Below are 115343 nucleotides of genomic sequence, written 5' to 3' on the forward strand. Positions count from 1 at the left end.
CCTACGTTGAAACAATACAAGAAACAGCTTTTACTCGATATCACCACAGACGGTTTGCGCATACAGATGGTGGATGAACAAAACCGCCCCATGTTTGCCTCAGCCAAGGCAGATCTGCAACCCTATACGAGGGAAATATTGCATGAAATAGGCAAGGCACTTAATGATGTACCTAATCGCATCAGCCTTTCTGGTCATACTGATTCGGCCCCTTATGGTAGTGGTGAGCGTGGTTATAGCAATTGGGAATTGTCTGCCGACCGCGCCAACGCTTCCAGGCGGGAGTTGATTTATGGTGGCATGGATGAGACCAAGGTGTTGAGAGTCGTCGGATTGTCGTCTTCTGTTTTGTTCGATAAGGCAGACCCTCTGAATCCGATCAACCGAAGAATCAGCATCATCGTCATGAATAAAAAAGCAGAAGAATCTGCTTCGCAGGATGGCGGCTCTATTGAGGTTGCAAATCAGTCTGACTCAAGCGCTGAAATTTCAGTCAAACCTTGATATAAGCAAGCTACAAGTAAGACTGCAGCATCATTAAGTCAATATGCATAGATAGGATGCTTAAGATGTCCAAAAAGAAACTGTTGGGTTCTCAGGTTAAGCAACTTTTATCAGGTGTGTCTGATCATGGAAATGCACATTTGCTGGAGGTTGAGACTGACCTTGCGCAAACAACGATACTCTTGGGTGAAGCGATAGAAAAGCTTGGTGTCAGCTTCATGGCGCTGCATGCAGCAATATCAAGCGAACAGGAAGAAATCAATCTGATCATCAGTTCTGGTAGTGTTGCAGATGACAGCGTGTTGCGGCTCAAGGCAATTCAGGGCGATATCGCAACACATATCAGTTCGGCCGTCACCAGTTTGCAATTCCAGGATTTGACCAGCCAATTGATCTCGCGCACATTACAGCGTTGCGAAGGTTTGCGTGAAGTGTTGGGCACCTTGGGCGTAGTGGGTAATGATATAGAGCATGACGGTGAAACGGACGAGTTGACAGCCTTGTTGCGTGAGACTACCGTGCGCCTGGAAAAACAAAGCGCCGACCTGAAGAATTTGTTACGTAAAGCAGTGCATCAAAAGCATATGGATAGCGGTGACATAGAGTTATTTTAAATCAAGTGGCAGCAAGCTTAAGCTGCCTACAATTCGTATAACGGAGTAAATATGGCCAAGACAATTTTAGCTGTGGATGATTCTGGCTCTCTGAGGCAGATGGTCGCTTTCAGTTTAAAAGCAGCCGGATATCAGGTAATAGAGGCAGTAGATGGCCAGGATGGTCTGGAAAAAGCGCGTAACCAGGTGGTGGATCTGGTGCTGACTGATCAGAATATGCCACGCATGGACGGCCTGACCCTGATCAAATCCCTGCGCGGTTTGCCATCTTATGCACGTGTACCTATCCTGATGCTGACAACAGAATCAAGTGATGATATGAAGGCGAAGGGACGTGCGGCCGGTGCGAATGGCTGGCTGGTGAAGCCCTTTGATCCACAAAAGCTGACTGAAGTAGTTAAAAAAGTGATTGGCTGAATTATTGGCCCGGTGTCTGGGCAAACAAATGAAAATCACGGAGTTTAATAATGACGATTGACATGAGTCAGTTTTTCCAAGTGTTTTTCGACGAGGCGGAAGAGCTTCTTGCCGAGAAGGAAAAATTGTTACTTGGCGTCGATATCTCTTCACCTGATCCTGAGGATTTGAATGCCATATTCAGGGCAGCTCATTCCATCAAGGGCGGTGCTTCGACCTTTGGCCTGACAGATATGACGGAAGTGACGCATATACTGGAGTCACTGCTCGATAAGATACGCAAGGGAGAAATGGCGTTGACAGGGGAGCATGTAGATGCTTTTCTGATCGCCAAAGATATTTTAAAGATGCAGCTTGACGGGCACAGGCTGGGCACGCCTGTCGATCAGGATGCGGTCGCAGATGTCAGGATGTTGTTGCAATCCCTGTCGCAGGATGCGGTACCGGTGGCTGCGCCAACGGCCAGTTTTATCAGTCATCATTCAGAAATGGATCATGTAGATGTCGTATTCAAGACGGCATACAAAATTGAAATGCCTGAGGTGTCAGAGGCAGATGCTGCAGCGATTATGTCCGAGCTTGGACTTTTGGGGGCGATTTCACGGCTGGATAATAATGGCAAGAATGTGGTTCTTGCATTGCGCACCAACGAGAGCAAGGATGACATCATATCTATCTGCTCTTTCATTCTCAACCCCGATACACTGAAAATCACCGAAGAACAGATAGCGAATCTGCCTGCCAGTAAAGCTGCCCCAACTGACGATGACTTGGGCTATGGTTTTTTTGAACCGCTGGAATCGATGTTTCCACCGGAAGAGGGCAAGGCTGATGCCGTTGTCGAAAAAACGCCTGAGATAGTGCTGCCTGAGAAACAGGCGCCGCATGCTGAGAAAAAAGTGGAAAAACCTGCTGCTTCTCAAGAATCTTCTACCATCAGGGTAGGCATAGAAAAAGTTGATCAGTTGATCAATCTGATTGGCGAGCTGGTCATTACCCAGGCGATGCTGGAACAACGTACCCAGGATCTTGACCCAATTGCAAATGAACGTCTGCTGAGCAGCGTCGCCCATCTGACAAGAAATACCCGCGACCTGCAAGAGGCCGTTATGTCCATACGCATGATGCCTATGGATTATGTTTTTTCGCGTTTCCCGCGCATGGTCAGGGACCTGGCCAGCAAACTGGGCAAGAAAGTCGAATTTGTGACTTATGGTGCTTCCACTGAGCTTGATAAGGGTTTGATAGAACGTATTGTCGATCCCTTAACGCACCTGGTCAGAAATAGTATTGATCATGGTATAGAGATGCCTGCTGCAAGGGCCCTGACTGGTAAAAGCGAGACAGGTAAATTGTCTCTGTCCGCAGTACATCAGGGCGGCAATATCGTCATCGAAGTCAGCGATGATGGCGGCGGATTGCACAGGGAGAAAATTCTTGCCAAGGCCAGGCAAAATGGTCTGGCGGTTTCAGATTCCATGAGTGACAGTGAAGTCTGGTTGCTGATTTTTGCACCTGGTTTTTCTACTGCGGAGACGGTAACTGACGTTTCTGGACGTGGTGTGGGCATGGATGTCGTCAAGCGTAATATTACTGCCATGGGCGGTGTTGTTGATATACGCTCAGCCATGGGTTATGGCACGACGATTACGATCTCCTTGCCATTGACACTGGCGATACTTGACGGCATGTCGATTAAATTCGGCAATGAAATTTATATTTTGCCACTGGGCTTTGTCATGGAGTCGCTACAGCCCGCCAAGGCAGATATCAAAGAAATCAGTGGCAAGGGCAGGGTAGTAAAAGTGCGTGATGAATATCTGCCGTTGGTACCTTTATACGAGTACTTTGATATTGAGCCAAAGTATACCGACCCTTCTGATGGCATAGTCGTCATCGTTGAAGTAGATGGTAAAAAAGCGGCCTTGTTTGTTGATGATCTGGTTGGGCAGCAGCAGGTAGTAGTGAAAAATATAGAGTCGAATTACAAGAAGGTCCCAGGGATCTCCGGCGCAACTATCCTGGGTGATGGCGGCGTTGCACTTATTTTGGATGTCGCTGCCGTTTTGCGTACTGCGCGATGAAGATTGAATCAGAAATTTAAGACGAGGAAAAAGAAATGACGCAAATTTCACAGGGTAGTGATCAAGGCTCGAACGATGGAGCTAAATCTGATATTGCCGGGCATGAATTCCTTGCTTTTACTTTGGGTAATGAAGAATATGGTATCGACATTCTCAAAGTTCAGGAAATACGTGGTTATGAGGCCGTGACAAGAATTGCCAATGCCCCTGATTTTTTGAAGGGCGTTATCAACTTGCGCGGCATTATTGTGCCCGTGGTCGATATGCGTATCAAATTCAATCTGGGGACGCCTACTTATGACCAGTTCACGGTGGTCATCATTCTCAATATAGAAGGGCGCATAGTTGGCATGGTGGTCGATAGCGTTTCCGATGTAACGACTTTACTGCCCGAACAAGTCAGGCCGGCTCCTGAAATGGGGACGACTTTCAGTACTGATTTCCTGATTGGTCTGGGTACGCTGGATGACCGTATGTTGATACTTGTTGATATAGACAAATTGATGTCGAGTCCAGAAATGGGACTTGTTGATGCAGCGGCATGATGATCTAGTTTCTCTCTGAGTGGCTACTGATAAAAAAATGTAGACATAGAACTGACTAAAAAATAAATAGGAGACGCTATGAATCTGAGAAATTTTAAAATTGGTACTCGTTTGGGTGTTGGCTTTGGACTTATTTTGGTAGGTCTGATCGCCGTTATCTTGTTCGTCAATGCTTTGAGCGGCAACAACCGCAAGGCCATGATAGAAGGCTTGAACTTGGCGGCACAAAAGCAAGTCTTGGCCAATAACATGAAGAGCGCCTTGTTTGAAGGTGGCATTGCCATGCGCAATATCGGCATACAGTCCGATGTAGGTGAAATGCAAAAAGAAGAAACCAAGGTCAAGACGCAAAGGAAAAAGTATGAAGATGCGAAAGAAAAGATTGCGTCCCTTGGTCTGAACGAGGAAGAAAAGAAAATTCTCGGTGATATCGCAAAAATCGATAAGGAAATAGAAAAACCATTAAAAGATGCAGTCGGTCAGGCCCTGGCATTTAATGCCGAAGGTGCCGCAAAAATTATTGCCTCAGTGATTGATCCGCTGAGCTCCAAATCCATTTTGGAAATGAATAAGCTCGTTGATCTGCAGGATGTCGCCTCCAGGCAAGTGTTTGAAAACTTCGCAGCGGCTGGTGCAAAACTGACAATCTGGCTGTATGCCATACTTTCATCTGCAGCCGCTTTGGGCGCATTGTTTGCCTGGACTATCACACGCAGTATTACCCAACCCTTGCAAGAAGCCCTTAGCCTGGCAGAAACTGTTGCTGAGGGGGATTTGCGAAGCCAGGTAAGTGTATCGGGTCATGATGAAGTGACATCATTGTTTCAGGCACTGAAAAACATGAATGACAATCTGGCTTCAACAGTCGGACAGGTCAGGACAGGTACAGAAACAATTACCGTAGCTTCGCAAGAAATAGCCTCAGGTAATGCCGATCTCTCAAGCCGCACAGAATCACAGGCCAGTTCGCTGGAAGAAACCGCTAGCTCGATGGAAGAACTGACCAGCACGGTCAGGCAAAATGCCGACAATGCCCGTCAGGCCAATCAACTTGTGGTTTCTGCTTCCAGCGTAGCGGTCAAAGGCGGCGAAGTCGTAGGGCAAGTGGTCAATACCATGGGCTCGATTAAAGAGAGTTCACGCAAGATCGTCGATATCATCGGCGTCATTGATGGCATCGCCTTCCAGACCAATATCCTGGCCTTGAATGCAGCGGTAGAAGCCGCCAGGGCAGGTGAGCAAGGTCGCGGTTTTGCCGTGGTTGCGGCAGAAGTGCGTAATCTTGCACAACGCAGTGCCAGTGCAGCGAAAGAAATTAAATCCCTCATCAGTGACTCAGTCGATAAAGTCGATCAGGGTAGCAAGCTTGTCGATGAAGCAGGCAAGACCATGGATGAGATTGTCACCAGCGTCCAGCATGTGGCCGACATCATGAGCGAGATCACGGCGGCCAGCCAGGAGCAAAGTTCAGGCATAGAACAGGTAAATCTGGCGATTACGCAAATGGATGAAATGACGCAGCAGAATGCTGCTCTGGTTGAGCAGGCAGCAGCGGCGGCAGAAAGCATGGAAGAGCAGGCCGTAGCATTGGCCCAGGCAGTCAGTGTATTCAAACTCAATGGAAATGCCGCTCAAATAAGTCAGCAAGCCAAACCGGTAGTCAGCAAGGTGGCAAGTAATGTGACTCACAAGCCTGTCGCAAATGCGCGGTCTCAAGTGAAGGCTTTGCCAAGGGCGGCGAGCCCTGCGTCAGACAATGTGGGTGCGCGCGCCAGCAAGCCAGTTGCTGCGCCAGGCAAACCTGCTGAAGACGACTGGGAAGAATTTTGAAGCTACGGATGTAGAAGGTGTTTATGCCTGGATACTTGCGGGTGTCCAGCTTAAAACACTAGTCATATCAAAGAGTCACAGTACCGTAGTAAAGACGCTTGTAATTTAACTTAATTAACAGTAAATATCTTTCAGTCTGGCAAAATGTCTTTGTAATCTTGATTATCTGGATTTTTATTTGAAATCAGCTTTCGTCTCTGAAACAAGACGGGGAAAGTTTGGGAAAGCATTGAATGACGAAATCCATTGACAAAGCCAGATCAGACACTTCTAAGGAGTTTGCATTTAACTCCAGGGATTTTGACCGTGTCAGAGATCTGATTTACAAACGAGCTGGCATTTCCTTGGCAGATAGCAAGCAGGAAATGGTATATAGCCGGCTTGCACGTCGTTTGCGGGCGACTGGTATCAGCTCGTTTTCTGAATATCTTGATGGCCTTGAAAGCAATCAGATTGAGTCTGAATGGGAGGCATTTACCAATGCCCTGACGACTAATCTGACTTCCTTCTTCAGGGAAGAGCATCACTTCCCCATACTCGCTGAACACATTGCCAGGAAGCATGAGCCGGTCAATATCTGGTGTTCTGCCAGCTCTACCGGCGAAGAGCCTTATTCTATAGCCATTACGCTTTGCGAAGCATTCGGAACTCTGCGCCCGCCCGCGCACATTATTGCCACGGATATAGACACCAATGTACTGGAGACAGCATCACGTGGTGTTTACAACCTTGATCGTATAGAAAAATTATCTGCGGAGAGAACACGAAAATTCTTCTTGAAAGGCAAGGGTGCACAGGAAGGTCTGGTCAGAGTGAGGCCGGAATTACGGGACCTGGTTACATTCAAGCAGTTGAATTTATTGGAAGATGGCTGGCCTCTCAGTGGCGAATTCGATGCAATTTTTTGCCGGAATGTCATGATTTATTTTGACAAACCTACACAAGGTAAAATCTTGAAGAAATTTGTTCCCTTGATGAAGTCAGACGGTTTGTTGTTTGCTGGTCATTCGGAAAATTTCCTGTATGTCTCAGATGATTTCAAGCTGAGAGGGAAAACAGTCTATGAGCTGGGTAAAACCCAGACGGCAGGCAACAAAGCGACATTGCGCAATTTGCAAAAGGGTAATCCATGAGCCAGCTAAGTGAAGAGCATTTTGCAACGAATGTCTATTACGACAGAACTTTCGATTGTGATGCCGCCAAAATACTGCCAGGTGAATTTTATTTTACCAACAAGGACATGCTGATAGTCACGGTGCTGGGTTCCTGTGTTTCTGCGTGCATTCGTGACCGGGTTTCCGGTGTCGGTGGTATGAATCATTTCATGTTGCCAGATAGCGGCGGGGATGCAGATAATCCAGTGTCGGCCTCCATGCGCTATGGCACCTATGCGATGGAAGTGCTGATCAATGAACTGTTAAAGGCAGGAGCCAAACGCGAAAACATGGAAGCCAAGGTGTTTGGTGGCGGCAATGTCTTACGAGGTTTTACTGCCATCAATGTGGGCGAGCGTAACGCCAGATTTGTACTCGATTATTTGCGGGCTGAAAGAATGCGTGTCATTGCTGAAGACCTCAATGATATTTACCCGCGCAAAGTCTATTTTTTTCCCAGAACCGGTAAGGTACTGGTCAAGAAACTCAAAGTGGAACATAACGATACCCTGAGAAGGCGCGAGCAGGATTATGCCAGCAGGCTCAAGACGACTTCAGTTGGTGGTGAAGTCGATTTGTTCTAGTTATTTTGTATGCGTGATGTCGGTGGCTGAGACTGAACGCGGAGTGTTTGCGAATGAAGATTAAAGTATTGATTGTCGATGATTCTGCGCTGATCCGTAGCGTCATGAGCGAGATCATCAGCAGCCAGCCCGATATGGAGGTGGTCGGTGTTGCTCCTGATCCTCTGGTCGCACGTGAGCTGATCAAACAGACCAATCCAGATGTACTGACGCTGGATGTGGAAATGCCAAAGATGGATGGCCTGGATTTTCTTGAGCGCCTGATGCGCTTGCGTCCTATGCCTGTCATCATGGTGTCGTCACTAACTGAGCGGGGCTCTGAAATTACCATGCGTGCACTGGAGTTGGGGGCGGTTGATTTCGTCACCAAACCCAAGCTGTCGATACAAAGTGGCATGCTTGAATACACTGAGCTGATCACGGACAAGATCCGGATCGCCTCCAAAGCCAGAATCAGGCCAAGAACTGCGCCCGTAGCGACTCCTGGTCAGGCACATGTTGGTGTATTGCCACAAGTTCGCAATCCTCTGACCAGTAGTGAAAAATTGATTATTATTGGCGCATCGACTGGTGGCACTGAGGCAATCAAGAATTTTCTGGTGCAAATGCCTTCCGATTGTCCTGGCATTTTAATTACCCAGCATATGCCAGAAGGATTTACGCGGTCTTTTGCCAAGCGTCTTGACGGCTTGTGCAAGATTTCAGTGTCTGAGGCTGCAGGTGGGGAACGTGTTTTGCCTGGCCATGCCTACATCGCTCCTGGACATTCGCATCTCTTGCTGGGGCGTAGCGGTGCCAACTACGTGACGCAACTGGATCAGGGGGAGCCTGTTAACCGGCACCGGCCTTCAGTGGATGTCCTGTTCAGGTCTGCGGCGACTTATGCCGGCAAAAATGCTGTTGGCGTGATACTGACTGGTATGGGCAAGGATGGTGCGGCTGGCATGCTGGACATGAAAAATGCTGGTGCATACAATTTTGCCCAAGATGAAGCAAGTTGTGTAGTATTTGGTATGCCGCGTGAAGCAATTGCAATTGGTGCGACACATGAGGTTGGTCCTTTGAATGAATTGCCCACCAAGGTACTGCATTACCTTGCTACGCATGGCAGCAGAGCCCTCAGGGTGTGACGTTTTGATAGAATTTAATGTGTTACAGCAATTTCACCACCGTTTTATCTCAATTTGTCCGATAATGCTAATAACTGTCCTTAAAGAAATAGTGGAGTAATTCATGGCTGATCAAAATCTCAAATTTTTAGTAGTCGACGATTTTTCTACTATGCGTCGCATAGTACGGAATTTGCTGAAAGAATTGGGATATTCCAATGTCGATGAAGCTGAAGACGGTGCAATGGGGCTGGCAAAGTTGAAGAATGGTGATTTCGATTTCGTCATCTCAGACTGGAACATGCCTAACATGGATGGGCTGACTATGTTGCAGCACATCCGTGCTGATCCAGCTTTGTCAAAAATGCCGGTACTCATGGTCACGGCTGAAGCCAAAAAAGAAAATATCATCGCTGCTGCGCAGGCTGGTGCAAATGGCTATGTAGTAAAACCATTTACTGCAGCCACACTGGATGAAAAACTGACTAAGATTTTCGAAAAACTGGGAAAATAAGATAGCAGGGTAATCAATTTTGCCGGGAGATGGCCATGAGTCAGCACTTTAATCGAGGTGCTAAAGCATCAAGTCTCCCGGGCAAATGCGCAAAATCGCAAGGCTTTGCAGCTATGCCTGATTAGGTGTTACATCAAGTAGCAAATAATGCAGGGCATATATCTTCAGTTTTGTGCTGCGGGATATTATAGTGTTGCCTGTCAGTACTTCAATCAATACGCAAAGGGTTGCCTGGTAGTCATAAAGCGGAGTCGGTTTCGTTGAATTGCCGGTAACTTGGGTTCTGAATTTTTCAATCATATTAATCCAACATAAATAATACTAAGATGATAGAAGAAAGTTTCATCGTAAGAGAGCCCTTACTCGATCCTAAACAAAGAGTTATCGGTTTTCAGATTTCCTGGCAGCAGCCAGATCAGAATGCAGAAGCAAGCACGGAAAGCCTGAGTGCCTTGCTTGAATTCGTCGCAGTTCAATTGCATGATGACGACAAGGGATTTTTGCTCGGTGACAGTCTGTTGTTTCTCGAAGCAGTGCCTGAGTTATTGCATGCAGAAGGCCTGAAGCAACTTCCGGCCAAGAACACTGTACTTATACTCCATAAAAAATACTTCGCTGACCCTGATACGCTCGCTGCGGTGACGGAGTTGCGTCAACTAGGTTATGGTATTTGCCTGCGTAGTGCTGAGGTGACGACGCTGGAACGCTCTTATTTTGCGCAAATCACCCACCTTGAAGTCAAATTGAATGCCGCTAATTTTGCTTCGCAAGCCAAGGTCTATGCGACTCTGAAGCAATCGACGGTGCGTATGGTTGCCCGCAATGTGAATGCCTGGCAAGATTTTGATGCCTGTTCAGCTCTGGGTCTTGACAGCTTTGTCGGTAAATTGCACCTGACACCAAGACCAAGTACTGCTCCCAAGACTTTAAATACCGCACAAACGACTATTTTGCAGTTGATGGAAATGGTCAGAAAAAATGCCGACATCCAGCAGCTTGAAGCGGTTGTCAAACGCGATGCAACACTGGCCTATAAACTTTTGCGTTACATAAACTCGGCTGGCTTTGGTTTGCGTACTGAAGTGCAGTCCTTGAAGCATGCAGTACAGATGCTGGGTTATAGTCCTTTATACCGCTGGCTGACGCTGTTGCTGGCAACTGCCAGTACTAGTGGCTATTCTCCGGTATTGCTAGAAACCGCTATCGTCCGTGGTCGTTTGGCTGAAATCCTGGGGCAAAGCAAAATGTCCAAGAGCGAAGCTGAAAACCTGTTTGTCGCAGGTATGTTCTCTTTGCTGGACAGGCTTCTCGGTATTCCCATGGAAGAGGTGCTGTCATCGATACAGTTGCCTGAAGTGGTCACTGAGGCCTTGATCTCCCGTGGTGGTACTTATGGACCTTTCCTGGCCCTGGCTGAGGCGTGTGAGTTGAACAGCATGCTGGTTGGCTCTCTGGCAGAGTCACTGAAGATCACTCCACCAGATTTAAATGCTGCGCATATGGCAGCGCTAGTCTGGGCAAAAAATGTTGCTTCTGTAGCCTGATCAGGTTTCACGTTAACAAAAAAGACAAGCAGTTTTGCTTGTCTTTTTTTTGCTTTATTTGGCAAGAGTAGATAAAGTTCGCTACTTGAAAATTAAATTGAGACAAGTCCCATTCTTGTGGGAAATAAATCGTTCCATCTATGAGTGTTGTGCAAGCCAAAAGTGAAGTGTCTCCAACCACCATACCCGCCTGGCTGGTCTGGTTACTTACTGTCTTCTTTTTGGCCTATGGTCTTGGTTGTTATCCGATATTAGACAATAACGAGGGCCTGTACGCAGAAATCCCGAGGGAGATGCTGGCCTCTGGTGACTGGCATCATTGGATCATTCCTCACCTGAATGGTCTGGCCTATATGGAAAAGCCGCCTTTGCTATATTGGCTGACGGCAATTTCTTTTGCTGTGTTTGGCGAAAATGAATGGGCAGCCCGGCTGGTGCCAGCGATGTCTGCACTGTCTTGCGTAGCTTTGATTTTGTGGTTTGGCCGGCAGATAGCGCGGGTTGCTGCCTCGCGTCTGGCTGCCTTGATGTTCATCAGTGGCCTGGGTGTAATGGCGATGTCGCGCACCCTGATGTTTGACATGCTGCTGACTGTATTCTTGACAGGTGCGCTGATGTTTGGCTATCTGTACAGTATCTCTGGTGAAAAAAAGAAGCTCAACTGGTGTTTGGGTTTATTGGCATTTGCCTTACTGGCCAAGGGCTTTGTTGCCGTTATTTTGTTTGGCGCAGTGAGCTTTATTTACACCATACTGTTTTCCAGTTCGCTAAGAGACCTTCAAAAAAGAATCATCGCCTGGTTTGATCCAAAGGCGATAGGGATTTTCTTATTGATAGCCTTGCCCTGGCATATCGCCGCCATATGGGCTGAGCCTATATTTGCCTGGTTTTATTTCATCAATGAACATGTGCTGCGCTTTTTGGGTAAGCGTGAACCTCATGATTACTACGCCGGTGCGTGGTGGTATTACTTGCCAAGGATGGTGCTCTATCTTTTCCCGTGGTCCTTCTTTTTGCCCGTACTCTTATTCGTCAGGGCAAGGCAGCAAACACCCAGAACATTGCATTTTTTCCTGGCTTGCGCCTGGATCATGCCAGTCCTGTTTTTCTCTTTATCCAGCGCCAAGGCGAATTATTATCTTGTCGTTGTGATGCCACTGGCGGCATTGCAATTGGCGATTGCCCTCGAAGACAGAGGCTTTGGTGCCGCATGGGGCAGGGCGCTGGTGGGTGTGTTTTTGGCCACATTATTTGGTCTTGCTGCCTGGTGGGTGGGCAAGCAGGTGAATCATCAGCTATCTTCTCTGTTGGTCTATGGCATGGATGGCAAGCAATTTTTGCGGGTCTTCATGTTGTCCGCTTGTGTGTTGAGCACAGGTGTTGCAGTTCTTGTCTGGCACAAAGCGCGCTTTGGAATATTTCCCTTTATCGCTTTGCCAGCATTGATGTTGCTGGCGTTTATTGGGCTTTTACAAGCCGCCGCGCAATGGACTTCTACTCAACCCTTGTTGGCTGAATTGTCAACAATTGAAGCTAAGCATGAAGTATTTTTATTTAAGGTTTTTGAACATCAATCTTCATTGCCATTTTATTTGAAGCAGCCAGTAAGAGTGGTTGATAGCCGTAGTAGTGATTTGTTTTGGGGAAATAAACTTCATAAGAATAGTATTGTTCTTTCAGATAGCAGTTTTGATACTTTGTTAGATAAGCAATCCGTCGTTTTGCTTGTTCTTGATGAGGATTTGGATAGAAACCCAAAACTACCAGATAGCCAGGCAGAGTGCTTTATGTGTAAAAAATATGCGTATAAATTCAAAAAAATTAAAAAAATCGGCCGAACCACCTTGTTTATGAACTGAGTTTGGTAGTCAAGGCAATTTCTTCCTGCTGGCGTCTGGAGTCAGGTTGGGCATCAAGGTATAATCACGCTTTCTGATCCAACCAGCATTTGTGCACGGCAGGTTTTGTGTACTGTGCCTCAACTATCTCGCTCACCATGTTGATATTGCCAGGCTCCAACGCCCTGTCTGCTTTTCGTACCTCCGGTCTTCTCTCTCGTTTGCAAGCTGTCGATGCCAATATCGTTGGCGTCAGCGGCCGCTATGTTCATTTCGTCGATACGGCATCTGAACTGAGCAAAGAAGACGCTGACCGCCTGAATGCTCTGTTGGTGTATGGCGATGCATTTGCTGCCAGCAGCGACGGTGATGTGTTTGTCGTGATCCCGCGTTTTGGCACGATCTCGCCATGGGCAAGCAAGGCTACAGACATCGTCCATAATTGCGGCATGACGCATATCCACCGTCTGGAACGCGGCATTATCTATTATGTGCAAGTCAAGACTGGTTTGCTGGGTGGCGCTAAAAAACTCGCTGATAGCAGCCGTGAGCAAGTCGCAGCGCTTTTGCATGACCGCATGACAGAAATGGTGCTGGCCGATGCAAAGCAAGCCCAGGCACTATTCTCTGAACTGGTCGCTAAAGAGCTGGAACATGTCGATGTACTGCAAGGTGGCAAGGCTGCACTGCTGCAGGCAAACACCGAACTGGGCCTGGCTCTGTCAGATGACGAGATCGATTATGTGGTTGATGCCTTCACCACGGCAAAACGCAATCCGACTGACGTTGAATTGATGATGTTTGCCCAGGCGAACAGCGAACATTGCCGTCACAAAATTTTCAATGCAGACTGGACTATCGATGGTCAGAAACAGGATAAATCCCTGTTCCAGATGATCAAAAATACCCACGAATTGCAACCCAAGGGAACCATCGTTGCCTATAGCGATAATTCTTCCATCATGGAAGGTGCGGTAGTCAATCGCTTCTTCCCATCTGGTAAAGATCAGGTCTATCAAGTCACAGAAGAACTGACGCACACCCTGATGAAGGTGGAAACGCATAATCACCCAACCGCCATTTCCCCATTCCCGGGTGCTTCTACTGGCGCTGGTGGCGAAATCCGCGATGAAGGTGCGACAGGCCGTGGTGCCCGTCCAAAAGCGGGCCTGACCGGCTTTACCGTCTCCAATCTGATGCTGCCAGGCGCACGCCAGGCCTGGGAAAACGCAAGTGACAGCCTGACTGCAAAAGCCGATGTGAATGTCTACGGCAAGCCAGACCGCATCGCTTCACCGCTGCAAATCATGATAGAAGGTCCTTTGGGTGGTGCGGCTTTCAATAATGAATTCGGTCGTCCGGTTCTGGGCGGCTACTTCCGTACCTTTGAACAAAATGTTGGCGGTACGGTCTATGGCTATCATAAGCCCATCATGATTGCCGGTGGTATCGGCAATATCTCTGACAGGCATACCAAAAAGAATGATCTGCCGGTTGGCACTCTGTTGATACAACTGGGTGGCCCGGGCATGCGCATAGGCATGGGTGGCAGTGCGGCTTCTTCGATGGCAACCGGTACCAATACAGCAGATCTGGATTTTGATTCTGTACAGCGTGGCAACCCTGAAATGGAACGCCGTGCGCAAGAAGTCATCAATTCATGCTGGCAGTTGGGTGACGACAATCCTGTCCTGTCCATCCATGACGTCGGTGCGGGTGGTTTGTCGAATGCTTTCCCTGAAATTACCAATGATGCCAAGCGCGGGGCGCTGTTTGATTTGCGTAAAGTACCGCTGGAAGAAAGCGGCATGGCACCGAAAGAAATCTGGAGTAACGAATCCCAGGAGCGTTATGTCCTGGGCATAGCACCAGAAAGTCTGGAGCTGTTCCGCCATTTCTGCGAACGTGAGCGTTGCCCGTTTGCCGTGGTGGGTACCGCGACTGAAGAACGTCAATTGCGCGTCATTGACCCGCTGAATGACACTTCACCAGTCGATATGCCCATGAATGTCTTGCTTGGCAAACCGCCAAAAATGCACAGGGATGTTGTCCATGTCAGCAATGACTTCCCTAAAATTGATTTGACGGGCATCGATCTGCAAGTTGCCGCTGAGCGCGTATTGAGCCTGCCTACGGTTGCTGACAAATCATTCCTGATCACCATTGGTGACCGCACGGTTGGCGCTACATCAGTGCGTGACCAGATGGTTGGTCCATGGCAGGTGCCGGTAGCTGATTGCGCCGTGACCACCATGAGCCTGGAAGGCTACCTGGGTGAAGCCATGTCCATGGGCGAGCGTACACCTCTGGCCGTGATTGATGCAGCAGCATCTGGCCGTATGGCGGTTGGTGAAGCCATCACCAATATCGCTGCTGCACCGATCAAAGATATTTCGGATATCAAACTGTCAGCTAACTGGATGGCGGCCTGTGGCCAGCCTGGCCAGGATGCGGCTTTGTTTGATACGGTAAAGGCAGTCGGCATGGAATTGTGCCCTGCGCTGGGTATCAGTATCCCGGTGGGTAAGGATTCCCTGTCCATGCGAACTACCTGGAAGGATGAAGGGCAAAGCAAGGCCGTGACCTCACCGGTATCACTGATTATTTCTGCCTTCTCGCCCGTGTATGACGTACGCAAGTCACTGACGCCGCAAATTCGCCTGGATCAAGGCGATACCAGTCTGATCCTGATCGACCTCGGGCGTGGCAAAAATCGCCTGGGCGCATCCTGTTTTGCCCAAGTCATGCAGCAACTCGGCAATGATGCGCCGGACGTCGATAGTGCAGAAGATCTGAAAGCCTTCTTTGCCGCTATCCAGCAGTTGAATAGAGAAGACAAATTGCTGGCTTACCATGACCGCTCTGATGGTGGCCTGTACGCCAGCCTGTGTGAAATGGCCTTTGCCGGCCGTGCTGGCATGTCTGTCAATCTCGATATCCTGACCATGGACAGTGAGCATGCGGCAGACCACGGTGACGCCAAGAACTGGGCAAGCCAGGTGTCTGAACGTCGCAACGACATGACCTTACGCGCCTTGTTCAATGAAGAACTGGGTGCCGTGATACAAGTTCGTACTGAGCAGCGTTCAGAAGTCATGGATGTCTTGCGTAGCTTTAATCTGGGTGCTTGCAGCCATATCATAGGCAAGCCAAACAATAGTGGCATCATCGAATTTACCCGCGATGCCAAGCAAATTTATAATCAGCCGAGAACTGCATTACATCAGTTATGGAGCAAAACCAGCTGGCAAATCGCCCGCCTGCGCGATAACCCTGCTGGTGCCGATGCTGAATACGTACGCATCGTTGATGCCAATGATCCCGGCATGCAACCCAAGCTGAGTTTTGACCCGCAGCAAGACGTGGCAGCGCCATTCATTGCGACTGGCGTGCGTCCCAAGGTCGCCATCTTGCGTGAGCAAGGCGTGAATTCGCATATAGAAACTGCTTATGTCATGCACAAATCCGGTTTTGAGGCGGTCGATGTGCATATGAGTGACCTGATCGCTGGTCGCGCAAAACTGGCTGACTTCAAGGGCTTGATCGCCGTTGGTGGTTTCTCTTATGGTGACGTGCTGGGGGCAGGCGAGGGTTGGGCTAAAACGATTTTGTTCAACGCCATGATGTCTGATCAGTTCTCGCAGTTCTTCCATCGTGACGATACCTTTGGTCTGGGTATTTGTAATGGTTGCCAGATGATGAGTAATTTGAAATCCATTATCCCTGGAGCGCAGGCATGGCCTAAATTCACGAAGAACAAGTCCGAGCAATTTGAAGGCCGTTTTGCCATGGTGGAAGTGGCAGAGTCTGCTTCTATTTTCTTCCAGGGTATGGCCGGTACGCAAACGCCTATCGCCATCGCTCATGGTGAAGGTTTTGCTGACTTCTCAACCACAGGTGATATTGCTAAAGCCCAAGTGGCCATGCGCTTTATCAATAATGCTGGCCTGGTGACAGAAGCTTACCCATACAATCCAAATGGTTCACCACAAGGCATTACATCTGTCACCAATGAAGACGGACGCTTTACTGTCTTGATGCCACATGCAGAGCGTGTATTCCGCTCAGTATTGCATTCATGGCATCCAGATGGCTGGGGTGAAGATTCTCCCTGGATGCGCATGTTCCGCAATGCGCGCGTTTTTGTAGGCTGATCTCTGCAGCAGACAATATGCAAATGATTAGCAGTTGATATAAGGGGCGAAATCATGAAAATGGTTTCGCCCGTTTTATTTGGTCTATGCTTTATGAAGATGATTTACATTTGAGTATGGAATAAAGCGGCTGGAAGGCACAGCTTTCCTTATAATGAATCGCCAGGGAAACTTTCTCTAGATAAATGCGATACTTATTATTCTTTGCTTTGTTGCTTAAATTGCATGATTGCCGTGCAGCTGATACCGTGCGTGCGTGTGGCGGTGACAGTAATTGGCCGCCCATGTCTTATGTGAAGGCAGCCGGATCGCCAGTAGAAGGTTTGTCAGCCGAGGTTTTGCGAAACATCTTTATTGATCCCAAAATAGAGCTCAGGCCATGGGCACGTTGTCTGGCTGAAGTGCAGGCACGTGCAGGTTTTGATGTTGTCATGTCGGTATTCAGGAACCCCGAACGTGAAAAAATTTATCTGTTTTCCCGTAGTTATCACAGCCTGACACCTTCCTATTTATATTCAGCAAAGCGCTTCCCACAACCACCGTTGCAAGTCCTCAGTGATCTGGAAAAGTACAAGGTTTGTTCTTTGCACGGTTCATCAACTTTTTATACGCGTTTGCCAGCTTCTGCCATAGAGAGTGGTGCAACCAGTTATACCAGCCTCATGCGCAAGATTGAACGGGGGCATTGTGATATTGTGGTGGATATGCAAGAAGTGTTATGGGGCTTTGCCCGTCTGAGTCTTTTGCCTCTGGAGATGAGTACATACAAGATACAGAGCTTGCCGCAGACTGAAAAATACCCTCTGCATTTTGGTGTCAGCAAGGAACATCTTCAAGCTGCACAAATCATAGATCAGCTCGACAAAGGCTTGGCGGAACTGCAGCGCAATGGCAAATTGAACAGCATTATCAATAAATACCAGTAAATATGTATAACTAAGTGCTGGAAAAACAAAAGAGGCGCGATGCGCCTCTTTTGTTTTAAAACATCGTCACCTTATGGGGCGACTTTGGCCTTTTTGATCAGGGTCTGCTGATAAGCTTGCAGGCGCTGCTGAGAAATACCATTTACAAAATCACGTTTCACTTCTTCAAGTGTAGGGAATTTTGCAGTACGCGTATCATCCAGCTTGACGATGTGGAACTTGTCTTTACCTTGAGCATCAGTCATTTTTACAGGTGTTTCTGTAAATTGACCTTTTTGCAGCTTGGTCAATGCCTGAGCGAATGCTGGCGGCCAGTTGCTTGGTACGGACCAATCCAGATCACCACCTTTGGATGCATTGCCAGGATCTTTGGAGACTTGTTTTGCCAGTTCTTCAAATTTGGCGCCACCTTTTAATTTGGAGATTGTTGCTTTTGCTTCATCTTCTGTATCAAGAACGATGTTGAACAGGTGATATTCTTTGTCGCCTGCCTGCGCTTTTTGCTTGTCGTATTCTGCCTGGACTTCAGCATCAGTGACAGGATTCTTTTTCAGGTAATCAAACATCATTGCGCGAACCAGAATGGTTTGACGTGCTTGTTCGATAGCTTGTTTTACATCGGCATTTTTTGCCAGTCCTGACTTTTCGGCCTCTTGTATCAAGACTTCATTGACGATCAGGTCTTGCTTGATCTGTGCGCGCAGCTGCGGAGTATCCTGCTGCTGGCCTTGCGTTACCGCTTGTTTTACTAATGCTTCAAGTTGGCTGGCTGGAATAGCCTTGCCATTAACTGTAGCCAGGTTCTGAGCCATTGCAGGCAGGGCAGTTGCAAGAAGTACTACCAGCAAATGAGCAGGTTTAAAAGTCATTGTCTGTTCCTAAATAACAAAATAAATAAAACGGATTATAAATAAACTGCTTAGGTCGGTATCTCTGACGGACTTAATGCCACGATATTGAGGGCATGAATTTCCGTTTGCATCATAACGCCAACGGCATCATACACTAGTCGATGGCGAGAAATGCGGTTTAATCCTTCAAATTGCTGACAAACTATTCTTACACTGTAATGACCTGCGCCACCAGCCGCGCCAGCATGACCCCGATGAGCCTCGGAGTCATCTGTTAACTGACAGTCAACTGGCTGCAAGGTTTCATTCAGACGGGCTAATATTTTCTCCGTGCGCGTCATTGTGCAGGTTCTTCCATGTATTTAGCCAGAAACAGACTTTGGATAATGATAAATGCTGGCATGATGGCAACAACGGCCAGGAGTTTGAAATTAGCCCAAGTATCCGTGGAGAAATTAAACGCCACATACAGGTTAACGAAACCCATGAGCAAGAAATACGCCATCCATGCATAGCTAAGTCGTGTCCAGATATGCTCTGGCAACTTGATTTGCTCACCCATCGCCAATTGAATCAAGTTACTTTTAAATACAAACTGGGCCAAAGCAAATGCACCGCAATAGCACCAATAAAGTACAGTTGGCTTCCACTTGATGAAGGCTTCGTTTTGGAAATACAAGGTAGCGCCACCAAACACCATGATAATGATGAATGAAATCCATAGCATGGCATCCACTTTCTTGCGACGTATCAGCAGATAACCTATCTGAAATACCGACGCGACCAAGGTAATCGCTGTAGCCAACAAAATAGGGGCCAGTTCAGCAGTGGTTGCACCGCCAGACACTATGCCGGAAAAATAATCGGAGACGATGGATTGTGCAGCAGTTGCGTTTTTCTCACCCCATTTAAGGGTGAGAAAAAACAAAACTACCGGGAACATATCAAAAAGAAATTTCATTTACAAACAATCAGGTTTTACAGGATCAAACTACAGGATCAAACTTCAAGGACGCTGAATTGATGCAATAGCGCAACCTTGTCGGTGGTGGTCCGTCAGGAAATACGTGGCCCAGATGGGCGTCGCAGATATTACACAAAATCTCAGTGCGCGTCATGCCATGAGATGTATCAACTTTTTCACGTACATTGGCTGGATTTAATGCCCTGAAGTAGCTTGGCCAGCCGCAACCGGAATCAAATTTGGCATCGGAGGCAAACAAAGGCGTGTTGCAGCAGACGCAGGTATAGATGCCAGCCTCATGGTGATCCCAGAATTTGCCTGTAAAAGCGCGTTCAGTGGCTGCATGCCTTGTGACTTCATACTCCATGGAGCTCAGCTGTGCTTTCCATTCGGCATCTGACTTGAAGATTTTACTCATGATTTCCTCTTCACTTCTTTCTTGTATCAGGATGAACAACTGACTTCCAGATGCTTTGCCCAGTCTGGCGGCAAGCTTGCGTAGTCGTCGTGTTCCTCTTGTTCGTCATAGGGGTTTTCCAGGATGCTCAATAATTTCCTGACTTCTGAAAAATCCTTCTTTTGCGCTTTTTCTATCGCCTGCTGCGCAAGATAATTTCTTAAAATATATTTGGGATTGACTGAAAGCATACTGGTTTGACGTGTCTGTTCATCACTTTGTTCCATTGCCAGACGCGCCCGGTAGTTCAGTAGCCAAGTGTCCAGACTATCCCTGTCCAGAAACAAATCACGCAGCAGCTCATCATTGGTCGATTTCTGGTTCGAAAGCTTACTCAAATGACGGAAACTCAGGGTGAAGTCAGCATGATTACTTTGTAACAAAGTGAAAAACCCAGCAAACAAGTCAAGATCAGCCTTGTGATCTGTCTTCAGGCCAAATTTTTGATGCATGAGTTCTGACCACTTTTGCCGATAAACGGCAGGATAATGACTCAATGCCGCATTGGTGTCATCGACACTGCCTATGAGTGGTGATAAAGCTTGTGCCAAAGCCTGGCAATTCCAGTTGCCTATGGCTGGCTGCATGCGGTATGAATAACGACCTTGCTGGTCAGTATGATTGCAGATATGTTTTTCATCATAAGCTTCCATGAAGCCGAACGGGCCATAGTCCAGCGTCTGGCCTATGATGGACATATTGTCGGTATTCATGACGCCATGCATAAAGCCCGCAGCCTGCCAATGCGCCATGAGTTCTGCCGTGCGCGTGGTGACGGTGGCCAGTAACGACTGGTAAGGATTGTTCTCTGTCAGCAGTTCAGGGTAAGAATGCTGGATGACATAATCAGCCAATTGTCGCAGATCATCCATCCTGTCGTTGTAATACCAATGCTCAAACGAGCCAAAGCGTACAAAGCTGGGTGCTACGCGGGCGACGACGGCGCTGGTTTCTGGGGTTTCGCGAAAAACCATCTGGTCTGAGCCTATGACACACAGCGCACGCGAAGTGGGTATGTTCAACGCCGCCATCGCTTCAGAGCATAAAAATTCACGTATGGAAGAGCGTAATACCGCACGCCCATCACCCATGCGCGAATATGGCGTCATGCCTGCACCTTTGAGCTGGATTTCCAGATGCTGACCGGCATGCGATATACCACCAAGCAGCAAAGCGCGGCCATCACCCAATTGACCGGCCCAGACACCAAACTGATGGCCCGAATATACCGCTGCCAGCGGCTTGCTGCCAGGAAGAACCTGGTTGCCTGAAAAGTAATTCAAAAATTCTGGGGAATTAAGACTTGCCTGATTCAGGTTCAATTGCGTGGCAACTTCATCGCTGACCGCGACCAGATAAGGTTTACCTATGGGGCTGGCTGAAAGCTGGGTATAAAAATGCGGGGGAAGTTCTGCAAACTTATTCTCCAGCATCAAATCTTGCGGGGAGAGTGGGGGAATGTTCATGAGGTGCCGCGCGGCTATAAAAAGAATAAACGCATTTTGACAGATTTGGTCAAAATGCGTTTATCAGTTGTTTACTCGTGATGCGGGATCAGGCAGTAATACGTTCCCTGGTCTTGCAGCCATCAATCAGGAAGGACAAGCTGATCACCAGTACCAGTTCACCTTCAGCAGAGCGGGCAGTTCCCGTAATGCCAGGTGTGCTGATACAGGTCAGCGGTTTAATGACCAGATCTGCAGTGCCATCAACCGCATCGACAGACAAGATGTAAGGGCTAGGGGCCGCAATGACGATACCAACTCTTTCAGACGCTGGTGTATAGCCCAATATCTTGCCCAGAGACTTCACTGGCAAAGGCCGGCCAAGATCGCGCAATACAGGTTGGCCGCCAACGCTTTCAAAGGTTTCTGGCAATTCAACTACGCGCTGTACGGTTGCCATTGGCAATGCCAGTGACGCACCATCTGTACGGACAAGCATGGTGGGTACGATAGACAGCTCAATTGGCAAACGGATCAGGAAAGTAGTACCTGTTCCCAATTGAGAGGCTATCCGTATCGCGCCGCGATGGCGTTCTACAGCGGTTTTTACCACGTCCATGCCTACGCCGCGGCCAGAGACACTGGAAGCGACTTCTTTGGTCGAGAAGCCAGGCAAAAATACCAGTTGGAAAGCTTCGTCATCGGTACGGGCATCATGTACATTGATCAAGCCCTTGGAGACAGCTTTGTCGCGTAGTCTTTGCGCATCCATACCTTTGCCGTCATCCGTCACTTCTATCATGACGCTGCTGGCTTCTTGCCATGCTTTCAATGAAATCGTGGCGCGCGGTGATTTATTGGCATTGATGCGTTCCTCAGCAGTTTCTATACCGTGATCAAGGGCGTTGCGCAACATGTGGACCAATGGGTCATACAAGCTATCCACGACCACGCGATCGACTTCTGTCTCGGCACCGGCAATGTTCAAATCAACTTCTTTACCGAGGTCACGTGCCAGTTCCCTGATCAGCCTCGGGAATTTCTGGAACAAACGTCCCACAGGCTGCATGCGGGTTGCCAGCGTGGCACGTTGCAGCTCGGTTGAGTAACGGGATGCGCGTGTCAGGGTTTCTGTCAGGGCAGACATCAGCGGTGCCGCTTGCCCGTCAAACTTGAATTGCGACAGTTTTTCAAGTAATACGGCTGCCTGGTTGGCTGCCTGTACAGATTCACCTGCAACTTCAAGCAAGACGTTCAACTTGACCGCGTCTATACGTATACTTTCTTCTTTTGCAGGAGCGTTTTGTTTGACCTCTGCACCTGACAGCGAGGATTTGACAGCTTCAGTTTCCTCTCTCTGCGCCGGTTCTGCTGCATGCACTTCCGCTTCTTCAGATTCGGCTGCTTCTGCTGCTTCAGCTTCTGGTAAAGTACCTGGCGGTGTCACGGCACGGAAATAGGCCTCCCAGTCAAGTTCGCCGTCATTCTCTTTTTCTGCAGGTGGGGCAGCCTTTTCTACGGGCTTGGGCGTTTCTGCTGGTTTGGCTTTCGCCGCTGCCGGTTTTTTACTGACGCCTTTCATTTCTATGGCGTCAGTCAGCATTTTTTCGAGCGACTTGGGCATGGTCGAGAGCTTGTCCGGCTCCGTGCCATTATTGAGCGCAGTTAACTGATCTGCGACAAAGCCGCTCGCCTCAAGCGCTGCTTCTATCGCCTCTGGCGTGACAGGAACTTGTCCCGTGCGCAGGGCGTCGAAGAGGTTTTCGGTTAAATGGCAGGCCGATACCATGGCGCTCAAGTTCATGAAACCAGCGCCACCCTTGATGGTATGGAAGGATCGGAATACGGCATTCAGCGTATTCATGTCGCCGGGATTGCGCTCGAGCGAAAGCAGATGTTCTTCTACATTGGTCGCCAGATCGAGCGCTTCGACGACAAATTCTTTGAGCATGTCATCCATTAGAAACCCAGACTATCAAGTAGGTTATCTACATCGTCCTGTTCCAGTGCTGCGTTCGGGACGGAAGGGCCTTCCATCAATTCTACTGCCTTCTCTTTCAAGTCAGATGGTGCATTATCTAGCAGGATTTGCGCCAGCTCGTGTTCCACCCGTTTGTTGATGGCCACGACTTTCTTGATCAACTGACCAGTCAGATCCTGGAAGTCTTGCGCCATCATGATGTCGAGCAGGCGCGCTTTTTCTGCATCGGTCGCCGTCAACACATTATTGGCGAAAGTCTTGGAATCTGTCGCCAGGGTTTTGAATTCATCAACGCTGAGTTTTCCATCAAACAAATCTGTCCAGCGCGCATCCATGGACTTGGCTTTTTTTGCCAGTTCATCTTGCTCAGGCATGCCCAGATCTGTCGCGTTCAATACCTTGTTGGCCGCCTGTTCAGTCAGCGTGGCGACGTACTCCAGTCGCCCCTGGGCATCGGCAATCTGTACTGCGACATCGGATAGCGAACGGTCATAACCGAGCTCGCGCATGGAGTCATGCAGCATTCTGACAAGACCACCTAAACGGTCAAACATAGGCTTTGCAGCATCCGCATCATCGCTGTGAAAATTGAACTTGGCGGGTGCCGGCTCAAGCTGGTCAGCCTCGCTGCCAGAAGGCGGGGAAGAGGGGGACTCTACATTGGTTTCCAGGCGCTGATTGGCCATTTCTTCAAACAATGCGTCCAGATCATCTGCTGAATCGGTCATAGTCCTTGGTTCTCCATAATCGCATTGATCATTGTGTAAAGCTTCACAAATGTCACGGGGTGTCAGCGGGAGTATGCAGACATGTTCTGAGTATTACTGCCTTTCAGATACCACGTTTCTGCATGGACTCCGTTTTTTTCCTGATTTATTTTGCTTGAATCAGGGGGTAATTTTTATCCATGAACAAGACTGCTTTTTGCTCACGTTCATAGTAGCAGGACATTACCGAAGAATAACCCAGAGTAATAAAATTTGTCATTCTTTTGTTACTCCCGATGCAGTTTTGTCACATTCTTTTACGTAAGTTCGCAAAAATTGTTCTGGTGTCTCTATTCTGAACATGCCAGCCTGCTTCATTTTTCTGGCGAGCTTGAGCAAAGCTTTGTCTTTGGTGATCAAAACTTCAGCATGGGCGTCGCGTGCAATCTCCAGAAACTTCTGGTCATCCTTGTCACTGCAGACAGGGAGTCTGTAGCCCGTATCGGTGGGAGCGAGGCATTCAATATGGGCGTCAAACAGGGCCGTTACTGCTTCTGCGCTTTCGTGTCTTGCTGCAAGATGAGGGTAGCCGAGTACCGCCAGCCATTCATCACGGCAATCTGTACGGGTCAGGGCCTTTAGCTGACCACTGCCGAGATCTTCGAGCAGGACTGACCATCTGGGATCTTTGAATACAAATAAATCCAGACACACATTGGTGTCAAGAATTACGCGCTTAGGTATGATGTCGGTCATTTATGCCTATTAAATTCAATTTATGCTCATTGTATTATCTCCAGCCAAAAGTCTGGATTTTGAAACACCTGTAAAAACCAGGACGAAGACTACGCCCCATTTTTTTGCTGAAGCAGAAGAGTTGGTGGAAATAGCCAGGACATATAGTGCTGATCAATTGGGCAGGCTGATGGATATCTCTCCAGCGCTTGCTGAATTGAATGTGCAACGCTTTGCTGACTGGGTACCGCTGCCGGATGCACCACATAGTAAACAGGCAGTATTTGCATTTAATGGTGATGTATATGAGGGGCTCGATGTTGCCAGCCTGACGTCTTCACAACTGAAATATCTACAAAACCATCTGCGTATCCTCTCTGGTTTATACGGCTTACTGCGTCCGCTTGATGCCTTGCAGGCGTACAGACTGGAGATGGGAACTGCACTTGTCAATCAGCATGGTAAAAATTTGTACAGTTTCTGGGGAGATAAAATTAGTTTACTGTTGAGTGATGCAATTCAGCAACACAAATCACAAATACTGGTGAATTTGGCATCTGATGAATACTTCAAGGCGGTAAGGCCAGCAGTTTTGGGTGCAAAAATCATTTCCCCCGTTTTTCAGGACTGGAAAAATGGCCAATACAAAATCATTTCTTTTTATGCCAAACGCGCCAGAGGCTTGATGGCCAGATACTGTGCCCAACACGGTATTCGTAAGGTAAATGACTTGAAAGCTTTTGCTGAAGAGGCTTATGCCTATTGCGAAGAGGAATCTACCAGCACTGAATGGGTATTCCGGCGAAAAATAGAAGATTGATGTAATTAGTCAGGGCACATGCTTGTGCCCTGAGATCACATCCAGATTGATTGCATTCTTACCAGAATTTCCACCATGCATCGCGCTTACCGGCTTTGCCTGTCAGGTAATCACTTTTTGGGTAGTTCTGCAGGAAGACGCGGTTTGCATCGTCTCGCAGTTCTGTCATGCCCATCGCATCGTAGGAGCGTATCAAAATGAACATTGCTTCTTCAATGGATGGCGCATCAGGGTACTCCTTGATGGCAGACTGTGCACGGTTGGCAGAAGCCAGGTAGGCACCACGGCGCAGGTAATAACGTGCAACGTGTACGTCATATTGCGCGAGTGCATTCACCAGATATTTCATGCGCAGGATCGCGTCTGGCGTATACTTGCTGTCGGGGAACTGGATTGCCAGTTGCTTGAAAGCATCAAAGGAATCGCGGGAGGCTTTAGGGTCGCGTTCGGTGATATCCTGATTTGCCAGGAAATTGAGCAAGCCGACCTGATCGTTGAAGTTGATCACGCCGCGCAAATAATACATGTAATCTACATGACTATGATTTGGGTGCAGCTTGATAAAGCGTTCAACAGCTGCCAGTGCTTGTGCCTGATCACCTTGTTTGTAATAGGCGTAGGCAGTTTCCATCTGCGCTTGTTGTGCGTAAGTACCGAAAGGGAAGCGTGATTCCAGTTTTTCAAAGTACTGAATTGCCTTTTCATAACCCCCGCTGGACATTTCGTCTTTAGCTTCAGCGTATAATTTTGATGCTGACCAGGTTTTGGTCTCATCGCCTTTTTCACCAAACACCCCGCAGCCGCTTAAACTTAAGGACGCGGCAACAGCCAGAACCAGCAATTTCAAAGATTTAATGTGCATAAATTTGTGCGTGAGCATGAAAACAATTTACGGATTATAGCCGATGGCAAAAAATGTGAAACAAACTACTACAGTGATTTTGTCAGATTCCGACCTGGACACTGAATTGGAAGGGCTGAACGATACCACCGAAGTGGACGAAGATTTTGCCCTTGTAGTAGAAAATATAGAATTAAAGCTCACTTCGGATGCTTGTGGTGAGCGTTTGGACAAGACTTTGTCCAAACTGGTTCCACAATATTCAAGAAGCCGCATCCAGCAATGGATAGAAGACGGTTTCGTTAGCGTTGATGGCAAGCCTGGTCGTGGCAAGATGACCATGCTTGGTGATGAAAAAATCATCATTGAGCCACAGGCCGCTCCTGATGAAGGTGCTTATGCGCCGGAAGACATCCCTTTGAACGTGGTGTATGAAGATGACGACATCCTGGTCATCAACAAGCCGGCTGATATGGTAGTGCACCCGGCAGCGGGTAACTGGTCAGGCACTTTGCTCAATGGCCTGCTGTATCGCTGGCCTGCTTTGCTCGGCGTGCCGCGCGCTGGCATCGTTCACAGACTCGATAAAGATACTTCTGGTCTGATGGTGGTCGCCAAAACCCTGATTGCCCATACTGAACTGGTGCGCCAGCTGCAGGACAGGACAGTCAAGCGTGAATATAATGCGCTGGTATGGGGGACGCCTAATTTGTCAGGCACAGTCGATGCGCCTATGGCCAGACATCCGCGTGACCGCATCAAGATGGCGGTTTCGCAAAGCATGCTTGCCAAACCTGCTGTTACGCATTTCCAGCGCGTGGGCGCTGGCATGCTGGAAAAATTCCCTGTCAGCCTGGTTGCCTGCCAACTGGAAACTGGCCGTACTCATCAGATACGCGTGCACATGCTGTCGCTCGGCTTTCCTCTGGTGGGCGATCCTTTATATGGCAAACAGCATCTGGCGCGTTTCTTTCACCGTCAGGCACTGCAGGCACGTAAACTTGGCCTGACACACCCTACCACGGGTGAGCATGTGGAATGGGAAATCCCCTTGGCTGATGATTTTGCAGCATTGCTGCAGCAGGCTGGCATACAGACAGTATGAAACCAGACAGCAAGAACTTGGCTGATCTTGCTCCTTTCCCGGTAGTGCTGCCCAACTGGCAGCACGCGCCCGCTAACGTGCGGGCGTTCACCACTACCCGTCATGGCGGGTTCAGTCTTGGTCCTTATGGAGATGCGAGCGGCAGCGCTGGCCTCAATCTTGGCGACCATGTCAACGACAATCCCATCGCAGTAAAACAGAATCGGGATAAATTAAATCGCCAATTGCCTTCGGATGTCATATTCTTATCACAAGTGCATGGCAATATAATACTGAATGCGGCGGACCTCATTGTTGGTAATACCAATATTGGTGATGCTGTCCTCAGTATGCAAGCAGGCCAGGTCTGCGCTGTGCTGACTGCCGATTGTTTGCCAGTTTTATTTACCGATGTCGCCGGTAAGGTCTTTGCAGCAGCCCATGCGGGTTGGCGTGGGTTGGCTGGCGGAGTACTGCAAAATACAGTGTTGGCGATGAGGGGGAAGGGCGCGAAAGAAATTATTGCATGGCTTGGTCCGGCTATCGGGCCGCAAGAGTTTGAGGTGGGGCGTGATGTACTGAATGCTTTTGCTGCGCAGATTCCTGATGCGCAGGCTTATTTCAAAGTACAAGCCATGCAGGATGGAGCAGAAAAATATCTGGCTGATCTTTACGGGCTGGCAAGAAAATTGCTAAATGACATCGGTCTTGACCAGGTTTTTGGTGGAGACCATTGTACGGTGACCGAAGTGGCGGAGTTCTATTCATACCGCCGTGATGGTGTCAGCGGAAGAATGGCCAGTCTGATCTGGATAGTGCCGGATTGATTTGCTTGATTTAATCTACTTTCGTTTCGGCTGCTTGATGCTCTGGATGTGCTTCCTGTGCTTGAAGGTCGTCTGAAACTGTTGGAGTTGCAGATTGTTTTTGCAGTGCAGCTTGTTTTTCCAGTCGTTCACGCTTGCGCTGTGGTGTACGCATCAGGTATAAAACTATTGTTAAAGGAAAAACGCAATACAGGAGGAACGTCATAATGCCTGCGATGACGGAGTGTTCTGTGATCGACATCATCAGTACGACGTAAATCCAGGCGATTGCAACGATATGCATAAGAACCTATTACTTATTATTGTGAATGCTTGATGCCCGCATCCATGGTGAGAATTGAATAGTGAGAACTGTATTGCAGCTTGGTATTGTAGCTCGATACTGCAGCTTATTTAATCAGGGAAAGAAAGCTTAAAATTATTTCGAAACGATACGCGAAAATCAGGAGGCACGCATGAAGACTTTCGATCCTCAAGCTATGTACTCCGAGTGGATGTCACAGCTAGTGAATCAAGACAAATGGCAGGAGTGGATGAAACCTGCCGCAACAATGAACCCCATGCCAGCAGCAGATATGCTGAAGGACTTGGGGGCGCAGATAGACCCTGCCACCATGACGCGCTTGCAAACGGAGTATATGCAAGAGTTTGGCAGGCTATGGCAAGACTTTGCTGTATCCAAAATCCCTGATCTGAAAGACCGCCGTTTTTCAGCCCCAGACTGGCATAACCATGCCATGCACTCTTATAGTGCAGCATCCTATTTGTTGAATGCACGTTTTTTGATGGCCATGGCAGAGTCTGTGCAGGCCCCAATCAAGACAAAACAGAAAATCGGTTTTGCAGTGCAGCAAATGATAGATGCGATGTCGCCTGCCAATTTTCTGGTCACCAATCCCGAAGCGCAAAGCAAGCTGATCGAGAGCAAAGGCGAGAGTCTGGCCAAGGGCATTACTCAAATGCTGGCCGATATGCAAAAAGGCCGCATTTCCCAGACAGATGAATCCGCCTTCGAAGTCGGCAAAAATGTCGCGACATCAGCTGGTACCGTGGTGTATGAAAACCATCTGTTCCAGCTTATTCAGTATCAGCCTACCACCAAGACAGTTCATCAGCGTCCCTTGTTGATGGTGCCGCCTTGCATCAATAAATTTTATATCCTTGATTTGCAACCTGAGAACTCGGTCGTGCGTTATGCCGTTGATCAGGGGCATACAGTGTTCCTGGTGTCCTGGGCGAATCCAGATGAAAGCATGGCCGAAGTCAGCTGGAATGACTATATCGAAGACGGTGCCATACAGGCCATCAAGGTCGTACAAAAGATCAGCAAGCAAGACAAGATCAATGCATTTGGCTTTTGCGTAGGAGGCACCATTGTCTCTACGGCCTTGTCAGTATTGGCAGCGCGTGGCGAACACCCGGCCAGCAGCCTGACTTTGCTGACTACCTTGCTCGACTTTACCCAGACTGGCGTGCTTGATGTGTTTGTCGATGAAATGCAAGTCAAGATGCGCGAGCAAACCATAGGTCGTCGTGGCATCTTGCCGGGCAAAGACCTGGCCAGCACCTTCTCCAGTCTGAGGGCAAATGACCTGGTCTGGAATTATGTGCAGTCAAATTACCTCAAGGGTGAAGCACCGCCGCCGTTTGACCTCTTGTACTGGAATGCCGATAGCACTAATTTGCCAGGCCCGATGTTTTGCTGGTATTTGCGTAATACCTATCTGGAAAACAAACTCAAGCAGCCCGGTGCATTGACAGTCGCAGGCAGCAAGGTTGATCTGGGAAAGATCGATGCACCTTGCTTTGTCTATGGCTCCAGGGAAGATCACATTGTTCCATGGCAGGCAGCTTTTGCTTCTACGGCTTTGCTCAATCCACGCCATAAAGACCGTAACCGGTTTGTGCTGGGTGCATCGGGCCATATTGCTGGCGTTGTTAATCCTCCAGCCAAGAAAAAGAGAAGTTATTGGACCAATGAGCAAGCTGGCCTGGATGCAGAAAGCTGGTTCGCCGGTGCCACAGAACACCCAGGTAGCTGGTGGCCAGAATGGTCGGCCTTTTTGAGTGAGCATGGTGGCAAGATGGTGAAAGTGCCAGCGACACCTGGAAATACAGAATTTCCTGCAATTGAGGCCGCACCCGGACGGTATGTGAAGGTAAGGGCAGATTGAGGGTTTGTTGTTAAGTAATTAAAATTCAATGAGGAGAACAAATATGTCAAAACGTGTTGCTTATGTTACTGGTGGTATGGGTGGTATTGGAACTCCAATTTGCAGGCGTTTGTGCAAAGATGGTTATACGGTAGTGGCAGGTTGCGGCCCAAATTCAGCCCGCAAGGATAAATGGCTGGCCGATATGCGTGCAGAAGGCCTGGACATTCATGCTTCTGAAGGTAATGTCTCTGATTGGGAATCAACCAAGGCTGCCTTTGAAAAAGTCAGGGCAGAAATTGGTGAAGTGGATGTGCTGGTCAATAATGCCGGTATTACCCGCGACGGCCAGTTCCGCAAGATGAGCAAGGCGGATTGGGATGCTGTCATGGATACCAATTTGAATTCTCTGTTCAACGTCACCAAGCAAGTCATTGATGGAATGGTGGATCGCGGTTGGGGTCGTATCATCAATATTTCTTCTGTGAATGGTCAAAAAGGCCAGTTTGGTCAGACTAACTACTCGACGGCTAAAGCGGGTATTCATGGCTTCTCCATGGCCCTGGCACAGGAAGTAGCGACTAAAGGTGTGACGGTAAATACGGTTTCCCCTGGCTATGTGGGTACAGACATGGTCAAGGCCATCCGTCCTGACGTGCTTGAAAAGATCGTTGCTGGTATTCCGGTCAAGCGTCTGGCTGAGCCTGAAGAGATTGCCTCTATTGTTGCCTGGATTGCATCTGATGAAGGTGGTTACGCTACTGGTTCAGACTTCTCTATCAATGGTGGTTTGCACATGGGTTAATCACCGCAATAACTCAGGAATGGCCAGAAATTAGAATAAATTTTTTAAATTGGCTTTTTAGCCTCCCTGATTGCTGTCTTTCTTCTGCAGTGCGGTAAAATATGCCCATCAGAGTCGCAAGATTTCGATGGGCATATCTTTTGCAGGCTGCAAAATACAAGATATAAAAAAGGGGACAAACATGGCTAGCTGTTTTGGCTGATCCAGAACAGGAAATCATGTTTGCGTGAATAGTCTGTGTTACTTTGACGAGTGATTCTCATCAAGTGGCAGGATATCGAAGTGTTTAACTGAGATCTCAATGAATAGCGCAAAAAAATCATCACAGCATCTGATCAAGAAATATCCTAACCGTCGTCTGTATGACACCCAAACCAGCAGCTATATCACGCTGGTAGATGTCAAGCAGTTTGTATTGGAAAACGATGATTTCGCCGTAGTCGATGCAAAAACGGGCGAAGATTTGACACGTAGTATATTGTTGCAAATCATTCTGGAAGAAGAAGCGGGTGGTTCGCCGATGTTCTCCAGTGTCGTTTTGTCACAAATCATTCGTTACTATGGTCATGCAATGCAAGGCATGATGGGCAATTATCTGGAAAAAAACGTCCAGGCCTTTATCGATATTCAGAATAAACTGGCCGAGAATTCCAAAGGCATCTATGAAGGCAAGCCCTTCAGCCCTGAAATGTGGACTCAGTTCATGAATGTGCAGGGCCCGATGATGCAAGGCATGATGGGCAACTACATAGAACAGAGCAAGAATTTGTTTGTGCAAATGCAAGAACAAATGCAAAGCCAGGCAAAAAACATGTTTAATGTCTTCCCGTTCAATCCGGAAGATGTGAATAAAAAGTAAATGATATTCAAGTTGAACAGGCTCACATTCTGACTTAAGCCCCTGATTCTTCAGGAAATTATCACAGATGCGGCAAGTTGGACTGGCAAAAAGGGTACAATAGCGGATTCGCTTTTGTACCCTTTTTGCTATTTATTGTCCTTATGTCTATCTCTGAAATTCGTCGTCAAGAAATGCCTGCTACCCACAAGGTGGGATTTGTGTCCCTGGGTTGTCCGAAGGCGCTCGTCGATTCCGAACAAATCCTGACCCAGTTGCGTGCCGAAGGTTACGACACTGCCAAATCCTATGACGGCGCTGATCTGGTCATCGTCAACACCTGTGGCTTTATTGATGCTGCTGTGCAGGAATCGCTGGATGCGATAGGCGAGGCGCTGGCTGAAAACGGCAGGGTCATCGTGACTGGTTGCCTCGGTGCTAAAAAAGATGCTGACGGCAAGGACATGATACAGTCCATCCACCCAAAGGTACTTGAAGTGACTGGCCCGCATGCAGTCGGTGAAGTCATGGCGGCGGTGCACAAGCATTTGCCCAAGCCACATGAGCCCTTCATGGATCTGGTGCCGCCACAAGGTGTGAAACTGACACCCAAGCATTTTGCTTACCTCAAAATATCTGAAGGCTGTAACCACCGCTGTAGTTTCTGCATTATTCCATCCATGCGTGGCGACCTGGTTTCACGCCCGATTGCTGATGTGATGATGGAAGCAGAAAACCTGTTCAAGGCAGGCGTGAAAGAATTACTGGTGATTTCTCAGGACACCAGCGCCTATGGTGTGGATATTAAATTCCGCATGGGCTTCTGGAATGGCAAGCCGGTCAAAACCCATATGACGCAACTGGTAGAAGCCCTGGGCGAGCTGGCCAAGCAACATGATGCCTGGGTACGCCTGCATTATGTTTACCCTTATCCGCATGTCGATCAGATCATTCCTTTCATGAACAACGGCCATGTCCTGCCTTATCTGGACGTGCCTTTGCAACATGCTCACCCTGACGTGTTGAAGCGTATGAAACGTCCGGCCAGCGGCGAGAAAAATATAGAGCGCATCAAGGCCTGGCGTGAAATGTGCCCGGAAATCACGATACGTTCTACCTTTATCGCCGGTTTTCCTGGTGAGACAGAAGAAGAGTTTGAATACCTGCTCGACTTCCTTAAAGAGGCTGAAATTGATCGTCTAGGTTGTTTTGCCTATTCGCCAGTCGAAGGTGCGACCGCCAATGAAATCGCCAATCAGTTGCCAGATGATGTGCGTGAAGACCGCCGTCGTCGCGTCATGGAATTGCAGGAAGGTATATCCAAAAAGCGCCTGCAAGCCAAAATAGGAAAAACCATGCGCGTGCTGATCGATTCTCTCGACCGTAGCGGTGGTGTAGGCCGTAGTTCTGCTGATGCGCCTGAGATTGATGGTGTCGTCTATGTGAAGCCTCCTTTTGAGCCACATCGCAAACTCAAGGTTGGTGAATTCGTCGAAGTGAAAATTACTGCGGCTGATGCCCATGACTTGTGGGGCGAAGCGGTCTGATGAGATTTTTGCGTTTGGTTTTATTGCCGCTGACCCTGTACTCAGGGTTTGCCTCAGGGCTTACGGTCGAGGCTCAGGATAAAACGGAGCCGGTTTCTCCGGCAGCATCGCGTTTTGCTCCCATGGCTAATCCCTTTTTTGCCAGAGAAATTGAATTCCAGGGAAAGATGGGGGATGACAAGATACGCATGCGCTTGCAACCAAAAACTGAAGACAGAGATAGTGTCGAAGGTTCTTATGTCGTGGCAGGTGGCAAGCGCAATCAAGGCAAGAAGATTTTACTGGCTGGAGAAGTCAGTGGTAACAAGCTCAGCATGGAGGAATCTGAAGACGGCGTAGATGTGTCTGGCCAGTGGGATGGCGAACTCAAGGACAATGTCATCCGCGGTATCTGGCAATCAGATGATGGCAAAGTCAGTAAAGAATTTGTACTTGAATTGCTGCCACTTCCAAAAAGTAAAAAAACCAAAGCTGTCTTAACCAAATAAAATAGTCTATCCAGATTTTCATCCAAGGCTGCTTATGCCGGCGGATATTTTTATGCGCAGGGCAGTTCTTGTCGTTGCCCCGTAATTCCAAATTGCGTGTACTTGAGGCAAATCTCAAATGGTACAATCCAGGCTCTTTTTCCCGGGCCTGGACGATCATGTTTTCAATAAAAAAAATTTGCGCACTTGCATTGTTGCTAGTGTCAATTTCTCCATCAGTACATGCTGATAACGCACCCAATCCTGCATCCTTTGCCAGCTTTCGCAAGCAGTTCAAGACTCAGGTGGCTTATGAGGGGAATGATCGTAGCCCTGTAGGTAATTCACCAGACAATGTATTTAAATCTGTGCAGTATCAGTCAGCAGTAGGGCAGCTTGCTGCCATGTTGACCCCCGACCCCAAAGACGGGAAAAAACACCCAGCCATCATCTGGATTACAGGCGGCGATTGTAATTCGATAGATGGAACAACTTTATCCCAAGCTAGTCCCAGAACTAATGACCAGTCTGCTGCGGCTTACCGCAAAGCTGGTATCGTGATGATGTTCCCGACTTTGCGCGGTGGTAATGATAATCCAGGTAAACATGAAGCACATTTTGGTGAAATTGATGATGTGCTGGCAGCGGCAGATTATCTGGCCCAGCAACCCTGGGTAGATCCATCGCGTATTTATCTTGGCGGACATAGTACTGGCGGTACTCTGGTATTAATGGTGGCAGAGACTAGTAAACGCTTCAGGGCAGTGTTTTCATTTGGCCCGGTCGCTGAGTTGCGTCAATACGGGAAAATGATGCCGGTTAATTACGACAAGATGAGTAGTGCGGACTTGCTGGCTCGCGCACCGTATTACTGGCTGCCATCTGTCGCCAGCCCTTTATTTGTTATTGAGGGTATGGATGGCAATATCCAATCCCTGGAGTCGCTGCGCAGTAAATCCCACAATCCTTATATTAAATTCTTATCGGTCAAAGGAGCTTCGCATTTTACGATTCTGGCTCCTGGTAACGATCTGATCGCCAGAAAAATTCTGCTGGATGATGGGTCTGCCAGTAACATCAGCCTGACAGAAAGTGAAATGATCAACGAGCTGTCAAAGAAATAGTTAACAAGACAGATTTTCAAAAGGCGCGTGATGCGCCTTTTTTCATCATGGAGTGCGTACTGCTTGTGCGCTAATATGTGCAAACATTTGGACTATTAGCGAAACAGGGACTAGCATGTCAGAAAATATCCGTCCTGAACCAGGATTCAATACCGGCGTCATCCACAATGAATATGTTGCACCAGAAGGTTTTGCTGCCTTCCCGGTTGGCATACATCATGCATCTACGGTCTTGTTTGAAAATGTCGCCGCCATGCGCGAGCGTAGTTGGCAGGATAAATCGGCATATACCTATGGCTTGCATGGTACGCCTACCAGCTTCACTCTGGAGGCCAGACTGGCAGAAATAGAGAAAGGTAAATTCTGCCTGCTCGCACCCAGTGGCCTGGCGGCAATTACGCTGGTCGATATGGCGTTTTTACAGAGTGGTGATCATGTCCTGATCCCGGATAATGTCTACGGCCCCAACCGCGACCTAGCAGATTGGTTATCACGCAGTTTCGGTATCAGTGTGCAGTATTATGACCCCTTGATTGGTGCTGGTATCGCAGCATTGATAACAGAAAATACTCGCCTGATCTGGGTGGAAGCACCGGGTTCTGTGTCAATGGAAGTACCGGATGTGCCCGCAATATGCTTTGCTGCCCATGCGCGCGGGGTATTGGTGGCGATGGACAATACCTGGTCGGCAGGGCTTGCGTTCTCTGCTTTTGCGCATGGAGTGGATATCATCATGCAGGCGCTGACCAAATACCAGAGTGGTGGTTCGGATGTCTTGATGGGAGCCGTCATTACCCGTGACAAGGCACTGAATACCCGGTTGCAACTGGGGCACATGCGTCTGGGCTTTGGTGTTGGCATGGACGACGTCTATCTGGTACTGCGCAATTTGCCAACGCTGCAACTGCGTTTTAACGCACACGATCAAAGTGCACGCAAAATTGCTGCTTGGTTAGCCCGGCGACCAGAGATCAGCAAGGTTTTGCATCCAGCCTTCCCAGATTGCCCCGGGCATGAAATCTGGCAGCGTGATTTTACCGGGGCAGGCGGCTTGTTTTCGGTGCTATTGGATGCGAAGTATACTGAAGAGCAAACCGACCTCTTCGTCGATAGCCTGAAACTGTTCAAGCTGGGTTATAGCTGGGGTGGGGCGCATAGTTTATGCGTGCCTTATCGCATGCAGTATATGCGTAGCAACTGGACAGAGTCAGGGACTTTGGTACGTTTCAATATAGGCCTGGAAGATACGCAAGACCTGATTGCCGATATAGAACAGGCTTTGGTGGCGCTGGTGTAAAAACAAAGGCTGCCAGCTTGTTATTCATGCAGCCTTCGTTTTAATAAATAAAGACTTATTTACTGGCACTGCTTGCTGCTGCTTCAGATGCTGGCGCGGCACTTGCGCTCGCTTCAGATGATGCAGCTGGCAGGCTTGCCGGAGCAGGAGCGGTGGCACTGGCGGAAGCGGAATGAACCTCGGTCGGATTATGGCCGGCTGCTTCACCTTGCATACTGACCTTATCACCCGCTTTAAAAATCAGGAACAGGGCCGCTGCTGCAAAAATAATAAAGCCGACGAGAATTTTCCACATAATTGTCTCCAGAGTTGAGCTTATAAGATGGACTAAGCTTAGAGGAGCTTGCTTACATCATTCTTGCATGTTTATGCAATGAAAGAAAAACCAAAAAAAAGAGTGAATTTCGATGGAAATTCACTCTTTTTCAATGTATCCCTGCAAGCAGGGATACAGGTTTGCCTGAAGCTTAGGCTGCCAGCAATTGACGCAATACAAATGGCAAGATACCGCCATGTTTGTAGTAGTCAACTTCGATAGGGGTATCGATGCGCAACAAGACTTTGACTTCTTTTGTCTCACCGTCCGCACGGTGGATCACCAGAGTCGCTTCTTGCTGTGGCTTGATCTCATCTTCTATACCTTTGAGGTCGAAAGATTCATTGCCGGTGATGCCCAGCGTATCAACACTGTCAGTGCCGAGGAATTGCAATGGCAATACGCCCATGCCAACCAGGTTGGAGCGGTGGATACGTTCAAAAGAGCGTGCAATCACAGCTTTAACGCCCAGCAATTGCGTACCTTTTGCTGCCCAGTCACGGGAAGAGCCTGTACCGTATTCTTCACCACCAAAAATCATGGTTGGCGTACCATCAGCAACATATTTCATCGCTGCGTCATAGATCGCCATTTGTTCGCCAGTTGGCTGGAACAGGGTTTCGCCGCCTTCAACGCGTGAGCCATCTTCCTTGGCCGGGATCATGAGGTTCTTGATACGCACGTTGGCAAATGTGCCGCGCATCATGATTTCATGGTTACCACGACGCGAGCCGTAGGAATTGAAATCGGCTTTCAGTACGCCGTTTTCTTTCAGCCATTTACCTGCAGGGCTGGATTCCTTGATGGAACCGGCTGGGGAGATATGGTCAGTCGTAATGGAGTCACCGAACACGCCCAGTGCACGTGCGCCAGTGATACCAGTCGCCGCAGCTTTTGGTTCCATCGTGAAGTCAGCAAAGAACGGTGGCTCAGCAATGTAGGTAGAAGCAGGCCAGTTGTAAACATCGCCTTCTGCGACGCCCTGGATGTTTTCCCACAGTTTGCCTGGAGCACCTTTAACGTCTGCGTAGTTTTCCTTGAAGGTTTTGGAATTCATCGCGAACTTCATCAGCTTGCTGATTTCTGCGCTGGTAGGCCAGATGTCGCCCAGGAAAATGTCCTTGCCTTTAACTCGGCCAACTGGCTCTGTCATCAGGTCGCGGGTCATATTGCCTGCGATGGCGTAAGCAACCACCAAAGGAGGAGAGGCCAGGAAGTTGGAGCGGATATTCGGATGAATACGTGCTTCAAAGTTGCGGTTGCCAGACAGGATGGCAGAAGCCACGATGTCGTTGGCAGCAATTGCTTCATTCATCGCTGGTGTCAGGTCACCGGCATTACCGATACAGGTTGTACAACCGTAGGCTGTGACGCCGAAACCGAGTTTTTCCAGGTAAGGGAGGAGGCCAGCTGCTTCCAGATATTTAGTCACAACGCGAGAGCCAGGAGCCAGCGAAGTTTTGATATGCGGCGCAACTTTCAAGCCGGCTTCAACCGCTTTCTTGGCCAGCAAGCCAGCTGCCAGCAAGACGCTAGGATTGGATGTATTGGTGCAGGAGGTAATTGCAGCGATCAGTACGTCGCCGTTTTTAACTTTGACGCCATCAGTATTGGTGTATACCGTGTTCAGGTCTTCAGCTTTTTTGTTGAAGCCATTTTCTGCTGTCGGCTTAGAGAACAGGTCTGCAAACGTAGATTTGACGTTACCGATTTCTATACGGTCTTGCGGACGCTTAGGGCCAGCCAGGGATGGTGCAACTGTGGCCAGATCGAGGCTGATTTCTGTCGTGTAGTCGATGTCGCCAGCAGCAGGAATACCGAACATCTTCTGCGCTTTGAAATAGCCTTCGAATGCGTCGATTTCTGCCTTGGTACGGCCTGTGCCTTTGAAGTAATCGATAGTCGCTTCATCAACAGGGAAGAAGCCCATCGTTGCACCGTATTCCGGCGCCATGTTGGCAATAGTCGCACGGTCTGTCAGGGACAGGGAGCGTGTACCTTCGCCAAAGAATTCAACAAACTTGCCAACAACCTTGGCTTTGCGCAGCAATTCTGTGATTGTCAATACCAGATCTGTTGCCGTGCAACCTTCGCGCAATGCGCCAGTCAGATTCACACCAACGACGTCAGGTGTCAGGAAGTAAACCGGTTGACCCAGCATGCCAGCTTCTGCTTCGATACCGCCTACACCCCAGCCTACTACGCCGATACCATTGATCATGGTGGTGTGGGAGTCTGTACCTACCAGTGTGTCAGGGTAGAAGACTTCATTTTTCTTGGCATCTTTGACTTTGTGTACACCGCGTGCCAAGTATTCCAGATTAACCTGGTGCACGATACCAAAGCCTGGAGGAACCACGCCAAAAGTATCAAATGCCTGCATGCCCCATTTCATGAACTGGTAACGCTCGTTATTGCGTTGGAACTCCAGTTTCATGTTCAGGTCTAGCGCTTTCTTTTCGCGGAAATGATCGATCTGCACAGAGTGATCAACCACCAGATCAACTGGAACCAGCGGTTCGATATTTTTTGCATTCTTGCCTTGTTTGGCAGCGACGTTGCGCATCGCAGCCAGATCAGCCAGCAAGGGTACGCCGGTAAAATCTTGCAGGACAACGCGGGATACCACGAAAGGGATTTCGTCTGTGCGGGCTGCAGTTGCACCCCAGTTCGCCAGTTGTTTGACGTGCTCTTCAGTGACTTTTTTGCCGTCGCAGTTACGCAGCACTGATTCCAGTACAATACGGATGGAGACTGGCAGGCGTGAAATTTTTACGCCGAGATTTTTTTCCAATGCAGGCAGGGAAAAGAACTTGCCTTTCTTGGTGTCTGAAATTTTAAAATCTTTCAGGGTTTTGAATGCATCTTTGTACGCATTTTGGCTCATGGCTCTTCCTCTTATTTACAAAAATCAACGATCAAAAAATATTTACATCAAATTACTGCAATATCCACTCAACTCCATCCGGTCATACTGAGCAAATATTGCGTGTTATGGCACCAGAACTTACTTGACTGGCGCTGCACCGGTATCTTTGCTACTCACTTCTGCCAGTGACGCTGCTTCTGTCTTGCACTCATTGGCTAACTGCTGGCCCTTATGCGAATCAAGTAACAAACCTTTGGCGGGAATACCTATCCAGACAAATCCTGACTTGCGGTTTTCAAAGCGCACAGCACCTGTTGTGGTATCGACCTTGGTCAGCCGGTACAGGCGTTTTTTCCAGCGCATGGCCACATGGTCTGCATCTTCAGGGTTGGTATACATGGTCAGGGAGTTACCGAGCTCGCATTTATACTCGAAGTTCTTGTGCAGGGCCACGTCCGGTTCCGGCTCGTCATCTTCTTTTGTTGCCTGGGCAGCGGCAGGTTTTGCTGCCTTTGCTGTTGATTTGGTTTTGCTGCGTGGTGCTTCCACTGCATGGGTATTGGCGGCAAGCAGGGTGCATGCGGCAAATGCCAGGCTGATAAAAGAAAGTAATTTCATGTTGTCTCCTAGAGTAACTCTTGTGCTGCTGCCGGTAATGCGACTTGCCCCGACTGGGCTCGTCTTAAAATTGTCCAATAATAGCGGTAACTGGCTCTGTCATGTAGCTGTCCTTGCCATTGGATGGGCCCCCAGTCCTGTTTTTTTGCCTGGCTCAGGATGCCTATGGCATCCTGGATGTGGTTTTCGTTGGGGGAAAATGCCTTTATGACAGGCTGTATCTGGTCAGGGTGTATGCTCCACATGCGTGTATAGCCGCACTCACTGGCTGCGCGATGTGCGTCATTCGCCACGACGCTGGTGTCCTTGATCTCGGTGGTGACATTGTGTGAGGCCACTTTGCCATAGCGATGGCAGGCCGCAGCAATTTCCAGTTTGGCCCGCAAGACCACGGGATGGCTGAATTGCCCAGGTGAACGCATCGCCGATGCAGGTATGGCGCCAAAATGGGAGGAGACAAAATCCATTAAGCCAAATGACAGGCATTCTACCTGGGGCAGGGCGGCAATCTGCTGTACTTCTGCCAGTGCGCCATGGGTTTCTATCAAAACGTGAACCGGGATCAACTGGCCGTCAGTTTTTTTTCCAAAATTATTAATGCGCTGGAGTGCGTTCTGTAATTCAGCAACATTGTTTATTTTTGGTAAAACCAGATAAGCGAGTTTGTCTGCGCATACGGGTAGTATGATTTCCAGGTCTTGCTCAAATGCGGGGTGATGTACATCGTGCACCCGCACGCCAAGGCGCTGAAAATGATTGTCTGTACTGTTCACGAAACCAGTGACCAGATTTGCATGGTTGATCTCGTTGCCAGCGGCCGCGCCATCTTCACAATCGAGAGTGATATCAAAAACTCCACCCAGTTCCTGTTGTAGCGCAATCGATTTGCGCATCAATTTTTCAGATCCTGCGTAATGGTCGCAGACCGGCAATATAACCGGTAGAATTTGATCCTGAAAAAGTACTGTAGATGGATGCATTACTTAATATATCGTCGTGAATCAAGGCAGATTCCAGCGGTTGCCAGAACCTGCCCCCTTACCTGATTAACCTACCAGGTGTTTGACGCCATCACGCTCTTCTTGCAATTCTTTGAGTGTGATGTTGATGCGTTCACGGGAAAACTCGTCGATTTCCAGACCTTGAACGATAGTGTATTCGCCGTTTTCTGTTGTCACAGGGAAGCCGAACATGGTGCCTTCAGGGATGTCATAAGAGCCATCGGAAGGAATACCCATTGTTGTCCATTTGCCATCCGTGCCCAGCAACCAGTCACGTACGTGGTCAATTGCTGCGTTCGCTGCAGAAGCTGCAGAAGACAGACCACGCGCTTCGATAATCGCCGCGCCGCGTTTGCCAACTGTCGGCAGGAATACCTCTTTGTTCCAGACTTGATCATTGATCAGGTCTTTGACGGATGCGCCATCTACTGTCGCAAAGCGATAGTCAGCGTACATGGTTGGGGAGTGATTGCCCCATACGCACAGTTTTTCAACTGCAGCAACTGGCTTGCCAACTTTAGCGGCGACTTGAGACAAGGCGCGGTTGTGATCCAGGCGCAGCATTGCTGTGAAGTTTTTAGCTGGCAGGGAAGGTGCCGATTTCATCGCGATGTAAGCATTGGTATTGGCTGGGTTGCCAACGACCAGAACTTTAACATTGCGGGATGCTACTGCATCCAGTGCCTTGCCTTGTACAGTGAAAATCTGTGCATTGGCTTCCAGCAGATCTTTGCGTTCCATGCCTGGGCCGCGTGGACGTGCACCAACCAGCAGGGCCACGTCAATATCTTTGAACGCTGTCATTGGATCGCTGTGAGCTGACATGCCAGCTAACAGTGGGAATGCGCAGTCGTCGATTTCCATCATTACGCCTTTCAGCGCTTTCTGGGCTTTTTCGTCAGGAATTTCCAATAATTGCAGAATCACTGGCTGGTCTTTGCCCAGCATGTCGCCATTGGCGATACGGAACAGAAGGGAATAGCCAATTTGGCCTGCGGCGCCGGTAACAGCTACGCGCATAGGGGATTTCGCCATGATGCATCTCCGAAGTGGTGTGAAAACGATGTTCAAACAATTGCAGCGACTGATAAGCCGACGCTATGTAAAACACTTAATGATACCGTTGAAAGCGCTGTCAGTCAGCCAAAATCCGCTGCAAACATGTTTTCGTTCTTTACATTGAAAGCGTTCGAACTATATTGCTTGGTGTGACTGCTTTGTGACAGATCGATAGCTGAGGACGCCTGATGCAGACCCCGACTATTATTTGTACGGGAGTGTAGGTCGTGCGGGGCTAAGTGTCAATCAATATCTTATGTCTTATATAAGACATATCACTTAGTTTTTGTTCTGGACGTGCTGGGTGGTTTTGTGGTGAAATTGCAGTCTATGAATTCAATCATACCAACCGCAAACAATCCGATTGTTACCCCGGCCACTTCAGGTGCTGGCGTCGGTGCATCGTCTTTGAGTGCTTCCCCCACCTTCAGTCCATTATATCAACAGATCAAAGCCCTGATTACCCAGAGCCTGCAATCCGGTGAGTGGAAGCCAGGCGAGTTGATCCCCAGTGAGATGGAGTTGGCCAGTCGCTTCAAGGTCAGTCAGGGTACAGTGCGCAAGGCGATTGATGAGTTGTCGGCTGAAAACCTGGTGGTGCGTCGTCAAGGGAAGGGGACTTTTGTTGCCACTCACCATGAGGCGCGTTCACAGTTCCGGTTTTTACGTCTGGCGCCTGATGAGGGCGTGCCACATTATCCTGAAAACCGCATCATTGAAGTCAAGCGTATGCGTGCACCGGCAGAAGTGGCGCGTTTGCTTGATATCAAATCTGGCGACTCCGTCGTTTTTATCCGACGTGTTCAATCTTTTTCTGGTGTCCCTACCATTCTTGATGACCTGTGGTTGCCCGGCTCCATCTTCAAAGGCCTGACCGCTGAGCGTCTCAATGAATACAAGGGGCCGATGTACGGTTTATTTGAAACTGAATTCGGCACGCACATGATACGGGCTTCTGAGCAAATCCGGGCGGTTTGTGCAGATGCAGCGATAGCTGATTTGTTAAATGTCGATACGGGTACGCCTTTGCTCAATGTGGAGCGCGTTTCTTTTACTTATGGCGACAAGCCGGTTGAGTTGCGCCGCGGTTTATATCTGACGATGAATCATCACTACAGAAATGAATTGAGCTAAATCAATCAGGTATTTGATTTGCTGTGGTTTTTGGGGGTGAAAAGTCTCGTGAGCTGCAATTTTGCTGGCTCAGCGTGAATTTGGCTTTAGGTTTAAGATAGCGATATTTTGTTAATCGCGATGATTTTTGTTGGTGCAATGCACCAAAATGAGCGAAAATTGCAAGGTTTATGTACAGACTAGTTAATGGGGAGATTATTTATGTCTGAAGTTGTAAGAGCCAAGCCACGCTTTGGTGTAATGCGCTTGATAGATGCAACCGGTTACCGGTTGCCGCTGGCAGGCTTTGTTTCCATCTTGCACCGGGCAAGTGGAATGCTGATGTTCCTGTTGTTGCCATTCATCTTGTATTTGCTCGATAAGAGTTTGACATCAGAAGCGACATTTGCCGAACTGCAGGCGTTGACATCTGGTGTTTTCGTCAAGCTGATCATCCTGGCTTTGTCATGGGCTTATCTGCACCATTTCTGCGCTGGCATCCGTCACTTGCTGATGGATCTGCACTATGGTCTCGACAAGGATAGCGCACGTCAGTCTGCAGTGAGTGTGTTGGCGATCAGTCTTGTGCTGGCAGCATTGATAGCCTTGAAACTGTTTGGAGTATTTTAAAAATGGCAAATAATAATATTGGACCAAAGCGACTGGTCGTGGGAGCAAGTTACGGTTTGCGTGACTGGCTGGCGCAGCGTGTTACCGCCATCGTCATGGCGCTATATACCGTCATTTTGCTGGGCTTGTTTTTGACGGGCAAAAACTTCAATCAGGCTGCTTGGGCTGGCATATTTGCCATGCAATGGTTCAAGCTGGCGACTTTCTCTGTTGTCATCTGCCTGTTGTATCACGCCTGGGTTGGTATGCGTGATATCTGGATGGATTATGTGACGCACAATGTATTTGTTCGTCTGGTATTTCAAGTTGCCACTATTCTGTGGCTGATTGCTTGTGCTGGCTATGCTGCACAGATTTTGTGGAGAGTATAAAAGTGGCTGCAATTAAATCCACAATCCCTAGCCGCCGTTTTGATGCGGTCATCGTTGGTGCTGGCGGTTCCGGCATGCGTGCTTCTCTGCAATTGGCAGAAGCTGGCCTGAATGTCGCTGTACTATCTAAAGTATTTCCTACTCGTTCTCATACAGTGGCTGCGCAGGGCGGTATTGGTGCTTCCCTTGGTAATATGTCGGAAGACAACTGGTACTGGCATATGTTTGACACGGTCAAGGGTTCTGATTATCTGGGTGACCAGGATGCGATCGAATTCATGTGTCGTGAAGCGCCAAAAGTCGTGTATGAGCTCGAACATTTCGGCATGCCTTTTGACCGTAACGCGGATGGCACGATTTATCAGCGTCCTTTCGGCGGCCATACTGCCAATTTTGGTGAAAAGCCAGTGCAGCGTGCCTGCGCTGCAGCTGACCGTACCGGTCATGCCTTGTTACACACTTTGTATCAACGTAACGTCCGCGCCCGTACCCATTTCTTTGTTGAGTGGATGGCAATTGACCTGATCCGCGATGCGGACGGTGATGTGCTGGGCGTTGTTGCGCTTGAAATGGAAACTGGCGAAGTCATGATGCTGGAAGCCAAAACCACGATATTTGCCACTGGCGGCGCCGGTCGTATCTGGCAAGCTTCTACCAACGCATTTATCAATACCGGTGACGGTATGGGTATGGCGGCTCGTGCTGGTCTGCCACTCGAAGATATGGAATTCTGGCAATTTCACCCAACCGGTGTTGCCGGTGCTGGTGTCCTGATTACCGAAGGTGTGCGCGGTGAGGGCGGTATTCTGGTGAATAGCCAGGGTGAGCGCTTCATGGAGCGTTATGCGCCTACACTGAAAGATCTGGCCCCACGTGACTTCGTTTCCCGTTCCATGGATCAGGAAATTAAAGAAGGTCGTGGCTGTGGTCCGAATAAAGATCACGTCATGCTGGACTTGCGTCATATCGGTGCTGACACTATTCAAAAACGTTTGCCATCGATTCTGGAAATCGCGCATAAGTTTGCCAACGTTGATGCAACCAAAGAACCGATTCCTGTCGTTCCTACGATTCACTATCAGATGGGTGGTATACCTACCAACATCTATGGCCAGGTAGTTGCTCCGAAAAACGGTGGCAGCGAAATCGTCAATGGTTTGTATGCAATTGGTGAATGTGCCTGTGTATCCGTGCATGGTGCAAACCGTCTGGGTACGAACTCCCTGCTTGATTTGCTTGTGTTTGGCCGTGCGGCGGGTAATCACGTGGTTGCAAGTAACCTCAAGGCGCGCAGCAATAAAGATTTGCCTGCTGATGCAGCTGATCTGGCGCTGTCACGTTTGTCCAAGCTGGAAACCAGTACAGGTTCCGAGCGCGTGCAAGATGTTGCCAATGCGATTCGTGGCACCATGCAGCAATACTGCGGTGTGTTCCGTACAGATGACTTGCTGCAAACCGGCTACAAGAAAATTATGGAGCTTGATGAGCGTCGCAAGCACGTTTCTTTCAAGGATAAATCCAAGGTCTTCAATACTGCCCGTGTAGAAGCACTGGAACTGGATAATCTGATCGAAACAGCCAAGGCAACGATCACATCCGCTGCCGCCCGTAAAGAATCCCGTGGCGCGCACGCGCACCGTGATTACGAACAGCGCGACGACGTGAACTGGATGAAGCATACCTTGTGGTATTCCGAAGGCAATCGCCTCGACTACAAGCCAGTCGTGACCAAACCACTGACTGTAGAAACCTTCAAGCCTAAAGCCCGTACATTCTAAAGAGATACCGATATGGCACGTACACTGAAATTTAAAATCTATCGCTACGATCCGGACAAGGACGCCAAGCCTTACATGCAAGACTTGACCGTCGAGTTGCAAGACACTGACAAGATGTTGCTGGATGCCTTGCAACGCATCAAGTCTGATGTCGATGATTCTCTGGCGCTGCGCCGCTCATGCCGCGAAGGCGTGTGTGGTTCTGATGCAATGAACATCAACGGCAAGAATGGTCTGGCTTGTACTACCAACCTGAATGAATTGACTGAGCCTATCATCTTGCGCCCTTTGCCAGGCTTGCCTGTCATTCGCGACTTGATCGTGGATATGACGCAATTCTTCAAGCAATACAATTCGATCAAGCCTTACCTGATGAATGATTCCATTCCTCCGGAAAAAGAACGCCTGCAGTCGCCTGCTGAGCGTGAAGAGCTTGATGGTCTGTATGAGTGCATTCTGTGCGCATGCTGCTCGACTTCATGCCCATCTTTCTGGTGGAATCCTGATAAATTCGTCGGTCCGGCAGGTTTGTTGCAGGCTTATCGCTTTATCGCCGATTCACGTGATCAGGCAACTGGCGAGCGTCTTGACAATCTGGAAGATCCGTATCGTCTGTTCCGTTGCCACACAATCATGAATTGCGTGGATGTCTGTCCTAAAGGTCTGAATCCTACCCGTGCTATCGGTAAGATTAAAGAACTCATGGTCCGTCGCGCGGTCTAAGTTGTTGTTCGTCAGCGATGCTCCTCAGGGGTATCGCTGCTATTTCATGCGGTTTTCCAGGCGAGCTGAGAGCCGCATGAAATAGTCAGTATGGAAGAGAATTAATTATGTCTGAGTCACAAGCTATATCCCATCAAAGCGACCCGATAAAGCGGGCAAGGCTGCGATGGCGGGCAAGGCGCGGTTTGCTGGAAAACGATCTGATCTTGACACGTTTTCTTGACGCCAATGAAGAATCCCTGACAGATGAGGAAGTGGATGCCTTCAGCCGCCTGATGGAGTTGCCGGACAATACATTAATGGATCTGATCATGGCCAAGACAAAACCGGAAGCCGAAGTCGATCTGCCTCATGTACATGCATTATTGCTACGTCTGCAAACGGCGTAAGTCAATTTGATTTTTTGTGTTTTTTTGATTAACGACTCACCTCTTATCTGAAGGAAGAGCCATGACAAATTCTGAAACAAAAGCCACCCTATCATTCTCCGATGGCTCACCAGCCCTGGAAATGCCGATTTACAAGGGCTCTATTGGTCCCGATGTCATTGACATCCGTAAATTGTATGGTTCTACCGGCATGTTCACCTATGACCCAGGTTTCATGTCCACGGCAGCCTGTAATTCTTCCATTACTTACATCGATGGCGACAAAGGTGAGCTGCTGTACCGCGGCTATCCTATCGAACAACTGGCAGTCAATGGCGGCGATTTTCTTGAAACCTGCTACCTGTTGCTCAATGGCGAGCTGCCAAACGCAGATCAAAAGAAAGAATTTGTAGCGACTGTCACCAATCACACCATGGTGCATGAGCAGATGCAATTCTTTTTCCGTGGTTTCCGTCGCGATGCACATCCTATGTCGGTATTGGTCGGTACAGTTGGTGCACTGGCATCCTTCTACCATGATTCGCTGGATATCAATGATCCACATCACCGCGAAGTGTCAGCTATCCGCCTGATCGCCAAAATGCCTACACTGGTAGCGATGGCCTATAAATATTCTATCGGCCAGCCTTTCGTGTATCCACGTAATGACTTGTCGTATAGCGCGAACTTCATGCACATGATGTTCTCTACGCCATGCGAGCCATACAAAACCAATGAAGTGCTGGTGCGCGCCCTTGATCGTATCCTGATCCTGCACGCAGATCACGAGCAAAATGCTTCTACATCGACAGTGCGTCTGGCGGGTTCTTCTGGTGCCAATCCATTTGCCTGTATCGCTGCTGGTATCGCTTGCCTGTGGGGGCCTGCTCACGGTGGCGCGAATGAAGCCGCATTGAGCATGCTGGAAGAAATCGGCAGCGTCGATAATATTCCTGAGTTCATCGCTCAAGTCAAAGACAAAAACTCTGGCGTCAAACTGATGGGTTTTGGTCACCGTGTTTACAAAAACTATGACCCACGTGCCAAACTGATGCGTGAAACTTGCTATGAAGTGCTGCAAGAACTGGGTCTGCAAGATGATCCACTGTTCAAGCTGGCCATGGCTCTGGAAAAAATCGCGCTGGAAGACGAATACTTCGTCAGCCGCAAACTGTATCCTAACGTCGATTTCTACTCTGGTATCGTACAACGTGCACTGGGCATCCCAACTGCATTGTTCACCGGTATTTTTGCCCTGGCGCGTACAGTAGGCTGGATCGCTCAGTGGAAAGAAATGATTTCCGATCCAGAACAAAAAATCGGCCGTCCACGTCAATTGTTTGTTGGTTCACCTAAGCGTGATGTGCCAGCTATCGATAAGCGTTGATTTGAAGCGATAATTCGAAGCGCTAACTCAAAACGGGCATTTAAACGTTAATTTTTAGCTATTGTATTTTGTTGTAAAAAGCGAGTCTTTACGACTCGCTTTTTTTTTCTTCAGTAATTATGCTATGCTTCGCCACGAAAGTGATTTTTAGAAATAACTTTCGCGATTTAATCAAAAAACATATTTAAATGACATGATTTTTGATTTGGTCACGAGGATAGATTGAATTAAGCCCTTCCCCACAACTTGATGTGCAATCCGCTAACCGGTCAGGCCGTGTCGCGGAAGGTTAGATTAACCCGCTAATCTCGCGAAACGCGAAGAAAGGTGAGCAAGATGATGCAACAATATAACGCTAACTCGTACTTGTTCGGCGGCAATGCGCCGTATGTAGAAGAACTGTATGAAGCGTACCTGAATAATCCCGGTTCTGTTCCTGATAATTGGCGCGCGTATTTCGACGCCATGCAAAACGTGCCTGCCGTCGACGGCTCTTCCAAGCCAGACGTTGCCCACGCACCTGTTATTGCATCGTTTGCCGAACGTGCAAAACAAGGCCCGATACGCACAGTCAATGCGACTGCTGATGCTGAGATGGGACGCAAACGCGTCGCCGCCCAGCAACTGATCGCTGCCTATCGCTTCCTTGGTAGCCACTGGGCCAATCTGGACCCGCTGCAACGCCAGGAACGTCCAAGCATTCCAGAACTGGAACCAAGTTTCTATGGTTTTACCGATGCCGATATGGACATACAGTTCAATATCAGCAATACCTATTTCGGGCCAGAAACTGCATCGTTGCGCGACCTGCTGAATGCCCTGCGTGATACTTATTGCCGTTCCATCGGCGCTGAGTTCATGTACATCAGTGACCCTACAGAAAAACGCTGGTTGCAACAAAAGCTGGAAGCGATACGCTCCACACCATCTTTCTCTCCTGAAAAGAAAAAACACATTCTTGACCGCCTGACTGCGGCTGAAGGCCTGGAACGCTATCTGCATACCAAATATGTTGGTCAGAAGCGCTTCTCCCTCGAAGGCGGCGAAAGCTTTATCGCTTCCATGGATGAGACTATCCAGCGCGCCGGTGAGCGCGGTGTAGAAGAAATCGTTATCGGTATGGCCCACCGCGGCCGTCTGAACGTACTGGTCAACACCCTGGGCAAAATGCCTCAGGATCTGTTTGCTGAATTTGAAGGCAAACACGGTGACGACTTGCCAGCTGGCGACGTTAAATACCACCAAGGCTTCTCGTCTGATATCTCTACTCCAGGCGGCCCGGTTCACTTGTCCCTGGCGTTTAATCCTTCTCATCTGGAAATCGTTAATCCAGTGGTTGAAGGCTCTGTCAAAGCGCGTATGGATCGTCGCGGCGACAAAGATGGCTCACAAGTCTTGCCTATCCTGGTACACGGCGATGCCGCATTTGCAGGGCAGGGCGTAGTCATGGAAACCCTGAACCTGGCGCAGACACGCGGCTATGGTACAGGTGGTACTGTGCATATCGTCATCAATAACCAGATCGGTTTTACGACTTCTGATCCACGCGATTCACGTTCTACGCTGTATTGTTCCGACGTTGTCAAAATGATCGAAGCACCGGTATTGCACGTCAATGCAGATGATCCTGAAGCCGTTGTCCTGGCGACTCAAATCGCTCTGGACTACCGTATGGAATTCAAGAAAGATGTCGTCGTTGATATCATTTGCTACCGTAAATTGGGCCATAACGAGCAAGATACTCCTGCACTGACCCAGCCTTTGATGTACAAGAAAATTGGTCAGCATCCTGGTACACGCCGTATGTATGCAGACAAATTGTCTGCTCAAGGTACTATCCCTGCGGATGGTGGCGATCAAATGGTCAAGGCTTACCGTGATGCCATGGATGCAGGCAAGCACACGCATGATCCGGTTATCTCCAATTTCAAAAACAAATATGCTGTTGACTGGATTCCTTTCCTCAACCGTAAATGGACGGATGCAGCTGACACAGCAGTGCCATCCACAGAATTGAAGCGCCTGGCAGAACGTATCACTGTCGTGCCGGAAGGCTTCAAACCACATAGCCTGGTAGAAAAAGTACTGGGTGACCGTGCAGCCATGGGTCGTGGCGACATGAACCTGGACTGGGGCATGGGCGAACATCTGGCCTACGCATCTCTGGTTTCTTCCGGTTATGCCATCCGTTTAACGGGTCAGGATGCAGGTCGCGGTACTTTCGTTCACCGCCACGCTGTTTTGCATGATCAAAACCGTGAACGCTGGGATGCGGGTACGTACATCCCTCTGCAAAATATTTCTGACAAACAGGCACCATTCACTGTCATTGATTCCGTGTTGTCTGAAGAAGCGGTATTGGGCTTTGAATATGGTTACTCCACAGCAGAACCAAATACCCTAACTATCTGGGAAGCGCAATTCGGCGATTTCGCCAATGGCGCCCAGGTTGTTATCGATCAGTTCATCAGCTCTGGTGAAGTGAAATGGGGTCGTGCATCTGGTCTGGTCATGATGCTGCCGCACGGTTATGAAGGTCAGGGGCCTGAGCATTCATCTGCTCGCCCAGAACGCTTCCTGCAATTGTGCGCTGACAATAATATGCAAGTAGTGCAGCCCACTTCTGCGTCCCAGATTTTCCATCTGTTGCGTCGTCAGATGATACGCATGTTCCGCAAGCCTCTGGTCATCATGACACCGAAGTCCCTGTTGCGTAACAAGGATGCAGGTTCACCTTTGTCCGACCTGGCCAAAGGCAGCTTCCAGACAGTCATCGGTGAAGTTGACGAGAAGATTGATGCGAAGAAGGTCAAGCGCGTTATCGCTTGCTCCGGCAAAGTGTATTACGACCTGGTCAATGCCCGTAAAGAACGCGGTCAGTCTGATACGGCAATTGTCCGTGTTGAACAACTGTATCCTTTCCCGCATAAGAGTTTTGTTGCTGAACTGAAAAAATTCCCGAATATGGCGGAATTGGTCTGGGCACAAGATGAGCCGCAAAATCAGGGACCATGGTTCCAGATCCAGCACAATATTTTTGAAAGCCTGGAAGAAGGTCAAAAACTTGCTTATGCAGGTCGTCCAGCCAGTGCATCGCCAGCTGTCGGTTACTATGACAAGCACTATGCACAACAAAAAGCATTGCTGGAGACGGCATTTTCCAAACTCAAAGGCTTTGTCCTGACCAAATAATGACGCGATGCGACATCAGAAGCTGATGTCGCATTTGGCTACCCGAATCGGAGAGTAAAAAATGGCAATTATCGAAGTAAAAGTTCCTCAGTTATCTGAGTCCGTCGCAGAAGCAACCCTGTTGTCCTGGCATAAAAAAGTTGGCCAGGAAGTAGGCCGCGACGAAAACCTGATCGACGTCGAAACAGACAAAGTCGTGCTGGAATTGCCAGCGCCTGACGCTGGTGTGATCACGCAAATCATCAAGGGCGATGGCAGCAGTGTTGTTGCCGGCGAAATCATTGCGATTATTGATACTGATGCATCCGCAAAAGTAAGCCCTATGGAAGTATCTGCTGCGCCTGTAGCAGTTGCCGCTGCCACATCTGCACCTGCTGATGCAAAGTCTTCTGCCGGCGTAGCGATGCCAGCAGCAGCAAAAATCCTGTCAGAAAACAACCTGACTGCAGCACAAGTAGATGGTTCCGGCAAAGATGGTCGTGTTACCAAAGGTGATGCTCTGGCAGCAGTAGCCGCCAAACCTGCTGCAGCACCAGTAGTTGCTCCTTTGGCTGCTCCCGCAGCTGGCAAACCAGCCCTGCAACAAGTCGCTGCTCCAACTATCGCCAGCCTGGGTGACCGTCCGGAAGAACGCGTACCGATGAGCCGTTTGCGTGCACGTATCGCTGAACGTCTGGTGCAATCGCAATCCACCAACGCGATTCTGACTACCTTCAATGAAGTGAACATGGCACCTGTCATGGACTTGCGTAACAAGTACAAAGACAAGTTTGAAAAAGAACACGGCGTGAAACTGGGTTTCATGTCTTTCTTCGTCAAAGCTGCTGTTGCTGCATTGAAAAAATACCCTATCATCAACGCCTCTGTCGATGGTAACGATATCGTTTATCACGGTTACTTCGACATCGGTATCGCTGTTGGTTCCCCGCGCGGCCTGGTAGTACCTATCCTGCGCAACGCGGACCAAATGACGATTGCTGAAATCGAAAAGAAAATCGGCGAATTCGGTGCCAAGGCAAAAGACGGCAAACTGACACTGGACGATTTGTCTGGCGGTACGTTCTCTATCTCGAATGGCGGTACTTTCGGTTCCATGTTATCTACACCTATCATCAACCCACCACAATCCGCAATTTTGGGCGTACATGCGACCAAGGACCGTGCTGTAGTTGAAAATGGTCAGATCGTGATCCGTCCTATGAATTACCTGGCTATGTCTTATGATCATCGTATCATTGACGGTCGTGAAGCAGTTCTGGGTCTGGTGGCAATGAAAGACGCGCTGGAAGATCCAGCCCGCCTGTTGCTCGATCTGTAATTCAGGTTCAAAGCGCAAAGCGAGAATCATTCCGTGAATATCGCTGACGAAATCAAACGTCTGCATGAACTGCATCAGGCAGGAGCCCTGTCTGATGCAGAGTTTGCACAAGCCAAAGCCAGATTGCTGGCGACAGGCGACACTTCCACATCCGGTCATTACCAAAATCAGGGTTTTAATCATCTGAACCAGTTCCGCCGGTCAAAAAATGACCAGTGGCTGGGTGGTATTTGTGGCGGTCTGGGCCAATTTACCGGACTGGATTCGTGGATATGGCGTTTGATGTTTGTTTTTTTCAGTCTTTACTTTGGTGCTGGCGTAGTGGCTTATCTGCTGGCCTGGATATTCATCCCTGAAGAGAGCTGAAAGCTACAAGGCGAAGAATGGACTTCTCGACTGGTTTCAGCGCTAAATTCATCTATATAAAATCAGGATATTTTCATGAGCAAACAATTTGACGTCGTCGTTATCGGTGGTGGCCCTGGTGGCTACATTGCTGCAATCCGCGCTGCCCAACTGGGATTTTCTACTGCGTGTATCGATGCATGGACCAATGAAAAAGGTGGCCCGGCTCCAGGTGGTACTTGCACCAACGTAGGTTGCATCCCATCCAAGGCACTGTTGCAGTCTTCCGAGCACTATGAGCATGCTGGCCATGCTTTCGCTGACCACGGTATCAATGTACAAGGCCTTGGCCTGGACGTTGCCAAAATGCTGGGTCGCAAGAACACTATCGTCAAGCAAAACAATGACGGTATTCTGTTCCTGTTTAAAAAGAATAAAGTGACTTTCTTCCACGGCCATGGTTCGTTTGTTAAAGGCGATGCAGGTGCTTATGAAATCAAGGTTGCTGGCAAAACTGAAGAAACTATCACAGGCAAACACATCATCGTGGCGACTGGCTCGAATGCACGTGCGTTGCCTGGTGCTGCATTTGATGAAACGACTATCCTGTCGAACGATGGTGCATTGAAGATCGCTGAAGTACCGAAAAAACTCGGTGTGATTGGCGCTGGCGTCATCGGTCTGGAAATGGGTAGCGTCTGGCGTCGTCTGGGCGCTGAAGTGACAGTGCTCGAAGCATTGCCAACTTTCCTCGGCGCTGTGGATGAACAAATCGCTAAAGAAGCGCACAAACTGTTCCTCAAACAAGGCTTGTCCATCAATCTGGGCGTCAAGATAGGCGAAATTGTCAATGGCGGTAGCGATGTGACTGTCAACTACACTGACGACAAGGGCGCTGAGCACAAGGCAGTGTTCGACAAACTGATCATCTCTATTGGCCGTACACCTAACACCAATGGCTTGAATGCAGAAGCTGTTGGCCTGCAACTCGATGAACGTGGTTTCATCGCGGTTGATGGTGATTGCAAAACCAATCTGGTGAATGTCTGGGCAGTGGGTGACGTGGTACGTGGCCCTATGCTGGCGCACAAGGCAGAAGAAGAAGGCGTTGCCGTGGCAGAGCGTATCGCTGGTCAGCATGGTCATGTGAACTTCAATACCATTCCTTGGGTAATCTACACATCCCCAGAAATTGCATGGGTCGGTCGTACCGAGCAACAATTGAAGGCAGATGGCGTGGCTTACAAAGCGGGTACTTTCCCGTTTATGGCGAATGGCCGTGCCCGTGCGCTGGGTGATACTTCAGGTATGGTCAAGTTCCTGGCAGATGCCACGACAGATGAAATCCTGGGCGTGCACATCGTTGGTCCTATGGCATCTGAATTGATTTCCGAAGCCGTAGTGGCGATGGAATTCAAGGCATCTGCAGAAGACATCGCCCGTATTTGTCATGCACATCCATCTCTGTCTGAAGCAACGAAAGAAGCAGCATTGGCAGTCGATAAGCGCTCATTGAATTTCTGATTCAAGTCGCTTGTTTGAAACTTGGGCGTAAATTCGCGCCCGCATTGGCAGCGCACTCTGTCCTCAGTTTGGTTGGGGTAGGGTGCGTCGCTTTTTACCCGCTTGCCATGCGCAGGCAAGCTAGCAAAGATAGTATCCCTCGCCCATGAATGTCATAGAGTATTATCAGGATGCCTTGAGTCAACGCGGTTTTCAGGCCGATGAGGCACAAGAACGTGCAGTCGATCGCTTGCAGACAGCCTATGAAGAATGGGTTGAGTACAAGGGCAAGCGTGCGAATAAATTTACCCGTCTGATCACCCGTCCTGAAGTGCCTCGTGGCGTTTATATGTGGGGTGGAGTCGGGCGCGGCAAATCATTTTTGATGGACAGTTTTTATTCAGTTGTGCCAGTGGTGCGCAAAACCCGCTTGCACTTTCACGAATTCATGCGTGCCGTACACCGGCAGCTGGACGAACTCAAAGGCGTGGCAGATCCGCTTGATGAAGTGGCACGCAGAATCGCCAAAAAATATCGTCTGATTTGCTTTGATGAATTTCATGTGTCCGACGTGGCAGACGCGATGTTGTTGTATAACTTGCTCAATGCCCTGTTTGAAAATGGTGTGTCCTTCGTCATGACATCGAATTACCAGCCTGATACTTTGTATCCAGATGGCCTGCATCGCGACCGCATGTTACCAACGATTGCCTTGCTCAAAGAAAAACTCGATATCCTGAATGTAGATTCCGGCAATGATTACCGCAAGCGTGCGATGGAACAAGTGCAGGCTTACCTGACACCATTGAATGCCACCACGGACAAGACCTTGCGCGACATTTTTGCCCGCGTTGCAGAAACCAGTGATGAGGACCCGCAAGTTGATATCGAGGGACGCAAACTCAAATCCTTGCGACGTGCAGGCAGTGTGATCTGGTTTGATTTTGCTACTTTATGTGGCGGCCCACGCTCACAAAATGATTATCTTGAAATCGCCAGTCGTTTTCATACCGTCGTTTTGTCGTCGATACCGCGCATGTCGGCTGCCATGTCTTCCGAGGCCAGGCGTTTCACCTGGCTCATAGACGTGTTTTACGATAACAAAGTGAAACTAATTATGTCGGCAGAAGTGCCACCAGAGGAACTTTATACCAATGGTACCTTGTCTAATGAGTTTCACAGAACAGTGTCACGCATCATAGAAATGCAATCAAAAGAATACATGGATGCTGACCAACGCCAACTTGCGGAGAATATTGCCTGATGAATCGTTTATTGCCTGTAATCCTTGCATTGCTTGCGCAAATGATATTTGCCTCGCATGCGCTGGCAACACCCGGCAGCACCGAGCTGACGCAGATTGCGAATCTTTCTGCCAGCCTTGATCAAAAATATGCGGCAGGTAGTATCAGCAGTGCAGAACAGGCCGAGCTTGCCCTGCAAGAAAGTAACGCAGTACAACTGCGTTTGCAAAGCTGGTACGAACAGTCTGAGCGTGCTTGTCACGATACATTTTTTGTCAATGATTGCCTTAGCGACGTTAAACAAAAGCGCCGTCTATACATCGTTGCCCTGCAAAGAATTTCCCTGGAAGCCAAAGCCTTGCAGCGTAAGCTCCATATAGAACAGCTTGACAGAGAATTGGCACAACGTCAGGCCAAGCCCTGACTGCTGAGAGATTTGTAACTGGCTGTAAGTCTTTTCCCTTATCAAATGCCGCTATTTGAAGGCGTGTCCCGGGCTTTCAGTTGCTGAGACCGGGGTAGCACTGCTGGCGCAATGCCAGCTAGTGATAGCAGTCTGTTGCCTGCGGCATGATTTGAGTATGGAATCCCATCCCACACTGCGATATAAGTATTGCAAGTCTCTAAAAATTTCCTTACAGTCTGGCGTTAGCCGCATTGGCATACTGTAATCCAAGGAAATGATATATGTGGTTTGTGGGCGCAATTATCGGCTTTATTCTGGGCGTGGCGACCGGTTCTGGTGCTGCCATGTTCTTTTTTGCTTTGACCGGCGGTTTTGTTGGATATCTGATCGCTAGTTCGCGCAAGACTAATACCGATGCCAAGACGGTGGCGAATAAACCGGTACACCAGCCTGCGCAAAGCAAACCTGTCGATGTAATGGCAGAGATGCGCCAGAAAATCTTCTCACTTGAACACCGGCTGCAAACGCTGGAACGTGAAATGGCCGAGCTCAAAGCTGGTGGCGTGATCATTAAGAATGTCGCAGCACAGCCAGAACCGGTAAGCCAGCCAGCTGCAGAAGAAAAAACAGTGGCAGAACCCCAGGTAGCTCTTGCTGCGGCAAAAGCAGCCGACGCCAGTACTAGCGTAGCTGTGCCGCTGACAACGGCATTTGGATCACAGGCTGACGCTGTTACTGCTGGCGCGCAAGAAAATGCGCAGCCACCAGCGCTGGATCTGGAGATGCAGCCTTTGGAAGAAGCGACTCTTGCCAGAGAAATTCCCGCAATCGTTGCAGAACAAGTCACTCCAATGACAGCAGTGCAGACGGCAGAACCTTTGGCATCTGTAGCAGCTACAGCAGCTACGGCAATTGAATCGCCAACAGTAAGTCCCGCCATCGTAAAACCGCCGGTTGCCAAGCGCCCACCACCACCACCTCCAAAAACGTTGAGAGAAAGCGTGCCTGCGCCGCTGGCGAAACTGATTTTTGGTGGCAATGCGCTGGTCAAAGTCGGTGTCCTGATCTTGTTCCTGGGCCTGGCATTTTTGCTGCGCTATACCGCAGAGCGGGTCACGGTGCCAGTGGAACTGCGTTACGCAGGTGTGGCTCTGTCTGGCGTGGTCTTGCTGGCACTTGGCTGGTTCTTGCGCAGCAAGCGCCGCGACTATGCCTTGATATTGCAAGGCATGGCGATAGGGGTGTTTTACCTGACCACACTGTCAGCAATGAAATTGCATGCGCTGATCTCTCCTGATGTTGGCTTTGGCTTCCTGTTCCTGGTGTCTGTTCTCAGCGCCATATTGGCGGTCTTGCAAAATGCGCCTGTGCTGGCCATTGTTGCCGCAATTGAAGGTTTTGCTACCCCTGTTTTGATTTCCACCGGTGAAAACCGTCCGCTCGGTTTGTTCACATACATGGCCGTGCTTGATATAGGTATCTTCGTGGTTGCCTGGTTTAATGCCTGGCGTGTGCTGAACCTGATCGGTTTTGTCGGTACTTTTACCTTGGCGTTGGGCTGGGCAGAACAAAACTATACCGATAGCCAGTACGGCATAGTCCAGCCTTTCCTGATTTTCTTCTTTGTCCTGTTTGCCCTGATAGGCTTGCTGTTCGCCCGCCGCACCCTGAAAGAAGCGGAAGTACAGGAAGGTCCTTTAGATACTCTGAAGCGGGTAGGGCGGGTTGATAGTGCCCTGGTATTTGGCAATCCCATCACCGCCTTTGGCATGCAATACATGCTGGTCAAACATACCGAGTTTGGTGCAGCCTTTTCAGCACTGGCAGTCGGTTTCTTTTACCTGCTGCTGGCCAGGTTTGTATTTTCCAGAGCCAGGCAAGGTCTTGCATTGCTGGCAGAGGCCTATGTCATCGTGGCTGCCATCTTTGCCACGCTGGCAATACCATTGGGACTGGAAGGCGCATGGACAGGTGCAGCCTGGGCCATAGAGGGTGCAGGCATGTACTGGTTGGGTATACGGCAGCAGCGTCCTTATGCACGCGGTTTTGCCTATGTTGTCATGGTCGGGGCAGCGTACAAGCTCTTGCATGGTATCTACGTCAATCCCGAGGCAACGGGGCCATTGTTGCAGGGTGGTTTGCTGGGCCCGGTATTGCTGGCAATTAGCTGCTTTGTGGTCTGGAATCTGCATAGAAAAGCCAGGCCAGAGAATATTGCAAGCTGGGAAGCCATGCCAAATGCAGCCTTGCCATGGCTGGGTACTGCGTCACTGGCTTTATTGCCCTGGATGTTTCTGGTTCCACAGTTTGCAGCTGCGGCGATGGCTGTCATGGCCTTGCTGGTATCGGCCATTGCCCGTCGTTATGTGTTGAAGGCTTTTGAACATATTTCTGCCACTTTGCAGGCGGCCGCGCTGGCGTCTTTCATGTTGACCCTGCATGTTGCCGCTAATGGCAATGCTGCGCTGGAAGATGGCTGGAAAGGTGGCCTGGCTGCCCTGATCATTGCTGGCAGCATATTGTTCAGTGCCGGGCGCTCCATGGTGGCTGCCAAGCGGGCTGCACAAGCGCAATCCTTGCCGCCGGCCTGGCCAATCTGGAACCAGGTGGCCATTGTCAGTGGCAGCGCACTGTTACATCTGGCCATGCTGTTTGCCATCAACCTGACGCAGGCATCATTGATCTGGCCTTTAACTGCCTGCCTCTTACTATGGGTCGGTTTGCGCATGTCGCATGGTGCGCTGGCAGGTTTCTCTGCTGCTTTGCAAGTCATTGCGGCTGGTTTGTGTCTGGTGGAGCCTGGCAAATACCAGGGCACGGTATTTGCGCATCTGGGCTTTTTGGTACCTTTGTCGCTGGCTGTGTCTGCATGGCTCAGTGCTGATCTGATCCGGGCTGAAGCTGCCAGAATGCGTGCCGTGTTGCTGGACTTGAGTGGGTTTGGTCATGCTGCAAAACCGGATGAGGTCAATACTTCAGGGCAAAAATTGCCATCGGTTTGGCTCAATCCCTGGTGCAATAGCAAGCTGGCGCTTGGTTTGCCAGTTGTCTGGGGGCTGGCATGGTGGTTGAGTGCCTGGTTCCCTGAAAGTCTGGAAGCCCTGGTGCGCACAGATCACCGCAATTATTCTTCGACCGTTGCTATCGTGATAGGTCTGCTCAGTTCTGTCCTGATGGCGACTCTGGCAGGCTGGCGTCAATGGCCGCAAATGGGTTTTGCCACTATCGTCACTATGCCCTTGCTGATTTTTGCTGGTTTGATAGGTATGGTCGGTGCGGATGGGTCTTATTTGCCATCGGCAAATCTGGGCTGGCTGGCCTGGCCCCTCGCACTGGCCTGGCATTTGCAGCTACTGAAGAAGCAGCAAAACTGGATGGCTGCTTCTTCGCCACTCTTGAGCCTGACGCATATCGCCGGTTTCTGGTTCTTCCTGTTGCTGGCAGCCCGCGAAGGACAGGCGCGTCTTGCGCCACTGGCTGACACCTGGTCAAGCTGGCCATTGCTGGGTTGGGTGCTGGTGCCTGCGCTGGTCTTCTGGTTCATTGGCGCCAAACCGCTGGCAGTCAGATGGCCGCTTAATTCTTACCGTAAAGCCTATATAGAGCAGGCATGCGCGCCCGTTGCCCTGTATTTGCTGGCATGGTGTTGGTTGACCAATGCCTTCAGCGCGGGCGATGCCAGCCCCTTGCCTTATCTGCCTTTCCTGAATCCGCTGGAATTGGGGCAATGGCTGGTGCTGGCGTCCTTGTTGCACTGGTGGCGCGCTTTACCTGTGGCTGCGCTCAAAACAGACACCAGACATGCTGCGACAGCATTAGTAGCCGCTACAGCCCTGGCTTTGTTGACCGGCATGGTCTTGCGCAGTTGCCACCATTTTGCCGGCGTGCCTTGGGATGCCGATGCCTTGTTTGCTTCGCGCCTGAGTCAGGCTGCCGTTTCCATTACCTGGGCAATTTGCGGCGTGTCTGTCATGTTGTTTGGTAACCGCCGTATGTCACGCAGTATATGGATAGCCGGTGCTGCCTTGCTGGGCGTCGTGGTGTTGAAACTGTTCCTGATAGAACTGGCAGACCGTGGCGGCTTATACCGTATCGTATCTTTTATTGGCGTTGGTATCTTGTTGCTGGTGGTTGGTTACTTTGCACCTGTGCCTGTCAAGCCAAAAGAAATGCAGGCGGCGGCTGCATCCGCGGATGACGAGACACCAGAAGATCAGGAGAAGACGTCATGAGTATCAGCAAGCTGAAAATGAAATTGCAACTGAAGCTCTTGTTGCTGGCTACCTGTGCGATAGCTTCCGCTGTCGTTGCGGCACAGGCGATTACTCCGCAGCTAAAGCATGCAGTCATCTCCAGCACTGGAGCGGGCCCATATTTTCAACTGGATATACCAACCAGTATTTACCCTGGTAGCCTGCATCCTGATCTGCATGATGTGCGCGTGCGTAATGCCGAAGGTGATCTCTTGTCCTTTGCCTGGGCAGACGTAGAAACGGCGACTGCCAAGCTTGAGAGTGCTACGGTCAGTGCGTTTCTTGTAAAAGATATACAAAGCAGCAGTTTCAGCAGCTTCCGGCAAAATGCAGATGGCTCACTGACCGCCTTGTCGCAAGTGAAAATCACCAGGCAAAATCCTGTTCCTGCCTGGATTATTGATGTCAGCAAGATCAAGGGCAAGTTATTGCAAGCCAGGTTCGGTATAGCTGAGCAGGTAGATGGCATGTTCGGCTTCACGCTGGAAAGCAGTAATGACCTGAAAAACTGGCAATCGCTGGGTAGCGAACAATTGGTGCAATTGCGTCATCAGGGTTCCATGTTGCAGAATCTTGGCATCAGGCTACACCATGTCAGTGCGCAGTATTTGCGCCTGCGCTGGAATAATCCTGCAGATGCACCCTGGCTGGACAGCGTTATCATAGACAGCCAGCAAGAAGTCTATACACCATCGGTTTTGCAATGGAGTAAGCCTATTCCTGTGAGGGCTTGTGGTGCAAATTATTGTGATTATTCCATCCCGGACAACACGCCCATAGACAGCCTGCGTTTGCTGGTGAGCGAGCCTAACACCCTGTTACATATCACAGTGCTGGCGCAGGTGACGACGACAACTGCGCCGGTGTCCTCGTATCATCACAGGCATAGTCCGCTATATCCTTTGCATGTCTTGAGAAATCAGAAACGCAATGCTGAAGTACAGGTAGTAGATCAACAAGTCTGGTTGAATGATAGCCTGGTCTATAAAATCAATCTACAGAATGGCGAAGTGAAATCACCTGATTTACTCATGGATGGTGCCAGTTATAAAACTTTGCGCTTGCAAACCGATAGTCCATTCAGCAAGCTGGCCAAAACCCTGCCTGAGATACAGATCGCCAGCTTACCGCGCAGGCTGGTTTTTCTGGCGCGTGGCAAACCGCCTTATCAGCTGGAATGGGGAGTGGAGAACAAAGAGGGAGCTGCAATACCTTTGACAACGCTTATCCCCAAAATGGATTTGAGCAAGCCAGTGCAGGGTGATATTGCCAGTGTAGAAATTGCCGACTATGCCGCACCTCAGGCTGCGGTCAAACCAGCCGCTGAGAAAACTCCTGGCAAAGAACACAAGCCATGGTTGTGGGCGTCATTGGGTATTGGCTTGTTGCTATTGGGCGGGATGGTATGGTCCCTGCTGAAGAATATGTCAGAAGATAAGGCAAAGACCTGAGCACCTGTTTTACAATCTTAGTGTTTTCAGGTCTTTTGACGGTAATTAAATGCTATGCAGGCGCTGCAAGGCGTTTTGCAGGGTAGCATCCTGCTTGGCAAAGCAAAAGCGCACTATGCCGGATTCCTTGCCTTGCTGATAAAAAGCAGAAACCGGGATGGCTGCAACGCCAATTTCAGTCGTCAGCCAGCGTGCAAAGTCCAGCTCCGTCTTGTCGGAAACTGCTGAATAATCAACAGACTGGAAATAAGTGCCAGCACATGGCAGCAAGCGCAAACGTGAATTGGCGAGGCCGGCCCTGAACAGATCACGTTTCTTTTGATAAAAGTCCGATAGGGCCAGATACGGGGCAGGCTTGCTCATATACTGCGCCAGTCCCACCTGCATAGGTGTATTGACGGTAAAGACATTGTATTGATGAACCTTGCGGAATTCTGCCATCAGTGCTGCCGGTGCCGCCACATAACCGACTTTCCAGCCAGTGACATGATAAGTCTTGCCAAAGCTGGAAATGATGAAGCTGCGCTCTGCCAGCTCAGGGTAGCGGGACAGTGATTCGTGGCGCTGTCCATCAAACACCATGTGTTCGTACACTTCGTCTGAGGCGATCAAGACCCTGGTGTCACGCACGATATCGGTCAAGGTAGTGATGTCATCTAAGCTTAATACCGATCCAGTAGGGTTATGCGGTGAATTCAGCATCAGCAAACGGGTCTTGTCCGTAATGCTGGCTTTTACTTTATCCCAGGGGATGGCATAGCCATCTGCACTCAGTTCCATGCTGACAAATACCGGTACGCCACCTGCCAGCTTGATACTGGATACATAGCTGTCATACGCAGGTTCAATGACAATGACTTCATCACCAGCATGTACGCAGGCCAGCAAGATGGTCAAAATACCCTGGGTCGCACCAGCTGTGACGGTGATTTCAGTATTTACATCATAAGCATGCCCATAGATATTTTTGATCTTGGCGGCTATTTGCTCGCGCAACTGCGGCATGCCTGGCATGGGCGGATATTGATTGTAATTATCCGTCATGGCTTGCGCTACCAGGGCAGGCAGAGCAGGGTCGCAGCTAAAGTCAGGGAAGCCCTGACCAAGATTGACCGCTTTGTTCTCTGCTGCCAGGGCAGACATCACTGAAAAGATGGTGGTGCCTACTTCGGGCAATTTAGACTCAGGTACGAAGCGGGCAGTAGTCGTCATCAGCGAAACTCTTCAAAAACTATAAGCCATTAATATAAAACGATTATTTTGTACCAAACAAACGGTCACCGGCATCGCCCAGGCCAGGCACGATATAACCATGTTCATTGAGATGGTCATCGATAGAAGCAGTCACGATAGGTACATCAGGATGGGCCGCATTCATGACCTTGATGCCTTCCGGGGCAGCCAGCAGGCAAACGAACTTGATCGTCGTCGCGCCACGCAGTTTCAGGCGGGAAATAGCGGCAGCGGCTGAGTTGCCAGTTGCCAGCATAGGATCAACCACGATCACCAGGCGGTCAGCGATATCTTCTGGCACTTTGAAGTAATACTCGACTGGTTCCAGTGTTTCCGGGTCACGGTACAGGCCGATATGGCCTACACGTGCGTTTGGCAGCAAATCCAGCATGCCATCCAGGATGCCATTGCCAGCGCGCAATACCGAGATTACGCACAGTTTTTTGCCGCTGATGGTTGGGGCATCAATGGTGGTGATCGGTGTCTCGATCTTGACCAGTTCAATCGGCAGGTCGCGGGTGACTTCATAGGCCAGCATCTGGCTGATTTCACGCAAGAGGCGGCGGAAATTATCCGTCGGTGTGTCCTTGCTGCGCATCAGCGTCAGTTTGTGTTGCACCAGTGGGTGTCTGATTTCGGTAACGAGTTCGTTCAAGGTAATTCTCCTGCAATGTTGAGTTGACCGCTATTTTACGTCCCAGCCAGCATTAAGGGAAACGGATAAATCAGGAATTGAGGTGTTTTTCCACTTCTGCTCCAGCCATCGTCAATTTTTTCTTGATTGATAATCCAGTATAAGAAGTTCCGGCATGGCAGGGCCCGCAATGACGGTGAACGACTATCAGATCAGGAGTGCAGAAATGGACAGCAATCAGGCGTTGTTAAATAAATTATCTCTGGGAGACTACTCCCTCGATCGCCATGGCGACCGCAAGGACAATTATTTGCCACCAGAAGAGGCAATTGAGTCCAATACCCGCATCGATGTGAAAGGTATTCGTGAAGCCATCGCACGGGTAGAGGCAGAAGCCAGAGCCACCGTAGCAGCAGAAACCAGATTCAAAGCCGAATCGCAAGCGAGAGCACTGGCTGAAACCAGAGCGCAGGCAGAAGCAGAATCCGCTGAATTGGCCCAACGCAAACTGGCATTGGAGCAAGAAGCTATCGCCGGCGCGCAGGCAAAACTGATGGCAGAACGCCAGTCACGCGCTGCAAGTGAAGCCAGAATAGCTGCCAACGCCGAAGAAACCAGGAATCTGCAAGAACGCGCACTGATAGAGTCACGGGCCCGTGAACAATCAGAACAGCGCGCCAAACTCGAACAACAAGCCATAGAAAAAGCCGAGCACCAGTTCAAGGCTGAGTCAGAATTGGCTTCTCAAGCCCATGCAGAAGCTGAAAAACTAGCAACGCAAACTGCCAATGCACGCAACTGGGCTGCAGAACGCTTTGCCGCATCACAATCTGCCCGCCAACAGGCAGAAGAGCGCGCCCGCGCTGATGCCCGTATCACTGAACTGGCACGCGAACGTGAAAAACGCGACCGCGAAGCCCGTGAAACGGCAGAAATGCTCGCCAAAGTCCGCAGCGAATCCCTGCAAATCAGTAAAGAGCGCGACCAGGCAGAAGCCATGGCGCTGGAGTATGCGATCAATCGCGCACCGGTAGAGTTGCGTGCCCGTGAAGATGCACTGGCGCGCGTTGCCTTGGAACAAGGTCAAGAGGCAATCGCCCAGGCCAGGATGGAGTCTGAAAGAAAAGCAGCAGAAGCCATACAGTTGCGCATGCAGTCGGAAGAAGACTTGCGCATTGCTGCCAACAAACGCGAACAGGCAGAAAAGATTGCTGCCGCGACTGCCCAAGCCCGTCGTGAAGCAGAGGACAAAATCCGCATGGTGACCGAGTCACGGATACGCGCAGAGCGCGAACTGCAATCAACTGCCATGACGCGCATAGAAAACGAACAGCAAGCTGACCTGCAAGCGCGGGCAAGACAAGCTGCTGAAGCCGCATTGGCAGAAGAAGCCCGCCAACGTCGTCTGGCTGACCAGGAAGCTGCAGACAATGCCCGCCAGCGTGTCGCCGAAGAGCAACGCGCTGCCAAGCTGGCCAAAGAGCGCCTGGAGATGGAAAAACAGGCAGTACAAGATGCTCGTGAAAAAGCCGATTCTGAACAACAAGCCCTGAGTGCCAGTGCCTTCCAGGCTGAATTGCTGAAACGCGCCAACCTGGCAGCCGCAGATAAAGCCAAAAAAGCCCAGGAATTGATGATGGCTGAAAAAATGCGCGCTGCAGCAGAGCAAAAAGCCGCCGCCGCATTGCAGGAGAAATTGACTGCTGAACGCAAAATGACGGAAGAAGCCGAAGCCCTGGCCAAGTCAGAGCAATCTCATGCCGAACTTTTGCGCATGCAAGAACAGGCAGAGCATGCCCGTCGCATAGCTCAGGAATCAGAATGTGTGGCAGAAAAACTGAGCCTGGAAAAAACCATGGAGCAGGTGGAATTGCAGCAAAAAATGGCCGCAGCCGCTGCCAGGAAAAACCAAGATGCCAGCGAACTTCTGCGCGTCCAACAGCAACGCACTAATGATGAGGTGAAAGCGATGGAACTTCAGGAAGAAAAACTACAGGCAGAACGTCGCCGTGCCAATGCAGTGCAACAAGTGCTGAAGGCAACCCAGGAAAAACTGCAACTCGAACAAGCCGCCCAGCAAGAAGCCGAAGCCAGGCTGCGTGCCGAAGAAGAGGCCAAGGCAATTGCAGCCGCAAGGGAACAAGCAGAACGCGAAGAAAGACTGGCGCTGGAAGCAACACTCGATGCTGAAAAAACTACTCTGGAACAAACAGAACTGCAAAAAGATGCTCAATGCAAGGCAGCCAAGGTCGCTTTGCTGATTAGCCATCAAGCCACAGAAATGGCGCGTGCAGAGCAAATGCATCTGGAAGCAGAAAAGCAAGCGGCAAGAGCTGCCCAGGAAAAGCTGGAAGCAGAAAAATCAGCTGCCGAGCAAGTCATCGCCCGCGCCCACGCTGACCGCGAACATACCGATGTCCTGAACGCTCGCCAGCAACAAGAGGCAGAAGCCCGTGCAGCACGTCAGGCCATGATCGCTGCAGAACAAATACGTCTGCAAAAAATGCAGGAACATGCTGATCTGCAAAAACAATCTGCGGTACTGGCGCAAACCAAGGCTATTGAAGCTGAAGAACTCGGCAAGACTTTGCGTTTGCGTGCAGAGTCCGAGCAAAAAGCCCTGAATCTGGTCCAGCAAAAACTGGAAGCAGAAAAACGCCTGACAGCAGAATTGCAAGCCAAGGCAGCTGTAGAGCAAGAGCAGCGCGACCAGCATCTGGCCCGTCTGCAATCTGAACAAGCTTTGCGTGTTGCCATGGAAAGCAAATTAGCAGAAGAGAAAAAACTGCTGGAACAAAACAATCAACAAGCCAAGGCGGAACAGCAAGCGGCAACCGCCGCCGCCGCCCGGGTAAAAGCTGCAACCCAGTTGGCGCAGCTTGAACAAGGAAAAGCGAAGTCCCAGCAACTGGCAGCCCAGGCGTTGGAAGAACAAGCCAGACTGGAAAAACAAAAGGCAGATGCGGCTGAACTGGAAGCAAAAGCCGTAGCTGAGAAGCTGGCAGCAGAAAAAATTGCCACAGAGGCCGCCACTGCCAGAGCAAAAGCAGAACAGCAACATGCACAAGCTGCAGCTGTCAGGGCTAGGGCAGAACAAGAAGCCAATGAGCTGACAGCTGCCAAGCTGCAAGCTGAACAAGCATTGCAAATCCAGGCACAAGCCTATGCCGCCAGCCAGCACAAAGCGCATGAACTGGTCGTTGAAAAGAACAAAAAAGTTGCTGAACTTGACGCTGTCTTGCAACAACGTCTGGCAGATGATCAAGCCTTGCTGGATACAACAGCAGCCAAATTGCAGGCAGAACAAGAAGCGTACGAAGACGTGCAAAGCCGTTTGTCCAGCGAAGCCGAAGCGCAGCGGTTCGCCGAAGCCCGCGCCCGCGCAGAAAAAATCATCCGCGCCGCAACTGACGCAACCCTCGCATCAGAAAAAGCCCTGTTCCAGGAGCTGGCTGCCCATGCTGATGCGCAAAGCCTGATGGCTGAATTGCTGGCCCAACGCTTGCAGCAAGAGCAGGCATTATTGGCTGCACAACAACAACGTGTCGCTGCTGAGCAAGCCGTATTGGATAGTCTGACAGCCAAGCAACAGGCAGAGCTGGCAGCTACCGCAGAAGCGCAAGCGCGCCTGTTGGCCGAACAAGCGCAACACAAATTGATTACTGAGCGCCAGGCTGCCGAAGCACAAGCACGAGAACTGGCAGAAAAATTCAATGAAACTGAAAAACAATGGCTGGCACAAGCCGCTCAAGAAGCACTGATCAAACGCCAGGCAGCTGTCGCGTTGGAAGAAAAAACAGCACTGTTGCTGGAATTGAGCCGCGCCAGCCAGGAAAAAATCGCTGTTGAACAGCAAATCAGTGCTGAGCTGAAAACCAAACTGGAACAGGAAGAATCTGCAGAAATCACCCTGCAAGCCAAACTGGCGATAGAACGTGAATTTGCCGAAGCGGCAAGCGAACGTGCCTATAAGGAGCAAGAAGCTCTGGAAGCCACATTGCGCCTGGCGAATGCTGAACAAGCATTGTTGGCCCGCTCTGCTGAACACGCAGAAGCCCAGCGTCTGGCGGCAGAAGCGACAGAAACCAGATTGCGCGAAGCTGAAGCCCTGACCATGACTGAAAACCAGCGCGCTACCACTGAACTTGAAGCACTGAGTTTGGTGCAGCAAAAATTGGCGGTTGAACAAAAAGCAGCACAAGAAGCAGAACAACGCAAACTGGCAGAGCAAGAATACCTGAGCCTGTGCGAAATTCGCGCCAATGCAGAGCAAGATGCCAATGTCGCCATCCAGGCAAGGTTGCAAAGCGAAAAAGAAGCAACTGAACTGGCAAATGCACTGGCAGTATCCGAGCAACAAGCCACTGAAGCAGCGCAGAGTCGTGCTGAGGAACTGTTCATCCTGCAGCAGGCAGAACAACAACGTGCAGAACTGGCTCAACGCGAAATCATCACCATTCAGCAACAAAAGCAGATGGAGATGGATAGCCTGCAAATGACGCAGGATGCTTTGCGCCTCATAGAAGAAAAAATGGAAGCCGAGCGTCTGGTTATTGCTGCGACAGAAGAGCGCGTGCGTTTGGAATCGGAACTGGCAGAACAAAGCAAGCAACGCGCAGAACAACTGCTGATCGCCAATGCGCTGGAGCAAGAAAAACTGGCGCTGGAGCGTGAGATCGCAGAAGCTACAGCTTTGCAAATAGCTGCTGATGAACAAGCGCTGCCAGAACTGCGCGCCAAATTATTGGAAGAAAGCCAGCTTGAAACCCTGGAAGCGCAAAGACTGGAAAAAGAACAAGCCCTGGCCGCAGCTATAGCCGCACGGGTTGAAGAAGAAAACACATTGCTGGCCCACGCCGAGCAAGCCTTGGCTGCAGAGACGGAATTGAAAGCCGAATTTGCATCGAAACTGCAAGTCGCTGAAGCACAAAGGTTGAAAAAAGAACAGGCTTTGGCTGCAAGCTTTGCAGTACGTGCAGAGAAAGAGAATGACTTGCTGGCTCAAGCTGAACAAGCTTTGGCAATAGAGGCAGTATTGCAAGCTGAGCTGACATCCAAACTGGAAGCTGCTGAAGCACAAAGACTGGAGAAAGAACAGGCGCTCAATGCAGCTATCGCCAAACGCATGGAAGAGCAAAGTGCCCTGCAAGCCAAACTCGAAGAGCAATTGTCTTTGGAAGCAGCGTTGCAAGAAGAACTGCAACAGCAATTGATCGCGGTGGAAGCACAAACCCAGCGAAAACAACGGGCACTGGCAGATGCCGCAGCAAAACGCATCGCTGACGAAAAAGCCTTGCAAGTACAACTAGAAAAACAAGCCGCTGACGAAGCAGAACTGCAAGCCATGTTGCAACAACGTACTGAGCAACAAGCTGCAGCCCAGGCATTCATTGAACAGGCATTATCGTCTGCCAGAGAATGGCAAGAACAAAACAGACTGCACATACAGCAACAGCAAGAAGAATTGCAAGCTGAGGCAGAAATGGCGAAACAAACGCTGGAAGCGGAGCATCAGGAAGCAGAACAACTGGCGCAAGCCCTGATCACCAAACTGCTCAGCAACAGGCAAACATCAGAAGAGTGGCGCCAACAGGTTGAACCAATGCTGGCAGCAGCACCGATCACTGTGGCTTATGATGCGACAGTTCAGCAAGATGAAGTACAAAAACGCTTCCGTCTGCGCCCATCTGTCATCGCCGGTTTGTTGCTGTGCGCTGGTATCGCAGGTTTTGCCGGTTTCAGCAATTTTGCTTTAAATGGTGCAACAGCTTCCCGCGCAGTGACGCAAAAGACAGCCGTGTTGGAACAGCTTGCGCCAGTCGAGAAAGTGAATGGCGGGTTGCACATGACTTATGAGTTGGCTGCTCCTGCAGATCAGGCACCCTCACAGGCGGACGAAGGTAGTAAGGTCACGACCACTCAACTGGCTTTGGCGGGTAGCCGCTAAGGAGAGGTAAAGTCTGGACAAAAAAGCCGCGCAATTTGCGCGGCTTTTTAACTATTGCATGCCAGTGGGCGATTAATGTGCGCAGGTAATTAACGCAACTAGCAACTAATGCAATTAACGCAATTCCAAAGTCAAAAATTCTACTCCCTGTGTCTTGGAAGACGCCATATTGAATTGCGACAGCGATCCCTGACCCAGCAGCGACTGGCAGGTTTTGCACACTGCGGCGGTAACTTTGCGCAATTCAAATGGACCAACTTTCATATTGTCGATCGTGACGACGCGGGCTTGTATGATCCGTCCATCCGCAGTCTGCATATTAGCGAGCGGTTTTACCACTTTGTAGGACACTTTGGAGTCGTTAAGCATATCGTCGCTGAGCGTGGTTTTGGTGGCGCCGGTATCAACCATAAAGGCTTCTATTTTGTTGTTGCCAAGCTTTACAGGAGCGTAAAAATGCTCTTTGGTCTTTGGCAGGCGCATGCTTTTCACTGTTGTGGTGGCAGCTTGTCCCTGGCGTTCCAATGAGGATTCAATGGCGATGCGCTGACCGTCAAAATAGTGTCCGTGCCCCTGTGCTTCCAGTGACGAATCGAATGAGGCAAGCAGGGCCAGAGCTTCAAATTCGCGCTTGCGCATGACGAGATATTTCGCAACGTCGCCACGCACGTTCACCAGACTGGGAACTATTGCCAGTGTTTTATAGCCCCAGTCTATGGCTTCTTCTATGCGACCAGTTTTCCCCAGACTTTCTGAATAAGCGGCGAACAGGTCATAGGCACCTTCACCCATGCTGATGGCTTTTTCAGCCTGAACGATACTCGCCTCCGGCTTGTCTGCCCAATGATAGGTGATTGCCAGACTGGCGATAGCTTTTGCGTCGGTGGGACGCATTTTGATGTATTGGTTCCAGTTTTTTTCTGCACAATCATAGCTGCGTACTTGCATGCACTTTACAGCGCCATCTTTATAGGCTGAAGGAGGATAGGTTTCTGCAAAGGCAGGTAAGCTGATTGCAATGCAGGTGACGAGCAGGGCTGAAATTTGGTTACGCATGAGTTTATTGGTCTTTAAGAGCCCTAAAAATTGCGGCAATTGTAACATTTAAACTTTTCTGTAACAGAGGGTTTTATTGATGTGCGTCAGGTTATTCGTCCAGGTAGTGCGGTCCAATTGCCGGATCAAAGTTATCTGCGAGCTTGATAGGGGCTAGAGGCTCAGGCTTCTTTCGCTTCCTGTAGTGCAATCACGATAACAAAACCGCCTTCAGCGTGATTGTAGATGCGTAATTTGCCACCATGGCTTTTGATGATGCGATCAACAATGGCCAAGCCCAGGCCGGAGCCATTGGCCTGGCTGCGCGAAGCATCACCACGGGTAAAGGGGCGCAGCAGGCGGACCAGGTCTTGTTCTGCCACGCCTAACCCATGATCACGGAAGCTGATTTGTATGCCCAGCTTTCTGTCCTTGTTTTTGCGTGAGCATTGCACGTCAAGTGTGATGACAGGAGAGCCTGGGGTTTTTCCGTAGCGGCAGGCATTTTCCACGATGTTGTTGAACAGGCGCCTGAGTTCAGTCAGATTTCCATTGACATATATATTTGGTTTGATGGCTGTGCGCAGGCGCAGGTTTTGAAAGCGGAAGGCCTCATCCATGACTTGCTGCATGACTTCACTGATGTTGATGCGCTCGAATTCGACTTTGTCCAGGGGCTTTGCGTAATCCAGGAACTGGCTGATGATGTCATCCATCTGCTGCAGATCGGATTGCATGCCAGTCCTGGCCTCATCACTGAGACTGGCCATTTCGACCTCCAGTTGCATGCGTGCCAGCGGGGTGCGCAAATCATGCGAAATACCGGCCAGAATGATGGAGCGGTCGGTTTCTATCCTGACCAGATCTTCCATCATGGTGTTGAAACTGACATTGGTTTCGCGAATTTCTTTCGGTCCTTTTTGTGGCAAGGGCGGTGGTTGTTTACCTTTGGCGACAGCGCGCGCCGCATTACTCAATCGAGATAAAGGGTCATTAATGAGCTTGGAGATGATGGCCGCACCCAGCAAGGTCAAAAAGAGGGTCAGGATAGCCCAGCTGAATAATTGCTGCCCTATCGGCGGGTCCAGGCGGTCTTGCTCCAATCTCAGCCAGTAATGATCATCTTCAATATCAAAGCTGATCCAGAAGCCGCTGATACCGTTGAGCTTGCTGGCAAACCGGGTGTTATTCCCCAGTCCGCGCAACATCAGGGGCCGGGACTCAAGAAAGAAGGGGGTGGCTTCTGGCTCTTCCACACGGTCAGTATCTTCCAGCAGGTAGATCTGCACACCTTCTTTGTTGGCAAGGTCTCTTAAGAGTTCGTGCCGCTTCTCTGGTGCAGAGTGGGTCAGGGCGGCGCGCGTGATGGTGACAATCGAGACGATTTGTGCCGCCATTTGCTGCGCCCGCGGTGCTGTTTCGAGGGTGCGAAAATTGGACATCCATGCCAGCATGCTGGCGGTGACAAGCACAGCCAGCATGAGGAAGGTGCGCCAGAACAGTCCGCTTTTTAGCCATTCCAGACTGTTGAGGTAGTCACGCATTCAAGATTTGTAAAAAAGACAATAAGGAGGGTGCAAGAGTATCCCGCTCTTAATGCGACTGCCCATCCGGGATGAATACATAACCCAGACCCCATACTGTTTGTATGTAAAGTGGATTGCTGGGATCAGGTTCTATCAGTTTGCGCAGACGTGAAATTTGTACGTCCAGGCTGCGGTCAAATACTTCATATTCGCGACCACGTGCCAGTTCCATGAGTTTTTCCCTGGACAGCGGCTGACGGGCATGGCGGGCAAAGACTTTCAATACCGAAAATTCACCCGTGGTAAGTGAAATATTGTCATCATTTTTTTTCAGCGTGCGGGTGCCGAGGTCAAGGACAAAGTCGCCAAAGGCAAAAGTCTGGGGGCCATCGGAAGGTGCACCTGGCAATTCGTCCGGAGCTTTTCGTCTCAACACGGCATTGATGCGGGCAACCAGTTCGCGTGGGCTGAATGGTTTAGGCAGGTAATCGTCTGCACCCATTTCGAGCCCAATGATGCGATCGACTTCTTCGCCTTTGGCGGTCAGCATGATGATGGGTGTTTTGTCGCCGGCACCGCGCAGGCGACGGCAGATGGCCAGGCCATCCTCGCCAGGAAGCATCAGATCCAGCACCAGCATGTCATAGCGTTCACGTATCCAGAGCTTGTTCATGGCCTGGGCATTTTCTGCACTAACTACTTGAAAACCTTGTTCTGTCAGGTAGCGGCGCAACAAATCGCGCAAACGCAGATCATCATCAACCACCAAGATTTTGGCCTTGGGGTTGCTGGAATTGTTATTTGTGGAGTCTGGGGTAGGGGGCGTAGTGTTCATGGGCTTAATAGTACTGTCATAGAGTGAGCTTGCAAACAAAATTAATATTCTGGATTACAAACTGTTACACACTTTACGGAATGGGACTGCGCAATTCATGTGGCTATCGTAAACTAAATTCATACAAATTGATGCTGGTAAGGTACAGCCATTTGCACTTAGAATTGCAATCCATTTATATGTTTTGCTTGCAAGACCATTCGTTTTCAAGTCGATGAATATACCGTACAAAAAAATTTCTGTCCTGCTGTTGTCGCTGATCGTGACTGCTGCGGCTATGGCGGATAGTAAAGGCAATGGTGGTTCGGCTCTGTGGGGACGATTTAATAACGGCAATGCTCAGCAAAAAAATGACGCAGCGCGCAAAGAAGAAAAACAGCACGAGCGGCAACTTAATAAACAGGCTGAAAAAAACAGCTTGCTTGAGCGCTGTAATGACGCACGCCATATAGGCGAGCACGCTTGTGGCAGTGCTGAGGATGGCAAAAAAGCTGGTCGCCTCACGCCAGAAGAAAAGCGCGCCCTGCGTCGCCAGATTCAGGATGTAGGGCACGAACTATACCGTCCTGCCCGCTAAATCTTCCCAGATTCTTTCCCAAATTCTCAACAAATATCAGCGCCTGTTTTGCTTCATTATTTTTTGTTGCTCGCGCTGCCAGTCTTTTTCTTTCTCAGTATCTCGCTTGTCATGCTGCTTTTTGCCCTTGGCAAGGCCGACCTGACATTTGATGCGCCCCTTGGTGAAGTGCAGGTTCAGCGGCACCATGGTGTAGCCAGAACGCTCCACTTTCCCTATCAATTTGCTGATTTCTGCAGCATTTAACAATAATTTACGTGTGCGTACAGAGTCAGGGTGAATGTGGGTAGATGCCGTCGGCAGGGCGCCAATATGCGCGCCGAACAGGAAGATTTCGCCATTTTTGACGATCACATAGGCTTCTTTCAACTGCGCACGGCCTGCGCGTATGGCTTTAACTTCCCAGCCTTGCAGGACGATGCCAGCTTCGTATTGTTCCTCGATAAAATAATCGTGGAATGCTTTTTTATTATCAGCGATGCTCATGTAGGATGAAAATTGGTCAAATTAGAGTATGGAAATGCACGAATGCATTTTGGTACTGCTTATGACTCGGTTAAAATGCGAACCTGTGATTCTACCAAATGGTTCTTCTTGATGGCAGTTGTACATAAAACAGTTTTCGTAGCTTACAGCACTGAGCAAATGTTTGCTCTGGTTGATGAAGTGGAAAATTATCCTCAATTTCTGCCATGGTGCGGCGAGGTAAGGGTGGCTGAGCGTACTGATGATGAACTGGTTGCCACGCTTTCCATTAATTATCATGGCTTGAAGCAGCATTTTACGACGCGTAACAGCAATAAACGCCCACATTCTATTGAAATGAGTCTGGTTGAGGGGCCATTCAAGCAATTGTCAGGTTGCTGGAAGTTTACTGAATTGCGTGTGGATGCCTGCAAAATTGAATTTGAACTTAACTATGAATTCTCCAGCAAATTGTTGGAGCATTTAATCGGCCCGGTTTTTTCCAAGATCGCCAATAGTTTTGTCGATTCTTTTTGTGCCCGTGCCGAGACATTATATGACTGAGCAAATCAGCATGACTGTTCAGGTCTGTTACGCCGGGCTGGACGAGACCAGCTTGCTGGATATTCAGGTACCAGTTAATGCCAACATTCTGCAAGTAATACAGCAAAGTGGCATTCTACAAATTCATCCTGAGATTGATGTCAACGTTCTCAAGGTCGGTGTTTTTGGTAAGCTCAAGGCGCTCGACAGCTGTTTGCACTCAGGGGACAGGATAGAAATCTACCGCCCCCTGGTCGCAGACCCCATGGAAGCTCGCAGGCGCAGGGCTAAAAAACAGGCGCTGACCTGATTTTTTGCTATTTGCAATCAGCCAGGGCTTTTTTTGCGGTATCCAACTCTTGTTGACGCTCAGCATCAGATAAAAAACTACGTTCGCCATTTTTGTCGGTGCGACTCAGACGAGCGCCAGAGTTCAGCGACTGTTGATAGTTGCGGGCTCTTTCGCAATTTTTTGCCTTGTCATCAGCAGCCGTTTTTTCTTGTTCGGCCTTCTTGTCTTTTTCAGCCTGTTCGGCACGGCGTTTGTTGAAGTCTTCGTTCTTGGTCGCCAGCGTAACAGGTTTTTCCAACTTGGGCGCAGCTTGACTGGCTGAGGCTGCTTTGTCATCTGCTGCAGGTGCCTGGGCAGCCTTGCCGCCACCTGGCGCTTTGAGGATTTTATCCTTGGGCACGGATTTCGGTGGTGGCAGGTCTGAAAACTGCTTATTACCTTTGTCATCAATCCACACATATTGCGCATGAGCGACGGCGCAGAATGCTAAAGACATTAAAAGTGCAGAGCCTAATCGTGATATTCGTAAGATAGACATAATTTTGCTTTCAAGAAAAACATGGGATTATGCAAGAGTTTTACACGGAGCAAGACGACTTCGCAAGTTTTCTGTATAATTCGGTTTTGCGCCTATAGGAAATACTATGCGTTTACTCCAAAAAGCACTCACGTTCGATGACGTGCTACTAGTCCCTGCATACTCGAACATACTCCCTAAAGATACTTCTCTTGCGACCAAACTGACTCGCAACATCAATCTGAACATACCTCTGGTATCAGCTGCGATGGATACAGTCACTGAAGCGCGCCTGGCAATTGCTATGGCTCAAGAAGGTGGTATCGGTATTATTCACAAAAACTTGACGGCAAAAGAGCAAGCCCGCGAAGTTGCCAAGGTCAAACGTTTTGAATCCGGGGTATTGCGTGATCCTATCACCATCCCACCCGGCATGAAAATCCGCGAAGTGATTGCCTTGTCTCAGCAACATGGCATCAGCGGCTTCCCTGTCGTAGAAGGCAAGACTGTTGTTGGTATTATCACCAACCGCGATTTGCGTTTCGAAGAAGAACTGGACGCAGAAGCCCGCGCCAAAATGACGCCACGCGAAAAACTTGTCTGTGTCAATGAAACAGCAGATCTGGCAGAAGCCAAGCGCCTGATGAACAAGCACCGCCTGGAGCGTGTGCTGGTTGTCAACGAAGCATTTGAGCTACGTGGCCTGATTACTGTCAAAGATATCCAAAAATCAACAGAGCATCCTTTTGCATCCAAAGATGATCAGGGCAAATTGCGCGTTGGCGCAGCTGTTGGTGTCGGTCCTGATAATGAAGAGCGTATAGACTTGCTGGCAAAAGCCGGTGTTGATGTCATCGTGGTCGATACTGCCCATGGTCATTCCAAAGGCGTGCTGGATCGTGTGCGCTGGGTGAAAACAAATTACCCGCATATTGAAGTCATCGGTGGCAATATCGCTACTGCAGCAGCAGCCCTGGCGCTGGTTGAGCATGGCGCAGATGCGGTCAAGGTTGGTATCGGCCCTGGCTCTATCTGTACTACCCGTATCGTCGCAGGTGTTGGTGTGCCGCAAATTACCGCAATTGCCAATGTGGCCAATGCGCTCAAGGGCACTGGTGTTCCTTGTATCGCTGACGGTGGCGTACGTTTTTCCGGTGATGTCTCCAAAGCTCTTGCTGCTGGCGCATCGACTGTCATGATGGGCAGCATGTTTGCTGGTACTGAAGAAGCGCCAGGTGAAGTGATCCTGTTCCAGGGCCGTAGCTATAAGTCTTATCGCGGCATGGGTAGCCTGGGTGCGATGGCTGATGGCTCTGCCGACCGCTATTTCCAGGACGCGGCCAATAATGCCGACAAGCTGGTGCCTGAAGGTATCGAAGGACGTGTTCCTTATAAAGGTAGCGTGCTTGCCATCCTGTATCAACTGGTAGGTGGTGTACGTTCTTCCATGGGCTATTGTGGTTGTGCGACGATAGATGATTTGCGTACCAAATCTGAATTCGTTGAAATCACTTCTGCAGGCATGCGTGAATCACATGTGCATGACGTGCAAATCACCAAAGAAGCGCCAAATTACCGTGCTGACTAATGTTTGAAATGCGCTTGAGAAGCATGTCCCGAATTGAGGATGCCTGGAGAGTGGAATGTCAACGAACCTAGATCGTTCCGGGCCATCGACAACAACACCTGTCAGTTCGGGTTTTGAGCGCATGGTGTCTGAACGGATGGAACTGCGCCTGGGCCGCTTTGAACGACTTGGCATCAAGTTGTTTGGGGTGGCCAACTGCCTGGTCAGTTTTGGCGCACTGGTGCCAAGGTTTGACCATCTGGTGCATTCCATTACCAATATGGAAGCCGAGTTTTGCGATTCGGTTACACCTGTTGATGAAATCCTGGTCATACCTGACCTGCGCCTGCATGAGCATCTGGGTAAACACCCCATGGTGGCAGGCCCACCGTCAATACGTTTCTTTGCTTCTCATCCCATTTTTGATCATGGCAACCAGTTAATTGGTAGCGTCATCCTGATCGACTATCAAACCCGTGACCTCAATGATGAAGAAAGGCAATCATTTGCTGATCTTTCTTCCATGGTTGAACGTGAAATGGCTTTTAGTGCCCTGTATCAGGCGCAACTAGAAATCATCAAGCAAAACCGCAATCTCAAGCGTGATTCACTGATAGACCCTTTGCTGGGTACCTGGAACAAATCTGCCATCATCCGTTCATTAAAGCTGGAAATGGAGCGCTGCTCCAAGGCCATGAAACCTTTGGCCCTGCTGATTGCCAGCGTTGATCAGATGGAGCATTTGCGTGATCTGCATGGTATCGCCATCACCGACATGATACTGGTCAAGACCGTCAGCCGTATTCGCTCTTGTGTGCGCCCATTTGACGCATTGGGCCGTTTTGGCACTGACTTGCTGCTGGTGGTGTTGCCTGGTGCATCCCATTTGGTGGTCACCGCAGTAGGGGAGCGCATACGTGCTTCCGTACTCATGCATCCTGAAAAAATGAATGATGTGAACACAGCATTGACGATCAGTGCCGGTACCGCATCAACTGACATCTTTCCTGATGCCGAACCAGAAACTTTAATTAGCCTCGCAGAAAAAGCCCTGCTTTCCGCCAGAAATGCAGGAAACAATTGTGTTGTCCAGGCTACGCCTGCACAACCTGACATGATAATTTGATTTATGCACTCAAAAATTCTTATCCTCGATTTTGGTTCCCAGGTCACGCAACTGATCGCTCGCCGCGTCCGTGATGCAGGTGTTTTTTCTGAAGTTCATCCGTATGACGTTAGTGATGAGTTCATTAAAAACTATGGTGCGGCTGGCATTATCTTGTCTGGTGGTCCAAACAGCGTGACAGAGGGCGACACTCCTCGTGCACCTATGGCCGTATTTGAAGCGGGTGTGCCAGTGCTGGGCATTTGCTACGGCATGCAAACCATGGCAGAGCAGCTTGGTGGCAAGGTTGAAAATGGCCTGGTCCGTGAATTTGGTTATGCCGAAGTCCGTGCACGTGGCCATACAGCGCTGTTCAAGGACATCAATGACTTTGTCACGCCAGAAGGCCATGGCATGCTCAAGGTATGGATGAGTCATGGCGACAAGGTCAATGAAATGCCGCCAGGCTTCAAACTGATGGCATCTACCGACAATTGCCCTATCGCTGCCATGGCAGATGAAGAGCGCCGCTTTTATGCCGTACAATTCCACCCGGAAGTTACACATACCCTGAAGGGCGAGGCCATCATCAGCCGCTTCGTGCATGAAATTTGCGGCTGCCAATCTGACTGGAACATGCCTGATTACATCTCCGAAGCTGTTGCGTCGATTCGCGCCCAGGTCGGTGATGATGAAGTCATCCTTGGTTTGTCAGGCGGTGTCGATAGCAGTGTAGCTGCTGCATTGATACACCGCGCTATTGGCGACAAGCTGACTTGCGTATTCGTCGATCACGGCCTGCTGCGTCTTGATGAAGGCAAGATGGTAATGGAAATGTTTGCCAACAATCTGGGTGTCAAAGTCATCCATGTTGATGCAACTGCCCAATTCATGGGGCACCTGGCCGGCGTCACTGATCCGGAAGCCAAGCGCAAGATCATAGGCCGCGAATTTGTTGAAGTCTTCCAGGTGGAATCCGGCAAGTTGAGTAATGCAAAATGGCTGGCGCAGGGCACAATCTACCCTGACGTCATTGAAAGTGCAGGCAAGGGTAAAAAAGGCTCACACACTATCAAGAGCCATCACAATGTAGGTGGCCTGCCAGATACCCTTAACTTGAAATTGCTTGAACCATTGCGCGAATTATTCAAGGATGAAGTACGCAAACTGGGCGTAGCTCTCGGCCTGCCGCATAGCATGGTCTATCGCCATCCTTTCCCTGGCCCTGGCCTGGGCGTGCGCATACTTGGTGAAGTAAAAAAAGAATTCGCCGATCTGCTGCGCCGTGCCGATGCCATCTTTATCGAAGAATTGCGCAACACCCTGGTTGATCCAGCCGCAGAAAAACCGCAAAGCTGGTATGACGCAACGAGTCAGGCTTTCGCCGTATTCTTGCCAGTCAAATCCGTTGGTGTTATGGGCGATGGCCGCACTTACGAATATGTGGTTGCCTTACGCGCCGTACAAACCCAGGACTTCATGACTGCCCACTGGGCACACTTGCCGCATGAACTGCTGGGTAAAGTGTCGAATCGTATCATCAATGAAGTGCGCGGTATCAACCGCGTAGTCTATGACATCTCAGGCAAGCCTCCTGCGACGATAGAGTGGGAGTGATTTAGATCTGGCAACATCAGGCAACTGAAAGCACGAAATACCCTGGAAGCCCGCGTCATTGCGGGCTTTTTTGTATTTTTGATCTGGCAATGACTGGCAATTAAAAGCACGGTCAAGCAATTATTTTTGATGACATTAAAAACGACGTTCCCAATGCTCACCGATGCCAAGCTACGTAATCTCAAGCCGCAGGAAAAAATTAATAAAGTGAATGATCGTAGTGGGCTATATGTAGCCGTCACGCCTGCAGGTTCTATTTCATTTCGCTGCAACTACACGATCAACGGCGGCAGGAAACTGTCACTTTTGGGCGGTACGGTAATGGAGGAATAACCGAAATTGAACACTGGATCGGAACTAAAAAAATTCTGGAGACAGACCAATGAGACCAGGCATTCTGCAGCGTGAAACGTGACTTTGGTCAAACGAGATTTGCACCGCAAGAAGAGAAAGGGGATATATCAAAAATTAAATTACCTCCGGCAAAGCCGGAGGTTTATTGCTGGGGCGCCTCAAAGGCGCTGGTAACCCTTGAGCCGCCTAAAGGCGGCTACAGTCCCAATTTCATTTGGTCGTAACGTTCATCTTCCTGCTATTGATTTCGGATGTAGGCTCGAACCATTTCTTCATCTAGTCCCACCGTTGAGACAAAGTAACCTCTTGCCCAAAATACTTCTCCTGTGAAATTCCTTTGCCTCCCACCAAAGTGTCTGGCTATCGAAATTGCACTCTTGCCTTTCATGAATCCCACAACGTTTGACACTGAATACTTTGGCGGAACGCTCAAACACATATGAACATGGTCAATCATTAAGTGACCTTCTACTACGCTGCATTCCCTTTGCTTGGCCAACTCCCGAAATATTTCCCCAAGATGCTTTCTCAACGCCCCATAGATCAACTTCTTTCGGTATTTCGGAATGAACACTATATGGTACTTACAATCCCACCTCGTATGACTCAAACTTTGATACTCTTTCATCTTGAAACTCCTTCTTTTGGTAGAGATAGAAGTTTCAAACCGACCGCCGTATAGGTCAAACCTTGAGGAGTCCCCCGGCAGAGCCGGGGGATTACCTTATTTATTTAGTTATAGTAAAGTTATGCGTTGCCTTTTCTACTAGACTCCGAATTAACTTTCTTTTAATTCTAAAGTTCTTTAGCATGCAGATTGCATTCAATTTACAAAGCTGTGTGCAATTTGTGGAAAAGTAGAGTGAGTTCCAACCGTTCGGACTGGCCGGATGCGCTGCAATTTCCTGCTAATCCGCCGGCGGCCAGCCGCACAGCTTAAACTTTAGGATAGAGAATGACCTGCCCAGTCTGCAACACTCAGAACTCCGCGACGTCTGTTCGTTGTTACCAATGTCATACACTGTTAATTCACTCTGCGGAAAAGCGAGCGCCCGAAGTTCAGGAATTTGTCAATGCAATGGACTCTCGTATGTACGGTGGAATTGGATCAATTGGATGTGCATTGATCGGAGGATTGATATTTCAAACCGTTGGTGCCGTTATATTTTTCGGGTTAATCGGTGGAATGTTTGGACGATTCATAGCGAAACGAAAGAACTCGTAGCGAAACTCGTCAAAGGGTCAATGCCAAGTTCTTGGCTGCTTGGTCAATGATGCTGTCCCACTGCCTGCCTGTCAGCCCCGCGGGTGCGCTTGTTGGTAGATATGGCGATATGTCCGCAGATCCCCACGTAACAGAATAATGGACAACACCACGAATCATCATTGCCCGATTAAACACTTCCTTTCTGAAGAATGTTGCAATAACAGAAGAATTTGGAATAAATGCTATGTTTTGGTTTGAGTGATTGAAAATTATTGAAAACATGACATTCGCGGCGTCAATGTCAGGTTGTCCTTTGAAAATTCGCTTCACTTCATTCGCTTTGAGAATCGAGCCCTAGTAAATTGTACCATCAGCGTAGTGCGCAAAGGTTTCCGAAAAGCCGTTTGACAGACCATACCAATCGTTAATGTTAGCAGGCGGTTCACTAGATAAAGTAGACTCGCAGCATGATCAACGATCTACAACGATACATGGATGGGAGTGCTTGATGAGCGTGAACGAATCAGAAGAACGACTTGCAGATCTGTCGAGGCGGACCTTCATGTCGATGTGGTCGTATCAGAACCCGTTCTACAAGGAAGGCAAGGAACTATGCGATGTGCTGATCGTCTTCGGGCAGGACGTGATCGTCATCTCCGATAAGGCGATCAGTTACACAGAACACAAAGACTCAGCCATACCTTGGTCGCGTTGGTACCGGAAGGCGGTGGAAGAGAGCGTGATTCAGCTGCGAGCGGCGCTGAAGACCATCAAAAACCGACCTGGCTCCATCCACCTTGATGCCAAGGTGTCGTCGCCGTTCCCACTAGAATTTCCTGACCCGACTAAAGCCCGCTACCACTTGGTCGCCGTCGCACATGGATCTGAACAAGCTGGCGCCGCGCAATACGGGACGCCCAGCCTTGCGGTCGACTCCGACGTTGTTGATGATAAGACGCCACTCACCGTTGGCGTGCATTTCGATGACGTTTTCGTACATGTCGTCAATCGTACGGCGTTGGACGCGATGTTTGAGTGCTTCGACACAACAGCCGACTTGATCGGATACTTGAACGAGAAACAGACCCTATTTTCCGGTAGGCGCGTATTTATGTATGGCGAGGAGGATCTGATCGCCTTGTATATGAGGGGGCGTCGCCCAGACGGAAGCGCTTCTTTAAGCGAATTGGTTGAAGACCTTGAACATGGAACAAATTGCTTGGAGCCTGGCCTCTGGACAGATCTGCAAGCCAGCGCGTCATTTGCTGATCGGCGCAACCAGCTTGCCCCGTCCTACGTCATAGACGATGTCGTCGAACAGCTGGCATCAGAGCACAGGCTGGGACGCATCAGTGGTGATCGAGCCTCCGAGTTGGCCTACCACGCGACCGCGTTTCAATTGCTCTCAGCCGAGTCAAGGATGGCGCGTATGCTGATCGGGCTAGGCGTCGTCGACGTGCTAAACGAAAGCCCCAGCACATTCTGGAGCGTGGTGATCGAGTCGAGAGGTCAGCCTGGCGTGCTCTATCTCTGGCTAATCTATCCCGTGGTGGACGGCAGTGTTTCCGATGACGATCTAGAACAGCGTGTGGGAGTTGAACTGGCGGACTACATCGTGGTCGCCATGAGCAAATTTCCAAACGCGCACACTTTTTTCGGCATTGCAATGCCCAACGCAAAGGATTCGCGAACATCGAGAGTTTTCCGCTTGTGCAAGCGAGATCCCTGGACTCGTGAGATGCAAGCTGAAGCGGAGATGTTGGGCCGAGCCAAGGAGATCATGAGCAATATCGAGAGTACGACATACGTTGCCGTCAAGCCGATCTAGTGGCGGTCACTGAACTTCGGCGAAGCTGTCTTTGGTGAACTTCTGAAATCAGCCTGATCTGGACGTTAGGGACTTGAATTTGAGTTCCCGCACTTGGGTGAACCGTGAGAATACACGCAGACTATAAGGCGAACTTTGATCCGTAACGATGTTGCCCTTGCCGCGCCGCGCACATTTGATCATGGCATTTTTCATGGCATTGAGAAATCGCGTTATCCTAACTTTTTGTTAATTAAAAGATTTTTCTGCTTGTTGATGACTGCAGGGGAGTGATTTAGATCTGGCAACGTCAGGCAGTTGAAAGCATAAAACACCCCGAAAGCCCGCGTCATTGCGGGCTTTTTGTTGTCCGGCTGGTGGCTTAATTAAGGACGGGGAAATAACCAGATCAGGGAACTGGTGGATCAGCTTGGGAGCGTTCTCGTCAAAGAAGAGTGATGTACTTCTGATTTTGGGGAGGACTGGTGTAGTCGTTGATGAACATTTGTGTTTTTCTGCTCAGGGCCTTTTAAGCAAGAGTGCCCGCCATATCTGGATGATTTTTTTTATTCCTGCCGGATAACAATCCGTGAAAATTTCGTTGTTTATTCGAAATATCTTTAAGTCTACTTAAAAATATAATTTAATTATTAAATTTATTATTAAAAAGATAATTATTCGGGGTTTAAATTGCTAAAATGATTTGCTCGCAAAAAGCCCGGGCACTGATCCAGATAGGTATCTGCTTGGGAAATAATTGTCATATAGGAAGCTTTTGCAAGGGGCTTTGACCGCAAGGACAAGACTTCAATGACGTAAGCGGGCAATCCTACAAACAATTGCGGAAGGGAATTCACCATGCTCAGCAGCCAGCAACTTACGGCCATGAAGGCGCAAGGCCGTACTATCAGTAAAGCCAGCATTAAAGATGATGAACTTGGCCCACTTAAATTATTGGCAGGCAAGTGGCGTAATGTGAATGGCCTGGAAGGGCATGGCTGGAGGAATATGATTGCTTTGCCCTTCGTGGCACCGGCATCTGCAAAAACAGATTTTAGACTGTTACTGAACCAATATAACGAAGAATTGGACTTTACCCTTGTCGATAAGGGGGTGCCCAATCGCGGTGTCACCAAAACGGCAACAGGCCTGATCAATTCGGATCAATTTCTGGCTGCATTGCGTTATCAACAATCGATTACCCAGATTGCCGAAGATGATTTTCCTGTCAGCGGACTGGCTGGCAAGCCAGGCACGCCTATCCATTTCGAGCCTGGCTTGTGGCTACACATGGCCAACCAGGTTTCGACTGGTCACGACATAGCGCGTATATCCAGTGTCCCTCATGGCAATTCTGTGCTGGCACTGGGACAGCACACCGAAGTAGCGGGTGCCCCGGTCATTCGTGAAACAACAGTTTGCCCATAGGCGTGCCACAGAGCCTGACGGACCCATATTTGGCGCCGTACAGCCATTTTCATGCGCAGCCCTTCAAGAATTTGTTTGATCCTACCTTGCCAAATGCTTTGCTCAATGCGGCAAATAAAGGGGTGAATATCAAGAAAACCACAATTCTGTCAGTTGATACAACGATAGAGACGGGCGGTATCCACAATATTCCTTTTGTTGTCAAACAGGCCAATGCTGTGACAATGAAATCAACCTTCTGGATACAGGAGATTCTGGATGCGAATAACAAACCTCAGATGCGCCTGCAATATTCGCAGTTGGTGTTGCTGGAATTTTTCTCGCACCCTGATGGCAAGGGCCTGATACAGTGGCCACATATCAGTATCAATACTATGGAGAAGTTGCCGGAAACACCGTGATTTTCTTCACGTCATCTCAAATAAAAACGCGAGGCAGATTTCCTGTGTCGCGTTTTTTCCTCTCATCGCGCTTGGATATCAGTCTGGGCTTAGCGAACATTTGAGGGAACGGGTGCTTTAGTATTTATTGTTAAATTGATAGTCTGCCTTAATTCTTTAGTTGAAATCCGGAAATGCCGGGTCAATTCCAGTTATTATTTAAAACTAAATAAACGGGCTGGTGCAGACGGTGAGGTGAAATTGAAATTAGAAAAATTGGAAGAAGCAGTAAAGAATCACGCCGGGATATTTAATTGTGTGCAAATACATCATGAGCACAATACAAAAACGGTCTCGTTTCAGCATGAATATGCTTCCCCTGCATCCCATAAAGAAATTCCTGAGCTCGGTAAATTGCACGATTTCTATGACACATTTGGCAGCTTGTTACTCTATTCTTGTGCAAAAAGTAATGACGCTGCAGTCTATGTAGGTGCCCCGGGTGAGTGGGCGTCTTTACGGACCAATTTTAATGGCTGGATAGAAGACTTATCCGAGGAAGAAAGAAGCGATTATTTGCCTGAATGGGTGGATACTTGCATCGTTATTGGGGAAATACCACGAACTGGTAATTACCTATTGATGGCAACTGCTGGCGTTGAGGCTGGACGTATCTTTGAATTTGAGCACGACGGGTTTGAATTTATCGGCCTTGCAAAAGATATTGAAGAATATATCTATAAAATGCTCAAGCCCGATGGTCCTGCCTTGCTAGGTATTGCTTCTCACATGCGTTTTATTGAGGCTAATACTAGCAGTCAGTGGTGGATCAGGGAGCTGGTAATCAACGATGGCTATGTGGTGACTACTGAATAATAATGTCCACGCAAAGGGTAAATGTGGGCAAGAGTAATAACCAGGACCATCGATGAAGATCTTATCTTGTCGTTTGATTATTTTTTCCTGCGATTGTGATCAATGCAACCCCAGAAGAATGGCGTGCCTGATCAAAGCAGCTAATCCTGACTCCCGCATCATGGTATGATGTCGGCCTTTTGTGTTTTAAAAACACGACAAAATTCATATACTGTTTTTATCCGCAGTACGCATTAGCGACATACGAAACCCGGATTGCCTCTCGTTGGAGGACTGTGGGTCGCTGTCAAATAACCAAGTGGGAATAGGCGTGACTTATAGCGTCAAGGAAATTTTTTATACTCTTCAAGGCGAGGGCAATCATGCCGGGCGCCCGGCAGTGTTTTGCCGTTTTTCTGGCTGCAACTTGTGGTCCGGGCGCGAAGAGGACAGGGCGACGGCTGTATGTCAGTTTTGCGATACTGATTTTGTCGGCACCAACGGTGAAGGTGGTGGCAAGTTTAAGCTGGCCGAAGCGCTGGCTGCGACCATCAACGCTTTGTGGCCATTGTCCTATACTGCAAGCAAGTATGTGGTGTTTACCGGTGGCGAACCCTTGTTGCAACTTGATGCGGCCTTGATTGAAGCAATGCACGCAGTGGGTTTTGAGATCGCCATAGAAACCAATGGTACCTTGCCTGTGCCTGATGGTGTAGATTGGATATGCGTCAGTCCCAAAATGGGATCAGAGCTGGTTGTTCGAAAAGGTAGTGAGCTCAAAGTGGTGATCCCGCAGTTTGGTCAGGATATGGCTGCATACGCAAATCTTGATTTTGAACATTACTTTGTACAAGCCATGGATGGCCCTTTAAAAGACGATAATTTGCGTCTTGCAATTGAATACTGCAAACAGCATCCGCAATGGAAGCTGAGTTTGCAAACCCATAAACTATTACAGATTCCTTGAGTTTTCATGTTAACGATTACCAGAAAGTTGGAATTCGATGCAGGTCATCGCATTCCCGATCACGGCAGCCAGTGTCGCAATTTGCACGGTCACCGCTATACCCTGCAAATTACCTTGACCGGTGAGGTCGTCCAGAAAGATGGCGAGTCGGACAACGGCATGATCATGGATTTTGGTGATATCAAGGCGCTCGCCAACGAGCATCTGGTCAATCTGTGGGACCATTCCTTCATCGTCTATGAGAAGGATTACATCATCAAGAATTTCCTGGAGAAGTTGCCAGGACACAAGACGGTGGTCATTGACCGCGTGCCTACAGTAGAAAATCTCGCCAAAATTGCTTTTGATATTTTGAAGGTGGTTTATCACGGCAGGTTTGGCCGCACTTTGGAGTTGACCAAAGTCACGCTGTATGAAACACCAAATTGCTGGGCAGAGATAGACGGGTAATGGCCGACGCGCAAAACCTGCCGCCGCAAAGTGAGCGGAACCAGCAGAGCCTGCATGACATACGGTTCATGCAGGCAGCCTACCAGCAAGCCTTGCTGGCCAGAAATGAAGGTGAAGTGCCAGTGGGTGCCGTAGTCGTTAAGGATGGCGTAATCATCGCTACTGGCTACAATCGCCCCATAGGCAAACACGACCCCACCGCCCATGCAGAAATCATGGCCCTGCGCGCAGCCGCTGAGTTCATTGGCAATTACCGCCTGCCAGGATGTGAACTCTACGTTACCCTTGAACCTTGCATGATGTGTGCGGGGGCAATGATGCACGCTCGTCTGGCGCGCGTCATTTACGCTGCCACTGACCCCAAGACCGGCGTTGTCGGTTCTTTGCTGAATGTGTTTGAGCACGGGCAATTGAATCACCATACACGTGTCACGGGCGGGGTATTGGCAGATGAGTGCAGTAGCATGCTCAAGGATTTTTTTTCTCACCGGCGCGCTGTAGCTGCACAAAAGAAGCTGGCCGCTAATGCTGACGCCAGCATATCTCCTATACAAGACTGAAACACACTATGCCCGAACAAAGCACCCAAACCGGAATCGCTATTATTGCTCCCAGTGGTGCGCCGCTGGATGACAGTCTGATTGAGCGTGGCTTGCAGCGTCTGGCTCATCAGGGCTTTAAGGTACACAGCTACTATGAACCTGCTCGCAAATTTCAGCGCTTTGGTGCGAGCGACACCGAGCGTGTCAGACAAATCCATGAGGCTGCGCAAAATCCGGATGTGCAGATAGTCATGGCACTGCGTGGCAGTTATGGCATGTCAAGGCTGATGCCTTTGCTTGATTTTGATTTACTGTCAAATAGTGGTAAATGTTTTGTTGGCTATAGTGATTTCACACTCGTGCATCTGGCAATGCTGGCGCGTGGCCGTACCAGTATTGCAGGCCCGATGCTGTGTGATGATTACATACGCGAGCAGCCTGTTGAATATACACTGCAGCAATTCAAGGCATGCGTGAGCAACACCACGCACAAAGTTGAATTTGAAACTGAAGCGGGTTGCGACTTGCAGGTGCAAGGCAAACTCTGGGGCGGCAATCTGGCCATGCTGACGCATGCAATCGGCACACCTTATTGGGCAGAAGTTAAGGATGGCATATTGTTCCTGGAAGATATAGGTGAGCACCCTTACCGCATAGAGCGCATGCTGCTGCAACTGCATTTTGCAGGTGTCTTGAGCAAGCAAAAAGCCATCGTACTTGGCAATTTTTCTGCCTATAAACTGGCAGAGCATGATAATGGCTATGACTTCAATGCCATGCTTGCTTACATTCGTAGTTTGATTGACGTGCCGGTTATCACTGGTCTGCCATTTGGTCATGTATCAACCCGTGCCACTCTGATCGTTGGTAGTCAGGCGGAATTGAATATTGAATCAGCACTGGCCAGCTTGAAAATGAGCTACTTACTGTAATTCTGTATTGTAAGCTAGACTCAAAAAAACGCCCGTACTTGACGGGCGTTTTTTATGAGGCTAACCATGCATTCTAATCATTGGCATAAATGTCATTATCTTTGGTTTCGGGTACAAAAAATACGCCGATGACAAAGGTCATTAAGGCAATAACAATCGGATACCACAAACCATTATACATATTACCAGTCTGTGCGACGATGGCAGCACCGGTTGCAGGCAGTAAGCCGCCAAACCATCCGTTACCAATATGGTATGGCAAACTCATGGAAGTATACCTGATCCTGGTCGGGAACATTTCAACCAGCATGGCAGCTATCGGCCCATAAACCATCGTGACGTAGATGACCAATATTGTCAGTATTAGAATGATCTGCAGCTTGTTGACTTTTTCAGGATCGGCCTTGGCAGGATAGCCCGCAACTTTCAATGCATCAACCACCGTTTTTTTGAATTCTGCATCTTTTTTCTTGGCTTCATCTGCTGGCAAACCTTTTGATGTATAAGACTCAATGACTGTCTCACCGATGCTGATCTTGGCAGTTCCAGTCCCTGTTTGATCTTCATAGCTGACTGAGTTTGCCGCTAACACCTGTTTCGCGATATCGCAAGAGCTGGTGAATTTCAAGGTGCCTGTAGGGTTAAATTGGAACGAGCATTCATCTTGGTTGGCTGTAATAATTACCTTGTTTTTAACCTGTGCAGCGGCAAGGTCAGGATTGGCAGCGGCAGTCAATGCCTTGAACAGCGGGAAGTAAGTGCAAGCAGCGATCAGACAACCAGCCAGGATGATAGGTTTTCTGCCTATGCGGTCAGATAATGTCCCAAAAATGACAAAGAATGGTGTGCCTATGACTAAAGATGCAGCGACCAGCAAGTTTGCTGTGGCACCATCAACTTTCAGTGTCTTCTCGAGGAAGAACAGGGCGTAAAACTGGCCTGTATACCAGACTACAGCCTGTCCAGCAGTCAATCCCACCAATGCGAGGATAACGATCTTCAGGTTTTTCCATTGACCGAAAGATTCTGTCAGAGGTGCTTTTGATGTTTTACCTTCAGCCTTCATTTTTGCAAAGGCGGGGGATTCATTCATGGACAGACGTATCCATACCGAGATGGCCAGCAAGAATACTGAGACCAGGAATGGAATGCGCCAACCCCATTCGGCAAATTCAGCCTCACCTATGGCTGTCCTGGTGCCGAGAATAACAATCAGGGACAGGAAGAGTCCCAATGTTGCCGTCGTTTGTATCCATGATGTATAGGCGCCACGCTTGCCGGCAGGAGCATGTTCTGCAACATAAGTTGCCGCACCACCATATTCACCACCGAGAGCGAGACCTTGCAGGATACGCAGGGCTATCAGCAAAACTGGAGCTGCGACACCAATTGCCTTATAAGTCGGCAAAATGCCGACAGTAAAGGTAGAGCCACCCATGATAAGGATTGTGATAAGGAAAGTATACTTTCGGCCTATCATGTCTCCGAGGCGACCAAAAACCAGGGCGCCGAACGGGCGGACAAGAAAACCTGCTGCAAAGGCGAGCAAGGAAAAAATGACTTGTGATGTTGGATCCAGATTGGTAAAGAATTGCTTACCAATGATAGCTGTCAATGTGCCGTACAAATAAAAGTCGTACCATTCAAAGACGGTACCCAGAGAGGACGCAAAAATTACCTTGCGTTCCTCAGGCGTCATATCTCGTGACGCCGCTTTTGGTGCTGTCGCCATGCTTGTCTCCTGTTTTTAAATATATTTTAAGTGTGCTAAAAAATGGCCGGAATCCCACAATCACATTTCCGACATAATTTTTATTGCAAGCAAAGTGTGCAAGTCGAAACTTACGGCTTGCTTGCTCCAAACTTACAGAAACTTACAAAAGCTCTATCCTGAATATGTAAAGAAGAGCAATATTGAACTCGGTAATTGCATGAAATTAATTTACGAACGGTCGTACTAAAATGTGATATTCTCTTTTTTGAGCTTGGTCTATATGCTTTTAATTAAGGCAATTCGGTTCAGGCAAAACAGGGCTGTGGAAGTTTGTTCCTGCATGTTGGTTTGCAAAGGGCAAATTACTACTTATGATGGTTATCAGCAGTTCCAGCCTGTACACATACTTATATCAATCAGGAGATCTTCATGTCTGACGCAGTTATCGTTTCCACCGCCCGCACTGGCCTTGCAAAATCCTGGAAGGGTGCTTTCAACATGACGCATGGTGCTACCATGGGTGGACATGTATTGAATGCAGCCATTACCCGCGCAAAGATTGAAGCGGGCGAGGTGGAAGATGTCATCATGGGCTGTGCCACACCAGAAGGCGCAACTGGCAGCAATATCGCCCGTCAGATCGCTTTGCGTGCAGGTTGCCCGGTAACTACTGCTGGCATGACGGTCAATCGTTTTTGCTCCTCTGGCTTGCAGACCATTGCCCTGGCAGCACAAAGAATTATTGCCGGTGAAGGCGATGTCTATGCGGCAGGCGGTGTCGAGTCTATTTCTTGCGTACAAAACGAAGCCAATAGCCACATGATTGTTGAAACCTGGTTGAAGCAACATAAACCAGAAGTTTACTGGCCTATGCTGCAAACAGCTGAGACTGTTGCCAAGCGCTATGGCATCCCACGTGAGCGTCAGGATGAATACGGCGTACAAAGCCAGTTGCGCGCAGCTGCAGCCCAGGCTGCTGGTCTGTTTGATGCCGAGATCGTGCCGATGACGACTGTCATGGGCGTCGCCGATAAAACAACCGGCATGCTGGTTACCAAAGAAGTCACCATTTCTGCCGATGAAGGTATTCGCGCAGATACCACGCTCGAAGGCGTCTCCAAAATCCGTACCGCAGTGCCAGGTGGTGTGATTACTGCCGGTAACGCCAGCCAGTTTTCTGACGGCGCTTCTGTTGCCATTCTGATGAGCAGCAAACTGGCTGAAGCAAAGGGCTTGCAACCATTGGGTATTTTCCGTGGTTTTGCGATTGCAGGATGCGAGCCAGATGAAATGGGTATAGGCCCGGTCTTTGCCATTCCAAAATTGCTGAAAAAAGCCGGCCTCAAAGTTGAGGACATCGGTTTGTGGGAATTGAATGAAGCGTTTGCCGTGCAAGTCTTGTATTGCGCAGACAAACTCGGCATCCCTATGGACAAATTGAATGTCAATGGTGGCGCAATTGCCGTGGGCCATCCTTACGGCGTCTCAGGTGCACGCCTGACTGGTCATGCACTGATTGAAGGCAAACGCCGTGGTGCTAAATATGTAGTGGTCACCATGTGTATTGGTGGCGGCCAGGGCGCTGCAGGTTTGTTTGAAGTAGTCTAAGCTGGATGCATGTCGGGTGCCCAGGCTGTATGATGTTGTCATGCGGTTTGGGCAAAATGAGTACCTCATCTCTTTTATCCAGATAAAGCCATGCAATCTAAAATTCTTTCCCGCCGTGATCTCGAATTCATGCTGTATGAATGGCTGAATGTAGAGTCACTGAATCAAAGGCCGCGTTTCGCCGATCATAGTCGCGAAACTTTCAATGCCGCCCTTGATACCTGCGAACAAATAGCGACAGACCTGTTCGCTACCCATAATAAAAAAAATGACCAGCAGGAGCCGCACTTCGATGGTGAAGAAGTGCACATGATTCCTGAAGTGAAGACGGCCCTGAAAGCATTTTGCGAAGCTGGCCTGATGGCGGCAGGGCAAGACTTTGATGTCGGCGGCATGCAGTTACCCTGCGTCGTTGAAAAAGCTGGTTTTGCCTATTTCAAAGGGGCGAATGTAGGAACGGCATCCTATCCTTTCCTGACCATAGGCAACGCCAATACATTGCTCAAATGCGGCACACCTGAGCAGATAGAAACCTTCGTCAAGCCCATGCTGGAAGGCCGTTTCTTTGGTACCATGTGTTTGTCTGAACCACAGGCTGGTTCCAGCCTGTCTGATATCGTCACCAGGGCTGAACCGCAAGAAGATGGCACTTACCGGCTGACCGGCAACAAGATGTGGATATCGGCAGGGGAGCACGAGCTGGCCGAGAATATCGTGCACCTGGTATTGGCCAAAGTGCCGGATGCAAACGGCAAGTTGATACCTGGCGTCAAAGGCATTTCGCTTTTCATCGTGCCTAAAAAACTGGTGAACGAAGATGGCAGCCTGGGTGAACGCAATGACGTAGTGCTCGCCGGCCTGAATCACAAGATGGGTTATCGCGGTACCACCAATTGCATGCTGAATTTTGGTGAAGGTAAATTCAAGCCGCAAGGCAAGGCTGGCGCGATAGGCTATCTTGTGGGTACCTTGCACCGTGGCATGGCAAACATGTTCCACATGATGAATGAGGCGCGCATAGGTGTAGGCCTGGGTGCGGTCATGCTGGGTTATACCGGCTATTTGCATGCGCTGGATTATGCCCGCAACCGTCCACAGGGACGGGCACCACTGAACAAAGACCCGGCTGCACCGCAAGTGCCGATTATTGAGCATACTGACGTCAAGCGCATGTTGCTGGCACAAAAGGCCTATGTCGAAGGTGGCCTGGCTTTGAATTTATTCTGCGCCCGTCTGGTGGATGAAGAGCGCACCGCGCCGTCGCCAGAAGCGCGTACCCATGCTGCGCAGATGTTGGAAATACTGACACCGATTGCCAAATCCTGGCCTTCACAATGGTGTCTGGAAGCAAATAACCTGGCGATACAAGTGCATGGCGGCTATGGCTATACCCGTGAATACAATGTAGAACAGTTTTACCGCGATAACCGTCTCAACCCCATCCATGAAGGAACACATGGCATACAAGGGCTGGATTTATTGGGCCGCAAGGTTGTCATGCAAGATGGTGCAGCGCTCGAGGCTTTGGGCGAAATCATGCACAAGACGCTGGCGAGAGCTGCCGCACATCCTGAATTGTTAGCCTATACTAAATCACTGGCACGTGTGCTGCAAAGGCTGGCTAGCGTTACCCAGCAATTGCACGGCACTGGCGACGCCAACAAAACTCTGGCAAATGCCTCGGCTTATCTGGAAGTATTTGGCCATGCCGTGATTGCGTGGATGTGGCTGGAGCAAGCTACTTTGTGCCTGAACAAAGAAACTCACCATGATGCTGATTTCTATGCAGGCAAACTGCAGGCTTGTAAATACTTCTTCCACTGGGAATTGCCACGCGTTCATCCTCAGCTGGATTTGCTATCGAATATCGATATGACGACTTTCGATATGCAAGATGCCTGGTTCTGAACCATAGCCCTGAAATTATTAAAAACCCATAACAAACGATGCCTTTCCTGTCTGCTCGCAGACAGGTGGTGGCCGCACATACCGGAGACAAAAAAATGAGCAAAGCGATTCGCACCGTACAACAATTATTTGACCTGCATGGCAAGACTGCCCTGATTACTGGTGGTTCACGCGGCCTGGGTCTGCAAATGGCAGAAGCACTGGGTGAGCAGGGTGCTAAAGTGGTGCTGTCTTCTCGTAAACAATCTGACCTGGATGAAGCTGTCGCCCACCTGAAAAGCCGTGGTATAGATGCCAGCGCAATTGCTGCCGATTTGTCTAAAGAAGCAGTGGTACAACCATTGGTAGATGAAACACTAGCCCGTCTTGGGCATATCGATATCCTCATCAATAACGCTGGTGCTACCTGGGGCGCACCGGCAGAAGATTATCCGGTTGATGCCTGGGACAAGGTCATGAACCTGAATATCCGCAGTATCTTCCTGATCTCGCAGGCAGTCGGTAAACGGTCCATGATACCGCGCAAATATGGCCGTATCATCAATATTGCTTCTATCGCTGGTCTGGCTGGCAATGCGCCAGGGACCATGCAAACCATCGCCTATAACACCTCCAAGGCTGCTGTCATCAACTTCACTCGCACCCTGGCTGGTGAATGGGGTGTACATGGCATCACAGTCAATGCAATTGCACCAGGATTTTTCCCCTCCAAGATGACCAAGGGCATACTGGAAAACCTGGGTGAAGAAAAACTCGCCAAAGAAGCACCTCTGCAACGCATAGGTGATGATGAGGATTTGAAGGGCGTGGCCATGCTGTTTGCCAGCGATGCGGGCAAACATATTACAGGCCAGACCCTGGCAGTGGATGGCGGGGTGTCTGCTGTATGACAGAGACCAAGTGTCCTGCGGCGCTTCCCATTGCGCAACCAACACCGGTATTGAATCCTTTTTTGCATGACTTGGGCGTTGAGTTCCTGGAAATGGAGAATGGTCAGGCGCGATTGGCTCTGGATTTGACCGGGCGTCATATGAACAGCTGGCAAATTGCCCATGGCGGCGTGATCATGACCATGCTGGATGTGGTCATGGCCATGGCTGGCCGGTCCATGAGTAACGACCTCAAGGGCGTCGTCACGGTAGAAATGAAAACCACTTTCCTGCAACCAGGCGGCGTACCAGGTGGCCGTATGGAAGCGCGTGGCAAGGCATTCCATCAATCCACCACCATGTGTTTTTGCGAGGGTGAAGTATGGAATGGCGACAAGCTCATTGCCAAAGCCATGGGTACTTTCAAATACCTGCGACGCTTGAAGTCTGGTGAAAATATGAAAAAGCTTTATGGTAGTGACTGATTAAAAATTGACGTCGTTTCTGCAAGTCTTATAAAAATAAATGGAGACCAACATGCAGCAGACCCGCTTTGCAGTACTTTTTTCAGCTTTAATTTGTGGACCTTTCATGAGCATGTCTTCGGCACAAACTGCCTTGCCTGATGCTGAGGCAAGCGATCCGCAAAAAATGGGCTGGATGCAAGGATTTCCTCCGGCGCCTGACAAGCTCATCAAGTTTGCCAATGGCAGCAATTATCAGTTTCCCCGTACCCGCTGGTCGTTTTCGCATGGGCGTGAACTTGGACCTACCAGCAATGTCTGGCATGGCGCAGGCCCGGTTTCAGTTTTGCCGGTAGCTTTGCGTGATCTCGATAAATTGCGATTTGCAGATGAAAAAGGCAGCGATATAAGCTGGGCGGATATACAAGCCCGCACTTATACCGACAGCATACTGGTACTGCACAAGGGAAAAATAGTCTACGAGCGTTACCTTGGTATTACCAAGAACTATGTGCCGCATATCGCGATGTCGGTCACCAAGTCCTTTGTCGGTACGCTGGCAGCGACTTTGGCTGCGGAAGGCAAGCTCGATCCGAGTGCGCCTGTTACGCAATATATTCCTGAACTCAAAGACACCGCCTATGGTGACGCGACTGTGCGCCAGGTCATGGATATGACCATCGGTGTGCAGTACTCTGAAAATTATGCAGACCCCAAAGCTGAAGTCTGGGACTACGCCAGGTCAGGTGGCTTGCTGCCGACAGCACCAACTTATGACGGGCCTAAAACCTTTTATGAGTTCCTAGTGAAATTGAAAAAAGAAGGCAAGCATGATGAAGCCTTTGCCTATAAGACCGTGAATGCTGAAGTGCTGGCATGGATAGTCAAACGTGCTAGCGGGCAAAATCTGTCTGATCTCTTGTCTGAGCGTATCTGGCAAAAACTGGGCACCGAAAATGATGCCTATTTTGCTGTGGATAGCGTAGGCACCGAGCAGGGCGGCGGTGGCCTGAACCTGACGCTGCGCGATATGGCACGCTTTGGTGAAATGATGCGCCTGAATGGCAAGTTCAATGGCCAGCAAATCATTCCTGCCGCTGCTGTAGAAGACATACGCAAGGGTGCTGATCCAGCCAAATTCGCTAAAGCTGGCTATGCGACTTTACCTGGTTACTCTTACCGTAACATGTGGTGGGTAGGGCACAACAGCCACCAGACTATTGAAGCGCGTGGCATACACGGACAACGTATTTATATCGACCCGGTGGCTGAAATGGTCATCGTTAAATTTTCTTCCCATCCCATTGCTGCCAATGGTGCGACTGACCCTGTCACTTATCGTGCCTTCCAGGCTTTGGCAAATCACTTGATGAAATGAGCAAATCATGACCACTAGTTCTCAAAATTCTTACCAACGTATTGTGCTGGCTTCCCGTCCTAAAGGCCAGGTCGTGCCAGACAATTTCCGCCTTGAGTCCCTGCCCGTTCCTGAACTGAAGGATGGCGAGCTTTTGGTGCGCAATCACTACATGTCGCTGGACCCTTACATGCGTGGCCGCATGGAAGATGCCAAGAGCTATGCTGCTCCGCAAGTGATAGGTGAAACCATGATAGGTGGCACCGTAGGTGAAGTAGTCGCCAGCAAGAATGCCAAGTTCAACGTCGGTGACAAAGTCATCGGCATGCTGGGCTGGTCAGAAATGGGCGTGTCTGATGGCTTGTTGCTGCGTAAAGTCGATACGACTCACATTCCATTGTCGGCCTACCTGGGTTCGGTTGGTATGCCTGGGCTGACTGCCTGGTATGGTCTGACCCAGATCATGCAACCCAAAGCTGGTGAAACTATCGTGGTGTCTGCTGCCAGCGGTGCAGTGGGCAGCGTAGTCGGTCAACTGGGCAAGCAACTGGGTTGCCGCGTGGTCGGTATAGCCGGTGGTGCAGACAAATGTGCTTATGTCGTCAATGAACTGGGCTTTGATGCCTGCATCGATTACAAGGCAGGCAATCTGGAAACCGATCTTGCCGCCGCAACACCAGATGGTATTGATGCCGTTTTTGAAAACGTCGGTGGTGAAATCTTTGATGCCAGCCTGGCGCGCATGAATGCCTTTGGCCGTATCGCACTGTGTGGTTTGATTGCCGGTTATAACGGTGAACAACTGAGCATCAAGAATGCCCGCGTATTCCTGACCATGCGTTTGACCATGCGTGGCTTTATCGTCTCTGAACACATGGATTTGTGGCCGCAAGGTTTGAAAGAACTGGGGGGGCTGGTTGCGACTGGTAAATTGAAATTCCGTGAATCCGTCGCTGAAGGGATTGCTGCTGCGCCAGAAGCATTTATTGGTCTATTGAAAGGCAAAAACTTCGGCAAGCAACTAGTGAAGCTGATTTGAGTTAATCGTATAGATTTAAAGAGCACAGAGCAGCCATGTCCGATATTATTTTCCACAACTTTCCAGTATCTCCGTTTTCAGAAAAAATCCGCCTGATTTTTGGCTTTAAACAATTGAGCTGGAAGTCAGTCACAGTACCTATCATCATGCCCAAGCCGGATGTGACGGCATTGACAGGTGGTTACCGACGCACGCCCGTATTGCAAATTGGTGGGGATATTTATTGCGATACTTCTTTGATTGCGGAGGTGCTGGATAAGCGCTCGCCAGCACCCACGTTATATCCCACTGCCATTAACGGTATTGCGCGCAACCTGGCGCAATGGGCGGATACTACGCTGTTCTGGACGGCAATCCCCTATGCATTCCAGCCAGCAGCCATTCCTTCCATATTCGGCAATATCAATGCTGAAGAATTGCAGGCATTCAGTGCAGACCGTGCCACCATGCGTGCCAATATGCCGCGCACCAGCATGGGTGAAGCCAAAGGGCAACTTTTAGAATACTTAAGTCGTCTGGAAAACATGCTCAGTGGTGATGCGCCATTTCTGCTGGGTGCGCAAGTCAGTATTGCTGATTTTTCTGTCTATCAGGCTTTGTGGCTGATACGACTGGCTCCAGCAATTAATCCTGTCTTCGATGCTTATCCAAAGCTGTTGGAGTGGATGAATCGTATCGCTGCCCTCGGGCATCACCAGTCTGAAGTTCTAAGCAGCACGGAGGCACTGGAGATCGCCAAAAATGCGCAAGGCTTTGATACAGCAGGGCGCAATTTTGTTGACAGCCATGGCATAGCGCTGGGGGAGCAGGTTACCATCATGCCTACTGACTATGCGCTGGACCCGGTCGTGGGCGAACTTGTCATCGCCAGTGAAAATGAATTGGCCGTGCGCCGTCAAGATGAACGGGCTGGAACTGTAGTCGTTCATTTCCCACGCGTAGGCTTCCAGATGAAACGCGCAAAATAAATTGAATCAGAATAAATAAGCTTAATAATTTACATACAGGAGACAACATGAAAGTATTCAAAGACAGAGTAGCTGTGATTACCGGTGGTGCCAGCGGTTTTGGCCGTGAATTTGCGATTATTGGCGCACGCCTGGGCATGAAACTGGTGCTGGCTGATGTGCAGCAAGATGCCTTGGACAAGACCAAGGCCGAACTGGAAGCGCAAGGAGCCCAGGTGCTGGCAATGCGTTGCGATGTACGCCATGCAGAAGAAGTGCAGGCCCTGGCTAATGCCACCATGGAAAAATTTGGTGCCGTGCATCTGGTATTCAATAATGCTGGCGTCGGTTCCGGTGGCCTGATCTGGGAAAACACCCAGGCTGACTGGGATTGGGTGATAGGCGTGAATCTCTGGGGTGTCATTCACGGCGTGCGCATCTTCACCAATTTGATGCTGGAATGTGCCAAGAAAGATCCACAATTTGAAGGGCATATCGTCAACACTGCATCCATGGCTGGCTTGCTCAATGCGCCGACCATGGGCGTATATAACGTGTCCAAGCATGCGGTAGTGTCTCTGTCAGAATCCCTGTACCAGGATTTGAAACTGGTTGAGGCACCTATAGGCGCATCTGTGCTGTGCCCATATTTTGTACCAACAGGCATTTCACAATCGCATAGAAATCGCCCTGACGATGTGCCAGGTTCTGCGCCAACTGCCAGCCAGAGAGCGGCGCAGGCGATGTCAGACAAGGCTGTAAATTCCGGCAAGGTGACCGCTGAAGAAGTGGCTGAAAACACCTTCAAGGCAATTGCTGACGAACAGTTTTATATCTTCTCTCACCCTGGTGCCCTGGGTAATGTGCAGGAACGCATGGAAGATATCGTCCTGCAACGCAACCCTGGTGATCCTTACAAGGCAGCGCCGCATATCCGTGACATGCTCAGAGCCAAGTTGAAGGCTTAATCATCACTTTACAGGCATCAGGGAGAGGTATAGATGACCACAGAAATACTAAGTAATCAGTTTGCCACACTGGACAATGGAACCCGCCTGCATTTTGCCAGTGCGGGTGAGCGCGGCAGGCCATTGATCTTGTTCGTGCATGGCTTTCCAGAGTTCTGGTATGAATGGTCGGCGCAATTGGCTGAGTTTGGACAGGATTATTTTGCCGTGGCACCGGATTTGCGCGGCATCAATCTTTCTGATATGCCTACAGACGTTGCTGCCTACAAGGCCAGGCATATTGTCGATGACCTGCGTTTGCTGATTGCCCACCTTGGTTATCAGCAAGCCACGGTCGTTGCGCATGACTGGGGTGGGGCGGTATGCTGGAATATGGCGATTGCCCTGCCAGCTTTGTTTGAAAAACTGATCATCATCAATTCACCGCATCCGTACCTGTTCATGCAGGCGTTGGCGACTGATCCTGCGCAAAAGACTTCCAGTGAATACATGAACTGGTTGCGCAATCCAGGGTCTGAAGAAGCGCTTGCCAAAGATGATTTTGCTCTCATGGATGGCTTCTTCAATGGCATGGGTCAGGGTGAAGCTACCTGGTTTGATGCAGAGACCCAGGCAGCTTACCATGCTTGCTGGGCACGCGGTTTGACTGGTGGTGTCAATTATTACCGCGCGTCACCATTGCACCCACCGACAGAAAAAAGTCCCGGGCCTTTGCAGTTAAATCTGAATCCGGCTGATTTTCAAGTCAAGGTGCCCACCCGTGTCATCTGGGGTGAAAATGACAAAGCCTTGCCCAAGACCTTGCTCGATGGTATTGAGAATTTTGTCGATGATATCCAGATAAAGCGTATTGCTGAGGGTTCACACTGGGTTATCCATGAACAACCGGAGCGTGTGAATCGTCTTATTCGTCAATTTTTGCAGAGTTAGGGATTATGGCCAAAGCAGATTTTGCTTTTTTTCATCGCTTGCGGGTGCGCTGGTCTGAGGTAGATATGCAAGCCATTGTCTTTAATGGCAATTACCTCAATTATTTTGACGTGGCTTTTACCGAATACTGGCGTGCTACCGGTTTGCCGAATGTGATTACCCAGGCAGCCGAGGGCAAGGAATTGTTTGCCCGCAAATCTACTATCGAATACATGGCACCAGCAAGGTTTGATGATGAGCTCGATATTGGTGTGCGTTGTGCCAGCATAGGCAGGTCTTCTCTGCAGTTCATCCTCGAAATCTATATTGGTGAAAACCATTTGATATCAGGCGAGCTGGTTTATGTGTATGCCGATACAGAAAAACGCAAGGCAGTTGCCGTCACAGATGCATGGCGTGCGATAATTTCATCCTTTGAAACGCATGCACCCGCTGATACCAGAACATGAATACTGAAAACCTCCGCCTGGTTATTGCTGACTGGGCCACGCTGCAAAAAGATGCGCAGGCCATACGCTATGAAGTGTTTGTCATCGAGCAAAAAATCCCGGCAGAGCTGGAATGGGACGCGGCTGATGCAGAGTGCCTGCATGCGGTTGCTTATGATGTGAATGGCCGGGCAGTGGGAACAGGTCGCCTGTTGCCTGACGCGCACATAGGTCGCATGGCTGTATTGGCAACGGCGCGTGGTTTGGGTGTAGGTGCACAGATTTTGCGTGCCCTGATGAAAGAGGCGAAGGCCAGAGGCGAGGTAGCTGTGCGCTTGAATGCGCAACAATCAGCAGAGAACTTCTATCTTAAAGAAGGCTATATCCGCGATGGCGAGATTTTTGAAGAAGCCGGCATTCCTCATGTCAGTATGATTTACCACTTTGCCTGATTAATTCAATAGCGGCCCTGATATGACAGGGCTGCATCTTGATTCCATGTTTTACGTCATGTTTTGCGCACATCCTCCTGAGAGGAAAAGCTGATTTCCCCACTCAGTAATTGCCAATACATGACCCAATCCCCCATGAAAGAGAACAAGGGCTGTTTGAATGAGGCCGGATGATTCTTTTCAAAAACAAAATGACCTAACCAGGCAAAGCCGTAGCCACAGACTGGTGCCGCCAGCAAATAACCCGCCTGACCCGTGATCATGAATGTGGCGACACACAGGAGAACAAGGCTGCTTCCCAGGAAATGCAATTGCCTGCAAGTTTTGTTGCTGTGCTCGGTCAGGTAAAAAGCATAAAACTTCGAAAAATCAGTAAATTTCTCTGCCATTTTTGTCTCCTCTTTAGCTACATGTCTTTCGACTCAGCATTGCATTGCTACAAGCATAGTAGGTTATAGGCCCGTGCCGGTGACTTAATTTTTAAAATCTTTAAAAGATTTATTCCATTGCGCACTTGAATCGCGAAAATAATAGTGAATTGCAATATTGACATTGTAAAAATATCTACTAATATTCATTGATATAAACTTTAAGCATAATCATATATGTTTTATGCTACTAGATATCAGTCCTTGATAGTTATATTTAATGATGTAAGTAATTGAAGTTAAAAGCTTTATTCTAAAGACACAATTTTTAATAATTTTCTTGTGGCATTAAATTCCGTGTGGCAATATGAGTTTGTTGAACAAACTTATGCAAGCCCTGATAGTACAGACCAAGTCAAACATTTTTGTCGCTGACAACGTTTTTGGGGGAATCATGAATATTGAGAATTCGAAAGTCTCAACCCGTCTGATCACAGGTTTTGGCCTGGTGTTGGGCTTGCTGCTGGTTGTTTTGCTCCTGGGAATAACTTACATGGCGAAGATGCATCAGCGTCTGGAGGAAATCGCCAACGTCAATAATGTCCAGTCCAAACTGGCTTCTACCATGTATCTTACTGTGACAGAGCGGGCACTGGCTTTGCGAAATCTCATTTTGTTGTCAGAAGAAGCTGAAATCCAGATTGAAGTAAAAAGGATAGCGGCACAGACAAAAAAATACACTGAGGCTGAAGATAAACTCACCCAGATGCTGAATGCTGATCCCAATGCCACTCAAGAGCAAATTGCCTTGCTGGGTAAAATCAGGGACCAGGCCAAGCTGTCAGAGTCTTTTATCGCCAAAGGTGCCGACCTCGGCGTGCAAAAAAAGGGAGAAGAGGCTTATAAATTACTCCGCTTCGAATTTCGTCCTGTGCAGAAGAAGTGGTGGGATTTGTTGAATGATTTTATTTCTGATGAAGAAAAACAAAACTCAGCGGCTATAGTGCAGGCGGAGCAAGACTATAACAGTGCAAAAAAACTCATGTATATGTTTGGCGCTGCAGCCCTGTTCGTGGGCATGGCGGCCGCCTGGCTGATCGTCAGGAGTTTGTTGAAACAATTGGGCGGCGAACCTCGTTACGCCGTGCAAATTGCTGAAAGAATTGCGGCCGGTGATTTGTCAGTACCTATCAGACTGGCTGACAAGGATGAACACAGTCTCATGCATGCCATGTATGAAATGCAAAAAGGCCTGGCCGACATTGTAGGCATGGTACGTTCTGGTACAGATACGATCGCCACTGCATCCAGGCAAATTGCCTCTGGCAATATGGATTTGTCTTCACGCACTGAAGCACAGGCAGGCTCTCTGGAAGAAACAGCGTCTTCGATGGAAGAACTGACTTCCACAGTCAAACAAAATGCCGACAGTGCCAGGCAGGCCAATATTCTTGCGCAATCTGCTTCCGATGTCGCAGTCAAAGGCGGCACGGTTGTATCTGAGGTTGTGCATACCATGGGATCGATCAATACTTCATCCCGCAAAATTGTCGATATTATCGGTGTCATTGACGGCATTGCTTTCCAGACCAATATACTTGCGCTCAATGCTGCTGTGGAGGCTGCTCGTGCTGGTGAGCAAGGCCGCGGCTTTGCCGTGGTTGCGACAGAAGTCAGGAACCTGGCACAACGTTCAGCCGAAGCTGCCCGCGAGATCAAGCATTTGATCGACGATTCTGTCACGAAGGTAGAAGTCGGTGCCAAACTGGTTGATCAGGCCGGTGTGACCATGGATGAGATAGTCGTCAGTATCAAACGTGTCACTGGCATCATGAGCGAAATCATGCTGGCCAGCCAGGAGCAGACGGCGGGGATAGAACAGATCAATGAAGCCATCGTACAGATGGACGATGTTACACAGCAAAATGCTGCGCTGGTAGAGGAAGCAGCAGCAGCAGCTACTGCCTTGCAAAACCAGGCAGACGACTTGTCTGAACTGGTAAGTACCTTCCAGTTGACGACAGAAAAAAATGCTCAAGCTACATGGCAAGAGCCAGTCATGGAAAACAAGAAAATCGTTCCTTTGATTAAAAAAGCTGCACCGCAAAATAATGCACCTGTGAAGCAGATCAAGCGCGTGGCAAATGCGAAAAGCAATCCTCAGTCTGGTAATACTGATTGGGAAGAGTTTTAATGAATTGAATTGATTGTTGGGCATCAGTGGTAAAACCGGGAGCAATCTATGCTAGCGAATACGAGCATGCTGGAAGACAAGCCTCAAGTTGAGCAGACTACGGTCAGGGTAGAGCGCAGGACACAATTTGGCCGTTTTGTGCAAAGCCCACAGACTAGTGGGGTGGATATCAAATGGCATTATGGCGTCGTCAATTCCAATGCACGTGAACGCCTGATGCGGCAAAGTCCGGCTACCTTATGGCTAACTGGTTTGAGTGGCGCTGGAAAATCAACTTTAGCCTATGCCCTGGAAAAAATATTACTGGAACGCGGGCATTGCTGCTTCGTTGTTGATGGCGATAACCTGCGTCATCATTTGAATAGCGACCTTGGTTTTTCGGCGCAGGACAGACGTGAAAACATACGCAGGGCTGCCGAGGTTGCACATCTCATGAATGAAGCTGGCATGATTGCCATCACTGCATTTATTTCACCGTTCCGGGACGACAGGGCGATGGCGAAAGAGATCATAGGTCAGGAGCGCTTTGTCGAAGTACATGTCAGCACACCAGGCATAGTTTGCGAGAGGCGGGACCCCAAAGGTCTGTATGCCAAAGCGCGCAGGGGAGAAATACCAGAATTTACCGGGGTTTCAGCGCCTTACGAGGCTCCCCTTGATCCAGACCTGGAAATCAATTCCGAGCAACACACTATAGAAGAAGCGGCGGAGAAACTCTACAGACACCTGATAGGATTATGCTATATCAAATAGCAGGAGGATGACGTCGGCCATGTCAACAGAGATCAATGAATCAGTAGCAGCCTATGACGTATTTAATGGTGACGCAGATGGCATCTGCGCATTGCACCAGCTCAGGCTGGCTGAGCCCCTTACGGCAGAATTGATTACAGGCGCCAAGCGGGATATTGATTTACTGAATCGTTTCTCCAGCAAATCAGGTGACAGGTTGACGGTGCTGGATATTTCATTGGACAGCAATATTGCCGCACTGCGTCAGCATCTCAAGGCAGGTGCAGAAGTCACTTACTTCGATCATCACAATGCAGCACAGGCCTTTGAGCATGAGCATCTGCATTTGTATTGCGACATGGCGGCCGATGTATGCAGCAGCATTCTGGTCAACCGCTATTTAAACGGACTGTATTGGAAGTGGGCCGTGGTAGCGGCTTATGGTGATAACTTGCCAGCAGTCGCAAATGTGATGGCTGGCGAGGCGGGCCTGAATCAATCGCAACGCGAGCAGTTGCAGGAACTGGGCACTTTGCTCAACTACAACGCCTATGGCGAATCAGTAGATGATTTGCATTTCCATCCTGCGGCTTTGTATCAGGCGATGCATGACTATATTGATCCTTTCGATTTTTTGCATAATGCGGCGCAATTTGCAGTGCTGCGTAATGCCTATGCCAGTGATATGGCATTCATGCAAGACCTGCGTGCTGACATGGAAAGTGAATTGACATCCATCTACATCTTGCCTGCCCAGGCCTGGGCCAGGCGGGTCTCGGGCATTCTGGCAAATCAATTGACGCAGGAAGAACATGGAAAATCATTCGCGGTGCTGACAGCAAAGCCGGATGGAAGTTATGTCGTCAGTATACGTTCAGGCGAGGCAGATCATTGTCCAGCGGGTCAATTTTGTTCCGCGTTTGCAACAGGTGGTGGCAGGCGCGGCGCGGGCGGCATCAATCATTTGCCGGCATCAGAAGTGGATAGTTTTGTGCAAGCTTTTATAGCTTATTTTGAGAAAATGGAAATACCTCAGCTCAGTCTGACTTGAGCTTAATTAAGCTGACTGATACATAAGCGGTTTTCCAGATTCCTACCTTCAAGCATGGGGAGAGCATCATGGCAGAATCAGATAGTGCAAGCAGTATAGAAAAAACGACTACTTCCAATAAACGACCGACTCCTGTCCTGATGATACCTTTGCGCCGCTGTGGCAGCCATGCCTTGCGTCTGCGCCTGAATAACAGCAAGGAATTTTATTCGCCTTATCCCCTGCATATCGTCGACTTCATGCCCCTGGTGCCGCGCTATGGTGACTTGAGCGATGATGAGTCTTATTTCAGGCTGGTCGTCGATGTGGTTGGCTTGCAAGCCGCCAGCATGGTGAAATGGAAAGACATGGTGTTTGATCCGGTAGATGTGTTTGAATCCATCAAGAATGATCAGCGCAGTGTGCACAGGATATTGTGGGAATTGTTGTTGCGTACAGGTGAACATCACCATGCCAGTATCGTCATGGATAAGTCACTCGATAGTGTGCACTATGCAGAAGAGCTATTGCAGCTGTTTCCGAATATGCTGTTCCTGAATGTGGTCAGGGACCCGAGGGCGCAGGTTGCGTCGATGAATAAGGCCATCATTCATGATTATGATTCGACACTGAATGCGCTTGCCTGGCTCGAAGCGCACCAGTTATCGCGCGATATTATCCAGCGTCATCCCGATAGAGTGCTGACCATACGTTATGAAGATTTCCTGAGTAACCAGGAAACTGTCCTGCGGGCGATTTGCGATTTCTTTGGCATACAGTTCTTGCCCGAGATGCTCGATGTTACCCATTCCAGCGAAGCACAGCAGATATCTCAGATGTCGGCATTGTGGGCAACCAACCGCTTTCCACCCGTCATGGCCAACAAGGACAAGTTCAAGCAGCAACTGAGCATGCAGGAAATAGAAGTCATAGAAAGCCTGACCAAAGAGTTCATGCAATTGTATGGCTATGAAATGATGACAGATGCCAATCTGGAATTGAGCCCGGAAGTGCTGGCTGCAGCGAAAGACAAATCCAGCAAAGGCAGGGTAGAAGCCTGGGATAGCCTCAAGCATGACAATTACAAAGATTATGTCTTACGCCGCTTCAGGGCTGATTACCTGGCAAGCCTGAACCAGCGACTGCCTGTACATGCATAGAAATTAAAAGCTACACCAGTGCAACCATGATGCCGGCACCTGTTACCAGAGTGCCGGCTATTCTTTCTGTAATCACTGCATACCTTTCCTGCGTTGCCCAGTGACTGGCTTTGCTGGCCAGCATTCCATATCCGAGCAGGATAAAAAATTCCGGGATGATGGAACAGGCTGCCAGTATCAGCATCTGCACACCTACCGGTTCCCTGGGGTCTATGAACTGCGGCAATATCGCTACAAACATCAACAGGGTTTTAGGGTTCATTAATTGCAGCATCAGGGCGCTGCTGAATATCTTCCTGCCACTGAGTGTTACACCATCCAGTTTGGATATGGTCAATGGCGATGGCTTGCCAAAGATGGCAGATAAACCAAGATAAACCAGGTAAGCCGCACCCAGATATTTGATTGCCAAGAATACTTTGGGTGAAGCCAGTATCAGCGATCCTATTCCTGTCGCCGATACTGCAAAGTAAATCGCATTGCCCGTTAATATGCCCAGCGTGACAAACAGGGATGTGCGCCATCCCCTTGCTATGCCATAGGCAACCACCATCATGACTGCAGGGCCGGGTGACAGCGACAAGGCTGCCTCCGTGGCTGTAAACAAGGCCCAGCTTTCCAGATTCATTGCCATCGCTGCTTATGCCTTCATAAATTCATGAATGGCCGTCAACACCTGATCGGCCTGTTCTGACATCAATGAATGGCCGCAATTGTCTATGATCTTTTGCTGGCTGTTTGCGATGGCTTTGCTCAAGGTCAGGCTGGCCTTTGCTGGTGTCATCATGTCTTTTTTGCCGAGTATGAACAGGCTGGGGCAAGTCACTGATTGTGCAGCTGCTTCGCCATTGGCATAGGCATTGCAGGCAGCAAAATCAGTATAAAAAACCTTGTCAGGGTTGATGGCAGAAATACGTTGCATCAGGCGCTGGCTGACACCCATGACATAAAACCCTGGGCCAGGGCAGGATGGCTTGTGCGCGATGGATGTGTGTGACCAGATATTCACCATATCAATTGCGGTTTGCTCTTCATCACGGGCGGCATTGAGCAAGGTGTCGGATACCTTCATCGGATATGCAGTACCAACCATAATAAGTTTGCTGATACGTGAGTTCGCTGTAAAGCAGCTCTCCAGTGCGATCAGGGAGCCCATGCTGTGTCCGATCAGCGTGGCTTGCGCTATTCCTGCTACATCCAGCAAGGTAAGAAGCCAGTCTGCCATTTGTTCTACGCTGGTCAGTGCCGGGCCTTTGCTGCGGCCATGGCCGGGCAAATCGACTGCTAGCACATTAAAACCGTGATGTGCCAGGTAACGGGTCTGCAAACCCCAGACCGAGTGATCGTTCTGTGCGCCATGGATGAACACCAGCGTGGCCAGGGCAGGGTTGTAAGCCTTGCCACCGGTATAGCAATAGGCTGTCTGGCCATTGACTTCAAATAACATCTCAGGCTCCTTTCTGTGCAGCTTTGAGGCCACGGGACAGGTCTTCGATCAGGTCTTCGACATTTTCCAGTCCTATCGACAGACGCATGGTTCCTTCCGTAATGCCTGATGCCAGCAACTGCTCTGCCGGCACGCGGAAGTGTGTGGTTGAAGCTGGATGGATGGCCAGTGACTTGGCATCGCCGACATTGGCCAGATGCGAGAAAATATTCAGTGATTCAATGAAGCGCTGTCCGGCAGCGCGGTTACCTTTGATATTGAATGAAAATACTGCACCGCAACCTTTGGGTAGCAAGGTCTTTGCCAGTTCATAGTCAGGGTGATTTTCCAGTTCAGGGTAAGAGACTGAATCGACTGCAGGATGCGCAACCAGAAATTCGACGACTTTGCGAGTATTGGCGACATGCCTATCCATGCGCATGCCCAGGGTTTCTATGCCTTGCAAGATGGTGAAGGCATTGTGCGGGCTCATGCAGGCGCCAAAATCGCGTAAACCTTCTCGCCTGGCCCTGAGTGAAAATGCCGCGACTGTTGATTCTTCGCTGAACACCATACCGTGGAAGCCATCATAAGGTTCACAAAGCTCAGCAAAGTGCCCGGTTTTTTCGTAGGCGGCCTGCCAGTCAAAAGTCCCGCCATCGACCAGCAAACCACCTATGGCTGTGCCATGACCGCACAAGAACTTGGTGGCCGAGTGGAACACCAGGTCAGCACCATGATCAAATGGTTTCAGCAGATAAGGTGTGGTGAAGGTCGAGTCCAGCATCAGCGGCAAATGATGCTCATGCGCAATTTCTGCTACTGCGGGGATGTTCAGTACATCAAGGCCCGGGTTGCCCAGGGTTTCAGCAAACAGCACCTTGGTATTCGGGCGTATCGCGGTACGCCAGGCATCCACGTCGCGGGGATCGACAAAGGTGGTTTCTATGCCAAAACGTTTCATGGTGTAAGCCAGCAAATTTTGCGAGCCGCCATAGAGGGCACGTGAAGCAACAACGTGGGAACCTGCGCCAGCTATGGTTGTCAGACCCAAGTGCATGGCAGCTTGCCCACTGGCAACGGCGATACCGGCAACACCGCCTTCAAGTGCAGCAATTCTTTCTTCCAGTACCGCATTGGTAGGGTTGGAAATGCGTGAATAGACGTGACCTGCTCTTTCCATATTGAAGAGCGATGCTGCATGATCTGAATCCTTGAACACAAAAGAGGATGTCAGGTAAATAGGGGTGGCACGTGCACCTGTGGCTGGATCAGGCGCAGCGCCAGCATGCAGGGACAGGGTATCAAAGCCATGATATTTAGGGCCGCTCATTGGTGAGAGTCTCCATATTGTGAGGCAGCAATGCTACCATCGCTGATGCCTAAGGTGCAAAAGGCGGGCAAAAACTTGGAGCAAAGCGCGTGAAATGATGAATAAAATATTTTACATGCTGGATTTTTTGCAAGGCTTGCGATACATTGCAATGAAGGCTCACAAAAATGTATAAGAGGAGGGACATCATGAAAGTTTCAGAGATACTTCAAGTGAAAGGTAATATCCTTTTCACGATCACACCTGATATCCCCATCACTGAAGCCGTAAGCGTCATGGAAGAGAAAGACATAGGTTCTCTTGTCGTGATGGAATACGGTGATCTGGTTGGCATACTGACTTTCCGTGAAGTTATCCGCGCGATCCATAAAAACCAGGGCTCACTTGGTAATGGCACTGTGCGCAAGTATATGGATGACCATCCACTGACTGTGACACCAGAAACCGAAGTGAATGAAGTGCGTCGCATGATGCTGGAAAAGCATTCACGCTACCTGCCTGTCATGGATGCCAAAACCCTGCTGGGTGTTATTTCATTCTATGATGTGGCCAGAGCCGTGCTGGAAGCGCAAAGTTTTGAAAACAAGATGTTGAAAGCCTATATCCGTGACTGGCCTGTTGAAGAAAACGAGCAGTAATCACGAATGCTTGCGCATTGATCAATAAAGATCAATGCGCAAAGATCAAGGTGTGTCGATATCTATTTCAGGATCGCGAATGAAACTTCACATGAAACTTAGTAGCAGCACAGCAAGTTCAGGTTTCTCTGGGATACCTCTACCTTCTACGAGTGTCATGCCACACGCACCTGACCGTAGCGTTGCCAGGATGCTGCGCCTGGTCAGGGGCAGTGTTCCTGACTGTACAGCACGTCGCGCCAGTCTGCATGGTCGCGAGAACGCTGTTCCTAAAGTAGATATCAATATGCACTAAACCAATTGACGCCCGCAAGCTTGTATAGCGGGCGTTTTTTATTGTCTGTTTGGACGCTAGATAAGGAAAATAATATGCATATCGCTGTTGTTGGAGCCGGATTAGCAGGGTTGACAGTTGCGCGGCAATTACAGACGCAAGGCCACCATGTCACTGTGTATGAAAAGAGCATGGGCGTCAGTGGCCGCATGAGTACCAGACATACGGAGCTGGGTGGTTTTGATCATGGCGCTCAATATTTCACTGCCAGCTCCGAACGCTTTAAGAAAGAAATTGCAGACTGGAAAAAATTTGGCTGGGTCGTTCCATGGACTGCCAAGCTGGCGACGCTGGAAGCTGGCAGTAGCAAGCCAGCAGGGCGCAGTGGTACGCGTTATATCGCTGTGCCTGGCATGAGTTCGCTTTGCAAGCAACTGGCGCATGGCCTGGATGTGCGTGCAGAGCAGCAGGTGAGTGCTCTGGAAGCACATGGCAAGCAATGGCTGTTGTCCATCCGATCAGCCACGGTACCAATTGCCGCAACCGCGGGGCCGTTTGATGCAGTGATATTGGCTATTCCTGCTAACCAGGCTGAACCCTTGTTGAGTGTGGTGCCAGCACTGGCCAAACAGGCCAAGCAGGCTCACCTGGCACCATGCTGGACGCTGATGCTAGGCTTCCAGACTTCACTGGATTTGCCATATGACGGTGCCTGGATCAATAATTCCCGTCTTGGCTGGATTGCGCATGATGATGCCAAGCCCCTGCACAGGGCTGGCGAACGCTGGGTCTGTCACGCCACGCAGGCCTGGAGTATTGAACATCTGGAAGATGACGATGAAAGGGTCAAAGAAAAACTGACCAAGGCCTTTCATGAAGCGACTGGCTCATGGATACAGCCCATCCATGCTGTCGTACACCGCTGGCGTTATGCCGAGGCAGTGAAGCCAGTGGCTTCTGATTTCTTGTGGAATGGCAAGCAGGGTATAGGTGTCTGCGGAGACTGGTTTGCTGCCGGTCTTGAAGGTGCTGGCAAAGTGGAAAATGCCTTCCTCAGTGCGCTGGCACTGGCAAAGGCAATTCCTGACTGATTGTCTGCTTGTTGCTGTGCTTATTTGAGTAACTTGGCAAGCCCGCGTGCGGGTTTGCCAGCATCATGCAGGGTCCAGCTCTTGCGTATGCCTTTAGGCACATGCCAGAGTGCTTTCGTGCCTGCACGGAAAAGCACAGTATCACCCGGTTTCAGGGAAAACTTTTTCCCCTCATATTCAATATCTACGCCGCCTTCCAGCACATAGATACTTTCATCAAGCTGGTAATGCCATTCAAAAGTGGAGGGGCCATCGCACTCAAAAATGCCTGAACTGGTGTCGCCATCATGGGATTTGAAAAATTCAGCAGCACGAAAATTCGGTTTGCCTTCCTTGACCCAGGATGGATCGACCTCAAAGGGCTTGGCGGGCAAATTAACAGCCGTAGCACTTGCCGGCTGCGCCTGCGTGACATAGGCAATAGCCTGATAGGATGTGACGCCCAGCAAGGTCAGCAAAACGGCAGCTACGCCTATCGTCAGTGATTTTTTCATGCTTTATACTCTCCCATGTTGTAAGAGTAGCACCGAGCTGCCATCCAGTATGAAAAACAAAGTTAAACATGAAACTGTTTAAATTTTTGCAATTTACTTATTGATTTAGATTATACATGAGCGCGTTCACCGGTCTGCAAGCGCCATAGAGCCGCATAACCTGCATCCAATGCCAGCAATTCGTCATGCGTGCCACTTTCTATGATCTTGCCAGCTTCCAGCAAGTGTATGCAATCTGCCTGACGTACTGTGGATAAACGATGAGCGATAACGATGGTGGTACGGTCACGGCTGACAACATCCAGGCTGCGCTGGATTGCTGCTTCGGTTTCATTATCGACAGCACTGGTGGCTTCATCCAGTATCAGTATAGGTGGATTTTTCAAAATTGCCCTGGCCAATGCCAGGCGTTGGCGCTGGCCACCAGAGAGTTTTTGCCCGCGTTCACCTATGCGTGTAGCAAAACCCAAGGGCAGTTTTGAAATGAATTCCATGGCTTCTGCAGCCTGTGCTGCATCCCGGATGGCAGCGTCATCAGCATCCTGCATGCCATAGGCAATATTGTCGGCTATCGTACCATCGGTCAGGAAACTGTCTTGCGCAACGTAGCCTACGCAGCGACGCAGGTCTTGCAGGTTGATGTCATTGATTTCTGTGTCATCCAGCGTGATTTTCCCGGCTTGGGCGGAGTAGAAGCGTAAAAGCAGTTTCACCAGGGTCGATTTGCCTGAGCCAGTAGAGCCAACAAAAGCGACAGTCTTGCCGGCTGGTATATGCAGGCTGATTTGCTGTAAAGTTTTCTGGTCACCATAGGAAAAATCAACCTGATCGAACTTCAGCTCACCCTTGATCTGGGACGGCGTAATGTGTTTGCCATCATACGGGATATTGATTTTGGTATCCAGCAAGCCCATGGCACGGTCTGTGGCGGACATTGAGCGCTGGTACATGTCTGCAACTTCAGCCAGGCCTGTCATAGGCCACAGCAAGCGTTGCGTCAGATACACCAGTACAGAATAAGCACCGACAGCCAAGTCGCCTTGCAAAGTCAGCCAGCCACCATATACAAGGGTTGCTGTAAAGCCAGCCAGAATCGCCATGCGTATGACAGGTGTGATAGCGGCACTGATGGCAATGGCATTGCTGTTGGCTTCGCGATAAGTGTTGCTGGCTTCCGCGATATGATTTTTTTCAAAACTCTCAGTCGCAAAAGCCTTGATGGTTGCCAGACCCAGCAAATTATTATTCAGGCGGGCGCTGACGTCACCGGCTGCTTCGCGTACTTCAGAATAACGCGGTGCCAGGCGTTTTTGAAACCAGAATGCACCTATCAATATCAGCGGTACTGGCAACAAGGAGATGACAGCGAGGGACGGTTGTAAAGTGAAAAACACTGCGCTGACCATGATGGAAGAGCAGATAACCTGGATGATCTGGTTTGCACCGCCATTGAGGAAACGTTCCATCTGGTTGATATCTTCATTCAAGATGGACATCAGGTTGCCAGTGCGCTGGTTTTCAAAATAAGCCATCTCCAGTTTTTGCACATGGTCGTAAGTATCGAGACGCAGATCATGCTGAAGGTTTTGCGCCAGCTTGCGCCACTTAATGGACAGCAGATATTCAAACCAGGATTCACCGCCCCAGATCAGGGCATTGACTGCGCCAAGGAACATCAGTTGATGCCAGGTATCGGTAATGCCGAAACCACCCAGTACCCGTTTTGCCAAAAAACTCTTGTCGCCATTAATGACGATATCGACTGCCACACCAATCAATACTTCTGGCAGGACATCAAAGAATTTGTTCAATATCGAATATATGGTCGCCAGGCGAAAATCTGTTTTGTAAGCCTTGGCATAATTCAGGAGTTTTTTAAGCGGGTGGACTGGTGGCATGGCAGGATTTACTAAATGGCAGAAAATTGCAGAAGATGACAAAAAACAAAAGGGACTGCAAATTCTACAGTCCCTTCGTTATTTATGCTTGACTATGTCAATTATTAATCTTCCCGGCGCAAATGCGGGAACAGGATCACGTCGCGGATATTAGGTGAGTCAGTAATCAACATCATCAAACGGTCTATACCTATGCCGCAACCGCCAGTCGGTGGCAGGCCGTATTCCAGAGCGCGTATGTAATCTGCGTCGTAGTACATGGCTTCTTCATCACCTGCATCTTTTGCCGCAACCTGGGCCTGGAAGCGTGCTGCCTGGTCTTCTGCATCATTCAATTCAGAGAAACCATTGGCGATTTCACGACCCGTCATGAACAGCTCGAAACGCTCGGTGATGCCTGCAACCGTGTCAGATGCACGCGCCAGTGGCGAGACTTCGACCGGGTAGTCAATGATATAGGTCGGGTCCCACAATTGTGCTTCGGCAGTTTCTTCAAACAGT

The 115343-nt window shown here is 49.5% G+C and carries 103 protein-coding genes and 1 pseudogene (2 of these 104 cut by a window edge); 73 read left to right on the forward strand and 31 right to left on the reverse strand.

The genetic code is table 11. From position 1 onward, the window contains the following. The 14 genes from motB to ACO0LN_RS01650 all read left to right on the forward strand — a co-directional run. Nucleotides 1-504 carry the 3' portion of a flagellar motor protein MotB gene (gene motB, locus ACO0LN_RS01585; RefSeq protein WP_162059160.1) on the forward strand. Its footprint begins 420 nt before the window's first position, so the window shows 504 of its 924 coding nt (coding positions 421-924); its start codon lies off the left edge, out of view; it ends in the stop codon at nt 502-504. Between the two features lie 65 nt (nt 505-569). After that, nucleotides 570-1118: a chemotaxis protein gene (locus tag ACO0LN_RS01590; RefSeq protein ID WP_422951073.1), complete on the forward strand. Its 549-nt coding sequence runs from the start codon at nt 570-572 to the stop codon at nt 1116-1118. 51 nt (nt 1119-1169) lie between these two features. Further along, nucleotides 1170-1535: a response regulator gene (locus ACO0LN_RS01595; protein WP_110253733.1), complete on the forward strand. Its 366-nt coding sequence runs from the start codon at nt 1170-1172 to the stop codon at nt 1533-1535. 50 nt (nt 1536-1585) lie between these two features. Further along, a complete protein-coding gene (gene cheA / locus ACO0LN_RS01600) occupies nt 1586-3619 on the forward strand; it encodes a chemotaxis protein CheA (RefSeq protein WP_422970647.1) in 2034 nt (677 codons plus the stop codon). 35 nt (nt 3620-3654) lie between these two features. Continuing rightward, the gene (locus ACO0LN_RS01605; protein WP_162059157.1) at nt 3655-4164 is read left to right on the forward strand and encodes a chemotaxis protein CheW; all 510 of its coding nucleotides are present in this window, start codon (nt 3655-3657) and stop codon (nt 4162-4164) included. Nucleotides 4165-4242: 78 nt separating this feature from the next. Further along, entirely contained in the window at nt 4243-5994 is a 1752-nt protein-coding gene (locus tag ACO0LN_RS01610; RefSeq protein ID WP_422970648.1) for a methyl-accepting chemotaxis protein, read from the forward strand. A 233-nt stretch (nt 5995-6227) separates the two neighbouring features. Further along, complete coding sequence (locus tag ACO0LN_RS01615; protein ID WP_422970649.1) at nt 6228-7127, forward strand: CheR family methyltransferase; 900 nt, start codon at nt 6228-6230, stop codon at nt 7125-7127. After that, nucleotides 7124-7732, forward strand: a complete 609-nt coding sequence (gene cheD / locus ACO0LN_RS01620) for a chemoreceptor glutamine deamidase CheD (RefSeq protein WP_422951078.1) — start codon at nt 7124-7126, stop codon at nt 7730-7732. Before ACO0LN_RS01615 ends, cheD begins: the two co-directional genes overlap by 4 nt. A gap of 53 nt (nt 7733-7785) precedes the next feature. Next, a complete protein-coding gene (locus tag ACO0LN_RS01625; RefSeq protein WP_422970650.1) occupies nt 7786-8862 on the forward strand; it encodes a protein-glutamate methylesterase/protein-glutamine glutaminase in 1077 nt (358 codons plus the stop codon). A gap of 103 nt (nt 8863-8965) precedes the next feature. Continuing rightward, nucleotides 8966-9355: a chemotaxis response regulator CheY gene (cheY, locus tag ACO0LN_RS01630; protein ID WP_110253727.1), complete on the forward strand. Its 390-nt coding sequence runs from the start codon at nt 8966-8968 to the stop codon at nt 9353-9355. A 326-nt stretch (nt 9356-9681) separates the two neighbouring features. Further along, nucleotides 9682-10899 carry an EAL and HDOD domain-containing protein gene (locus tag ACO0LN_RS01635; protein WP_422970651.1) on the forward strand — a complete coding sequence of 406 codons (1218 nt, stop codon included), beginning with the start codon at nt 9682-9684 and terminating at the stop codon, nt 10897-10899. A 353-nt stretch (nt 10900-11252) separates the two neighbouring features. Beyond that, on the forward strand, nt 11253-12758 hold the full coding sequence (locus tag ACO0LN_RS01640) for a glycosyltransferase family 39 protein (protein ID WP_422970771.1): 1506 nt from the start codon (nt 11253-11255) through the stop codon (nt 12756-12758). Nucleotides 12759-12895: 137 nt separating this feature from the next. After that, nucleotides 12896-16891: a phosphoribosylformylglycinamidine synthase gene (gene purL / locus ACO0LN_RS01645; protein ID WP_422970652.1), complete on the forward strand. Its 3996-nt coding sequence runs from the start codon at nt 12896-12898 to the stop codon at nt 16889-16891. A 185-nt stretch (nt 16892-17076) separates the two neighbouring features. Beyond that, nucleotides 17077-17817, forward strand: a complete 741-nt coding sequence (locus tag ACO0LN_RS01650) for a substrate-binding periplasmic protein (protein WP_422970653.1) — start codon at nt 17077-17079, stop codon at nt 17815-17817. A 71-nt stretch (nt 17818-17888) separates the two neighbouring features. On the opposite strand, the gene ACO0LN_RS01655 is transcribed toward ACO0LN_RS01650, so the two are convergent. The 8 genes from ACO0LN_RS01655 to ACO0LN_RS01690 form a co-directional block, all read right to left on the reverse strand. Beyond that, on the reverse strand, nt 17889-18686 hold the full coding sequence (locus tag ACO0LN_RS01655) for a peptidyl-prolyl cis-trans isomerase (protein WP_422970654.1): 798 nt from the start codon (nt 18684-18686) through the stop codon (nt 17889-17891). A gap of 50 nt (nt 18687-18736) precedes the next feature. Next, complete coding sequence (locus ACO0LN_RS01660) at nt 18737-19009, reverse strand: BolA family protein (protein ID WP_422951085.1); 273 nt, start codon at nt 19007-19009, stop codon at nt 18737-18739. Then, nucleotides 19006-19629, reverse strand: a complete 624-nt coding sequence (locus ACO0LN_RS01665; protein WP_422970655.1) for a septation protein A — start codon at nt 19627-19629, stop codon at nt 19006-19008. The genes ACO0LN_RS01660 and ACO0LN_RS01665 overlap by 4 nt, the downstream gene beginning before the upstream one ends. A 25-nt stretch (nt 19630-19654) precedes the next feature. Continuing rightward, nucleotides 19655-20050, reverse strand: a complete 396-nt coding sequence (gene msrB / locus ACO0LN_RS01670) for a peptide-methionine (R)-S-oxide reductase MsrB (protein WP_422970656.1) — start codon at nt 20048-20050, stop codon at nt 19655-19657. 26 nt (nt 20051-20076) lie between these two features. Then, nucleotides 20077-21555, reverse strand: a complete 1479-nt coding sequence (locus tag ACO0LN_RS01675; RefSeq protein WP_422970657.1) for a protein adenylyltransferase SelO — start codon at nt 21553-21555, stop codon at nt 20077-20079. Nucleotides 21556-21643: 88 nt separating this feature from the next. Continuing rightward, a complete protein-coding gene (locus ACO0LN_RS01680; RefSeq protein ID WP_422970658.1) occupies nt 21644-23494 on the reverse strand; it encodes a chemotaxis protein CheA in 1851 nt (616 codons plus the stop codon). Then, the gene (locus tag ACO0LN_RS01685; protein ID WP_422970659.1) at nt 23494-24243 is read right to left on the reverse strand and encodes a protein phosphatase CheZ; all 750 of its coding nucleotides are present in this window, start codon (nt 24241-24243) and stop codon (nt 23494-23496) included. The genes ACO0LN_RS01680 and ACO0LN_RS01685 overlap by 1 nt, the downstream gene beginning before the upstream one ends. A gap of 255 nt (nt 24244-24498) precedes the next feature. Beyond that, nucleotides 24499-24978: a putative toxin-antitoxin system toxin component, PIN family gene (locus ACO0LN_RS01690; protein ID WP_422970660.1), complete on the reverse strand. Its 480-nt coding sequence runs from the start codon at nt 24976-24978 to the stop codon at nt 24499-24501. Nucleotides 24979-25000: 22 nt separating this feature from the next. On the opposite strand from ACO0LN_RS01690, the gene yaaA reads away from it, so the two are divergent. Continuing rightward, the gene (gene yaaA / locus ACO0LN_RS01695; RefSeq protein ID WP_422970661.1) at nt 25001-25777 is read left to right on the forward strand and encodes a peroxide stress protein YaaA; all 777 of its coding nucleotides are present in this window, start codon (nt 25001-25003) and stop codon (nt 25775-25777) included. A 58-nt stretch (nt 25778-25835) separates the two neighbouring features. Here yaaA and ACO0LN_RS01700 read toward each other — a convergent pair whose 3' ends face one another. Next, on the reverse strand, nt 25836-26639 hold the full coding sequence (locus ACO0LN_RS01700; protein ID WP_422951093.1) for an outer membrane protein assembly factor BamD: 804 nt from the start codon (nt 26637-26639) through the stop codon (nt 25836-25838). Nucleotides 26640-26682: 43 nt separating this feature from the next. Between ACO0LN_RS01700 and ACO0LN_RS01705 the strand changes: the two genes are divergently transcribed. Together ACO0LN_RS01705 and pgeF are read left to right on the forward strand one after the other, a co-directional pair. Then, nucleotides 26683-27723, forward strand: coding sequence for an RluA family pseudouridine synthase (locus tag ACO0LN_RS01705; RefSeq protein ID WP_422951094.1), 1041 nt, complete (start codon nt 26683-26685; stop codon nt 27721-27723). Continuing rightward, nucleotides 27720-28529, forward strand: coding sequence for a peptidoglycan editing factor PgeF (gene pgeF / locus ACO0LN_RS01710; protein WP_422970662.1), 810 nt, complete (start codon nt 27720-27722; stop codon nt 28527-28529). Before ACO0LN_RS01705 ends, pgeF begins: the two co-directional genes overlap by 4 nt. A gap of 10 nt (nt 28530-28539) precedes the next feature. Here the strand turns inward: pgeF and ACO0LN_RS01715 are convergent, their stop codons facing one another. After that, nucleotides 28540-28812, reverse strand: a complete 273-nt coding sequence (locus tag ACO0LN_RS01715) for a hypothetical protein (RefSeq protein ID WP_422970663.1) — start codon at nt 28810-28812, stop codon at nt 28540-28542. Nucleotides 28813-28984: 172 nt separating this feature from the next. On the opposite strand from ACO0LN_RS01715, the gene phaC reads away from it, so the two are divergent. From phaC to ACO0LN_RS01750, 7 genes are all read left to right on the forward strand, one after another. Next, nucleotides 28985-30703, forward strand: a complete 1719-nt coding sequence (gene phaC, locus ACO0LN_RS01720; RefSeq protein ID WP_422970664.1) for a class I poly(R)-hydroxyalkanoic acid synthase — start codon at nt 28985-28987, stop codon at nt 30701-30703. Nucleotides 30704-30746: 43 nt separating this feature from the next. Continuing rightward, on the forward strand, nt 30747-31487 hold the full coding sequence (locus tag ACO0LN_RS01725) for a 3-ketoacyl-ACP reductase (protein WP_110253708.1): 741 nt from the start codon (nt 30747-30749) through the stop codon (nt 31485-31487). Nucleotides 31488-31788: 301 nt separating this feature from the next. Beyond that, on the forward strand, nt 31789-32346 hold the full coding sequence (gene phaR, locus ACO0LN_RS01730; protein ID WP_110253707.1) for a polyhydroxyalkanoate synthesis repressor PhaR: 558 nt from the start codon (nt 31789-31791) through the stop codon (nt 32344-32346). Between the two features lie 143 nt (nt 32347-32489). Next, nucleotides 32490-33872: a 30S ribosomal protein S12 methylthiotransferase RimO gene (rimO, locus tag ACO0LN_RS01735; protein ID WP_422970665.1), complete on the forward strand. Its 1383-nt coding sequence runs from the start codon at nt 32490-32492 to the stop codon at nt 33870-33872. Beyond that, nucleotides 33872-34360 (forward strand): hypothetical protein, encoded by a 489-nt coding sequence (locus ACO0LN_RS01740; RefSeq protein WP_422970666.1) that lies wholly within the window; start codon nt 33872-33874, stop codon nt 34358-34360. The genes rimO and ACO0LN_RS01740 overlap by 1 nt, the downstream gene beginning before the upstream one ends. Nucleotides 34361-34518: 158 nt before the next feature. Further along, nucleotides 34519-35463, forward strand: coding sequence for an alpha/beta hydrolase family protein (locus tag ACO0LN_RS01745; protein ID WP_422970667.1), 945 nt, complete (start codon nt 34519-34521; stop codon nt 35461-35463). 115 nt (nt 35464-35578) lie between these two features. After that, nucleotides 35579-36760, forward strand: a complete 1182-nt coding sequence (locus ACO0LN_RS01750) for a cystathionine beta-lyase (RefSeq protein ID WP_422970668.1) — start codon at nt 35579-35581, stop codon at nt 36758-36760. A 55-nt stretch (nt 36761-36815) separates the two neighbouring features. Here the strand turns inward: ACO0LN_RS01750 and ACO0LN_RS01755 are convergent, their stop codons facing one another. The 5 genes from ACO0LN_RS01755 to ACO0LN_RS01775 form a co-directional block, all read right to left on the reverse strand. Beyond that, nucleotides 36816-37055, reverse strand: coding sequence for a hypothetical protein (locus tag ACO0LN_RS01755; protein WP_422970669.1), 240 nt, complete (start codon nt 37053-37055; stop codon nt 36816-36818). A gap of 172 nt (nt 37056-37227) precedes the next feature. Next, on the reverse strand, nt 37228-39963 hold the full coding sequence (gene acnA, locus ACO0LN_RS01760; protein ID WP_422970670.1) for an aconitate hydratase AcnA: 2736 nt from the start codon (nt 39961-39963) through the stop codon (nt 37228-37230). Between the two features lie 120 nt (nt 39964-40083). Continuing rightward, complete coding sequence (locus ACO0LN_RS01765; protein WP_422970671.1) at nt 40084-40563, reverse strand: hypothetical protein; 480 nt, start codon at nt 40561-40563, stop codon at nt 40084-40086. A gap of 8 nt (nt 40564-40571) precedes the next feature. Then, entirely contained in the window at nt 40572-41543 is a 972-nt protein-coding gene (locus ACO0LN_RS01770; RefSeq protein WP_422970672.1) for an HpcH/HpaI aldolase/citrate lyase family protein, read from the reverse strand. A gap of 66 nt (nt 41544-41609) precedes the next feature. Further along, nucleotides 41610-42599, reverse strand: a complete 990-nt coding sequence (locus ACO0LN_RS01775) for a malate dehydrogenase (RefSeq protein ID WP_422970673.1) — start codon at nt 42597-42599, stop codon at nt 41610-41612. 354 nt (nt 42600-42953) lie between these two features. Here ACO0LN_RS01775 and ACO0LN_RS01780 point away from each other — a divergent pair, with 354 nt between their 5' ends. The 15 genes from ACO0LN_RS01780 to ACO0LN_RS01850 all read left to right on the forward strand — a co-directional run bounded on the left by ACO0LN_RS01780 (nt 42954) and on the right by ACO0LN_RS01850 (nt 62705). Continuing rightward, nucleotides 42954-43757 (forward strand): GntR family transcriptional regulator, encoded by an 804-nt coding sequence (locus tag ACO0LN_RS01780; RefSeq protein WP_422970674.1) that lies wholly within the window; start codon nt 42954-42956, stop codon nt 43755-43757. Nucleotides 43758-43958: 201 nt separating this feature from the next. Beyond that, complete coding sequence (gene sdhC / locus ACO0LN_RS01785; protein ID WP_422970675.1) at nt 43959-44366, forward strand: succinate dehydrogenase, cytochrome b556 subunit; 408 nt, start codon at nt 43959-43961, stop codon at nt 44364-44366. 2 nt (nt 44367-44368) lie between these two features. Continuing rightward, nucleotides 44369-44737, forward strand: coding sequence for a succinate dehydrogenase, hydrophobic membrane anchor protein (gene sdhD, locus ACO0LN_RS01790; protein ID WP_162041576.1), 369 nt, complete (start codon nt 44369-44371; stop codon nt 44735-44737). 2 nt (nt 44738-44739) lie between these two features. Next, nucleotides 44740-46515, forward strand: a complete 1776-nt coding sequence (gene sdhA, locus ACO0LN_RS01795) for a succinate dehydrogenase flavoprotein subunit (protein ID WP_422970676.1) — start codon at nt 44740-44742, stop codon at nt 46513-46515. 12 nt (nt 46516-46527) lie between these two features. After that, entirely contained in the window at nt 46528-47238 is a 711-nt protein-coding gene (locus tag ACO0LN_RS01800; RefSeq protein ID WP_422970677.1) for a succinate dehydrogenase iron-sulfur subunit, read from the forward strand. Between the two features lie 107 nt (nt 47239-47345). Then, entirely contained in the window at nt 47346-47627 is a 282-nt protein-coding gene (locus tag ACO0LN_RS01805) for a succinate dehydrogenase assembly factor 2 (protein WP_422970678.1), read from the forward strand. A gap of 61 nt (nt 47628-47688) precedes the next feature. After that, nucleotides 47689-48993, forward strand: coding sequence for a citrate synthase (gltA, locus tag ACO0LN_RS01810; protein ID WP_422970679.1), 1305 nt, complete (start codon nt 47689-47691; stop codon nt 48991-48993). A gap of 336 nt (nt 48994-49329) precedes the next feature. Continuing rightward, nucleotides 49330-52185 (forward strand): 2-oxoglutarate dehydrogenase E1 component, encoded by a 2856-nt coding sequence (locus ACO0LN_RS01815; protein WP_422970680.1) that lies wholly within the window; start codon nt 49330-49332, stop codon nt 52183-52185. A 61-nt stretch (nt 52186-52246) separates the two neighbouring features. Next, nucleotides 52247-53503, forward strand: coding sequence for a 2-oxoglutarate dehydrogenase complex dihydrolipoyllysine-residue succinyltransferase (gene odhB, locus ACO0LN_RS01820; protein ID WP_422970681.1), 1257 nt, complete (start codon nt 52247-52249; stop codon nt 53501-53503). Nucleotides 53504-53536: 33 nt separating this feature from the next. Continuing rightward, complete coding sequence (locus ACO0LN_RS01825) at nt 53537-53869, forward strand: PspC domain-containing protein (RefSeq protein ID WP_422952688.1); 333 nt, start codon at nt 53537-53539, stop codon at nt 53867-53869. A gap of 75 nt (nt 53870-53944) precedes the next feature. Further along, entirely contained in the window at nt 53945-55372 is a 1428-nt protein-coding gene (lpdA, locus tag ACO0LN_RS01830) for a dihydrolipoyl dehydrogenase (protein WP_422970682.1), read from the forward strand. A gap of 145 nt (nt 55373-55517) precedes the next feature. Next, on the forward strand, nt 55518-56615 hold the full coding sequence (zapE, locus tag ACO0LN_RS01835; protein ID WP_422970683.1) for a cell division protein ZapE: 1098 nt from the start codon (nt 55518-55520) through the stop codon (nt 56613-56615). After that, complete coding sequence (locus ACO0LN_RS01840; protein ID WP_422970684.1) at nt 56615-57019, forward strand: hypothetical protein; 405 nt, start codon at nt 56615-56617, stop codon at nt 57017-57019. The genes zapE and ACO0LN_RS01840 overlap by 1 nt, the downstream gene beginning before the upstream one ends. Nucleotides 57020-57282: 263 nt before the next feature. Next, the gene (locus ACO0LN_RS01845; protein ID WP_422970685.1) at nt 57283-61233 is read left to right on the forward strand and encodes a DUF2339 domain-containing protein; all 3951 of its coding nucleotides are present in this window, start codon (nt 57283-57285) and stop codon (nt 61231-61233) included. Further along, nucleotides 61230-62705 carry a DUF3999 family protein gene (locus tag ACO0LN_RS01850; RefSeq protein WP_422970686.1) on the forward strand — a complete coding sequence of 492 codons (1476 nt, stop codon included), beginning with the start codon at nt 61230-61232 and terminating at the stop codon, nt 62703-62705. The genes ACO0LN_RS01845 and ACO0LN_RS01850 overlap by 4 nt, the downstream gene beginning before the upstream one ends. Nucleotides 62706-62750: 45 nt before the next feature. Here ACO0LN_RS01850 and ACO0LN_RS01855 read toward each other — a convergent pair whose 3' ends face one another. Next, nucleotides 62751-63917 (reverse strand): pyridoxal phosphate-dependent aminotransferase, encoded by a 1167-nt coding sequence (locus tag ACO0LN_RS01855; protein WP_422970687.1) that lies wholly within the window; start codon nt 63915-63917, stop codon nt 62751-62753. A 43-nt stretch (nt 63918-63960) separates the two neighbouring features. Next, nucleotides 63961-64593, reverse strand: coding sequence for a uracil phosphoribosyltransferase (gene upp, locus ACO0LN_RS01860; RefSeq protein ID WP_162059120.1), 633 nt, complete (start codon nt 64591-64593; stop codon nt 63961-63963). A gap of 154 nt (nt 64594-64747) precedes the next feature. Between upp and ACO0LN_RS01865 the strand changes: the two genes are divergently transcribed. Continuing rightward, a complete protein-coding gene (locus tag ACO0LN_RS01865; RefSeq protein WP_422970688.1) occupies nt 64748-70519 on the forward strand; it encodes a hypothetical protein in 5772 nt (1923 codons plus the stop codon). 114 nt (nt 70520-70633) lie between these two features. Here the strand turns inward: ACO0LN_RS01865 and ACO0LN_RS01870 are convergent, their stop codons facing one another. From ACO0LN_RS01870 to ompR, 3 genes are all read right to left on the reverse strand, one after another. Continuing rightward, on the reverse strand, nt 70634-71575 hold the full coding sequence (locus ACO0LN_RS01870) for a retroviral-like aspartic protease family protein (RefSeq protein ID WP_422970689.1): 942 nt from the start codon (nt 71573-71575) through the stop codon (nt 70634-70636). A gap of 161 nt (nt 71576-71736) precedes the next feature. Continuing rightward, entirely contained in the window at nt 71737-73098 is a 1362-nt protein-coding gene (locus ACO0LN_RS01875) for an ATP-binding protein (protein WP_422970690.1), read from the reverse strand. 49 nt (nt 73099-73147) lie between these two features. Next, nucleotides 73148-73915: a two-component system response regulator OmpR gene (ompR, locus tag ACO0LN_RS01880; protein ID WP_162059116.1), complete on the reverse strand. Its 768-nt coding sequence runs from the start codon at nt 73913-73915 to the stop codon at nt 73148-73150. A 214-nt stretch (nt 73916-74129) separates the two neighbouring features. Between ompR and ACO0LN_RS01885 the strand changes: the two genes are divergently transcribed. Continuing rightward, a complete protein-coding gene (locus ACO0LN_RS01885) occupies nt 74130-74492 on the forward strand; it encodes a hypothetical protein (protein WP_422970691.1) in 363 nt (120 codons plus the stop codon). Nucleotides 74493-74528: 36 nt separating this feature from the next. On the opposite strand, the gene smpB is transcribed toward ACO0LN_RS01885, so the two are convergent. After that, a complete protein-coding gene (smpB, locus tag ACO0LN_RS01890; protein ID WP_162059114.1) occupies nt 74529-74978 on the reverse strand; it encodes an SsrA-binding protein SmpB in 450 nt (149 codons plus the stop codon). Nucleotides 74979-75089: 111 nt separating this feature from the next. On the opposite strand from smpB, the gene ACO0LN_RS01895 reads away from it, so the two are divergent. Together ACO0LN_RS01895 and ACO0LN_RS01900 are read left to right on the forward strand one after the other, a co-directional pair. Then, nucleotides 75090-75521: a type II toxin-antitoxin system RatA family toxin gene (locus tag ACO0LN_RS01895; protein ID WP_422970772.1), complete on the forward strand. Its 432-nt coding sequence runs from the start codon at nt 75090-75092 to the stop codon at nt 75519-75521. A gap of 10 nt (nt 75522-75531) precedes the next feature. Continuing rightward, complete coding sequence (locus ACO0LN_RS01900) at nt 75532-75810, forward strand: RnfH family protein (RefSeq protein ID WP_422970692.1); 279 nt, start codon at nt 75532-75534, stop codon at nt 75808-75810. A 7-nt stretch (nt 75811-75817) separates the two neighbouring features. On the opposite strand, the gene ACO0LN_RS01905 is transcribed toward ACO0LN_RS01900, so the two are convergent. Next, nucleotides 75818-76288 (reverse strand): DUF4124 domain-containing protein, encoded by a 471-nt coding sequence (locus ACO0LN_RS01905; protein ID WP_422970693.1) that lies wholly within the window; start codon nt 76286-76288, stop codon nt 75818-75820. A gap of 148 nt (nt 76289-76436) precedes the next feature. On the opposite strand from ACO0LN_RS01905, the gene guaB reads away from it, so the two are divergent. From guaB to ACO0LN_RS01925, 4 genes and pseudogenes are all read left to right on the forward strand, one after another. Continuing rightward, the gene (gene guaB, locus ACO0LN_RS01910; RefSeq protein ID WP_422970694.1) at nt 76437-77897 is read left to right on the forward strand and encodes an IMP dehydrogenase; all 1461 of its coding nucleotides are present in this window, start codon (nt 76437-76439) and stop codon (nt 77895-77897) included. Between the two features lie 55 nt (nt 77898-77952). Continuing rightward, a complete protein-coding gene (locus ACO0LN_RS01915) occupies nt 77953-79002 on the forward strand; it encodes a GGDEF domain-containing protein (RefSeq protein WP_422970695.1) in 1050 nt (349 codons plus the stop codon). Nucleotides 79003-79005: 3 nt separating this feature from the next. Further along, the gene (gene guaA, locus ACO0LN_RS01920) at nt 79006-80598 is read left to right on the forward strand and encodes a glutamine-hydrolyzing GMP synthase (RefSeq protein ID WP_422952671.1); all 1593 of its coding nucleotides are present in this window, start codon (nt 79006-79008) and stop codon (nt 80596-80598) included. Nucleotides 80599-80751: 153 nt separating this feature from the next. Beyond that, a pseudogene (locus ACO0LN_RS01925) lies at nt 80752-80942 on the forward strand (Arm DNA-binding domain-containing protein); the annotation flags it as partial. A 248-nt stretch (nt 80943-81190) separates the two neighbouring features. On the opposite strand, the gene tnpA reads toward ACO0LN_RS01925, so the two are convergent. Continuing rightward, nucleotides 81191-81580 (reverse strand): IS200/IS605 family transposase, encoded by a 390-nt coding sequence (gene tnpA, locus ACO0LN_RS01930; RefSeq protein WP_422970696.1) that lies wholly within the window; start codon nt 81578-81580, stop codon nt 81191-81193. Nucleotides 81581-82667: 1087 nt separating this feature from the next. Here tnpA and ACO0LN_RS01935 point away from each other — a divergent pair. The 8 genes from ACO0LN_RS01935 (at nt 82668) to ACO0LN_RS01970 (ending at nt 89520) form a co-directional block, all read left to right on the forward strand. After that, nucleotides 82668-83987 carry a hypothetical protein gene (locus ACO0LN_RS01935; RefSeq protein WP_422970697.1) on the forward strand — a complete coding sequence of 440 codons (1320 nt, stop codon included), beginning with the start codon at nt 82668-82670 and terminating at the stop codon, nt 83985-83987. Nucleotides 83988-84824: 837 nt separating this feature from the next. After that, nucleotides 84825-85394 carry a heme-binding protein gene (locus ACO0LN_RS01940; RefSeq protein ID WP_422970698.1) on the forward strand — a complete coding sequence of 190 codons (570 nt, stop codon included), beginning with the start codon at nt 84825-84827 and terminating at the stop codon, nt 85392-85394. A 29-nt stretch (nt 85395-85423) separates the two neighbouring features. After that, nucleotides 85424-85795, forward strand: a complete 372-nt coding sequence (locus tag ACO0LN_RS01945; protein WP_422970699.1) for a hypothetical protein — start codon at nt 85424-85426, stop codon at nt 85793-85795. Between the two features lie 234 nt (nt 85796-86029). After that, nucleotides 86030-86650 carry a hypothetical protein gene (locus ACO0LN_RS01950; protein WP_422970700.1) on the forward strand — a complete coding sequence of 207 codons (621 nt, stop codon included), beginning with the start codon at nt 86030-86032 and terminating at the stop codon, nt 86648-86650. A 310-nt stretch (nt 86651-86960) separates the two neighbouring features. Further along, complete coding sequence (queE, locus tag ACO0LN_RS01955; RefSeq protein WP_422970701.1) at nt 86961-87596, forward strand: 7-carboxy-7-deazaguanine synthase; 636 nt, start codon at nt 86961-86963, stop codon at nt 87594-87596. A 6-nt stretch (nt 87597-87602) separates the two neighbouring features. After that, entirely contained in the window at nt 87603-88046 is a 444-nt protein-coding gene (gene queD, locus ACO0LN_RS01960) for a 6-carboxytetrahydropterin synthase QueD (RefSeq protein ID WP_110253669.1), read from the forward strand. After that, complete coding sequence (tadA, locus tag ACO0LN_RS01965) at nt 88046-88606, forward strand: tRNA adenosine(34) deaminase TadA (protein WP_422970702.1); 561 nt, start codon at nt 88046-88048, stop codon at nt 88604-88606. Before queD ends, tadA begins: the two co-directional genes overlap by 1 nt. An 8-nt stretch (nt 88607-88614) precedes the next feature. Next, nucleotides 88615-89520, forward strand: a complete 906-nt coding sequence (locus ACO0LN_RS01970; RefSeq protein ID WP_422970703.1) for an LD-carboxypeptidase — start codon at nt 88615-88617, stop codon at nt 89518-89520. Between the two features lie 73 nt (nt 89521-89593). On the opposite strand, the gene ACO0LN_RS01975 is transcribed toward ACO0LN_RS01970, so the two are convergent. Beyond that, nucleotides 89594-91252 (reverse strand): MFS transporter, encoded by a 1659-nt coding sequence (locus tag ACO0LN_RS01975; RefSeq protein WP_422970704.1) that lies wholly within the window; start codon nt 91250-91252, stop codon nt 89594-89596. A 411-nt stretch (nt 91253-91663) separates the two neighbouring features. On the opposite strand from ACO0LN_RS01975, the gene ACO0LN_RS01980 reads away from it, so the two are divergent. The 11 genes from ACO0LN_RS01980 to ACO0LN_RS02030 all read left to right on the forward strand — a co-directional run bounded on the left by ACO0LN_RS01980 (nt 91664) and on the right by ACO0LN_RS02030 (nt 102204). Next, nucleotides 91664-92842 (forward strand): acetyl-CoA C-acyltransferase, encoded by a 1179-nt coding sequence (locus ACO0LN_RS01980; protein WP_422970705.1) that lies wholly within the window; start codon nt 91664-91666, stop codon nt 92840-92842. A gap of 90 nt (nt 92843-92932) precedes the next feature. Beyond that, nucleotides 92933-94750 carry an acyl-CoA dehydrogenase gene (locus ACO0LN_RS01985; RefSeq protein WP_422970706.1) on the forward strand — a complete coding sequence of 606 codons (1818 nt, stop codon included), beginning with the start codon at nt 92933-92935 and terminating at the stop codon, nt 94748-94750. Nucleotides 94751-94857: 107 nt separating this feature from the next. Then, nucleotides 94858-95640: an SDR family oxidoreductase gene (locus ACO0LN_RS01990; protein ID WP_422970773.1), complete on the forward strand. Its 783-nt coding sequence runs from the start codon at nt 94858-94860 to the stop codon at nt 95638-95640. After that, complete coding sequence (locus tag ACO0LN_RS01995) at nt 95637-96104, forward strand: PaaI family thioesterase (protein ID WP_422970707.1); 468 nt, start codon at nt 95637-95639, stop codon at nt 96102-96104. Before ACO0LN_RS01990 ends, ACO0LN_RS01995 begins: the two co-directional genes overlap by 4 nt. Before the next feature lie 106 nt (nt 96105-96210). Further along, nucleotides 96211-97461: a serine hydrolase domain-containing protein gene (locus ACO0LN_RS02000; protein WP_422970708.1), complete on the forward strand. Its 1251-nt coding sequence runs from the start codon at nt 96211-96213 to the stop codon at nt 97459-97461. A 7-nt stretch (nt 97462-97468) separates the two neighbouring features. Beyond that, nucleotides 97469-98479, forward strand: coding sequence for an NADP-dependent oxidoreductase (locus ACO0LN_RS02005; protein WP_422970709.1), 1011 nt, complete (start codon nt 97469-97471; stop codon nt 98477-98479). Nucleotides 98480-98514: 35 nt separating this feature from the next. After that, the gene (locus ACO0LN_RS02010; RefSeq protein WP_422970710.1) at nt 98515-99447 is read left to right on the forward strand and encodes a glutathione S-transferase family protein; all 933 of its coding nucleotides are present in this window, start codon (nt 98515-98517) and stop codon (nt 99445-99447) included. 47 nt (nt 99448-99494) lie between these two features. After that, nucleotides 99495-100394, forward strand: a complete 900-nt coding sequence (locus ACO0LN_RS02015; RefSeq protein WP_422970711.1) for an SDR family oxidoreductase — start codon at nt 99495-99497, stop codon at nt 100392-100394. A 33-nt stretch (nt 100395-100427) separates the two neighbouring features. Beyond that, nucleotides 100428-101324, forward strand: a complete 897-nt coding sequence (locus ACO0LN_RS02020) for an alpha/beta fold hydrolase (RefSeq protein WP_422970712.1) — start codon at nt 100428-100430, stop codon at nt 101322-101324. A gap of 5 nt (nt 101325-101329) precedes the next feature. Beyond that, nucleotides 101330-101773, forward strand: a complete 444-nt coding sequence (locus tag ACO0LN_RS02025; protein ID WP_422970713.1) for an acyl-CoA thioesterase — start codon at nt 101330-101332, stop codon at nt 101771-101773. Next, the gene (locus tag ACO0LN_RS02030; protein WP_422970714.1) at nt 101770-102204 is read left to right on the forward strand and encodes a GNAT family N-acetyltransferase; all 435 of its coding nucleotides are present in this window, start codon (nt 101770-101772) and stop codon (nt 102202-102204) included. The genes ACO0LN_RS02025 and ACO0LN_RS02030 overlap by 4 nt, the downstream gene beginning before the upstream one ends. A 56-nt stretch (nt 102205-102260) precedes the next feature. On the opposite strand, the gene ACO0LN_RS02035 is transcribed toward ACO0LN_RS02030, so the two are convergent. Continuing rightward, a complete protein-coding gene (locus tag ACO0LN_RS02035; protein WP_422970715.1) occupies nt 102261-102593 on the reverse strand; it encodes an Mpo1-like protein in 333 nt (110 codons plus the stop codon). A 433-nt stretch (nt 102594-103026) separates the two neighbouring features. Between ACO0LN_RS02035 and ACO0LN_RS02040 the strand changes: the two genes are divergently transcribed. The 4 genes from ACO0LN_RS02040 (at nt 103027) to ACO0LN_RS02055 (ending at nt 107688) form a co-directional block, all read left to right on the forward strand. Further along, the gene (locus tag ACO0LN_RS02040) at nt 103027-104766 is read left to right on the forward strand and encodes a methyl-accepting chemotaxis protein (protein ID WP_422970716.1); all 1740 of its coding nucleotides are present in this window, start codon (nt 103027-103029) and stop codon (nt 104764-104766) included. A 48-nt stretch (nt 104767-104814) separates the two neighbouring features. After that, nucleotides 104815-105519, forward strand: coding sequence for an adenylyl-sulfate kinase (gene cysC, locus ACO0LN_RS02045; protein WP_422970717.1), 705 nt, complete (start codon nt 104815-104817; stop codon nt 105517-105519). A 19-nt stretch (nt 105520-105538) separates the two neighbouring features. Beyond that, nucleotides 105539-106549, forward strand: a complete 1011-nt coding sequence (locus ACO0LN_RS02050) for a hypothetical protein (RefSeq protein WP_422970718.1) — start codon at nt 105539-105541, stop codon at nt 106547-106549. 68 nt (nt 106550-106617) lie between these two features. Further along, nucleotides 106618-107688 carry a sulfotransferase family protein gene (locus ACO0LN_RS02055; RefSeq protein WP_422970719.1) on the forward strand — a complete coding sequence of 357 codons (1071 nt, stop codon included), beginning with the start codon at nt 106618-106620 and terminating at the stop codon, nt 107686-107688. Between the two features lie 10 nt (nt 107689-107698). Here ACO0LN_RS02055 and ACO0LN_RS02060 read toward each other — a convergent pair whose 3' ends face one another. The 3 genes from ACO0LN_RS02060 to ACO0LN_RS02070 are packed head-to-tail and all read right to left on the reverse strand — an operon-like array spanning nt 107699 to nt 110447. After that, nucleotides 107699-108316, reverse strand: coding sequence for a LysE family translocator (locus ACO0LN_RS02060; RefSeq protein WP_422970720.1), 618 nt, complete (start codon nt 108314-108316; stop codon nt 107699-107701). Nucleotides 108317-108328: 12 nt separating this feature from the next. Then, nucleotides 108329-109135 carry an alpha/beta fold hydrolase gene (locus ACO0LN_RS02065; RefSeq protein WP_422970721.1) on the reverse strand — a complete coding sequence of 269 codons (807 nt, stop codon included), beginning with the start codon at nt 109133-109135 and terminating at the stop codon, nt 108329-108331. 1 nt (nt 109136) lies between these two features. Then, entirely contained in the window at nt 109137-110447 is a 1311-nt protein-coding gene (locus tag ACO0LN_RS02070) for an O-acetylhomoserine aminocarboxypropyltransferase (protein WP_422970722.1), read from the reverse strand. Between the two features lie 188 nt (nt 110448-110635). On the opposite strand from ACO0LN_RS02070, the gene ACO0LN_RS02075 reads away from it, so the two are divergent. The 3 genes from ACO0LN_RS02075 to ACO0LN_RS02085 all read left to right on the forward strand — a co-directional run bounded on the left by ACO0LN_RS02075 (nt 110636) and on the right by ACO0LN_RS02085 (nt 112450). Further along, complete coding sequence (locus ACO0LN_RS02075; protein WP_162041529.1) at nt 110636-111085, forward strand: CBS domain-containing protein; 450 nt, start codon at nt 110636-110638, stop codon at nt 111083-111085. Between the two features lie 91 nt (nt 111086-111176). Further along, nucleotides 111177-111380 carry a hypothetical protein gene (locus tag ACO0LN_RS02080; RefSeq protein ID WP_422970723.1) on the forward strand — a complete coding sequence of 68 codons (204 nt, stop codon included), beginning with the start codon at nt 111177-111179 and terminating at the stop codon, nt 111378-111380. Between the two features lie 74 nt (nt 111381-111454). Next, nucleotides 111455-112450: an NAD(P)/FAD-dependent oxidoreductase gene (locus ACO0LN_RS02085; protein ID WP_422970724.1), complete on the forward strand. Its 996-nt coding sequence runs from the start codon at nt 111455-111457 to the stop codon at nt 112448-112450. A gap of 20 nt (nt 112451-112470) precedes the next feature. Here ACO0LN_RS02085 and ACO0LN_RS02090 read toward each other — a convergent pair whose 3' ends face one another. From ACO0LN_RS02090 to lysS, 3 genes are all read right to left on the reverse strand, one after another. Beyond that, complete coding sequence (locus ACO0LN_RS02090) at nt 112471-112944, reverse strand: cupin domain-containing protein (protein WP_422970725.1); 474 nt, start codon at nt 112942-112944, stop codon at nt 112471-112473. A gap of 110 nt (nt 112945-113054) precedes the next feature. Then, complete coding sequence (locus ACO0LN_RS02095; protein WP_422970726.1) at nt 113055-114842, reverse strand: ABC transporter ATP-binding protein; 1788 nt, start codon at nt 114840-114842, stop codon at nt 113055-113057. 104 nt (nt 114843-114946) lie between these two features. Continuing rightward, nucleotides 114947-115343, reverse strand: the final stretch of a protein-coding gene (gene lysS / locus ACO0LN_RS02100; protein ID WP_422970727.1) for a lysine--tRNA ligase. It continues 1139 nt past the right edge of the window; the window shows 397 of its 1536 coding nt (coding positions 1140-1536); its start codon lies off the right edge, out of view — the gene reads right to left on this strand; the stop codon is at nt 114947-114949.

Source organism: Undibacterium sp. TC9W (assembly GCF_049339865.1).
GTDB lineage: Bacteria > Pseudomonadota > Gammaproteobacteria > Burkholderiales > Burkholderiaceae_D > Undibacterium.

Bases quoted from the DNA above. Each gene is read 5' to 3' on its own strand.
- ACO0LN_RS01590 (WP_422951073.1), top strand. From the start codon at position 570: ATGTCCAAAAAGAAACTGTTGGGTTCTCAGGTTAAGCAACTTTTATCA.
- ACO0LN_RS01595 (WP_110253733.1), top strand. From the start codon at position 1,170: ATGGCCAAGACAATTTTAGCTGTGGATGATTCTGGCTCTCTGAGGCAG.
- cheA (WP_422970647.1), top strand. From the start codon at position 1,586: ATGACGATTGACATGAGTCAGTTTTTCCAAGTGTTTTTCGACGAGGCG.
- ACO0LN_RS01605 (WP_162059157.1), top strand. From the start codon at position 3,655: ATGACGCAAATTTCACAGGGTAGTGATCAAGGCTCGAACGATGGAGCT.
- ACO0LN_RS01610 (WP_422970648.1), top strand. From the start codon at position 4,243: ATGAATCTGAGAAATTTTAAAATTGGTACTCGTTTGGGTGTTGGCTTT.
- ACO0LN_RS01615 (WP_422970649.1), top strand. From the start codon at position 6,228: ATGACGAAATCCATTGACAAAGCCAGATCAGACACTTCTAAGGAGTTT.
- cheD (WP_422951078.1), top strand. From the start codon at position 7,124: ATGAGCCAGCTAAGTGAAGAGCATTTTGCAACGAATGTCTATTACGAC.
- ACO0LN_RS01625 (WP_422970650.1), top strand. From the start codon at position 7,786: ATGAAGATTAAAGTATTGATTGTCGATGATTCTGCGCTGATCCGTAGC.
- cheY (WP_110253727.1), top strand. From the start codon at position 8,966: ATGGCTGATCAAAATCTCAAATTTTTAGTAGTCGACGATTTTTCTACT.
- ACO0LN_RS01635 (WP_422970651.1), top strand. From the start codon at position 9,682: ATGATAGAAGAAAGTTTCATCGTAAGAGAGCCCTTACTCGATCCTAAA.
- ACO0LN_RS01640 (WP_422970771.1), top strand. From the start codon at position 11,253: ATGGAAAAGCCGCCTTTGCTATATTGGCTGACGGCAATTTCTTTTGCT.
- purL (WP_422970652.1), top strand. From the start codon at position 12,896: ATGTTGATATTGCCAGGCTCCAACGCCCTGTCTGCTTTTCGTACCTCC.
- ACO0LN_RS01650 (WP_422970653.1), top strand. From the start codon at position 17,077: ATGCGATACTTATTATTCTTTGCTTTGTTGCTTAAATTGCATGATTGC.
- ACO0LN_RS01655 (WP_422970654.1), bottom strand. From the start codon at position 18,686: ATGACTTTTAAACCTGCTCATTTGCTGGTAGTACTTCTTGCAACTGCC.
- ACO0LN_RS01660 (WP_422951085.1), bottom strand. From the start codon at position 19,009: ATGACGCGCACGGAGAAAATATTAGCCCGTCTGAATGAAACCTTGCAG.
- ACO0LN_RS01665 (WP_422970655.1), bottom strand. From the start codon at position 19,629: ATGAAATTTCTTTTTGATATGTTCCCGGTAGTTTTGTTTTTTCTCACC.
- msrB (WP_422970656.1), bottom strand. From the start codon at position 20,050: ATGAGTAAAATCTTCAAGTCAGATGCCGAATGGAAAGCACAGCTGAGC.
- ACO0LN_RS01675 (WP_422970657.1), bottom strand. From the start codon at position 21,555: ATGAACATTCCCCCACTCTCCCCGCAAGATTTGATGCTGGAGAATAAG.
- ACO0LN_RS01680 (WP_422970658.1), bottom strand. From the start codon at position 23,494: ATGGATGACATGCTCAAAGAATTTGTCGTCGAAGCGCTCGATCTGGCG.
- ACO0LN_RS01685 (WP_422970659.1), bottom strand. From the start codon at position 24,243: ATGACCGATTCAGCAGATGATCTGGACGCATTGTTTGAAGAAATGGCC.
- ACO0LN_RS01690 (WP_422970660.1), bottom strand. From the start codon at position 24,978: ATGACCGACATCATACCTAAGCGCGTAATTCTTGACACCAATGTGTGT.
- yaaA (WP_422970661.1), top strand. From the start codon at position 25,001: ATGCTCATTGTATTATCTCCAGCCAAAAGTCTGGATTTTGAAACACCT.
- ACO0LN_RS01700 (WP_422951093.1), bottom strand. From the start codon at position 26,639: ATGCACATTAAATCTTTGAAATTGCTGGTTCTGGCTGTTGCCGCGTCC.
- ACO0LN_RS01705 (WP_422951094.1), top strand. From the start codon at position 26,683: ATGGCAAAAAATGTGAAACAAACTACTACAGTGATTTTGTCAGATTCC.
- pgeF (WP_422970662.1), top strand. From the start codon at position 27,720: ATGAAACCAGACAGCAAGAACTTGGCTGATCTTGCTCCTTTCCCGGTA.
- ACO0LN_RS01715 (WP_422970663.1), bottom strand. From the start codon at position 28,812: ATGCATATCGTTGCAATCGCCTGGATTTACGTCGTACTGATGATGTCG.
- phaC (WP_422970664.1), top strand. From the start codon at position 28,985: ATGAAGACTTTCGATCCTCAAGCTATGTACTCCGAGTGGATGTCACAG.
- ACO0LN_RS01725 (WP_110253708.1), top strand. From the start codon at position 30,747: ATGTCAAAACGTGTTGCTTATGTTACTGGTGGTATGGGTGGTATTGGA.
- phaR (WP_110253707.1), top strand. From the start codon at position 31,789: ATGAATAGCGCAAAAAAATCATCACAGCATCTGATCAAGAAATATCCT.
- rimO (WP_422970665.1), top strand. From the start codon at position 32,490: ATGTCTATCTCTGAAATTCGTCGTCAAGAAATGCCTGCTACCCACAAG.
- ACO0LN_RS01740 (WP_422970666.1), top strand. From the start codon at position 33,872: ATGAGATTTTTGCGTTTGGTTTTATTGCCGCTGACCCTGTACTCAGGG.
- ACO0LN_RS01745 (WP_422970667.1), top strand. From the start codon at position 34,519: ATGTTTTCAATAAAAAAAATTTGCGCACTTGCATTGTTGCTAGTGTCA.
- ACO0LN_RS01750 (WP_422970668.1), top strand. From the start codon at position 35,579: ATGTCAGAAAATATCCGTCCTGAACCAGGATTCAATACCGGCGTCATC.
- ACO0LN_RS01755 (WP_422970669.1), bottom strand. From the start codon at position 37,055: ATGTGGAAAATTCTCGTCGGCTTTATTATTTTTGCAGCAGCGGCCCTG.
- acnA (WP_422970670.1), bottom strand. From the start codon at position 39,963: ATGAGCCAAAATGCGTACAAAGATGCATTCAAAACCCTGAAAGATTTT.
- ACO0LN_RS01765 (WP_422970671.1), bottom strand. From the start codon at position 40,563: ATGAAATTACTTTCTTTTATCAGCCTGGCATTTGCCGCATGCACCCTG.
- ACO0LN_RS01770 (WP_422970672.1), bottom strand. From the start codon at position 41,543: ATGCATCCATCTACAGTACTTTTTCAGGATCAAATTCTACCGGTTATA.
- ACO0LN_RS01775 (WP_422970673.1), bottom strand. From the start codon at position 42,599: ATGGCGAAATCCCCTATGCGCGTAGCTGTTACCGGCGCCGCAGGCCAA.
- ACO0LN_RS01780 (WP_422970674.1), top strand. From the start codon at position 42,954: ATGAATTCAATCATACCAACCGCAAACAATCCGATTGTTACCCCGGCC.
- sdhC (WP_422970675.1), top strand. From the start codon at position 43,959: ATGTCTGAAGTTGTAAGAGCCAAGCCACGCTTTGGTGTAATGCGCTTG.
- sdhD (WP_162041576.1), top strand. From the start codon at position 44,369: ATGGCAAATAATAATATTGGACCAAAGCGACTGGTCGTGGGAGCAAGT.
- ACO0LN_RS01800 (WP_422970677.1), top strand. From the start codon at position 46,528: ATGGCACGTACACTGAAATTTAAAATCTATCGCTACGATCCGGACAAG.
- ACO0LN_RS01805 (WP_422970678.1), top strand. From the start codon at position 47,346: ATGTCTGAGTCACAAGCTATATCCCATCAAAGCGACCCGATAAAGCGG.
- gltA (WP_422970679.1), top strand. From the start codon at position 47,689: ATGACAAATTCTGAAACAAAAGCCACCCTATCATTCTCCGATGGCTCA.
- ACO0LN_RS01815 (WP_422970680.1), top strand. From the start codon at position 49,330: ATGATGCAACAATATAACGCTAACTCGTACTTGTTCGGCGGCAATGCG.
- odhB (WP_422970681.1), top strand. From the start codon at position 52,247: ATGGCAATTATCGAAGTAAAAGTTCCTCAGTTATCTGAGTCCGTCGCA.
- lpdA (WP_422970682.1), top strand. From the start codon at position 53,945: ATGAGCAAACAATTTGACGTCGTCGTTATCGGTGGTGGCCCTGGTGGC.
- zapE (WP_422970683.1), top strand. From the start codon at position 55,518: ATGAATGTCATAGAGTATTATCAGGATGCCTTGAGTCAACGCGGTTTT.
- ACO0LN_RS01840 (WP_422970684.1), top strand. From the start codon at position 56,615: ATGAATCGTTTATTGCCTGTAATCCTTGCATTGCTTGCGCAAATGATA.
- ACO0LN_RS01845 (WP_422970685.1), top strand. From the start codon at position 57,283: ATGTGGTTTGTGGGCGCAATTATCGGCTTTATTCTGGGCGTGGCGACC.
- ACO0LN_RS01850 (WP_422970686.1), top strand. From the start codon at position 61,230: ATGAGTATCAGCAAGCTGAAAATGAAATTGCAACTGAAGCTCTTGTTG.
- ACO0LN_RS01855 (WP_422970687.1), bottom strand. From the start codon at position 63,917: ATGACGACTACTGCCCGCTTCGTACCTGAGTCTAAATTGCCCGAAGTA.
- ACO0LN_RS01865 (WP_422970688.1), top strand. From the start codon at position 64,748: ATGGCAGGGCCCGCAATGACGGTGAACGACTATCAGATCAGGAGTGCA.
- ACO0LN_RS01870 (WP_422970689.1), bottom strand. From the start codon at position 71,575: ATGCGTAACCAAATTTCAGCCCTGCTCGTCACCTGCATTGCAATCAGC.
- ACO0LN_RS01875 (WP_422970690.1), bottom strand. From the start codon at position 73,098: ATGCGTGACTACCTCAACAGTCTGGAATGGCTAAAAAGCGGACTGTTC.
- ompR (WP_162059116.1), bottom strand. From the start codon at position 73,915: ATGAACACTACGCCCCCTACCCCAGACTCCACAAATAACAATTCCAGC.
- ACO0LN_RS01885 (WP_422970691.1), top strand. From the start codon at position 74,130: ATGAATATACCGTACAAAAAAATTTCTGTCCTGCTGTTGTCGCTGATC.
- smpB (WP_162059114.1), bottom strand. From the start codon at position 74,978: ATGAGCATCGCTGATAATAAAAAAGCATTCCACGATTATTTTATCGAG.
- ACO0LN_RS01895 (WP_422970772.1), top strand. From the start codon at position 75,090: ATGGCAGTTGTACATAAAACAGTTTTCGTAGCTTACAGCACTGAGCAA.
- ACO0LN_RS01900 (WP_422970692.1), top strand. From the start codon at position 75,532: ATGACTGTTCAGGTCTGTTACGCCGGGCTGGACGAGACCAGCTTGCTG.
- ACO0LN_RS01905 (WP_422970693.1), bottom strand. From the start codon at position 76,288: ATGTCTTTAGCATTCTGCGCCGTCGCTCATGCGCAATATGTGTGGATT.
- guaB (WP_422970694.1), top strand. From the start codon at position 76,437: ATGCGTTTACTCCAAAAAGCACTCACGTTCGATGACGTGCTACTAGTC.
- ACO0LN_RS01915 (WP_422970695.1), top strand. From the start codon at position 77,953: ATGTCAACGAACCTAGATCGTTCCGGGCCATCGACAACAACACCTGTC.
- guaA (WP_422952671.1), top strand. From the start codon at position 79,006: ATGCACTCAAAAATTCTTATCCTCGATTTTGGTTCCCAGGTCACGCAA.
- tnpA (WP_422970696.1), bottom strand. From the start codon at position 81,580: ATGAAAGAGTATCAAAGTTTGAGTCATACGAGGTGGGATTGTAAGTAC.
- ACO0LN_RS01935 (WP_422970697.1), top strand. From the start codon at position 82,668: ATGAGCGTGAACGAATCAGAAGAACGACTTGCAGATCTGTCGAGGCGG.
- ACO0LN_RS01940 (WP_422970698.1), top strand. From the start codon at position 84,825: ATGCTCAGCAGCCAGCAACTTACGGCCATGAAGGCGCAAGGCCGTACT.
- queD (WP_110253669.1), top strand. From the start codon at position 87,603: ATGTTAACGATTACCAGAAAGTTGGAATTCGATGCAGGTCATCGCATT.
- tadA (WP_422970702.1), top strand. From the start codon at position 88,046: ATGGCCGACGCGCAAAACCTGCCGCCGCAAAGTGAGCGGAACCAGCAG.
- ACO0LN_RS01970 (WP_422970703.1), top strand. From the start codon at position 88,615: ATGCCCGAACAAAGCACCCAAACCGGAATCGCTATTATTGCTCCCAGT.
- ACO0LN_RS01975 (WP_422970704.1), bottom strand. From the start codon at position 91,252: ATGGCGACAGCACCAAAAGCGGCGTCACGAGATATGACGCCTGAGGAA.
- ACO0LN_RS01980 (WP_422970705.1), top strand. From the start codon at position 91,664: ATGTCTGACGCAGTTATCGTTTCCACCGCCCGCACTGGCCTTGCAAAA.
- ACO0LN_RS01985 (WP_422970706.1), top strand. From the start codon at position 92,933: ATGCAATCTAAAATTCTTTCCCGCCGTGATCTCGAATTCATGCTGTAT.
- ACO0LN_RS01995 (WP_422970707.1), top strand. From the start codon at position 95,637: ATGACAGAGACCAAGTGTCCTGCGGCGCTTCCCATTGCGCAACCAACA.
- ACO0LN_RS02000 (WP_422970708.1), top strand. From the start codon at position 96,211: ATGAGCATGTCTTCGGCACAAACTGCCTTGCCTGATGCTGAGGCAAGC.
- ACO0LN_RS02005 (WP_422970709.1), top strand. From the start codon at position 97,469: ATGACCACTAGTTCTCAAAATTCTTACCAACGTATTGTGCTGGCTTCC.
- ACO0LN_RS02010 (WP_422970710.1), top strand. From the start codon at position 98,515: ATGTCCGATATTATTTTCCACAACTTTCCAGTATCTCCGTTTTCAGAA.
- ACO0LN_RS02015 (WP_422970711.1), top strand. From the start codon at position 99,495: ATGAAAGTATTCAAAGACAGAGTAGCTGTGATTACCGGTGGTGCCAGC.
- ACO0LN_RS02020 (WP_422970712.1), top strand. From the start codon at position 100,428: ATGACCACAGAAATACTAAGTAATCAGTTTGCCACACTGGACAATGGA.
- ACO0LN_RS02025 (WP_422970713.1), top strand. From the start codon at position 101,330: ATGGCCAAAGCAGATTTTGCTTTTTTTCATCGCTTGCGGGTGCGCTGG.
- ACO0LN_RS02030 (WP_422970714.1), top strand. From the start codon at position 101,770: ATGAATACTGAAAACCTCCGCCTGGTTATTGCTGACTGGGCCACGCTG.
- ACO0LN_RS02035 (WP_422970715.1), bottom strand. From the start codon at position 102,593: ATGGCAGAGAAATTTACTGATTTTTCGAAGTTTTATGCTTTTTACCTG.
- ACO0LN_RS02040 (WP_422970716.1), top strand. From the start codon at position 103,027: ATGAATATTGAGAATTCGAAAGTCTCAACCCGTCTGATCACAGGTTTT.
- cysC (WP_422970717.1), top strand. From the start codon at position 104,815: ATGCTAGCGAATACGAGCATGCTGGAAGACAAGCCTCAAGTTGAGCAG.
- ACO0LN_RS02050 (WP_422970718.1), top strand. From the start codon at position 105,539: ATGTCAACAGAGATCAATGAATCAGTAGCAGCCTATGACGTATTTAAT.
- ACO0LN_RS02055 (WP_422970719.1), top strand. From the start codon at position 106,618: ATGGCAGAATCAGATAGTGCAAGCAGTATAGAAAAAACGACTACTTCC.
- ACO0LN_RS02060 (WP_422970720.1), bottom strand. From the start codon at position 108,316: ATGAATCTGGAAAGCTGGGCCTTGTTTACAGCCACGGAGGCAGCCTTG.
- ACO0LN_RS02065 (WP_422970721.1), bottom strand. From the start codon at position 109,135: ATGTTATTTGAAGTCAATGGCCAGACAGCCTATTGCTATACCGGTGGC.
- ACO0LN_RS02070 (WP_422970722.1), bottom strand. From the start codon at position 110,447: ATGAGCGGCCCTAAATATCATGGCTTTGATACCCTGTCCCTGCATGCT.
- ACO0LN_RS02075 (WP_162041529.1), top strand. From the start codon at position 110,636: ATGAAAGTTTCAGAGATACTTCAAGTGAAAGGTAATATCCTTTTCACG.
- ACO0LN_RS02080 (WP_422970723.1), top strand. From the start codon at position 111,177: ATGAAACTTAGTAGCAGCACAGCAAGTTCAGGTTTCTCTGGGATACCT.
- ACO0LN_RS02085 (WP_422970724.1), top strand. From the start codon at position 111,455: ATGCATATCGCTGTTGTTGGAGCCGGATTAGCAGGGTTGACAGTTGCG.
- ACO0LN_RS02090 (WP_422970725.1), bottom strand. From the start codon at position 112,944: ATGAAAAAATCACTGACGATAGGCGTAGCTGCCGTTTTGCTGACCTTG.
- ACO0LN_RS02095 (WP_422970726.1), bottom strand. From the start codon at position 114,842: ATGCCACCAGTCCACCCGCTTAAAAAACTCCTGAATTATGCCAAGGCT.